Below are 87,161 nucleotides of genomic sequence, written 5' to 3'. Positions count from 1 at the left end.
ACGACGAACAACTCCGACGGCAACGCCGCAAACCAGATCGACAATGAACCATCGGCCGATCGTTGCCGCAGGCTCGACCACGATTAGCCGGTCAAAGTTACGACAACGCCCTGGCCGAGTCGGTGAACTCCGACTACAAGAACGAACTCGTCGACAACCAGCCGCGATTTCACGGTGCGACCGAACTGTCACTGGGCACCGCTGAATGGGTGGCGTTCTACAACCGGGAGCGGCCTCACAGCTACTGCGACGACCTCACTCCCGACCACGCTGAGCAACTCCACTACGCTCACATGCGCACCCTCAATCCGGAGGAGGCACTCACAACCTGAGCTCTCCGGAAATGCCGGGATGGATCACAAAGACCGTCAGCGCTTCCGAAGGTCTCTGACCACAAACGAGGTCCCCGACCCAACGCAGTCCTTGGAACCGGGAACATCGTCGTCGTCGAGCGAATTAACCGCGATCCGCCGCCACAAAAGTAGGGGAAGAAGCTTCTTCCCCTACCCTTGGTGTCCTCCCCCAGAAAATTCTCGCGGACGACTATGAACCCCGGGGAAGAAGTTCTTCCCCTAGATTTTGCGGGCGGGCTGCCAGTACATTTGCCCAGGTCACCGACCTGGTCACCAACTCTTCAGATCAGGGAGCGGTGGGACGGCCGCTTCTCGCCGGTCGAGCGGGTGGCGCGCAGCATTCGGGACGGCACAGGCTTCCGTTGTCGCCGCAGCCGAAGGCGTCGGTGTCGCCACCACCGTCGGCGTATCGGTCGACCATGTCGATGATCATGTCGACGAAGCGGGGGTCGGTGCCCACGGTGTCGGCACGGGCGTAGCCCATGCCCAGCTCGGCCGCGAGCTCCGCAGCCTCGTTGTCGAGATCCCAAATAACTTCGAGATGATCGGAGATGAAGCCGATCGGATACACAATGACCTGCGTGACACCTTGTGCGGCAAGATCTTCCAGGTGGTCGCAAATGTCGGGTTCCAGCCACGGAACCTGCGGTGGGCCCGACCGTGATTGCCACACCTGATCGAATTCGTCGTAGCCGAGCCGCTCGGCGACGGCGGTCGCCGAGGCCAGCACCTGTCGCGAGTACAAGCCAGAGTCGTCGGGGGGTCCCGACGATCGGTCGGCGGACATCGGCACCGAATGCGCGGTGAACACCAGTCGCGGACGGGTCGTCGCGTCAGGTAACGACGCCGCCGCACGTCGGACAGCGTCAGCACCGGCGTCGAGGAAGGCCGGCTCCGCCCAATATTGCGGCAGCTTTCGTAGGACGACGCCGGAATCGCTTGCGGTACTGGTCGGTTCGAGTCGTGCCAGCGACCGCAGCGCGCGATCGATGTCCTCGTGATACTGCCGGCATCCCGAATACCCACCCCACGCTGAGGTCGGGAACACCAGAATCCGCCGGTGCCCCGCGCGGTACATCTCGGCGAGCGTGTCCTCGGCCATCGGTGTCCAGTTTCGGTTCCCGAACCACACCGGCAGATCGCGGCCACGCGCAGCAAGACCAGCGCGCAATGCGTCGATCATGTCGAGGTTGAGCCGATTGATCGGCGAAACACCGCCGAAGTGCTGGTAGTGCTTCGCCACCGCCTCGAGCCGATCCCGTGGTACTCCCCGACCCCGAGTCACGTTCTCCAGGAACGGCATCACGTCGTCCGGACCGTCGGGGCCACCGAAGGACAGGAACAGCACGGAGTCGAACCCGGCGGTGACTCGCTCGTCTGCATCGAGCGTGTCTGCGCCGACCCCTTCTGCGCCTCGTCCGTTCGTCACGTTGTTCACACCTGGTCGGCGAAACCCTCTGGGAACCAAAGGTTGTGGCTTGCACCGCCGTCGACGTAGACGATCGACCCCGTGGTGCCCGGCAGCCAATCCGACAGCAACGCGCAGATCGACTTGGCCACGACAGTCGGGTCGTCGATGTCCCAACCGATCGGCGAAGCCCCGTCCCAGTAGGTGTTGAGCATGTTCAGCTGCTTGGCATCATCGGTGGCGGTGCCGGCAATCGCCTTGGCCGCCAGCGTCTTGATCGGGCCGGCCGCGACGAGGTTCGAGCGAATGTTCTTGGCCTCGCCCACTTCCCGCGCCACGTAGCGATTGACCGACTCCAGAGCAGCCTTCGCGACGCTCATCCAGTTGTAGTACGGCATCGCACGGCGCGGATCGAAGTCCATCCCGACGATCGACCCGCCCTCATTCATCACCGGCAGCATTGCCTGTGCCAGTGAGGCATAGCTCCACGCCGACACCTCGAACGCCTTCGCTGCGTCGGGCCCCGGCCCCTCGAGAAATGGCACCATGTCCGGCCCCAACAGGGTCTTCGGCGCGAAAGCGATGGAATGCAGCACCCCATCGACACCCTCAGGGGCGTGTTCGCGGACCCGATCGGCCAGAGTCGACAGACCCTCGGGGTCGGTGACGTCGAGTCCGATCGCCGGCGGCACCTCCTGCGGGAGTCGCTTGGCGATGCGGTCGATGAGGCGCAGTCGCTCGGGGATGCCGGTGATGATGACCTTGGCGCCCTGCTCCTGCGCCATGGCGGCGGCATGGAAGGCGATCGACGCGTCGGTGATGATGCCCGTGATGAGGACGGTCTTGCCGTCCAGGATTCCGGTCACTGCAGTGCTCCTGATCAGGTTGGGGGTGTCGTACTGCGAGATTTGCTGGAGGTCTTGGCTGGGGTCCGCTCAGTTGCCCATGCCCATGCCGCCGTCGACCGGGATCACGGCGCCGGTGATGTAGCCACCGTCGTCGGAGGCCAGGAAACTCACCGCGGCGGCCACGTCTTCCGGCTTTCCGGTGCGGCCCAGCGGAATAGCCTGCTTGGCCATCTCGATATAGCGGTCTTCCATGGCGGCGGTCATGTCGGTGTCGATGAAGCCCGGTGCCACGACGTTGGCGGTGATGTTGCGGGACCCGATCTCACGCGCGATCGACCGCGCCATTCCGATCAGACCCGCCTTGGACGCCGCGTAGTTGACCTGCCCGGGGATGCCCGACATCGCGACCACCGACCCGAGGAAGATCATGCGCCCCCACTTCGCGCGCTGCATGCCCTTGGTGGCGCGCTTCGCGCAACGGAAGGCGCCGGTGAGGTTGGCGTCGATGACCTTCTCGAACGACTCCTCGGACAACCGCATCAACAGCATGTTGTCGGTGATGCCGGCGTTGGCGACCAGCACCTCCACCGGACCCTGATGGGCTTCCACCTCCTTGAAGGCACGGTCGAGCGACTCGGAGTCGGTGACGTCGCACTGCACGCCGAACAGTCCTTCGGGTGCGCCGGATCCGCGGTGGGTGACCGCGACCTTGTGCCCGTCGGCAGCGAGGCGACGGGCGACCGCGAGCCCGATCCCGCGATTGCCTCCGGTCACCAAGACCGACCGCGACGGCCGCTGATCGGACTGAGCTTCGTTGCTTGCTGTCATAGATGTCAACCTATCGGGGTCGGGTTCGAGTCCTCGCTGCGGGTATGCGCCCGACGGTCAGGGCAGACGCCGGTTGATGGCGAGGGCCGCGAACGCAGACGCCAGCGCGAACAACGTACCGGCGATGAGCCATGGACGGTAATTGTCGCCGCGTCGTGTCTCGTAGCCGATCTCGCTCTGGAGCTTCTCGTAGACCCGGTTCAGCTCGTCGAGCGACTGCGCGGTGAAGAAGTTGCCACCACTCAGGTTCGCGATCTGCTTGAGCGAGGGGTCGTCGACCGGCACGGGCACCCGGTCACCGTCGAGTTCCACGGTGCCGTACGAGGTTCCGAACGAGATCGTGGAAACTGGCACCCCCTCTTCCTTCGCCTTTCGGGCCGCCGTGAATGCGCCGCGCGGGTCGGTGGGCTCGTCGGGCACGGTCTGCTTGCCGTCGGACAACAAGACGATGTGGGCCGGTGGCGCCGCCTCCGGACCGCCGAGTACCGCATTGAGTGTGCGGATCTGGTCGAGCGCGGCGAAGATGCCTTCGCCGGTCGCGGTCTTGTCGGCCAACACCAGTTTGTCGACCGCCTTCTTGGTCGCGGTGTGGTCGGGCGTCGGCGACACCAAGGTCGAGGGGGTCCCGGCGAAGGAGATGAGACCGAGATTGATGCCCTCGGTCAGATCGTCGGCGAACTTCTTGGCGGCCTCCTGGGCCGCCCGGATACGCGACGGCGCGACGTCGGTGGCGTTCATCGAGCGCGACACGTCCATGACGAGCACCACGGTGGCCTTGTTGCGCGGTACCTGCCGATCGGCCTGCGGACCCGCCATCGCAACGGTCAGCAGGATCAGCGCAACCAGCAGCAGGGCGATCGGAACATGCCGCAGCCGGTTGTGCTGCGGCGGTGAAACCTGGTCGAGCACTTCGAGGTTGGCGAAGGTGAACGCCCGTTTGCGACGCAACCGCTGAACGTAGAAGTAGGTGACCGCGAGGACGACGACAGCCAGCAGCAACAAGAGCCACCACGGGCTCGAGAAGATCCTGCTCATCCCACCCCCGCAGCCAGACCGCGCCGGCGCTGAGCGACGAACTTGATGGTGTCGGTCATCCAGTCGCGGTCGGTGCGCAACGTCAGCACCGGCCCGCCGCAACTACGGATCGTCCGATGCACCTTCTGTTGATGGGCCCGGGCGGCCGCGGCGAAGTCGGCGCGCAGCTTGTCGTTGATCGTCACCTCGCGGATCTCGCCGGACTCGGCGTCGGCCAGGGTCACCTCGCCGACGGCGGGCAGTTCGAGATCGCGTTGGTCGAGCACCTCGACGGCCAACAACTCGTGGTGAGCCGCGATCGCGCGCAGTGACCGCTCCCAGTCGATCGGACCCAGGAAGTCACTGATCACCACGGCGAGCCCCCGACGACGTTGTGGGCGCCGAAGCGCCTCGATCCCGCCCTTGAGGTCGCCGCGCACACCCGGCGCGCTGCGTCGAGTGGTGGCGATCGCCTTCAGCAGCGTCTGTGCGTGCGCGCGACCGCTGCGCGCCGGGATCCTGACGATGTCGTCACCGGTGACAACCAGCGCGCCGTGCCGGTTGCCGCCCTCGGTGGTCAGGTGGACGATCGCGGCGGCCGCTGCGACGGCAAGGTCGCGTTTGGTGCAGTTCGTCGTGCCGAAATCCAGACTCGCCGATGCGTCGACCACCAGCCAGGTCTCCAGCTCACGGTCGGCGATCATCTGCCGGACGTGCGGTTGAGTGGTCCGCGCGGTCACCGACCATTCCATCCGGCGGATGTCGTCGCCGGGCTGATACTCGCGTGCCTCACCCGGTTCGGAGCCCGGACCGGGGATCAGGCCGAGGTGCTCGCCCTGCAGCACACCGTCGAGCTTGCGGCGCACCGTCAGTTCGAGCGTGCGCAACGCAGCCGTCAGTTGGGGTTCCTCGAGCAGTCCAGCACCGAGGTTGGGCAGATCCTTGTTAGCCGCCATACCGCGCTGTCGTCTGGTTCACCTGTGCGGGATTGACCGGGCCGGGAGCACCCTGCGGGGCCGGCGCGGGGTATCCGTTGCCTGCGGGTACCTGCGCACCCGCACCGACTGTGGGCGCTCCGGCCGGATACGACGCCGCGGGCACCTGCTGCGCACCGACCTGCGGCAGTCCGACGGTCTGCAGCACCCGGTTGATGACCTGATCGGCGTCGATCTCGTCCGCGAGCGCGTCGTAGCTGAGCACCAAGCGGTGCCGCAGCACGTCGGGCATGATCTCGACGATGTCCTGGGGCACGACGTAATCGCGCCCGCGGACGAGTGCCAGCGCACGGGCGGCCGCGACGATGCCCAGCGTCGCACGCGGGGACGCACCGTAGGAGAGCCAGGCCGCGACGTCGGTGAGTCCGAGTTCGGCCGGCCGTCGGGTCGCGTTGATCACCCGCACCACGTAGTCGACGAGGGCGTGGTGGACGAACACGTTCGCGGCGGTCTTCTGCAGCCGCAGCATGGCGGCCGGATCGAGCACCTGCGACGCAGTGGGCGGCACGTTGCCCATCCGGTAGACGATCTCGCGTTCTTCCTCGACCGACGGATAGTCGACCAGGATCTTGAACAGGAAGCGGTCGCGCTGCGCTTCCGGTAGCGGATAGACGCCTTCGTTCTCGATCGGGTTCTGGGTGGCCATCACCAGGAACGGGTCGGGCATCGGGTACGTGGTGCCACCGATCGACACGTGCCGCTCGGCCATCACCTCGAGGAGCGCCGACTGCACCTTGGCGGGAGCGCGGTTGATCTCGTCGGCGAGCAGGAAGTTCGCGACCACGGGTCCGAGTTCGGTGTCGAACTCCTCGCGTCCCTGCCGGTAGATCCGGGTGCCGATCAGGTCGGTGGGCACGAGGTCGGGAGTGAACTGGACGCGGGAGAACGAGCCGCCGACCACGGTGGCAAAGGTCTCCACCGCCAGCGTCTTGGCGACGCCGGGGACGCCCTCGAGGAGGATGTGGCCGCGCGCGAGCAATCCGACCAGAATGCGCTCGACGAGCTGATCCTGTCCGACGATGACGCGCTTTACCTCGTAGATCGCTCGTTCGAGCAATTTGACGTCGGCGTCGGTCAGCACCGTCTCGCCGGCAGCGGATGCTGAACCGCTCTTGTCCAGCGAGGTCTCGCGTTGGGGGTGCGATGAGGTCAACCCGTGCTCCTGTCCGTACCGGTCTGGTCCGTGCCGGTGGGACCGTCGTCCGACGGGTACCCCCACCCGCGGGCATGCTGCCCGATGTCCGTGACACCAGCCGCCCCGTTCATCGGGAATCGACTCACGTCACACGTGTGCATGCCAGCCTAGCCGCGTCAACTGAAAACGGGCCAAGAAGGGTGGGCGCGCCGTCCGATGGTCGATCGATTGATCGTCGATCAACCGTGCGCCGGGAGACGTCCGACCCAGAGGATGTCCAACGCACAGAGTCCGACTCAGAGGAGCCGCACGACGTTGGGCATCGCACCGTCGGTCCGCAGCGGCGACACCTTGACCACGTCACCGGACTGCGGGGCCTCCACCATCTTGTTGTCGCCGAGGTAGAGCGCGACGTGCTGGCTGGCGTTGGGGCCGTAGAAGATCATGTCGCCGCGTCGTATCTGTGACAGCGGCACCTGCGGACCGGACGTGTACTGATAGCCGGTGTAGTGCGGTAGCTCGATGCCGACGCCCGCGAACGCGTAGATCATCAGGCCCGAGCAGTCGAACCCTGTCTTGTTGTAGTCGCCGAAGCTGTCGGCGACACCGCCGTCACGAATGCCCTGGGTCGGGCCGTTCGCGTTGCCGCCGCCCCACGCGTAGGGGACGTTGAGCTGCGAGAGCGCGCGATTCACCACGAGTTCGACGGCCTGCGGACCGCGCAGGCCCGGGCGGACCTGGCCGTTGCCCGACGAACTGCCGAACAGCGATCCCAGACTGCCCGATCCGAGGCGCGCGATCAGCGAGTTCCCGCTGCTGCCCGTCATGTCCGAGCCGCCGATACCGAGTTCGTTGAGCAACTGGGATTGCGGGAGTTGCTGTTGGCCGACGATGGCCGCGAGTGCCTTCTGCCCGAGGTCGAGCGCCAGCCTGGCGGCTGCTTCCGCCGCGACGGCCAGGGCCTGGTTGTCTCCCGCTGCCGGTGTGGCGCTCGGGCCTGCCGGCCGGCCCGGCATGGGCGGGAACAGGTTGGACAGCAATTCGGCGGCCGACGGGCCGGCGGCCACCTTGCGCGGCTGCACTCCCCGCAACCGGTCGAGGCGGGCCTGGGTGTTGTCGCGCTGCTGGATCAAGGTGGTTCGACGCTGACGTTCGGTGCTGAGAGCGCTGCGTGCCTGGTTGAACGCACCGAGCGCGTCGGTCCGGCGCTGTGCGGCGCTCGTTGCCGCGAAGGCCGCCTGACGTTTCGTCGCCTCGGCGGCCGCGACGCGGTTCGCCTGCTGATTGCGGGCCACCTGAAGGCGGCGGATGGTGCCCTGATGCTGCTCGCTGATCTGATCGAGCAACGTCATCCGGTCGAGTATCGACTGCGGGTCGGGCGATGACGCGTAGTTGGCCATCGAGCCCTGTTCGCCGCCCTGACGATAGGCCTGCCGGACAAAGTGGTCGAACTCGCGCTGAGCGGCGACCACTGCGCGGCCCGAGTCGCGCAGCGCACGCTGGGCGCCTTGCGCGGCGACTGTGGCCAGCCGCTGAGCGGCCACCGAGTTCTGGTAGTCGACGAGCGACCGATTCACGAACTCTTGCCGCACGGCGAGCGCGTCGTCGAGGTCGGCAATGTTCTGGTTCACCTGCGCGAGCTGATTGATGAGTCCCGACACCGGAGATGCCGGGCGGCTCGCACCGGGCGCCCCCATCGCGCCACCGACGCCGACGACCCCTAGCAGACCTGCGGCCATCAGTGCCCCCAGGCGCGCCGGCCACGACGCCCGGTGGCCCGCACCGGTTGTACCTCGCGTCACTGAGAACTCCTTGCCGATCTGTTCGGGATGAGCCATCCCGCACTCGTTCGTTGCCGGATGCGAACCATCCCCCGCCACGGTGGTCATCTACTGCACCATGCAGCACATGAGACCCTGAAAGCGACTTCTGCATCACATGTGACATCAGAACCGTACGTCACATCAGACACATCGGAAAAGCGCAATCGTGAATTACATTCACGTGATTACCTGCGAAAATGCCGTGAACTGGCCAAAAGGGCCACCCGACCGGAAGGTCTCAACTTCGCAACACTCAGCGACGGTCGGACAGGTGCACGCGTTACGCGTCGGACGCATGCGGTAGGGGCGCAGCGTCCATCTCGGCCACCACAACAGAAACCTGAACTGTGGTCAGCGACCGTCGGCAGTTCCCAAGGTCTCGGACTCCAATGCGTTCGAAACCACGTCGTCGTTGCGCCGCCGACGAAGGGTCTTCAGCCTGCCGAGAACCGCACCGACGCCGACCACGACGATCAGCACCAACGTGATGATCGTCCAATCCAGGGTCGGGGCAGTCATCTGGTCGACCATCTGCCCGGCAGCGGCTGCGGGCTGGCGAAGATCGAGGTTGTTGGTGGCCTGTTCTTGGACAAACCGACTGAACTCGGGCGAGGTACTGCCGACGGAGTTGGGACCGAGGACGATCACCGTGCCGCCGACCTCCGGTTGCAGCGTGGTCGCGATGTCGCGGTAGATCGTGTAGGTGGGCTGCTGCGTCTTCACCACGACGAGACTGATGTCGTGGCCGTTGGCCTTCGCATCGGCCACGACCTTGCGCAGAGCAGCCACCTGATCGGGATTGTCGGGCGCGGCCACGTGGTCGTCGCGGATGTCGGTGGCCAGTTGACCCATGTCGACGCCGGTGAGTCCTGGGATCGTCGGCGCATCGTTGCTTCCGGCCTCGGTTCCCGGCGAACCGGGCACCTGCGGATCGGGACTCATCGGGGGTTCCTCACGTCAACGTTTCGCCGCCATTAAATTCACGCGGACACTTCTCTCCTCGCCAAACCTAGTCAAGCACCGTACGACAGAATGAAGTGGGCTGGCGCATTCCGCTCGAAGTACTCGGGGCGGGCGTGTCGATGGGGCGTGTCGTGTCGCAACAACTTGTTAGCAGTACGCTCGTACTGTTAACATGGATGTATCGCCGCGGTGCCCTCCGCGGCCACTCGTCTCGACGGAATGCCGACGCGTCCCGGGGACGAGTGACACCGGCGCAGCCCGTCGGTGATGGTCAGTGTCGACGAACGGGCGGCGTTCGCCGACGAGATCGAGCGGGTGGCTCATCCCTGAACCACCCGCACAGTTCGAGCACCGCCGGCGCAGCCCGTCGGCACCAGAGGAGAGTGGATCAGACGTGAGTATCAATTCGTTCGACGCCCGCGGGACCCTCGAGGTCGGCGACCAGAGTTACGAGATCTTCCGGCTCAATGCCGTCAAGGGAACCGAAAAACTCCCCTATTCATTGAAGGTCCTCGCCGAGAACCTGTTGCGCACCGAAGACGGCGCGAACATCACCACCGAACACATCGAGGCAATCGCCAACTGGGATCCCACGGCTGAGCCGGACATCGAGATCCAGTTCACGCCGGCGCGTGTGATCATGCAGGACTTCACCGGTGTCCCCTGCGTGGTCGACCTGGCCACCATGCGTGAGGCCGTCGGCCGCCTCGGTGGCGACCCGACCAAGGTCAACCCGCTGGCCCCGGCCGAACTGGTCATCGACCACTCGGTCATCCTCGACGTCTTCGGCCGCGCCGACGCCTTCGAGCGCAACGTCGAACTCGAGTACGAGCGCAACGGCGAGCGCTACCAATTCCTGCGTTGGGGCCAGACCGCCTTCGACGACTTCAAGGTCGTCCCCCCGGGCACCGGCATCGTGCACCAGGTGAACATCGAGCACTTGGCGCGCTCGATCATGGTGCGTAACGGCCAGGCCTACCCCGACACCTGCGTCGGCACCGACTCGCACACCACGATGGAGAACGGCCTCGGCGTCCTGGGCTGGGGCGTCGGCGGTATCGAGGCCGAGGCCGCGATGCTCGGCCAGCCGATCTCGATGCTCATCCCGCGCGTGGTCGGCTTCAAGCTGACCGGACAGATCAGCCCCGGCGTGACCGCCACCGACGTGGTCCTCACCGTCACCGAGATGCTGCGCAAGCACGGCGTCGTCGGCAAGTTCGTCGAGTTCTACGGCGAAGGTGTGGCCGAGGTCCCCCTTGCCAACCGCGCCACGCTGGGCAACATGAGCCCCGAATTCGGTTCCACCGCAGCGATGTTCCCGATCGACGAGGAGACCGTCAACTACCTGCGCCTCACCGGCCGTCCCGACGAGCAACTCGCGCTCGTCGAGGCCTACGCCAAGGAACAGGGCATGTGGCACGACCCCGAGCGCGAGCCGGTCTTCTCCGAATACCTCGAACTCGACCTCGGTTCGGTTGTTCCGTCGATCGCCGGACCGAAGCGTCCGCAGGACCGCATCGAACTGTCCGACGCCAAGACCGCGTTCCGCAAGGACATCCACAACTACGTGGAAGAGGGCAACACCCCGCAGCACACCAACGTCGACGAGGCCGTGGAGGAGTCCTTCCCGGCATCGGATCCGGCCACGCTGTCCTTCGCCGAGGAGGACGCCGTGGTGGTGCATTCGGCCGCCAACGGCGCAGAGGGCCGTCCGACGAAGCCGATCAAGGTGCTCGACGAAGAACGCGGCGAGTTCATCCTCGACCACGGCGCCGTGGTGGTCGCAGGCATCACCTCCTGCACCAACACCTCCAACCCGTCGGTCATGCTGGGCGCGGCCCTGCTGGCCAAGAAGGCCGTCGAGAAGGGCCTGTCGAGCAAGCCGTGGGTGAAGACCAACATGGCGCCGGGCTCGCAGGTGGTCAACGACTACTACGAGAAGGCCGGCGTGTGGCCCTACCTGGAGAAGCTGGGCTTCTTCCTCGGTGGCTACGGCTGTACCACCTGCATCGGTAACACCGGACCGCTGCCCGAGGCCATCTCCAAGGCCATCAACGACAACGACCTCACCGCCACCGCGGTGCTGTCGGGCAACCGCAACTTCGAGGGTCGCATCTCCCCCGACGTCAAGATGAACTATCTCGCCTCGCCGCCGCTGGTCATCGCGTACGCCATCGCGGGAACGATGGACTTCGACTTCGAGACCGACCCGCTGGGCAAGGACACCGAGGGCAACGACGTCTTCCTCAAGGACATCTGGCCGACGGCGAAGGAGATCGAGGAGGTCATCGCCGGTTCTATCAACCAGGAGATGTTCGCCGACTCCTACAAGGACGTCTTCGCCGGAGACGAGCGCTGGCAGAGCCTGCCGACGCCGGAGGGCAAGACCTTCGACTGGGACGACGACTCGACCTACGTCGCGAAGGCGCCGTACTTCGACGACATGGATCTGGAGCCCTCGCCGGTGTCCGACATCAAAGGCGCGCGCGTGATGGCGGTGCTGGGCGATTCGGTCACCACCGACCACATCTCCCCCGCCGGTCCGATCAAGCCGGGCACCCCGGCGGCGCAGTACCTCGATTCCAAGGGTGTGGCCCGCAAGGACTACAACTCGCTGGGTTCGCGGCGTGGCAACCACGAGGTGATGATCCGCGGCACCTTCGCCAACATCCGTCTGCAGAACCGTCTGCTCGACGGTGTGACCGGCGGCTACACCCGCGACTTCACCCAGGAGGGCGGCCCGCAGTCGTTCATCTACGACGCCTGCCAGAACTACAAGGAGGCCGGCACACCGCTGGTCGTGCTCGGTGGCAAGGAGTACGGATCGGGCTCGTCGCGTGACTGGGCGGCCAAGGGCACGATGCTGCTCGGCGTGAAGGCCGTCATCGTCGAGTCCTTCGAGCGCATCCACCGCTCGAACCTGATCGGCATGGGTGTGATCCCGCTGCAGTTCCCGGACGGCGAGTCCTACTCGTCGCTGGGTCTCGACGGCACCGAGGTGTTCGACATCAGCGGCATCGAGGAACTCAACGACGGTAAGACGCCGAAGACCGTGCACGTCACCGCGACCAAGGAGGACGGCTCGGTCATCGAGTTCGACGCCAAGGTTCGCATCGACACCCCCGGCGAGGCCGATTACTACCGCAACGGAGGCATCCTGCAGTACGTGCTGCGCAACATGATCAAGAGCTGATCATGATGTCGGTGATCAGGCGATCGACGATCCGGGGAGAAGTCGGTGCCCAAGGTCAGCGATGATCGTCTGGCCGCGCGTCGTCGGGAGATTCTCGACGGCGCGCGGCACTGCTTCGCCGAGTACGGCTACGACGGTGCGACAGTGAAGCGCATCGAAGAGTCGACCGGGATGTCACGCGGCGCGATCTTCCATCACTTCCGGGACAAAGAGGCGCTCTTTCTCGCCCTGGCGCGCGAGGACGCCGAGCGGATGGCCGACGTCGCAGCCGAACAGGGACTCGTGCAGGTCATGCGTGACATGCTCGCCCGCCCACAGGATTTCGACTGGCTGGGTACCCGCCTGGAGATCGCCCGCAAACTCCGGACCGACGCAGCCTTCCGGGATGCGTGGACTGCGCACTCCCTCGACCTGGAAAAGGCGACCCTCGACCGACTCGAACGCGGTCGCGAAGCCGGGCGGCTGCGCGAGGACGTCCCCACCGACGTGCTGCTGGACTACCTCGACCTCGTCCTCGACGGACTCATCACCCGGCTCGCGTCGGGACGTCCCACCGATGATCTGCACGCGGTTCTCGACCTGGTCGAGGAGTCGGTGCGCGCACCGCGTTCGGCGACCTACGACCAGGCGGCGGCGCGTACCTGAGCGTTCTCAGCAAACCTTCAGGTAGGGTACCCTAAGTTAGCTGTCGTGGACGCACCCGATCGGCCTGAACACTTCCTGCTCACACGGCGCTCGCTGCTCAAAGGAGCTGCCGCTGCGGGCGCAATCACCGCCGCCACGGCAGCTATCGGACGCGGAGCCGGCGCCACGGCCGCCGCCGAACGCGGCACCGCGATCGTCATCGGCAGCGGATTCGGCGGTGCCGTCGCGGCACTTCGCCTTGGACAGGCAGGCTTTCGGACAACGGTATTCGAACGCGGACGACGCTGGCCGATTCGTCCAGACGGCAACACCTTTGCCACTTTCGATCGGCCCGACCGCCGAGCCGCCTGGTTCTCCGACACCGCAGGCATCTCCAGCTCGTTGCAGGTCCCGGTCGAGCGTTACCCGGGCGTCCTGGATGCGATCAAGGGCAACGGCATCGAGTCCGTCTACGGCGCGGGCGTGGGCGGCGGATCTCTTGTGTTCGGCGCCTTTTCGGCTCAGCCCGACAAACCCGATTTCGAGATGCTGTTCCCCGGCGGCACCGACTACGACGGTCTCGCGCGGACCTACTATCCGCGCGCTCGGCGCATGCTCAACGCGACACCGCTGCCACCGGACATCCTCGCCCACCCCAACTACGTCGGCGCCCGATCGTGGTTGCGGACGGTCGCACGTTACGGAGTCCGGCCGAGCTTCATCGACTACTCCATCAACTGGGACCTCGTCCGCAAGGAACTCTCCGGGCGCGTCCGGCCAGGCGTCAGCATCGGCGACCTCTCCTACGGCGTGAACAGCGGGGCCAAGAACTCGGTCGACCACAACTACCTGCCGGCCGCCGAGGCCACGGGCAACGTCACCATCAAGCCGATGCACGAGGTCTTCGAGATCCGACCACGCAGCCGCCGACGGGGATTCGTCGTGCGGGCCCGGGTGATCGACGACAAGCACCGCACGCTCCGGATCGTCACCGCCGAGGCCGACCACCTGTTCCTCGCGGCCGGCTCGTATCACACGACGTCGTTGCTGGTCCGCGCCCGCGCGCACGGAACCCTGCCCCGACTGTCGCCGAGGATCGGTGACGGGTTCGGCGGCAACGGCGACTTCCTCATCGTGCGGACCGCACTGCGCGAGCAGTACGGTCCGATCCAGGGCGGACCCGGCTACAGCCGGCTTCGGGAGGACCGCCTGCCCGGCGGCCCCGCAGCGATCGTCTACCAGGCGAGTCCTTTCCCGTCTCCCCTCGGTGGCACCGCAACCACACATCTCATTCAGGTACACACCGACGAACGCGGCACCATCGACTACGACCACGCCACCAGGGGCACCCAGCTCAACTATCCGTATCCCGAGGGAACGAGCGTCCTCGATCGGCGCGGGGCCGCGTTCGCCCAGCACTTCCACGAACGCACCGAAACCCGATACGGCTTCCCGCAGAACGGCATTCCGCTGTACTCGCGCAGTTTCGGATTCGGTTCCGGTAGTACCTTCCACGGGCTGGGTGGCGTCGTCATCGGGCAAGCGGCCACAGCCGACGGCGGGGTCAAGGGCTACGACGACCTCTATGTGGTCGACGGTTCGTTCTGCCCCGGCGCCGTCGGGCTCGTCAACCCGTCCCTCACGATCACCGCACTCGCCGAGCGCACGATGGATCGTTTCCTCGCCCGACACTGACGTTGGCGGCGCGTCAGGTACTGTGATGCCGAGCACGTCCGAGCGCTCGCTCGGCTGCCATCACATGCATTCCTGACCTGCAGAGGAGAGACTGCCGTGTTTCCTGGAGTCTTCGCCAAGTCCACCCCGGACAAGCCCGCCGTGATCCGCGCCGCCACCGGAGAACAGCTCACGTACGCCGAGCTCGACCAGAACTCCACGCGCCTGGCGAATCACCTTGAGTCACTGGGACTCCGGCCGGGCGACTGCATCGCGATGGTGTCGGCGAACGACCTGCACATGTTCGAGGTGTACTGGGCCGCGCTGCGCAGCGGACTGTACGTGACGGCAATCAACCACCACCTGACCGCCGCGGAGACCAACTACATCCTCGCCGACTGCAACGCTCAGGTGCTGTTCGCCGGCGCGTCGGTGTCCGACGCCGTCGCCGACTCCGCAGAGATCGATGCGCTGAAGCGGCCCGGGCATCGACTCTCCTGGGGCGGCGAGATCCCGGGCTTCGACTCCTACGAGACTGCGCTCGCTGCTGCGTCCGACGCGTCACGCACCGATCAGCCACGCGGTACCGACATGCTCTACTCCTCGGGAACCACCGGACGGCCCAAGGGCATCAAGACGCCGATGCCGCAGGGGCAGGTCGATGAAATCCCCGACGCCTACACCGCGATCTTCGCGCCGATGTACGGCTTCGACCCGACGGCGGTCTACTTGTCCCCGGCGCCGCTGTATCACGCTGCACCGCTGCGGTATTGCGGCGTGACGAATTCGGTCGGCGGAACCGTGGTGTTCCTCGACCGCTTCGATCCGCAAGACGCACTGGCCGCGATCGAGAAGTACCACGCGACACACAGCCAGTGGGTCCCGACCATGTTCATCCGAATGCTGAAACTTCCGGCCGACATCCGCGCCAAGTACGACGTCGGCAGCTTGAAGCTGGCCGTTCACGCGGCAGCGCCGTGCCCGGTTGAGGTGAAGCAGGCGATGATCGAGTGGTGGGGTCCGGTGATCCACGAGTACTACGCATCGACCGAGGCGGCAGGCGCAACCTTCATCGGACCGCAGGAAGCGCTCGACCATCCCGGCTCGGTCGGCAAGCCGCTGCTCGGCGTCATCCACATCTGCGATGAGGACGGCAAGGAAGTGCCCACCGGAGAGGTCGGGCAGGTCTACTTCGAACGCGACGAGGTGCCGTTCCAGTACCACAACGATCCGGAGAAGACACGGAAATCTCAGCACCCCGAGCACGAGAACTGGTCCACCACAGGCGATGTCGGGTATGTCGATGCCGACGGCTACCTGTATCTGACCGACCGCAAGGCGTTCATGATCATCTCCGGCGGGGTCAACATCTACCCGCAGGAGGCAGAGAATGTTCTCATCAACCACCCGGCCGTGTTCGACGTCGCGGTGATCGGAGTGCCCGACCCCGACCTCGGCGAGGTCGCCAAGGCGTGCGTCCAGCTCGCCGACGGCCGACTACCGTCCGACGAGCTCGCCGATGAGCTGATCGCTTTCACCAAGGAATCCATCGCCGCCTACAAGGCGCCGCGTTCGGTCGACTTCGTCTCTGAATTGCCACGCACACCCACCGGTAAGCTCGTCAAAGGCGAGCTGCGGAAGCAGTACTGGCCCGCAGCGGCGGTGTAGTCACGAGCGAAGGATGGGGTATGGCCGACGAAACAGACCGGGATCACGCGCTTCGAGCGGCAACCCGCAACGACATCGGCCAAGACGTCATTGCGGTACTGCGCGCCAACCGGTGGGACGACATCCTGCAGGCAGCAGGCGAAGGACTGCTGGTCGCGCTCGCGTCGAAGACCGACGGTGCCACCGAGTTGGCCGAGCAGTGTGTCGCGGCCCTTCGGGAGCGTGAATGGTATGGCGACGACGAGCTGGCCGACCAGATCGAATCTGCGCTCGGGACAGGTGCCACGCCACTGCTGAAGGAGCTGAAAGTCGATCTCGAGATGATCTCGTCGTCACTCGAAGGCGACCCGATGCAGGGCGGGGGCCGAATCGACCTGACGGACGGAACGGTCTACCCGGACTTCATGTTCGAATCCGGCGTCGCCGACCTCGACGACATGGGAATGACCGAAGACAATCTCGAGGACCCCGACCGGTGGCTCTCCATCGACTGCGAGGGGTCACGTCAGGGCTATCGCGACATGGAGAAGTTCATCGCGTGGGAGGTCGAGGACGAACACCTCGCCGAACTGCTCGGCATGGCGATCGAGGGTCGCGGCGCTTTCCGGCGCTTCCGAGATGTGCTGCACCGCAAGGCCGACTCCCACCCGGACATGCTCACCCGCTGGAACAACTTCAGCGATGAGCGCAAGACCGGCCGTGCGCGGGAGTGGCTGGCCGGCAACGGCTATCGCCCGGCGATCGGGAACCCCTTTTGATCAGGCGAGTTCGATGAGTTCCTGGTACTCGTCCGACCAGTGATCCTCGGTGCCGTCGGGCAGCAGGATCACGCGCTGCGGGTCCAGTGCCGCGGCGGCGCCGGGGTCGTGGGTGACGAGCACGACAGCCCCGGTGTAGCTGCGCAATGCGTCGAGCACCTGTTCGCGCGAGATCGGGTCGAGGTTGTTGGTCGGCTCGTCGAGCAGCAGCACATTCGCCGCCGACGACACCAGACCGGCGAGCGTCAGACGGGTCTTCTCACCGCCGGACAGGGTGCCCGCCGGCTGATCGAGCTGAGCGCCGGAGAACATGAACGCACCCAGCAGTCCGCGCAGATCCTGCTCCCCCGCGTCGGGCGCCGCATGTCGGATGTTCTCCCACACGGAGGCCATGTCGTCGAGCGTGTCGTGCTCCTGCGCGAAATACCCGACCTTGAGGCCGTACCCCGGCTCCAGTTTGCCGGTATCCGGTTTCTCCACGCCCGCAAGAAGTTTGAGGAGCGTGGTCTTGCCCGCACCGTTGAGGCCGAGGATCACGACGCGGCTGCCCTTGTCGATCGCCAGGTCGACCCCGGTGAAGATCTCCAGCGAGCCGTAGCTCTTGGACAGCCCGGCCGCCATCAGCGGGGTCTTGCCGCACGCCGCGGGCTCCGGGAAGCGGATGCGCGCGGTACGGTCGGCCACCCGCTCGTCGTCGAGGGCGTCGAGCATCCGATCGGCGCGCTTGAGCATGTTCTGCGCCGCCGTCGCCTTGGTGGCCTTGGCACCGAGTTTGGCCGCCTGCGTGCGCAGGGCCGACGCCTTCTTCTCTGCGTTGGCCCGCTCGCGCCGACGACGCTGTTCGTCGGTGGCACGCGCGTCGAGATAGCGCTGCCACCCCATGTTGTAGACATCGGCCTCGCCGCGCACCGCGTCGAGGAACCAGACCCGGTTCACCACATCGGCGAGAAGGTCGACGTCGTGGCTGATCACCACCAGGCCGCCCTCGTGGTTCTGCAGGAACCCGCGCAGCCATGCGATCGAGTCGGCGTCGAGGTGGTTGGTCGGCTCGTCGAGCAACAGGGTGGTGTCGGATTTCCCGGAGTCGTCGGACGCCGCGAACAGGATGCGTGCCAACTCGATGCGACGACGCTGACCGCCAGACAATGTGCGTAACGGCTGGGCCAGCACCCGGTCGGGCAGGCCCAGGCTGTGGCAGATGCGCGCCGCGTCGGATTCGGCAACATACCCACCGAGGTCGGCGAACCGCTCCTCCAGACGCCCGTAACGCGCCACTGCCTTGTCACGCGCGCGATCGTCGGCGGCCTCGGCCATCTGCGCCTGCTGCTTCTCCATGTCGCGCAGGATCGCGTCCAGACCGCGCGCCGAGAGCACCCGGTCCTTGGCCAGCACGTCGAGGTCGCCCTCCTTCGGATCCTGCGGAAGGTAGCCGAGATCGCCGGACCGGCGGATCTCACCGGCGTAGGGCTCGGTCTCGCCGGCCAGGATGCGCAGAGTGGTGGTCTTGCCGGCTCCGTTACGCCCCACCAAACCGATCCGGTCGCCGGGCTGGATGCGCAGTGCGTCGCCGGGCGCCGACAGCAGGGTCCGAGCGCCCGCTCGAACTTCCAGGTCGGTCGCGGTGATCACGACGGACCAGTCTACCGGTGCATGTCAGCGGGATTTTCCACCCGGACCGCACCCGGACGTCGCGACGGGAAGGATACGGTGATCGACGTGACGCAACCCACAGCAATCCCGAGCACATCCGACCTGTCCGGCAAGTCCGCGCTGGTGACCGGCGCCAGTCGCGGCATCGGTCTGGGCATCGCCACCGAACTGGCCCGACGCGGTGCATCGGTGGTCATCACCGGCCGCAAACCCGAGCCACTTGCCGCCGCTGCCGACGAGATCCGCGCTGCGGTTCCCGAGGCCCGGGTCGTCGACTGCCCCGGCAACACCGGTGATGAAACTCACCGCACCGAAGCGGTCGCCGCGACGGTCGAACTCGGCGGGGCCATCGACATCCTGGTCAACAACACCGGGATCAACCCGCTGTTCGGTCCGCTGATGGATGCCGATCTGGGGGCCTTCCGCAAGATCTTCGACACCAACGTGGTTGCGGGTCTGGGCTTCATCCAGGAGGCGTTCCGCGCCGGCATGTCCGATCGCGGTGGCGCGGTCGTGAACATCGCCTCCGTCGCCGGTCTGCGGTCGACCGGGGTGATCGCCGCCTATGGCGCGTCCAAGGCCGCGATGATCCGCCTGACATCGGAGTTGGCCTGGGAGCTCGGCAGCAACAACATCCGCGTCAACGCGATCGCACCCGCCATCATCCGCACCCGGTTCGCCAAGGACCTGATCGCCGGCGAGAACGAAGCCCGCGCCATCAAGGGCTATCCCCTCGGCCGACTCGGCGAGACCGAGGACATCGCCCGCGCCGCCGCGTTCCTGGCCAGCGACGAAGCCGTGTGGATCACCGGCCAGACGCTGGCGGTCGACGGCGGCCTGCTCTCGACCGGCAATATGTAACCGTGGCCGACGGGACCGAGGCGTGACCGAGGCGATCGTCGTCGGGGCCGGTCCGTCGGGCCGAGCCCTGGCGCATCGGCTCTTGCGCGAGGGTGTCGCAGTGACCCTCGTGGACCCGGCACCGCATCGCGCATGGCGCGCGACCTATGCCTGCTGGACCGACGAACTGCCCCACTGGCTGCCCACGGACTCCATTGCTGCCCAAGTGAATTCGGTCGACATGCGGTCCACGGAGCGGGTGGCGGTTCGACGCGGTTACACCGTCCTCGACGTCGAAGGGCTGCAGTCGGTCCTCGACGTCTCCGACGCCCACGTCATCGTCGACCGTACCGTCGCGGTACACCCCGATCGGGTCACCCTGCGCTCAGGTGAGCACATCGTGGCAGACATCGTCGTCGATGCCCGCGGAATCACCGGTCGCGGCGCCCGACAAACCGCGTTCGGGCGGATCGTGCCACGCAGCCAAGCACTCCCCGTGCTCGACGGCGCCGAAGCCATCCTCATGGACTGGGGTGTGTTCCCGGGCCTCGACTCTCAAGCCCCACCGTCGTTCCTCTACGCCATTCCGCTCGACGACAACCGCGTCCTACTCGAGGAGACGTGCCTGGCCGGCGACCCGGCGTTGCCGCCCAGCGAGCTACGCCGACGGCTCGACGCTCGCCTGGCCCATCTGTCGTTGACCCAAATCGACGACGAGATCGTCTCCTTCGGCCTCTTCGGCGAGAGCAGCCCGTGGCGCAGCGAGGTGATGGAGTTCGGCGCACGTGGCGGGCTGATGCATCCGGCCACCGGCTACAGCGTCGCAGCGTCACTGCAAGCAGCCGAGGTGGTGGCGAAAGCGGCTGCCGCACAGAAGGACCCGAACGACGCTATCTGGTCGCTCTCGGCCCGGCAGGTCTATCGGCTGCGACGCGCGGGACTGCGATCACTTCTGTCATTCGACGCTCCCCAGACCCGACGATTCTTCGACACCTTCGCCCACCTCCCCGTCGGCCGGCAACGCGCCTATCTGTCCGAGCGCGAGAACCTTTCGGGAGTGCTGACCACGATGACGAATCTGTTCACGGCGGCGGGCAGCAGTACACGCGGGGCGATGATCCGCTCGGTGCTCGGGCGGTGATTGCGTGTTCGACGACTCGGTGCCTGACCCGTCACTGATCGATCTTGCGCTGTTCGTGGAGCGGCCACCCCGGGTTGTGTGGCGCGCGCTGACGGAGCCAGAGCTGATCGCCGGATGGCTCTCGCCGGTGATCGGCTTTGCGCCCGTGGTCGGGACAACGTTCATCGTTCAAGTGGCGGTACGCGATAGACCCGACGCCGAGATGGCGTGTCAGGTCGTTGCGGCCGACGAGCCCGGGCACCTCGCCTACAGTTGGACCGACCTTCGTGGGAATCCGCCCCAGCGCTGGATGATGGACTACCGACTGCTTCCGCATGGCCGGGGTACCCGGTTGTTCTGGCAGATGAGCGGTTTCGACATTGCGGACCGCTATCAGCGATACGCGCGCAACGGGATCGAGCGGTCCTGGAATCGAACGCTACTGCCAAGGTTGACCGACGTCGTGAACATGTTGGGAGACACGCCCTAGGGAGATCACTGCGACCGCAATGTCCGCCACTGCGCGACCACTTCATCGACGTCGACGGTATGAGCGGTGATCAGCGACGGCATGCCGGCGCGAGTCGCGAGATGCGCTTCGCGCACGCGCCGGTTGAAGTCGGTGAGGATGTCGCGGACCGCGTCCTCGTCGGCGATGCCGCGGAGCGACTCCGGGAAACCTTGTGCCTCTTTGCGCAACTGAAGAGGTGCGGGCAGCAGTGCCGACGAGTCGAGGTTCTCGTCGCGGATCTTGCGTTTGACCCACCAGTCCGGATCGTCGGCGTCGGAGAGGTCGAGGGGTTTGCCCATGCCGGGCAGGTTGTCGAACTCACCGCGCTCGGTGGCCTCGCGGATCATCTTCTCCACCCGGGACTCCCCGACCGGCGGGCGCCACCGGCGGATGCGTCGAAAATGGCCCTCGGATTCGGACATGATTCCAGCCTGCCTGCCGAGCGCCGACCAGACAAGCTGTTTCGCTCCTCCCTCTCGTCCGCATCGCTATCGTTGCCGGACATGACCGTACGCGTACACCACCTCAACTGCGGAAGCATGCGTCCGCTGGCCTCGCCCCGCATGATCTGCCATGTTCTGGCCGTCGAGACCGACGACGGCATCGTGGTCGTCGACACCGGATTCGGGCTGTGCGACATCGAGCAGCCGACTCGACTCGGGCTGATGGGAAAGGTGCTCCGGCCCGACCTGAAGTACGAGGAGACGGCGATCGCACAGATCGAAGCACTCGACTTCGACCGGCGAGATGTGCGGCATGTGGTGGTCACACACCTTGATCTCGACCATGCAGGCGGAATCGCCGACTTCCCCGAGGCAACCCTCCACGTCACCGACAGCGAGTATCAGTACGCCGGGACCGCACCCGGCTTGTCGGCGAAGATTCGCTACGGCTCGTGGCGCTCGACACCAGAACCCACCGTCGAGCGGTACGCCGAATTCACCACGCCCTGGCATGGTTTCGACGCCGCACCAGTGAGGGGCGTCGGGGATTCCGTGCTCTTGGTCTCGCTGCCGGGGCACACTCCGGGACATGCCGGGGTCGCCGTCAACACAGGTGACCGCTGGCTCCTACACTGCGGCGACGCCTTCTATCACCACGCGACCATTCGCGGTGGCTCCGTGCCATTCGTTGTGCGCACCAGTGAGGGCATCTCGGCCATCAGCCGACGAGTGGCAAAGGACACACGCCGCCGATTGTCTGCAACGTTCGGTAAAGGCGAGCTGCCTGTCGACGTCGTGTGCGCCCACGATCCGGTGCTCCTGGGCGACCACAAGAAGACATCCGGCAGCGGCTGAGAAGCGCGTCGCGAGATCGTCTCAGACGGTAAAACCCAAGGCGCGCAACTGTTCTCGGCCGTCGTCGGTGATCTTGTCGGGTCCCCACGGCGGCAGCCAGACCCAGTTGATCTCCATGTCGGTACACAGTCCGCTGTTGACCAGGGCGCCGCGGGATTGATCCTCGATGACGTCGGTCAGCGGGCAGGCCGCCGAGGTGAGGGTCATGTCGATCTTGGCGACCGCGTCGTCGGTGATCTCGATGCCGTAGACCAATCCGAGGTCGACGACGTTGATGCCCAGTTCCGGGTCGACGACGTCGCGCATCGCCTCCTCGACATCCTCCAGCGCCGGCAAAGACGTGGCCGGCGCGGAAGGGGTTCCGGCCGGACCCGTCTCCGCGGTGGGCGCCCCGGAAGACTCAGGTGCCTCGGTGGTGGTGGTTTCGTCACTCATGCTGACTCCGCTCGGTCGTCGATGGTCTGTGCGAGCGCGTCTTTGAAGGCCATCCATCCGAGGAGGGCACATTTCACGCGCGCGGGGTATTTGCTCACTCCGGTCAGGGCGATCCCGTCACCGATGATCTCCTCGTCACCGGGATCCTTGCCGCGGGAGGTCATCATGGCATTGAACGAATCCACGGTCGCCAGAGCCGATTCCACCGATTGGCCGACCAGTTGGTCGTAGAGCACCGACGTGGAGGCCTGCGAGATCGAACATCCTTGCCCGTCGTAGGAGATGTCGGCGATCGTGGCGCCGTCGTCGGAGACCGTGACGCGCAACGTCACCTCGTCGCCGCAGGTGGGGTTGACGTGGTGGACCTCGGCACCGAACGGTTCACGCAGTCCGCGCCCGTGTGGGTGTTTGTAGTGGTCCAGGATCACGTCCTGGTACATCTGCTCCATCCGCATGCACTCACCGGCTCCCGAAGAAGTCCTGGGCACGCACGATTGCTGCCGTCAGTGCGTCGACGTCGGCCAGCGTGTTGTAGGCGGCAAACGAAGCGCGCGCACTCGCGGCGATCCCGAACCGGCGGTGCAGCGGCCACGCGCAGTGATGTCCGACGCGGATGGCGACCCCTTCGTCGTCGAGGATCTGCCCGAGATCGTGGGCATGGATTCCGTCGACCACGAACGAGACTGCCCCACCACGATTCTCGGCGGTCGCCGGCCCGATGATGCGGAGTCCCTCGATCTGCGACAAGCGCTCCAATGCGTAGGCGACCAGCGCATGCTCGTGCTCGGCAATCGCGTTCATACCGATCGCCTCGAGGTAGCGCACCGCCGCGCCCAGGCCGACCGTCTGCGACGTCATCGGCACACCGGCCTCGAACCGCTGCGGAGGCGGCGCGTACGTCGACACCTCCATGGTGACGGTTTCGATCATCGACCCGCCGGTCAGGAAGGGCGGCAACGCATTCAGCAACTCCGCGCGGCCGTAGAGGACACCCACACCCGACGGACCAAACATCTTGTGCCCGGAGAAGGCGGCGAAGTCGACGTCGAGCGCTCGGAAGTCGACCCCCATGTGCGGAACCGACTGGCAGGCGTCGAGCACGACGAGAGCACCGACTGCTCGGGCCCGGCGCACGAGTTCGGCCACATCGGCGACGGCGCCGGTCACATTCGACTGATGGGTGAACGCAAGCACCTTGACGGTGTCGTCGAGTTCGAGTGAGTCGAGATCGATCCGACCGTCATCGGTGACGCCGTACCAGCGCAGCGTCGCACCCGTCCGGCGGCACAGTTCCTGCCACGGAACGAGATTCGCGTGGTGCTCGAGTTCGGTGATGACGACGGTGTCGCCTCCGCCGAGTTGCCTCCCGCCGAAGATGTCCGCACTGCGATCGTCACCGAGCGTGTAAGACACCAGATTCAACGCCTCGGTGGCGTTCTTGGTGAACACCAGCTCGTCGGCGTCGGCACCGACGAAACGCGCGATCACCTCACGCGCATCCTCATAGGCGTCGGTGGCTTCCTCGGCCAGCTGGTGCGCACCGCGGTGAACAGCGGCGTTGTGCTGGGTCAGGAACTCGCGCTCCGCGTCGAGTACCTGCACGGGCCGCTGCGAGGTGGCCCCGGAGTCCAGGTACACCAACGGTTTCGAATCCCGCACCGTGCGCGACAGAATCGGGAAGTCGGCCCGCAACGCCTCGACGTCGAACGCCGGAGCCGCGGCTTGGGTGGACAGCGTCACTGATGACACCTCCTTCGGTCGGACTCAGCCGGCCTTGGCCGGGGAGGTGAACCGCACGTAGCCGTTCTCCTCGAGTTCGTCGGCAAGTTCGGGACCGCCCGACTCGACGACCCGTCCGTTGACGAACACGTGCACGAACTCGGGCTTGATGTAGCGCAGGATCCGCGTGTAGTGCGTGATCAGCAGGATGCCGCCGTGCTCGTTCTCCTTGTAGCGGTTCACGCCCTCGGACACCACGCGCAACGCGTCGACGTCCAGGCCCGAATCGGTCTCGTCGAGAATCGCGATCTTCGGCTTGAGCAGATCGAGCTGCAGGATCTCGTGACGCTTCTTCTCGCCGCCCGAAAAGCCCTCGTTGACACTGCGTTCGGCGAACGCCGGATCGATCTCGAGCGCCGTCATCGCCTCCTTGGTCTCCTTGACCCAGTGCCGCAGCTTGGGGGCCTCGCCGCGCACGGCGGTGGCGGCGGTGCGCAGGAAGTTCGACATCGAGACTCCGGGAACCTCAACCGGGTACTGCATGGCCAGGAACAGTCCGGCGCGCGCCCGCTCGTCGACGCTCATCTCGAGAACATCCTCACCGTCGAGGGTGATGGACCCCTGGGTCACCTCGTACTTGGGGTGACCGGCGATGGCATACGACAGCGTCGACTTGCCGGAACCGTTGGGGCCCATGATCGCGTGGGTCTCCCCCGACTTCACGGTGAGGTCGACACCCTTGAGGATGTGGATGGGCTCGGCGTCGGCGTCGGTCTGTGCGACGTCGACATGCAGGTCTCGGATTTCCAGTGTGGTCATGATGATGAACGGTCTTTCGTTGTGGGCTGTGGGCGAGATGGTCGAGTGGTCAGGCGCCGGCGAGTTCGAGTTCTTCTTCGATTGCGGCTTCGAGACGCTCGCGGATGTCCGGCACGGAGATCTTCGCGATGATCTCGCGGAAGAAGCCGCGGATGACCAGGCGGCGCGCCTGATCCTCCGGGATGCCGCGGGCCTGCAGGTAGAAGAGTTGCTCGTCGTCGAATCGCCCGGTGGCACTGGCGTGTCCGGCGCCGACGATCTCGCCGGTCTCGATCTCCAGGTTCGGCACCGAGTCGGCGCGTGCGTTGTCGGTGAGCACCAGGTTTCGGTTCAACTCGAAGGTGTCGGTGCCCTCGGCTTCCGGGCGGATCAGCACGTCGCCGATCCACACGGTGTGCGCCTCGCGAGACCGATCGCCCGAGGTGTCGCCCTGCAGCGCACCCTTGTAGACGACATTCGACCGGCAATGCGGCTGACTGTGATCGACGAGCAGGCGCTGCTCGAGATGCTGCCCCGCGTCGGCGAAGTACAGGCCCCACAGTTCGACGTCTCCGCCCGGTGCGTCGTAGTGCACCACCGGGGAGAGTCGAACCAGGTTGCCGCCCAGGCTGAATGCGAAGTGACGAACGGTCGCGTCGCGTCCGACCCGGACATGGTGAGCGGCCACGTGCACCGCGTCGTCGGCCCAGTCGTGCACATTCACCAGCGTCAGTGCGGCCTGGTCGCCGACCACGAATTCCACGTTCTCCGCGTAGGTTCCGCTGCCCTTCTGATCGAGGACGACCACCGCGCGGGCGAACGGTTCGAGGCGAACCTGGATGTGTCCGTACCCGACCTCGCCCTCACCGGGGCCGTCGAGGTGGACGACCACCGGTTCGCCGAGTTCGACCTCTTTGCCGACGGTGATCACCGTGGCCTGGGTGAACGACGAATATGCCTGCGCCGCAATGCGGTCGAAGGGCACACCACCGTCACCCAGCCGCTTGTCATCGCGGCCGACGGTCTGGACGGTCACGCCGTCGGCGACCCCGGTGACCTCGACGGTCGCCTCGGCCGAGATCGTCGCGGAACCGTCGTGCAGACCGCGAAGCCTGCGGAACGGAGTGAACCGCCACGCCTCATCGCGCGAACTCGGCACCTCGAAGGCGTTGACGTCGAAGGACGTGAACTGCTCACCCTTGTTGCCGGCAATCGAATTGGCAGCAGGTGCCAGTGTCGGGTCCGCCATCAGCCGACCGCTCCTTCCATCTGAAGCTCGATCAGCCGGTTGAGTTCGAGTGCGTACTCCATCGGGAGTTCCTTCGCGATCGGCTCGACAAAGCCGCGCACCACCATGGCCATAGCCTCGTCCTCGGTGAGACCACGGCTCATCAGATAGAAGAGTTGGTCGTCGCTCACCTTGGACACGGTCGCCTCATGGCCCATCGTCACGTCGTCCTCGCGAATGTCGACGTACGGATAGGTGTCGCTGCGGGAGATCGTGTCGACAAGCAGCGCATCGCATTTCACCGTCGACCGGCTGCCGTGGGCACCGCTGTTGACCTTGATCAGACCGCGGTAGGACGCACGTCCGCCGCCACGGGCGACCGACTTCGAGACGATGTTGCTCGACGTGTTCGGCGCAAGGTGGACCATCTTCGATCCGGTGTCCTGATGCTGACCTTCACCGGCGAACGCGACCGAGAGCACCTCGCCCTTGGCGTGCTCACCGGTCAGCCACACCGCCGGGTACTTCATGGTGACCTTGGACCCGATGTTGCCGTCGATCCACTCCATGGTGGCGCCGGCCTCTGCCTTGGCACGCTTGGTCACCAGGTTGTAGACGTTGTTCGACCAGTTCTGGATCGTCGTGTAACGGCAGCGTCCGCCCTTCTTCACGATGATCTCGACGACCGCCGAGTGCAGCGAATCCGTCTTGTAGATCGGTGCGGTACAGCCTTCGACGTAGTGCACGTAGGCACCCTCGTCGACGATGATGAGCGTCCGCTCGAACTGACCCATGTTCTCGGTGTTGATGCGGAAGTAGGCCTGCAGCGGGATGTCGACATGCACGCCCGGCGGCACATAGATGAACGAGCCACCCGACCACACCGCGGTGTTGAGCGCGGAGAACTTGTTGTCGCCTGCCGGGATCACCGACCCGAAGTACTCCTGGAAGATCTCCGGATGCTCCTTGAGACCGGTGTCGGTGTCGAGGAAGATGACACCCTGCTGCTCGAGGTCCTCACGGATCTGGTGATAGACCACCTCGGACTCGTACTGGGCGGCGACACCGGCTACGAGGCGCTGCTTCTCCGCCTCGGGGATGCCCAGCCTGTCGTAGGTGTTCTTGATGTCTTCGGGCAGCTCTTCCCAACTCGTCGCCTGCTTCTCGGTGGAGCGGACGAAGTATTTGATGTTGTCGAAGTCGATGCCGTCGAGTTCGCCACCCCAGTGCGGCATGGGCTTGCGATCGAAGATCTTCAGGGCCTTCAGCCGCTGCTCGAGCATCCACTCGGGCTCGCTCTTCTTCGCCGAGATGTCAGCGACGACTGCCGGCGACAGGCCACGCTGGGCGCTGGCACCCGCGACATCGGAATCGGACCAGCCGTAACCGTACTTGCCCAGGGAGGCAATCGTCTCCTCCTGGGTCAGCGGTGCGGCCTTGATCGGTGCACCGTCGGTTGCGGTGGGCTCGGTGACTGTCATCGCGAGACCTTTCGGGTTGTCCCTTGCGGGAGCTTCTGGGCGGGAGTCGGCGCGGGCTGTGCGTCGCTCGGGGCTTGCTCGGTCTGGACTTGCTGGGTCGGGACTTGCGGTACAGGGTGTAGCGGCACGTGGGTGGTGCACACGCAGTCGCCATTGGCGATCGTCGCGAGCCGCTGCACATGGGTCCCGAGCAATTCGGTGAAGACCGCGGTTTCGGCCTCGCACAACTCGGGGAACTCGGTTGCCACGTGCGCGACCGGGCAATGATGCTGGCAGATCTGCAACCCGGTCCCGACCTCACGGGTGTTGGTCGAGTATCCGGCGCTGGTGAGGGCGTCGGCGATGTCGCCGACCGTCTCGGCGACGCTCACCGTCTCCCCGGTGGGCCGAACACCCGCGACGATCCGCTCCACCCGTTCCCGGGCGAAGTTCTCGACCGCGTCCCCACCACCGATGTCGCGTAGCTTGCGCATCGCGGCGCCGGCGAGGTCGTCGTAGGCGTGGCGCAGCTTACCCCGGCCGGTCGCAGTGAGTTGAAACCACTTCGCCGGTCGGCCACGGCCGCGTTGACCGAAGCCCGACGACGAGATCTCCACATCACCGGTTGACGTGAGGGTATCGAGGTGCCGACGAACTCCGGCGGCGCTGATTCCGAGACGGGCCGCGATCTCACCCGCAGTGAGCGGGCCGTCCTCGACGAGCAGTGTCACCACCGCAGCCCGGGTCTCGCCATCGTGATGCGTGGCCGGTTCGGCCGAACCGGACGGGACGGCACCGGAGCTGTCGGCAGACAGCACAGGATCGTTCCGCATGGTTTTCACAACACAAGTGTGACGTAATTGATTCCCGCGTTCCAGCAAGGGTGCCCTTAGCGAGCCGAGTGATCGTGCCCCGACCAACCGCCGCGGGCCGCTCACCCGGCATTGTGCAGCGCCGATTACAGTCGTCCTGTGCCCGAAACCACAGTCTTGCGCCGTGCGCTGGACTACTTCGGACTGAGCAAGACGACCACGCCATCCTCTGCAGGCGACGCGATCGACCGGCCCGGAAATTATGGCAAGGCCGTCGCACGACTTCACGACGACGAACGCGAGGTCGGTCCGCTCAATGCCGAGGAGACCCGCCGACTGCGCCGAATCAAGCTCTTCGGTGCCACCGGATCCGTGCTCATCCTGATCGGTTCCCTCGGCACGGGCGCGATCCCCGTGCTGCAGAATCCGGTGGCCGGGATGCGCGTGCTGTCGCTGCCTTCACGGATGTTCGGCACGGCGCTTGCGTTGTCCATCGGCGGCACCATCACGCTCGTCGTCGCCTGGCTGTTGCTGGGCCGGTTCGCGGTCGGCAGGTTGTCTGTCGAGGTCCGCAACGGCCGAAGTCCAGCACGCCGGATGAGCCGCCGGCAGGCCGACCGGACCCTGCTGCTGTGGATCGCGCCGATCGTCGTCGCGCCACCGCTGCTGAGCAAGGACATCTACTCGTATCTCGCCCAGAGCGCGATCGCCTACCGGGGAATGGATCCCTACACGGTCAGCCCGATGAACGGGCTCGGCATCGAGCACGTGCTCACCCGCTCGGTACCCAACCTCTGGCGTGACACCCCCGCCCCCTACGGCCCCCTGTTCCTGTGGCTCGGTGAAGGCATCACCGCGATCACCGGCGACAACATCACCGCCGCGATCTTCCTGCACCGCATGGTCGCCCTCGTGGGCATCGCCCTGATCGTCTGGGCGCTGCCCCGTCTGGCCAAGCGATGTGGGGTGTCGTCGGTGGCGGCGATCTGGCTCGGCGCGATGAATCCGCTGCTCATCCTGCATCTGGTCGGCGGCATCCACAACGAGGCGCTCATGCTCGGCCTGATGCTCGTGGGCCTCGAGTTCAGTTTCCGAGCGATCTACAGTGCCGATCTGCTCCGAAAACCCGGCACGCTCATCCCCACGCGAAGCGGATGGATTCTCATCGCCGGTGCGGCCATCCTCGCCGCGTCGACGATGGTCAAGTTCACCTCGATGCTCGCACTGGGATTCGTCGGGATCGCACTCGCGCTCCGGTGGGGTGCAACCCTGCCCGCGCTGCGGCATGCGCCGCCCAGTCAGTGGTGGTCGCGATCGAGACACACGGTCTATGCGCTGTCCATGTCGGCGGGCTTCTACATCGTGGTCGTCGGCGTGGTGATGCTCGTGATCGGATTCGGCACCGGCCTCGGTTTCGGCTGGACCGGCACACTGTCGACCGGCGCGATCGTGCGCTCGTGGATGTCGATGCCCACACTGCTGTCGGTGACCACCGGTCGAATCGGGGTCAACCTCGGCCTGGGCGACCACACCCAGGCGGTTCTCGAGGTCGGCCGCCCGATCGGCCAGCTGATCGCCGGGGTGTTCATCGTGCGATGGATGCTCGCGACCCTGGGAGGCCGCCTTCATCCGCTGGGCGCCCTCGGTGTGTCAATGGCCACAGTCGTGGTGTTCTTTCCGTTCGTCCAGGCCTGGTACTTGCTGTGGGCCGTCATCCCGCTCGCCGCGTGGGCGACCGGTCCATGGTTCCGCCTGTCGACCATCGCGGCGTCGGCGATCATCGCGATCGTGGTCATGCCGACCAGCTCCAACACCAGTGGAGTCGTACTGGCACAGGGCGTTCTGGCCGGCGTCATCATGGTCGCGGTGCTCACCGCGGTCTTTTTCGAGGACGATCCGATCACCCGCAGGCGCCGAAGACGGCAGGCCTCGGGCGACACCACCGAGCCATCGCGTACGACGACGTGAGCGCGATCGCATCCGGGTACACCGTTTTTCGTTCGGCGTGATCGAGCGCCTAGGCTGAGCGTTGTGCACGGCACGACGTCTCACCGGTTGAACAGCGACGATCCCAAGGTGGATCGCCGCGGCAGTGACGCCGTCAAACACGTTCCCGGTCACGACGACCCTGCACTCACCGTCCGCGGACTGGTCAAGCGGTACGGCGAGCACACCGCCGTCGACGGTCTCGACCTCGAACTCCGACGCGGCGAGATCCTCGCCCTGCTGGGCCCCAACGGCGCCGGCAAGACCACCACGGTCGAGATCTGCGAAGGATTCGCCGCCCCCGACGAAGGATCGGTCCGCGTTCTGGGTCTCGACCCACGCTCGGACAACGACGAACTCCGCAGGCGCATCGGTGTGATGTTGCAAGGCGGTGGCGCCTACCCCGGGGCTCGCACCGAGGAGATGCTGCGACTTGTCGCGTCGTATTCGGCGGACCCGATCGACACCGACTGGCTGCTGGGCGCGTTGGGCCTGACCGACGTGCGCCGCACCTCTTTCCGCCGGCTGTCCGGCGGCCAGCAACAGCGACTCTCACTGGCGTGCGCCATCGTCGGCCGTCCGGAGATGGTGTTCCTCGACGAACCGACCGCCGGACTCGACGCGCACGCGCGCCTGGTCGTCTGGGATCTCGTCGACCGCCTCCGAGCCGATGGCGTGTCGGTCCTGCTGACCACCCACCTGATGGACGAGGCAGAAGAACTCGCCGACAAGGTCGTGATCATCGACCGGGGCCGCTGCGTCGCGGCCGGCACCCCTGCCGACCTCACCAGCCGCGGCGCCGAGAACGAGCTGCGCTTCACCGCGCCACGGGGTCTGGATCTGACGATGCTGGAGCTTGCCCTGCCCGAGGACTACCACTGCTCCGAATCGGCGCCGGGCACCTACCTGGTGGTCGGGAAGGTGACGCCGCAGGTGCTGGCCACGGTGACCGCCTGGTGCGCCAAGATCAACGTGCTGGCAACCGACCTGCGCGTCGAGACCCGCAGCCTCGAGGACGTGTTCCTCGACCTGACCGGGCGGGCGTTGCGTTCATGAGTTCCGGCACACTCTTCCCCGCGGGCACCTTCACCCCGCGTCCGCAGCCCGCGCGCATCGCCGCGATGATCGCGGCGCAATCGCAACTCGAACTCAAACTGCTGCTGCGTAACGGCGAGCAATTGCTCCTGACCATGTTCATCCCGATCACACTGCTGGTGGGACTGTGTCTGCTGCCCGTCGACACAGGCCTCGGCGACGGCCCGGCCGCGCGTGCGGACGTCTTCGTCCCAGCGATCCTGACCGTCGCCGTGATGTCCACCGCGTTCACCGGCCAGGCCATCGCGGTCGGATTCGACCGGCGCTACGGGGCGCTGAAACGCCTTGGTGCCACACCTATTCCACGCTGGGGCATCATCGTCGGCAAATCCGTCGCGGTCCTGCTGGTGGTGATCCTCCAGTCGATCGTGCTCGGGTTGATCGGGGCTGCCTTCGGGTGGCGCCCGGCCGTGCTGGGTCTGCTGCTGGGTGCCGCGGTCATCGCGATCGGGACGGCATGTTTTGCCGCCCTCGGACTGCTGCTCGGCGGGACCCTGAAGGCCGAGGTGGTGCTCGCACTCGCCAACCTTCTGTGGTTCGCGATGGTCGGCATCGGAAGCCTCGTGGTACTCGACTCGCGCGTACCCGACGCCGTGTGGTGGGTCGCGCGCTGCACCCCGTCGGGCGCCCTCACCGAGGCGCTCGAACGGGCATCGCATGCGACGGTGGATGTCTTCGGTATCTGTGTGTTGCTCGTGTGGACGGCGGTCGCCGGCGCACTGGCGGTGAGGTGGTTCCGGTTCGAATGACGACATCCAAACCCTTTGCGTCCAAACCCTCGGCGATCTCCGACGAATCGCGGTCGGCAATCTCCGATCGCGGCACCGACCCGGCAGGTGCCGGGCCCCGAGGCGGCGCGATGTCGCGGGTTCCGGGATTCGGCGTACCCACCGCACGATTCGTGTTTCGGTGGGCGATCGCGCTGTTGGTGGCCAACGTCGGCATCGTCGCGACCGGCGGCGCGGTCCGGCTCACCGGTTCGGGCCTCGGCTGCCCCACCTGGCCACAATGCACCGACAATTCGTTCGTGCCGCACCAAGCTCTCGGCTACCACGGCGCGATCGAGTTCGGTAACCGCATGCTCACCTGGGTGCTCATCGCCATCGCGATAGCTGCCTTCACCGCCGTGTGGCGCCACGCAGGCAGCACACGTGCCGATCGGTGGCTGGTCCTCGTTCTCGCGCTCGGAATCCCCTTCCAAGGCGTCATCGGCGGCATCACGGTCCTCACCGACCTCAACCCGTGGGTCGTCGCACTGCACTTCCTGCTGTCCATGGCGCTGGTCTCCGGGTCGACGGTGCTGGTGTACCGCACCCGCCTGACGACGCCCGTGCAGCCGGAGCCGGCGAGATCGGCGGCGGTGACCCGTCTGGGACGGCAACTCGCCTGGATCACCTACGTCGCCACCTGGGTGACCATCTACCTCGGCACCGTCGTCACCGGTTCCGGTCCGCACGCCGGGGACGCCAACGCGCCACGCAACGGCCTGGCTCCCGACAACGCGACGCAATTGCACGCAGACGCGGTGTTCGTGCTGATCGGACTGGCCCTGGCGCTGCTGGTGTTCACGCGCGTGATGAAACTGCCGCAACAGCGCGTCGCGCTCACATTTGCCGGACTACTCGCCCTGCAAGGCGTCATCGGTGCGGTGCAGTACGCGACGGACCTGCCCATCGCCCTCGTGATCGCGCACATGATCGGCAGCGCCGCACTCCTCATCGGGGCAACATGGCTGGTGCTCGAATTCACCCCGACCGCTGCTCGCGACACTGCGCCAGAGACTGCGGACAGCGCCCACTGATTCGAAGCGTCGGTGACCGGCTCGCTGACCTGGACAAATGCGTCGGTGCCGTGCTCGCAAAAATCTAGGGGAAGAGTTTCTTCCCCGGGGTTCACAGTCGTCCCCTAGAAATTTATAGGGGACGACTCTGAGGCCAGGGGAAAGAGTTTCCTCCCCTATTTTCTTGCGGGTTGACCCGGGAAAAGACCCTAGAGGATCGCGGAGTTACGGGCTTTGGGGAACCGCTTCTGGCCCGCTACCCAGCCGGCCATCTTGCGGTAGTGCGACGGCTTCACGTTCGCGGCCGAGGTGAGTTCACGGTCCCACTCGGCGATCTCGACGCCGTCGATGGCGTCGACCACGGCGTTCGCGGTGGCGATGTCGTCGACCACCCGATCGCCGAGGATGCCACCCTGCTCGCCGACGAGCGTGATGCGCACGCCCGCGTTGCCGATGGGCTGCAGTACGGCTTTGGCCTCGCCGCCTTCGCGACCGACGAAGCTGCGGATCGACGCAACCACGTCACTCGGAGCGCTCACAGTGGGCTTCTGGTCGCCGGCTCGATCGTCGGTGGGCTGGGTCGTCGCGGCGTCGCTCATGGTGGTGAGCATACCGGGCGGTAGCCTCGCCCGACGACGCACGTAGCTCCTGTCACACACTGTTATGGCCCCGTCCGCCGACGTCGACGTGTAGACAGAAGGCATGCGTGCAATCCAGGTGACTCGCCATGGCGGACCCGATGTGATGGCTTACGGCACGGCCCCCGACCCGATCCCGGGCCCGGGCGAGGCACTGGTGCGAACCACCGCGATCGGCGTCAACTTCATCGACACCTACATCCGACGCGGCCTGTACCCGTCGACTCCCCCCTACATTCCGGGCAGCGAGGGAGCCGGTGTCGTCGTGTCGGTCGGGTCTGAGGTCACCGACATCGAGGTCGGGCAGCGCGTCTGCTGGTGCGACAGTGCCGGTAGTTACGCCGAAATCGTCGCGGTCGACGCCTCCCGTCTCGTACCCGTGCCGGACGGCATCGACGACGCGGCCGCGGGCTCGTCGCTGTTGCGCGGCCTCACGGCGCACTACCTCCTCGATGGCAGCGCACATCCGTCCGCCGGCGACACCGTGCTTGTCCATGCCGGCGCGGGCGGCGTCGGTCTGGTGCTCACCCAGATGGCCAAGAATCGCGGGCTGACGGTGATCACCACCGTGTCCGGCGACGAGAAAGCCGAACTGTCGACGGCCGCGGGCGCCGACCACGTGCTCCGATACGGCGACGACCTCGTCTCGCAGGTACGAGAGATCACCGGCGGGCGCGGCGTACCGGTGACCTACGACGGCGTCGGCGCGGACACCTTCGAGCAGTCGCTCGCGGTGACCGCCGTGCGCGGCATCATCGTGCTGTTCGGTGCGGCCAGCGGGCCGGTCCCGCCGTTCGATCTGCAGCGTCTCAACCCGGCGGGGTCATTGTCGGTGACACGCCCGACGCTCGCCCACTTCATTGCCGATACCGATGAGTTGCGCTGGCGGGCGGGCGAGTTTCTCGGTGCCGTCGCCGACGGGACGGTCGACGTCCGGGTCGGCCAGCGCTACCGCCTCGCCGACGCCGCGCAGGCCCACACCGATCTCGAGGCGCGTGCGACCACCGGGTCGACGGTGCTGCTGCCCGATTGAGAGGTGGGCCCCAACACCCTGCGCGCAATGCTGTATGCCTCAGCCCGGCGGATGCACAGTGCACTCGACTCGGCTGCCACGTACTGATTCCCCGGCTGAAGCCTCGTCGCGTCAGAAGTAGTCGGCGATGGTCTGCAGGCCGATGACGGCGTCGATCGCGAGCCCGCAGAAGAGGATGGCGAGGTACTCGTTGGACTGCAGGAAGATCTTCAGCGGTGCGACCTCGGCGCCGCGTCGGGTGTCGCGGTAGAGGATGTGGACACGGCTGGCGAACCAGGCGCCGGCCAGGATCGCGACCGCGGCGTAGATCCAGCTGGTCGCGGGGATGAGCACCAACGAGCACAGCACGGTCAGCCAGGTGTAGATCACCATCTGCCGGGTGACCCGCTCCTCGGTGGCGATCACCGGCAACATCGGGACGCCGGCAGCCTTGTAGTCCTCCTTGTAGCGCATCGCCAGCGCCCAGGTGTGTGGCGGCGTCCAGAAGAAGATCACGCCGAAGAGGACGATCGGTTGCCAGCTCAGCGACCCGGTGACGGCTGCCCATCCGACCAGCGTCGGCATGCATCCCGCAGCGCCGCCCCACACGACGTTCTGCCACGTGCGGCGTTTGAGGATCATCGTGTAGACGCCGACGTAGAAGATGATCGTCGCCGACACCAGCAGCGCGCTCAGCAGATTCGCCGCCAGCCAGAGGACCGCGAAGGACGCTGCCCACAGCACGATGCCGAATATCAGTGCGCTGCGTGGAGCCACGGCACGACGCGCCAACGGCCGTCGGGCGGTGCGTTTCATCTTCTTGTCGATGTCGGCGTCGACGACCATGTTGAGGGTGTTGGCGCTCGCCGCACCCAGCCATCCGCCCAAGAGCGTGCACGCGATCACCGCGAGGTCGACATGGCCACGATCGGCCTGGAGCATCACCGGGATGGTCGCAACCAGCAAGAGTTCGATGACGCGGGGCTTGGTCAGCGCGATGTAGGCCAGCACTGTCGCCTGGAGGCGCCGTGGCCACGACGGCGTCGGGGCCGGCGACTCCTGCACCGTCGCACGGGACGCGGATTGGGATCCGGTGGGACGGGATGCGGCGGTGTGATCTCCGCTCACGCGCTCCCCAATCCTCACGGCTCTCCTCGTCTGCCTGCCCCGAACTGTGTGCAAGAGGGGCTCACGGCCCGAAAACGGGCCTGGCGGGCTACTACACAGCATGGTAGACGTATGCCAACTCGATCCGTGAATCGAGCCCTGACCACCGCGCTGACCTGCAATCGGGCCATCGGGGCGACGCATCGCCCACTCGCCGCGCAGCCCTCGGTGGCGGCCGATTACTCTGGTGACGAGTACAGGCCGACTTCCCGTATGTCGGGAAATGCTTGTCGGCCTGTTCACCGTCCAGCACCGAGCAGGCACAGGAGACACCACGACCGTGGCCGACACAGACGAGATCCGCGCACTGACCACCCCTCGCCACCCCGATGACTGGTCGGATCTCGACACTCGCGCGGTCGACACCGCCCGGGTGCTCGCGGCCGATGCGGTCCAGAAATGCGGAAGCGGACACCCCGGAACCGCGATGAGCCTGGCGCCGCTGGCCTACACGCTGTTCCAGCGGGTCATGCGGCACGATCCGGTCGACACCACCTGGGTCGGACGCGACCGCTTCGTCCTGTCCTGCGGTCATTCGAGCCTGACGCTCTACATCCAGCTGTATCTCGGTGGCTTCGGTCTGGAGCTCGCCGACCTCGAGGCGTTGCGCACCTGGGAGTCGCTGACCCCGGGCCATCCGGAGTTCCGGCACACCAAGGGTGTCGAGATCACCACCGGTCCGCTCGGACAGGGTCTGGCGTCGGCGGTCGGGATGAGCATGGCCAGCCGCCGCGAACGCGGTCTCTTCGACCCCGACGCCCCCACCGGCACGAGCCCGTTCGACCACTTCATCTACGTCATCGCCTCCGACGGCGACATCGAGGAGGGTGTCACCTCCGAGGCGAGTTCGCTGGCCGGCACACAGCAGCTGGGCAACCTGATCGTCTTCTACGACCAGAATCAGATCTCGATCGAGGACGACACCGACATCGCCCTCTCGGAGGACGTCGCCAAGCGCTACGAGGCCTACGGCTGGCACGTGCAGACCGTCGAGGGTGGCGAGGACGTCGTGGCCATCGAGGCCGCGATCGAGGCGGCCAAGGGCGTCACCGACAAGCCGTCGATCATCTGCCTGCGCACCATCATCGGCTTCCCTGCGCCGACCAAGATGAACACCGGCGGGATTCACGGTGCAGCACTCGGTGCCGACGAGGTGGCGGCCACCAAGAAGGTCCTCGGCTTCGACCCGGACAAGGACTTCGAGGTGACCGACGAGGTCATCGGCCACACCCGCAAGCTCGCCGAGCGCGGCGCCGCGGCGAAGGCCGAGTGGGCCAAGGGCTTCGACGCATGGGCAGGCAAGAACGCCGAGGCCAAGGCGCTCTTCGACCGCCTGCACGCACATGAACTGCCCGAGGGCTGGACCGACGCACTGCCCAGCTGGACGCCCGGCGACAAGGACGTGGCGACACGCAGCGCCTCCGGCAAGGTCCTCACGGCCCTGGCGCCGATCCTGCCGGAACTCTGGGGCGGCTCGGCCGATCTCGCCGGCAGCAACAACACCACCATGGACGGCGCCCTGTCGTTCGGCCCGTCGTCGATCAGCACCAAGAAATGGACCGCCGATCCGTACGGTCGCACCCTGCATTTCGGCATCCGCGAGCACGCGATGGGCTCGATCCTCTCGGGTATCGCATTGCACGGCCCGACGCGCGCCTACGGCGGCACGTTCCTGCAGTTCGCCGACTACATGCGGCCGGCGGTTCGTCTCGCGTCGCTGATGGAGATCGATCCGATCTACGTCTGGACGCACGACTCGATCGGCCTCGGCGAGGACGGTCCGACCCACCAGCCCGTCGAACACCTCGCGGCGCTGCGCGCTATCCCGCACCTCGACGTCGTCCGCCCGGCCGACGCGAACGAGACCGCTTATGCATGGCAGCACCTGCTGTCCCGCCGGAACCATCCCGTCGGCCTCGCCCTCACCCGCCAGAACATCCCGATCCTCGAGGGCACCTCCGCGGACGGTGTGGCCAAGGGCGGCTATGTGCTCAGCGACTCCGACAACGACGCACAGGTGGTCCTCATCGGCACCGGGTCGGAGGTGTACCTCGCGGTCGACGCCCAGAAGGCGTTGGCGGAGAAGGGAATCGCGGCTCGCGTCGTGTCCATGCCGTGTGTGGAGTGGTTCGACGAGCAGCCGCAGGGTTATCGCGACTCGGTACTGCCGCCGTCGACTCCGCGCGTCGCGGTCGAGGCCGGTATCGCCATGCCGTGGTACCGGATCGTGGGCACCGGCGGCGAGATCGTCTCGCTCGAGCACTTCGGTGCCTCCGCCGACTACAAGGTGCTCTACCAGCAGTTCGGCATCACCGCCGAGGCCGTGGTGGGTGCCGCGCAGCGCGCGATCGAGAACAAGAGCTGACAACTGCACATCGACGTGTCACCAGAGGAAAACCTGACCTCAGGCGCCATCGCGTTCGGCGATCCCGAGCGCACCACAAGTACGCATCCTGCGTGCGCAACCCGAAAGGGAAACCCGTGACCCAGAACAGCAAGCTCGCCGAACTGTCCGCCGCCGGAGTGTCCGTGTGGCTCGACGACCTGTCCCGTGACCTGATCTCCTCCGGCGACCTCGCCGACCTCATCGCCACCAAATCGGTGGTCGGCGTGACCACCAACCCGTCGATCTTCCAGGCCGCGCTGTCGAAGGGCACCAGCTACGACGCGCAGGTCAACGAATTGGCCGCGCGCGGAGCCGATGTGGACGCGACCATTCGCACCGTCACCACCGACGATGTCCGCAACGCGTGCGACGTCCTGGCTCCGGTGTTCGAGGAGTCCCACGGTGTGGACGGTCGAGTGTCGATCGAGGTGGATCCCCGCCTCGCTCACGACACCGAGGGCACGGTCGCACAGGCCGTCGAACTCTGGAAGATCGTCGACCGCCCCAACCTCCTCATCAAGATCCCGGCGACCAAGGCCGGGCTGCCCGCGATCACCAAGGTCCTCGCCGAGGGCATCAGCGTCAACGTCACGCTGATCTTCTCCGTGGAGCGCTACAAGGGGGTCATGGACGCCTACCTCGACGGCCTGGATGCGGCCGCCCTGGCCGGTCACGACCTGTCGTCGATCCACTCGGTGGCGTCGTTCTTCGTCTCCCGCGTGGACACCGAGGTCGACAAGCGCCTCGACGCCATCGGCACCCCCGATGCCCTCGGACTGCGCGGCAAGGCTGCCCTCGCGAACGCGCGCCTGGCCTACCAGGCGTATCAGGAGATCTTCGAGGTGGAGTCGCGCTTCCCGGACCTGCTGGCGCAGGGCGCGCGGCCGCAGCGAGCGCTGTGGGCCTCGACCGGCGTGAAGAATCCCGACTACCCCGACACCCTCTACGTCAGCGAACTCGTCGCACCCAACACGGTGAACACCATGCCGGGCAAGACGATGGATGCCTTCGCCGACCACGGCTGGGTCAACACCTCGTCGATCGTCGGGCTCGGTCAGGAGTCCCAGGAGGTGTTCGACGCGATCGCCGCGGTCGGCATCGACTTCGCGGACGTCTTCGAGGTTCTGGAGACCGAGGGCGTGAGCAAGTTCGAGGATGCCTGGAACGATCTGCTCAGCGCGACCGCCGAGCAGCTGACCGCCGCACAGGGCTGACGCGCGTGCCCAGGGGTGAGAAGCGTTGGTCCAACCCGCTTCGCGACCCACGTGACAAGCGGCTCCCCCGGATTGCCGGACCGTGCAGTCTCATCATCTTCGGTGTTACGGGCGACCTCGCCCGCAAGAAGTTGATGCCGGCGATCTACGATCTCGCCAACCGCGGTCTGCTTCCGCCGTCGTTCGCGCTGGTCGGGTTCGGGCGGCGCGATTGGGACGACGAGGATTTCGCGAAGGTCGTCCACGACGCCGTTCGTGAGCACGCCCGCACCGGGTTCCGCGAGGAGGTGTGGGAACGACTCACCGAGGGATTCCGGTTCGTCCAGGGCTCGTTCGACGACGACGCGTCGTTCGACCGGCTCAAGGACACGCTCGCGACCCTCGACAAAGAACGCGGGACCGACGGCAACCACGCCTTCTACCTGTCGATCCCGCCGAACGCATTCCCGACGGTGTGCGAACAACTGCATCGCAGTGGCCTGGCCACCTCGTCCAACCGCGACAACTGGCGACGTGTGGTGATCGAGAAGCCCTTCGGACACGATCTCGAATCCGCCAAACAGCTCAATGCCATTGTGAACAGCGTCTTTCCGGAGTCGTCGGTGTTCCGCATCGACCACTACCTCGGCAAGGAGACGGTGCAGAACATCCTTGCGCTGCGCTTTGCCAATCAGCTGTTCGATCCGCTGTGGAGTTCGCACTACGTCGACCATGTGCAGATCACCATGGCCGAGGACATCGGCCTCGGTGGGCGCGCGGGTTACTACGACGGGATCGGCGCGGCCCGTGACGTCATCCAGAACCACCTGCTCCAGCTGATGGCCCTGGTCGCGATGGAAGAGCCGATCTCCTTCGAACCCAAGCAGTTACAGGCCGAGAAGATCAAGGTGCTCTCGGCGACGAGCAACATCTTGCCGATCGCGGAGAACACCGCCCGCGGTCAGTACGGACCGGGCTGGCAGGGCAGTGAGAAGGTTCCGGGACTCAAGGACGAAGAGGGGTTCGCCAAGGACTCGACCACCGAGACCTATGCCGCGATCGCCCTCGAGGTCGATTCCCGACGATGGGCCGGCGTGCCGTTCTACCTGCGTACCGGCAAGCGGTTGGGCCGACGCGTCACGGAGATCGCGCTGGTGTTCAAACGCGCGCCACACCTCCCCTTCGACAAGACGATGACGGAGGAACTGAGCCAGAACGCTTTGGTCATCCGCGTGCAGCCCGACGAGGGCATCACACTGCGATTCGGTTCCAAGGTGCCTGCCTCCAGCATGGAGGTTCGCGACGTGAACATGGACTTCAGCTACGGCACCGCGTTCACCGAGGCGTCGCCCGAGGCCTACGAGCGGCTCATCCTCGACGTGCTGCTCGGCGAACCATCGCTGTTCCCGGTCAACGAGGAAGTCGAATTGTCTTGGGAAATACTCGATCCCGTGCTCGACTGCTGGGCGCAAGAGGGTTCGCCGGACAGCTACGAATCGGGCACGTGGGGTCCGGCGTCGGCCGACGAGATGCTCGAACGGACCGGACGGTCATGGCGTCGGCCGTGATAGCTCACTCCCGACCGCTCACTGAGGAGATCACCCGATGATCATCGAGTTGCCCGACACCTCGACCAACGAGGTGGCCAAGAAGATCGTCTCCGTCCGCGAGTCCGGCGGCGCGATCAGCCTGGGCCGTGTGCTGACGCTCGTCGTGTGCGCGGATCACGGTGAGCCGACCGAAGGCGCCATCGAAGCCGCTGTCGGTGCGAGCCGTGAACACCCCAGCCGCGTCATCGTGGTGTCGCGCGGGAGTCGAGACGAGGAGTCGCGGCTCGACGCCCAGTACCGCGTCGGCGGCGACGCCGGTGCCTCGGAAGTCGTGGTGCTGGCGCTGCACGGTGAGTTGTCGGATCAGCCGGCCAGCGTGGTGACGCCGTTCCTCCTGCCAGACACCCCCGTCGTCACCTGGTGGCCCGGTGCCGCGCCCGAGTATCCGGCCGCCGATCCCCTGGGTCAGCTCGGTCGCCGACGCATCCTCGACGCGTCAAAGTCGGCCAATCCCGAGACGGTGCTCGCGCGCCGGCTGGCGACGTACTCGCCCGGTGACACCGACCTCGCGTGGACCCAGATCACCCATTGGCGAGCCCTTCTCGCCTCTACCGTCGACCGTCCGCCGCACGATCCGATCACGGCGGTCGAGGTCACCGGACCGCAACTGTCCCCCGCCGTCGACCTGCTCGCCGGCTGGATGCGCGCCGCCCTCGGGGTGCCCGTCTACCGGAGGATGGGCAGCTTCGAGGTTCGGTTGCAACGGCAGCAGGGGCCGACGATCCTCGCGATCGACCAGAACAACAACGCCGTCATCACCGAACCCGGCAAGCCCGATGGCCGAGTTGCCATGAGCAGGCGCGATCTGCCCATGTGCCTCATCGAGGAGCTGCGCCGACTCGACACCGACGAGGTGTACGCCGACGCACTGCGCGGTGCGACCGAGATCATCGTGGAAGGTATCGCCTGATGAGTACCGAGACCCTCGTCTTCGATACCAAGGACGAGCTCGTCGCTACTGCCGCAACGCGTTTCGTCGATCTGATCACCCGTGCGCAGCAGGAGCGCGGTCATGCGCACGTCGTCTTGACCGGTGGCAGCAACGGCATCGCGATCCTCGCCGCGCTGGCCGCCGACAGCGGCTCGGTCGACTGGTCACGGGTCGACGTGTACTGGGGCGACGACCGATTCGTCCCCGCCGACGATCCGGAACGCAACGACGGCCAGGCCCGCGAGGCGCTGCTCGACAAGGTCCCGCTGAACCCCGACCGCATCCATCCGATGGCACCTTCGGACGGGCCGTTCGGTGACGACATCAACGCTGCCGCAGCCGATTACGCAGCGGTATTGGCCGCCAACTCCTCCGACGGGGTTGCGCCCCTTTTCGACCTCCATCTCCTCGGCATGGGCGGCGAAGGGCACATCAACTCCCTGTTCCCGCACACACCGGCCACCGCAGAGTCCGTGAAGTCGGTTGTCGCGGTTGAAGATTCACCCAAGCCGCCCCCGCGTCGCATCACCTTGACGCTTCCCGTCGTCAACCGCAGCAAGGCCGTGTGGTTCTTGGTCGCCGGCGCCGACAAGGCCGAGGCGGTCGCCGCTGCGCACGAAGGAGCCGATCCCGCCGATTGGCCGTGCGCCGGCGCACACGGCACCGAGGAGACCATCTGGTTCCTCGACGACGCCGCTGCGGAGAAGATTTCGTAGCAATAGTGCGCGCCCGCCGCCCACTACTGCTACCGATCGACCTCTACCCGCTGTTGCGCAACGCCGTCGCGAGTCCGTTCATGGTGAGCTGGATGCCGCGCGGGATGCGTGGTTCGGTGTCACCGGCGCGGAAGCGTCGGAGCAGCTCGACCTGCAGGAGATTCAGCGGCTCGAGGTACGGGAATCGGTTGTACACCGATCGCTTGAGCGCGGCGTTGTCCGAGAGCAGGTCGTCGGTGCCGGTGATCTTCGAGTACATCTCGATCGTCAGGGCATGCTCGTCGACGATCATCCCGAACACCTTGTCGCGCAACTCTTGATCGGGAACCAGCTGCGCGTAGCGGTGCGCCAGGCCCATATCCGACTTCGCGAGCACCTGCGCCATGTTCGACATGACGGTCCGGAAGAACGGCCACTCTTTGTAGTAGCGCTGCAGCGTCGCGAGCCGTTCGTCGGAATCGCCGATCCACTCCGCGAACGCCGACCCGGTGCTGTACCAGCCCGGGAGCATCACGCGCGACTGGGTCCACGACAGCACCCACGGGATCGCGCGCAGATCCGAGATCTTCTCGGTCTGCTTCCGCGACGCCGGCCGGCTGCCGATGTTGAGCGCACCGATCTCCGACAGCGGCGTGGAGGTGGTGAAGTACTCCACAAAGCCGGGGGTCTCGTGCACCAGCTTGCTGTAGGCCGCACGCGCCAGCGCCGCGATCTCGTCCATGTTCGTGTACGCGTCTTCCGAGTCGTCGCCGAGGCCTTCGACGTCGAGCAGCGACGACTCGATGGTCGCCGCGAGCAGCGTCTCGAGGTTGCGTTCCGCGCTCACCGGCTCTGCGTATTTCGCCGCGATGATCTCACCCTGTTCGGTGATGCGCAGCGAACCCTGCACGGCCCCGGGCGGCTGGGCAAGGATCGCGTCGTAGCTCGGTCCACCACCACGGCCGACGGTGCCGCCGCGACCGTGGAAGAGCCGCAACCGGATTCCGGCTTTCTCGGCGGCTTCCACCAGATCGAGCTCGCCGCGGTAGAGAGCCCAGTTGGCGGCCATGTAGCCGCCGTCCTTGTTCGAGTCGGAATAGCCGAGCATGACTTCTTGCATTCCGGACTGTGAGTCGACGAGGTCCCGGTAGAACGGCAGGTCCAGCGCGGCGAGGAGTGTCGTCGCGCCCTGCTGCAGGTCCTCGATGGTCTCGAACAACGGCACGATGCGCACCGTGGACACGAGTTTGCCCGATTCCGGGTCGATGTCGATGAGGCCCGCTTCCTTCAGCAGGATCATCGGCTCGAGCATGTCACTCACCGAGGTGCACATGCTGATGATGTAGTTCGGCACAGCCTGCGGACCGAACTTGGCAACCGCGCCGGCCGCGGCACGCACGATGTTCAGTTCCTTGATCGCGAGTTCGCTCAGGTCGGCGTCGGGTCGCGTCAGCGGGCGCCGTGCCTGAAGCTCGGCGGAGAGGATCGCCACCCGCTCGTCCTCGTCGAGCGAGGCGTAGTCGGGGTGCACCCCCGACCAGGCGAGCAGCTCGCCGATCACTTCCTCGTGCATGTCGGAGTTCTGGCGCATGTCCAGACCCGACAGGTTGAAACCGAAGGTACGCACCGATTCTCGCAGCGTGAGCAGACGGTCGTCGGCGATGATGTCGTCCTTGCCGACACGCAATGCGGCATCGAGCACGTCGAGGTCCGCGAGCAGTTCGTCGGCGGACGCATAGGCCGGCCGCCCGTTGACCAGGAACAGGTCGGAGGCCTTCATCACTTCCTCGCCGAACAGCTCGGTCGCCGTGGTGACGAGCCGAGAACGGATGTGGCGCAGGGCAAGCCGGAACGGTTCGTCGGCCGCGGCTTCCTCGGCGGACACACCGGCCAACTCGTAGAGTTCGGAGCCCGGGTTCATCAGCCGCGTCGACATGCTCAGTTCCTGCGCGAGTTTGTGCAGTTCGTCGAGGTGATGTCCGATCGCGGTGCGTGCAGCCAAAGTGGTTGCCATCTCCACGATCTCGCCGGTCACGAAGGGGTTGCCGTCGCGGTCACCACCGATCCACGAACCCATCCGGAGAATCGGATCGTCGGCCAGTCCGGCGTCGGGGTATGCGGCGCGCAGCGAGGCTCGAACCGCATTGTTGATCTTGGGCACGACGTCGAAGAACGAGGCGTCGTAATACCGGAGTCCGGAGCGGATCTCGTCCTGAATGGTCAACCGTTCCAACCGGATCAATGCGGTCTGCCACATCGTGAGGATCTGTCGCCGGATCGACTCGGTGACGGTGGCGTCCTCGTCCGGCATCAGCTCGGTGCGATTGCGGAACCGGAGCAGTTCGGTGATGCGATTCTGCGCCTCGAACACCGTCCGCCTGCGGGTCTCGGTGGGGTGAGCCGTGATGACCGGGACGACGGTGGCATCGGCGAGGGCCTTGCCGACCGCGTCGTCGGTGAGTCCGGCCGCTGCGAGCTTGGCGTAGGTGGCTTCCAGGCTGCTGTCCTGTGGTGGATCCCCGGCACGAACGTGGATCGCCCGGCGCCGTTCGCGGTGGATGTCCTCGGCCAGGTTGGCCAGCAGGGCGAAATGGCTGAAGGCCCGAATCACCGGCAGCGCCACCGAGATGTCCAGGTCGACGAACAGGCCGGCGAGTTCGTCGCGATCGATCTCGGAGTGACGGATCTTGAAGGCCGCGGTCCGTGCCGTCTCGACGATGTCGAACACCTCGTCGCCCGCGTGCTCACGGACGGTATTGCCCAGGATTCCACCCAGCAGCCTGATGTCCTCGCGCAGCGGTTCGGTGAGCGCACGACCCTCGTCGTCGACGGAGATGAGGTCGGCGATGGTGATTGTCGGACGCCATTCCGGGGCACCCCGTGACGGGAGGGATTCAGTCATGCCGTTCAGTATTCCGGCTAACGGTCGTCGGGGCATCTCGGAGGCGCCGATCCGCAGGGACACTCTCGTCACAAATGCAACAACCCGACGGCACAGGTGCCATCGGGTTGGATGCGGGGTGCGCCGTGCGCGTCAGGACAGCTTGATGTTGACGCCCACGCCGATGATGAGGATGAACCAGATGAGGCCGACGAAGATCGTCAGTCGGTCGAGGTTGCGTTCCACGACGCTCGAACCCGACAAGCTGGACTGGACACCGCCACCGAACAGGGACGACAGGCCGCCGCCCTTACCGCGGTGCAGCAGCACGAGCACGATGAGCAGGACACTCGTCACGATCAGTCCGATATCGAGCGCGGTTTCCACTGACACTGGCTTGCGATCCTGTTCTGTCGAGAAGTCTGAGGTCAGCCATCAGAAATGTCTCGAAGACACCGATGGCAGGCCGGTCACGAGGCGTCTCGAGACCAACCTGCCACAGTGTACAGATGGTGTACCCGAATCAGGGCAGCGGGCCACCCGCGGCGATCGCCGACAGCGTGGCGAACTCGTCCGATTTGAGCGAGGCCCCACCCACGAGTGCACCGTCGACGTCGGCCTGGCCGACGATGTCCCCGACGTTCTTGGCGTTCACCGATCCGCCGTAGAGGACCCGGACCGATGCCGCGGTGGCATCGTCGGCGATCTCGACGAGAGTCTCGCGAACCGCCTTGCACACCTCCTGCGCGTCGTCGGCACTGGCCACCCGGCCGGTACCGATCGCCCACACCGGTTCGTAGGCGATGACGACCTTCGCGATCTCCTCCGCCGACAACCCGGCCAGCGAGCCCTTGAGCTGCGCCACGTTGTACGCGACGTGCTCGCCGGATTCGCGGATGTCGAGTCCTTCACCTATGCAGACGATCGGCGTGAGACCGTGCTTGAGTGCCGCCTTGGTCTTGGCCAGCACCACGTCGTCGGTCTCGGCGTGCATCGTGCGACGCTCCGAATGCCCGACCACCACAAAAGTGCAGCCGAGCTTGGCGAGGAACGCACCGCTGATCTCGCCGGTGTAAGCACCGGAATCGTGTGCAGACAGATCCTGCGCACCATAGGTGAGCAGCAACTTGTCGCCGTCGACGACGGTCTGCACGCTGCGGATATCCGTGAACGGCGGGATGACCGTCACGTCGACCTTGTCGAAATACTTCGCCGGCAACGCGAACGCGATCTTCTGGACGAGCGCGATCGCCTCCAGATGATTCAGGTTCATCTTCCAGTTGCCCGCGATGAGCGGCTTACGTGAACCTGACATTCAGCTCTCCAACACCTTCAGTCCGGGCAATTCCTTGCCTTCCAGGTATTCCAACGACGCGCCGCCGCCGGTCGAGATGTGCGAGAAACCATCATCGGGCAGCCCGAGCGTCCGCACCGCAGCCGCCGAGTCACCGCCGCCGACGACGGTGAAGGCACCCTTGGCGGTGGCACCGGCGATGGCCTCGGCCACCCCCTTGGTGCCTGCCGAGAACTTCTCGAACTCGAACACACCCGACGGACCGTTCCAGAAGATCGTCTCCGCGCCGCCGAGCACGGCGGCGAACCGCTTCACCGATTCCGGCCCGATGTCCAGACCCATCCAGCCGTCCGGGATCGCATCGGTGGACACCGTGTCGGACTCGGCGTCGGCGGCGAACTTGTCGGCCACCACCACGTCCACCGGCAGGTGGATCACGTCACCGAACCGCTCCAAGAGGTCCTTGCAGACGTCGATCTGATCTTCTTGCAACAGCGACGAACCCACTGAATGTCCTTGTGCAGCAAGGAAGGTGAAGGCCATACCGCCACCGATCACCAGCGTGTCGACCTTGGGCGCAAGTGCCTCGATGACACCCAGCTTGTCCGACACCTTGGACCCGCCGAGCACCACGGCGTACGGGCGCGACACGTCGTGGGTCAGCTTTGCCAGCACATTGACCTCGGTGGCCACCAGCTCTCCCGCATAGTGCGGGAGGAGCTTGGCGACGTCGTACACCGACGCCTGCTTGCGGTGCACCACGCCGAAGCCATCCGAGACGAACGCTCCGTCGTCGCCGACGAGCTCCACCAGCGCCTTGGCCAGGGACTCACGCTCGGCCTCGTCCTTGGAGGTCTCGCGCGGATCGAAGCGGATGTTCTCCAGCAGGAGTACATCGCCGTCGGTCAGGCCCTCGGCCCGGGCGAGCGCGTCGGAGCCGACCACGTCGCCGGCGAGTTGCACGTTGCGGCCAAGCTCCGCACCGAGCCGCTCGGCGACCGGTGCCAGCGAGTACTTCGGATCGGGCTCCCCTTTCGGCCGCCCGAGGTGGGCGGTGATGATCACCTTGGCGCCGGCGTCGATCAACGCCTTCAAGGTGGGCAGGGAGGCGAGGATGCGGCCCGGATCGGTGATCGTCGACCCCTCGAGCGGGACGTTGAAATCCGATCGAACCAGCACTCCCCGACCCGAAACGCCTTCGTCCAGAAGGTCTTTCAGTGTGGGTACAGCCATTCTCGTGTGACTCCTGAGGTCGGTGGAGCGAGGCTCAGAGGGACTTGCCGACGAGGCCTGCCAGGTCGACGAGGCGGTTGGAGTAGCCCCACTCGTTGTCGTACCAGGAGCTGACCTTCGCCATGTTGCCGCCGATGACCTTGGTGAGACCGGAGTCGAACAGCGACGAATGCGGGTCGGTGACGATGTCACTCGACACGATCGGCGCGTCGTAGTACTTCAGGATGCCCTTGAGCGGTCCGTCGGCGGCGGCCTTGAGCGCTGCGTTGATCTCGTCGGCGGTGGGGCCCTTCTCGAGTTCGACGGTGAGGTCGGTGATCGAGCCGGTCGGGATCGGCACACGAAGCGCGAAACCGTCGAGTTTGCCGGTCAGTTCGGGCAGCACCAGGGAGATGGCCTTCGCCGCACCGGTGGAGGTCGGGACGATGTTGAGGGCGGCCGCACGCGCGCGACGCAGATCGGAGTGCGGTCCGTCCTGCAGGTTCTGATCCTGCGTGTAGGCGTGGATCGTGGTCATCAGACCCTTGACGATGCCGAACTCGTCGTTGACGACCTTGGCCAGCGGGCCGAGGCAGTTGGTGGTGCACGACGCGTTGGAGATGATGTTCTGACTGCCGTCGTACTTGTCGTCGTTGACGCCCATCACGATGGTGATGTCCTCGTTCTTCGCCGGAGCGGAGATGAGAACCTTCTTGGCGCCGGCGTCGAGGTGACCCTTCGCCTTGGTGCCGTCGGTGAAGATGCCGGTGGATTCGACGACGACATCGACGCCCACATCGCCCCACGGCAGCGCGGCCGGACCCTCCTTGATGGCCCATGCCTTGATCTTCTTGTCCCCGACGACGATGGTGTCGTCGCCCTCGAGGCCCACGTCTTCGGGCAGACGACCCAGGATGGAGTCGAACTTCAGGAGGGTGGCGAGAGTCGCGTTGTCGGTCAGGTCATTGACCGCAACGATCTCGATGTCGGTGGTGCCCAATGCTTTTTGTGCTTCAACGGCGCGGAAGAAGTTGCGGCCGATCCGGCCGAATCCGTTGACGCCTACCCGAACAGTCACTGTTGCGCTCCTTAGCGGTTTCCTCATCGAGCTCTGCGGGGATCGTGCCCGGGCTCGTGAGGATCGCGAACACGGACACGCCATCCTTAAGCCTAGTAGGACATGCCCCGAAGGGTGCACGTAAGGGGTGAATGGACGAGCGAACGTGAACGGGAGGTGAACCCGTCGGGGTCAGAGTCAGGCGTCGTCGAGGAGATCGGAGGTCACCGCGGATTCCGTGTCGGGAATGCCATCCTGCCGCGCCTTCTTGTCGGCCATCGACAGCAACCGGCGGATACGTCCGGCGACCGCGTCCTTGGTCATCGGCGGATCCGCGAGCTGGCCGAGTTCCTCGAGCGAGGCCTGGCGGTGGGTGATCCGCAACTGGCCGGCCGCGATCAGGTGATCCGGTACCTCGTCGCCGAGGATCTCCAGTGCGCGCTCGACGCGCGCGGCGGCGGCAACGGCGGCCCGGGCCGATCGGCGAAGGTTCGCGTCGTCGAAGTTGGCGAGCCGGTTGGCGGTCGCACGCACCTCGCGCCGCATCCGCCGTTCTTCCCAGACGAGCCTGGTGTCGTGTGCGCCCATCCGCGTCAGCAACGCGCCGATCGCCTCGCCGTCGCGGATCACCACGCGGTCGGCGCCGCGCACCTCGCGCGCCTTGGCGGCCACACCGAGCCGGCGGGCCGCGCCCACCAGGGCGAGCGCCGCCTCTGGCCCGGGACAGCTGACCTCCAACGCCGACGAACGGCCCGGTTCGGTGAGCGAACCGTGGGCAAGGAATGCTCCGCGCCAGGCCGCCTCCGCGTCCGCCACGCTGCCGCCTACGACCTGGGCCGGCAGACCGCGCACCGGGCGGCCACGCAGATCGAGCAGCCCGGTCTGCCGGGCCAGCCCCTCGCCGTCCTTGGTCACCCGCAGGATGTAGCGCGCCGACTTCCGAAGACCGCCACCGCGTAGCACGTGCACATCGGAGTTGTATCCGTACAACTCGAAGATCTCGCGACGCAGACGGCGGGCCACATTGCCCATGTCGACTTCGGCCTCGACCACCACGCGACCGCCGATGATGTGCAATCCGCCCGCGAACCGCAGGAGCGCCGACACCTCGGCTTTTCGGCAACTCACCTGAGTCACCGCGAGACGACTGAGTTCGTCCTTCACCGCCGCGGTCATCGCCACCAGTCCCTGTCCTCCTGTCACGTGGCCGTCGCCACCAGAATCGCTGGACCACCACGGGGCCCACGCTGCCCGGCAAGCCTAGCGGCTGACTTCACGTTCGCACAGTTCGTTCACCAGAGTCGCGACTTTGGCCGGGTCATGGACCTGTTGCCCGTCCTTGGCCAGGTCACCCACATGCAAGTGCGCACCGAACATCTCCGCAGCGCGGATCAGATGATCACGCTCGCGTCCGGCGGGCACGGACGCAGCGTCGACCACAACGTGATCCACGCGGAACCGGTCGGCATGGGCGTGCAGCACATGCAGATGCCGTTCGACCGAAAACCCAGGTGTCTCACCCGGTTCCGGTGCCAGATTCACAAAGAGGATCTTGCGGGCCGCGGTGCGCTGCAGAGCCTGAAGTTGTTCCGGGACCAGAACGTGCGGAATCACACTGGAAAACCACGATCCCGGCCCGAGAACCACGAGATCGGCCGCGTCGATCGCGTCGATCGCGGCACGGGACGCGGGCGGTTCTGCCGGCAGCAGACGCACACGACGCACCTTTCCGGGTGTGGTCGCCACCGCCACCTGGCCACGGATGCACCGGCTGATCCGCGGATCGGATTCCAGGCCCGAGACGTCGGCCTCGATGTCGAGTGGCACCGTCGACATCGGGAGCACCCGACCGTCGATCCCGAAGACCGTCCGCAGTTCGTCGAGCGCGGCCTCGGTACCGCCGAGGACCTCGGTGAGTCCGGCGAGCAACAGATTGCCGATGGGATGGCCGGCGAGCGCGCCGCGGCCGCCGAATCGGTGCTGGAGGGCGTGCGCCCAACGATCGTGACGAGCGCGGTCTTCGCCGCTCTCATCACGGGCAGCAAGTTCGTCGAGGGCGGCGGGCGCACACATCAACGCCACCAAGGCCATTCGCAGATCCCCCGGCGGGATCACCCCGAGTTCGGCCCGAAGTCGCCCGGACGATCCGCCATCGTCGGCGACCGTCACCACCGCGGTCACGTCGGGACTCAGATATCGCATCGCGGTCAGCGTCGCGTACAGGCCGTGCCCGCCGCCGAGCGCGACGATGCGACCGACGCCGGTCATTCGCGCCCCAGATCACGATGCAGCACCCGCACGTCGTACGGGGCTGCGCCGGTGTCGTCGGTCATCTCGCCGAGTCGCCGGGCGAGTTCCTCCGAGAGCGCCACACTGCGGTGCTTGCCACCGGTACAGCCGACGCTGATCGTCATGTAGCGCTTGCCCTCTCGCAGATAGCCGCGACCCACGATGCCCACCAGCTCGGTATACAGATCGAGGAAACCCGCGGCGTCGGGGTGACCGAGCACGTAGTCGCGCACGGGCGCTTCCTGGCCGTTGTGGTCACGCAATTCGTCGACCCAGTACGGGTTCGGCAGAAAGCGCACGTCGACGACGAGATCGGAGTCGATCGGCAGGCCGTATTTGAAGCCGAACGACAGGACGGCCACCGACAGGCTGCTGTCGGAATGCGGATAGGCCTCCTCGACCACCTCCCGCAGCTTGGCCACGGTCAGCGCCGAGGTTTCCACCACCAGGTCGGCTACGTTCTTGATCGGTGCCAAGATGGCCCGCTCCCGGGCAATTCCTTCGGTCAGGGTTTCCCTGCCCTGCAACGGATGTCGTCGGCGCACCTGCTCGAATCGCCGGACCAGCGCGTGATCGCTGGCGTCGAGGTAGAGCAGTTTGGTACGGATTCCGCCGTCCTCCAAGGACGTTCGAAGTGCCTCGAGTTCCGTCGCGAGATCGGGGTCCGACGCGCGCAGCACCATTGCGAGGCGCGTGATCCCGGGGTCGCTGTCGCGAACCATCTGCACCATCTTCGAGATCAACGACGGTGGAACATTGTCGGCGACATACCAGCCGTCGTCCTCGAGAACGTTTGCGGCCGTCGACCGACCGGCGCCCGACATCCCCGCGACGAACAGAACGGTGAGGTCGTCGGTGGGCGTCTCGTCGTCAGTCGTCATCGTCGCCTCCGTGTGGTTGATCCGTGCCCGTGTGAGCTGTGCTTGGTTGAGCTGTGTTGGTGTGTTCTCGGCTCGCCTGATCCACAGTCGTCGTCCCAGACACCGACAGTGCGGTCAGCACCGCTCGCGCGGTCGAGCGCCCGATCCCCGGAACCTCCGATATGTCCTCCAAGGATGCCTCACGTAACCGTGCGACCGAACCGAAGTGGGTGACCAGCGCGGTCTTGCGCGTCCGTCCCAGACCCGGAACCCCGTCGAGCACGGACTCGGTCATCCGTTTGCTGCGCTTGCTGCGGTGGAAGGTGATCGCGAATCGGTGTGCCTCGTCCCGGACCCGCTGCAGCAGGAACAGCGCCTCGCTGGACCGCGGCAGGATCGCCGGTTCGTCATCGTCGGGCAGCCACACCTCTTCGAGTCGTTTCGCGAGACCGATGACGGACACGTCGGTGATCCCGAGTTCGTCGAGCACTGCCGCGGCAGCGTGCACCTGGGGCGCACCGCCGTCGACGACGAACAGGTTCGGCGGATAAGCGAACTTCTTCGGAACCGTCGGCGGCACATGATCTGGTCCCGCCGCCTCGATTTGCTGATCGGCGGGTTGCTGATCTGCGCGGTGGCGCAGGAAGCGTCGCCGGGTGACCTCGGCGATCGACGCCACGTCGTCGGAACGCCCGTCGCCCGCGGCGTGCCGGATGGAGTAATGACGGTAGTCCGACTTGCGCGGCAATCCGTCCTCGAACACGACGAGGGAGGCCACCACGTCGGTCCCCTGCACATGGGAGATGTCGACGCATTCGATCCGCAGCGGCGCCTGATCGAGGGCGAGCGACTCCTGTAGCTCGGTGAGCGCCGCCGAGCGGGTCGTGAGGTCACCGGCGCGCCGGAGCTTGTGCTGGGCCAGAGCTTCGGAAGCGTTGCGGCCCACCGTGTCGAACAGCGCCTTCTTGTCGCCGCGCTGCGGTACCCGCAAGCGGACACGACTGCCGCGCAGTCCCGACAGCCAGTCTTCGAGTTCCTCGGCATCACCGGGCATTTCGGGAATCAGGACCTCACGCGGCACCGCTTCACCACGCGCCCGGTCGGTGCCGATGTCGACGGTCGCGTCGAGATCGACCTGCTGGCCGTAGAACTGGGTGAGGAACTCACCGACCATCTCGCCGACGGTACCGTTGTCCGAGCGTTCCACCACCCATCCGCGCTGGCCGCGCACACGTCCGCCACGCACGTGGAAGATCTGCACCGAGACCTCGAGATCGTCCCCTGCGAAGGCGATCACGTCGGCGTCGGTGCCGTCACCGAGCACCACAGCCTGCTTCTCCATGGCGCGCCGCATGGCCCCGATGTCGTCGCGCAGTCTCGCCGCGCGCTCGAAGTCGAGTTCCTCTGCGGCCGAGGACATCTCACGTTCCATCCGACGGATCATCTGGTCGGTGCGGCCGGCCAGGAAGTCGCAGAAGTCGTCGACGATCTCGCGGTGCTCGGCGGCGCTGACGCGACCCACGCACGGGGCGGCGCACTTGTCGATGTAGCCCAGCAGACACGGCCGATCGATCTGCCGATGACGTTTGAACACGCCGCCCGAGCAGGTGCGTGCCGGGAACACACGCGTCAGGAGGTCCACCGTCTCCCGGATCGCCCAGGCGTGCGAATACGGACCGAAGTAGCGAACGCCCCGACGCCGCGGCCCGCGGTAGACGAACAGGCGGGGGTACTCCTCGTTGAGGGTGACGGCCAGCATCGGGTAAGACTTGTCGTCCCGATACCGGACGTTGAACCGCGGGTCGAACTCCTTGATCCAGTTGTATTCGAGCTGAAGCGCCTCGACCTCCGTGCCCACCACCGTCCACTCCACCGAGGCAGCGGTGGTCACCATCTGGCGGGTCCGGGGATGCAGGGACGCGATGTCGGCGAAATACGACGTGAGCCGCGACCGCAGACTCTTGGCCTTCCCGACGTAGATCACCCGACCGTGCGCATCGCGGAAGCGGTAGACCCCGGGTTCGGTAGGAATCGTCCCGGGTGCGGGACGGTACGTCATCGGGTCGGCCACGGATTCCAGGCTAGTCGCCGACGCTGACAGCAGTCGCGGTGTGCCCGGCCTGCATCAGCGCGACCGTTGCACGTTTCCGTAGCGCTCCTCGAGTTCCCGATAGCGGTTCATCGCCTCGACGGCGCGGTCACCATCACCGGCCTGCACGGCCAGGACCGGGATGTGTTCGTCGGCGGGTAGTTCGAGTTGCGCGCCGAAACCGCGTTCCGGATAGGTGAGCCCGACCACGTCGTCCCAGCCGAACAGCCTCTCCCCGACCAGATTCCGCACCCCGATACCCGCCCGGCCGACCCGTAGACGGGGGCGGGTCAGCAGGAGGATGGCCCCGCAGATCAGGATGCCGATGAGGATGATCGCGGCCTGGTCGGCGGTTCCGATGTTGCGGGGCCCGGTGTCGGAGATGGTCAGCAGGATGCCGAACGTGATGTGGATCGCGAGGACGACGACCGCCGCCGCAATCGCGAACCTCGGCATCCGATGTGGCCGGTACACGAAGTCCCAGTCACCGTCGGCCGAGTTCTCCCCCGCGCTCACGCGTCCGTCGCGGCGGGTGCCGCGCCGACCGAGGGCAGATCCTCGCCGCGGGACAGCGCGCGCAGCGTGAGCGCCGACGCCAGCGCGGCGACCGTCGCCTGCGCGCCCTTGTCCTCGGTGGACCCGGGTAGGCCGGCACGCGCGATGGCCTGGTCTTCGGTCAAAACGGTGAGCACACCGTTACCGACCGGGGTCGACTCGTCGAGGGAGACCCGGGTCAGGCCGGCGGTGACCGCGTCGCACACGTAGTCGAAGTGTGGCGTCTCACCCTTGATCACCACGCCGAGCGCCACGACCGCGTCGTGCGATCGCGCCAGCGCTTGGACGATGACCGGTAGTTCGATCGCACCGGCGACGGCCACGATGGTGGGGTCGTCGATCCCGTGTTTACTCGCCGCGCGGCGCGCGCCGTCGAGCAGCGCGGTGCAGATGGTCTCGTGCCACTGAGACGACACGATCGCGAGCCGCAATTTGCCGGCGTCGGCGAGCTCCAGTTGCGGTTCGCCGTGCCCGCTCATGCCGGACTCCCGCCGTTGGAGGACGTTTCGGTGCCGAGATCAGTTCCGGGGCCGAGATCAGTTCCGGGGCCGAGATCATGTGGGCCATGCGGATGTTCGACGTCCAAGCCCTCCAGATCATGTCCCATGCGATCACGCTTGGTACGCAGGTACCGCAGATTCTCCGGATTTGCACGAAGCGGCATGGGCACCCGTTCGACGATCTGCAGCCCGTAGCCGTCGAGGCCCACTCGCTTGGCGGGATTGTTGGTCAGCAATCGCATCGACGACACGCCGAGATCGACGAGGATCTGTGCGCCCAGTCCGTAATCCCGGGAATCCGCCGGCAGGCCCAACTGCAGGTTGGCGTCGACCGTGTCCGAGCCGGCGTCCTGCAGTTGATACGCCTGCAACTTGTGGAGGAGGCCGATACCGCGGCCTTCGTGACCGCGCATGTACAGCACGATCCCGCGACCCTCGGCGGCCACCATCTCCAGCGCCGCATCGAGTTGCGGTCCGCAGTCGCAGCGAAGCGAGCCGAAGACGTCACCGGTCAGACATTCCGAGTGAACCCGGACCAGAACGTCGTGGCCGGCACCGTCGGCACCGGCGATGTCGCCCATGACGAGTGCGACGTGCTCGACGTCATCGAAGACACTCGAATAACCGACCGCGCGGAAATCGCCGTGGCGCGTGGGGATTCGGGCGTCGGCGACCCGTACGACATGCTTTTCGTGCCGGCGCCGCCAGGCGATCAGGTCGGCGATCGAGACCAGGGCGAGGTCGTGCTCGTCGGCGAAGACCCGCAGCTCGTCGGTCTGCGCCATCGAGCCGACGTCCTTCTGACTGACGATCTCGCAGATCACGCCCGCCGGTGTCAGGCCGGCGAGCCGCGCCAGGTCGACGGCGGCCTCGGTGTGTCCGGGGCGCCGCAGCACGCCGCCGTCCTTCGCCCGCAGCGGGACCACGTGGCCGGGCCGCGTGAAGTCGCCGGCCGTGCTGTCCGGCGCGGACAGCAGCCGCATGGTGGTGGCGCGGTCGGATGCGCTGATGCCGGTGCCGATGCCCTCGCGGGCATCGACGGTCACCGTGTAGGCGGTGCCGTGCTTGTCCTGGTTCATCGAATACATCGGCGGCAGGCCGAGGCGATCGCACGTGTCGCCGTCGAGCGGGACGCAGAGATAGCCGGACGTGTACCGGACCATGAAGGCGACGAGTTCGGGGGTCGCCTTCTCGGCGGCGAAGATCAGGTCGCCCTCGTTCTCCCGGTCCTCGTCGTCGACGACGACCACGGCCTTGCCCGCCGCGATGTCGGCGATCGCGCGTTCGATCGTGTCCAGCTGCACATCGGACCCTGCAGAGTCGGCAACGTTCTCGGGGGTATCACTCATCAGGCTCTCGCTCATCACAATCACTTCACTTCCGGAACATGGGGCGAGTTCAACCGCTCCACATACTTCGCAATGACGTCGACCTCGAGGTTGACCACCGTGCCGGGTTGCGCCGACCCGAGATTCGTCTCCGACAACGTGGTCGGGATCAAGGAAATTTCGAACCAGTCCGCCGCATCGGTCACGCCGAGGGAGGAGACGGTCAACGAGACCCCGTCGACGGTGATCGACCCCTTCTCGACGAGGTAGCGGCTCAGCGCCGCGGGTACCGCGATTCGCACGACCGTCCAGTGCTGCGACGGTGAGACGGAGATGACCTCACCGGTCCCGTCGACATGTCCTTGGACGATGTGCCCGCCGAACCGTCCTCCCGCAGGCATCGCGCGCTCGAGATTGACCCGGCTGCCCGGCCCGAGATCGGACAGTGAACTGCGACGCAGAGTCTCGGCCATGACGTCGACGGTGAATCGGTCGTCGTGTTTCTCCACGACCGTGAGACAGACACCGTTGACGGCGATCGAGTCGCCGTAGCCGGCGTCTGAGGTGACGATGGGCCCGCGGACGGTGATGCGGGCGGCGTCGGGAAGGTCTTCGCGGGCGGCGATCTCGCCGAGCTCCTCCACGATTCCGGTGAACACGTGCTCCTCCTGCTTGCTCGGAGCAGACGCAGACGGCCTCGTGTCGCCTGTTCTCTCACATCCGGACTATGACCGTCGGCTCCGGAATCGCACCGGAATCTGCTGTCCCTGCGTCGGCAGGCGCTCGCGGGCTCGGTGTCACGAGCAGGACCTCGCGACATCATCACCGCCGGTGGGGAATCTCACCCCGCCCCGAGAACTGGTGCCTTCGACGCTAGCACGCGACGCAACACAGATCGCCTTGTGCTCCCGGTGAACGAAACCGGGGTGGGTCAGAGAGGCATCAGCAGATGCTTTCGTGCGCCGTGGGAACCCTCTTTGTCGGCCAGCATGGCCAATGCCCGGCGAATCTCGAGCCGGGTATGGGACGGCTCGATCACCGCATCGATATAACCGCGTTCGGCCGCCACCCACCGTTCCCGGACACTGGATGAGCCCTCCCCCTACCCAACTCATCAGTAACCTACGGTCGCGTAACGCGACTCTGAGCGACCACACATCGATCTGTCCAGCAATCGAAACGACTGGTCCGAGAAGCGAAGGTTCTGATCAAACGACCAAGTGCCGGCACTCCGCGCAGTCGCGATAGGACTGTGGACCAACGACATTCACGGTTCGAAACGATCCTGCTGCGGTGTGCGTCGCACCGGCAGATCAGCGCGTCATCCGGATGAACACGTCCCCACCGTCGACGAGGCGTACCTCACGTGTTTCGAATCGGCGGGCATCCGCGAGGGTGGTGATGCCGGGGATGTCCACCGCGTTCCGGCCGGCGCCGAGAACCGTGGGGGCGACGAAGACCGCCAGTTCATCCACGAGGTCTGCGGCAAAGAAGGCCCCGACGAGCGTTGCGCCACCCTCCACCAGCACCCACAGTGCGTCGTCGAGCGCGTCGAGGACCGCGGCCGGATCGTGGCTTCGTACGTGGACGAAGGGTGCCACACCGTCCCGGAGTTTCGCGCCGTCCGGCACCTCGCGGTCGCCGACCACCACCCGAATCGGTTGATGGTCATACAGCGTGTCGTCGGGACGACGCGCGGTGAGCGACGGATCGTCCGCCAGCGCGGTCCCGGTACCGACGACGATCGCGTCGATGCGGGAACGTTGCCGATGCGCCACTGCTCGCGCGCCCGGCCCGGTGATCCATTTGCTCGTGCCATCCGGCGCGGCGATGCGACCGTCGATCGTCGTCGCGAGTTTCACCGTGACGAAAGGTCGGCCGTGCTGTTGCCGATGAAGCCAGGGCTGCAGCGGGCCCGATGTGATCTCGTCGGCTGCGACTCCTCCCGTGACGAGAACACCGGCGCGGCGCAGGGTCTCGGCTCCGCCCGCGGCCGCCGGATTCGGGTCGGCAACGCCGTAGTGCACCTCGGTAACCCCGGCCTCGATAAGTGCTTGCGCACACGGCCCGGTCCGGCCGGTGTGGTTACACGGTTCGAGTGTGACGATCGCGATCCCGTCCCGCGCGCGTTCCCCGGCCGCGCGCAGTGCCATCACCTCGGCGTGCGGGCCGCCGGGCGGCTGCGTATGTCCGATCCCGACCACCTTTCCGTCGGCCCCGAGGATGACGGCTCCGACGGGCGGGTTGGGGCTGCTGCTTCCCTGCGCGGCCACCGATGCGTCGATCGCTCGACGCATGAGCGCAACGACGTCCAGATCGCCGACGGCCATGGCCGGTTCAGCTCCCGGCTGCTCCGGCGCGCGCCGATGCGGCCTGCTCGCGCAGCTTGGCGACGGCGGCCCCCGGATCTTCGGCGCCGTAGACGGCGGACCCCGCGACGAAGCAGTCGATGCCCGCTTCCGCGGCTTCTTCGATGGTGTCGGCGTTGATGCCGCCGTCGATCTCGACGAGCAGTTGCAGTTCGTCGGCATCGATGCGTTCGCGGATGGCACGCGCCTTGGCGAGCACCTCGGGCATGAACTTCTGACCGCCGAAGCCCGGTTCGACGCTCATGATCAGCAGCGTGTCGAAGTCCTTGAGGATCTCCAGGTACGGCTCGAGCGGAGTGCCCGGTTTGATCGACAGCCCGGCCTTGGCGCCTGCCGCGCGGATGTCGCGCGCCACCGGGATCGGGTCCGACGTCGCCTCCGCGTGGAAGGTGACGTTGTAGGCACCCGCCTCGGCATACGGTGGCGCCCAGCGCTCGGGGTTCTCGATCATCAGGTGGCAGTCGATCGGTATGTCGGTCGCCTTGAGCAGACTCTCGACGACGGGCAACCCAAGGGTCAGGTTCGGCACGAAGTGGGCGTCCATCACATCCACATGCAGCCAGTCCGACCCTTCGACCGCTGCCGCCTCGGCCGCGAGGTTCGCGAAGTCGGCGGACAGAATCGACGGGGCGATCATGGGTGTGCTGCCAGGGTTACACATGCCGCAGATTGTATGGGTTGCCCATCGAGATGCCCGGTCGGGCTACGGCTCAGTCCTCGTCACCGCCGAGAGGAACATCGCGTCGGTGCCGTGCAGGTGCGGCCAGAGCTGGACATGCGGACCGTCGCCGAGCGTCGTCGCGTCCGCGCCGGCGAACCGCCCCACGGCCACCATCGGTCGCGCGTCGAGTTGACTGGCATCGGGTACCGAGTCGAGGACCGCGGAGATCACCTCGACGGTCTCCGCCGGGTGCGGCGAACACGTCGAGTAGACGACGACGCCGCCCGGACGCACCAGTCGCACGGCTTCGGTGAGCAATTCTCGTTGCAGCACAACGAGTTCCGCGACATCCTCGGGCCTCCGACGCCAGCGTGCCTCCGGACGCCTGCGCAAGGAGCCCAGTCCAGAGCAGGGTGCATCGAGAAGTATCCGGTCGTATCCGGGCTCGAGGCCTGCATCACGGGCGTCGGCGACGCGGACATCGACCGGCAGGTCGCACACCACCTTGCGGATCAGCTCCGCTCGATGCTCGGACACCTCGATCGCGTCGAGATGTGCGCCGTCGATGTCGGCGAGCGCGCCGATCAACGCGGCCTTTCCGCCCGGTCCGGCGCACATGTCGAGCCAGCGCCCGCCATCCGGTCCGTCGACGGGCGCAACCGTCACGGCGCGGCCGACGAGTTGACTGCCCTCGTCCTGCACCCCGGCGAAACCGTCACGGACCGCGTCGAGATCACCGGGATCGCCACCGGGCAGGTAGACGCAGTACGGCGAGTAGTCGCCCACCTCTCCCCCGCTGGTGAGGGCCAGTTCCTCGGCGGTGATGAGCCCGGGGCGCGCCACCAGATGTACCGGTGGCCGGGCGTCGTCGGCGGCCAGCGCGGCCTGCAATTGCCCGGCCGACCCACCAAGCGCGTCGAAGAACACCTCCGCGATCCAGCGCGGATGGGCGTACTGGAAGGCCAGGTGACCGATGAGGTCGTCGGCGATGTCGGGAGCCAGCTCATCCACCCAGATGTCCTCGGACCGCTGAGACACCTTGCGCAGCACCGCATTCACGAATCCGGACGGGCCCATACCCTGTTCGGATCGCACCAGGTCCACCGACGTCGACACGGCGGCGTGTGCGCCGATCCGCGTGCGCAGCAACTGGTAGGCACCCATCCGCACCACGTCGAGCAGCGCCCCGTCGATGTCGGCGATGTCGCGTCCGGCGGCCGCGGCGATGATCGTGTCGAGAGTGCCCTGAGCCCGTGCGGTGCCGTAGGTCAGTTCGGTGGCCAGCGCGGCGTCGCGGCCGGTGATGTGCCGCTCGCGCAACAGTTTCGGCAACACGAGGTTGGCGTAGGCATCCCGTTCCCGGACGGCACGCAGGGTGTCGCGGGCCGCCACCCGAGCCGGGTCGAGGTCCTTCTGCCGGAACTTGCGGTCCCCGCCCCTCGAGTCCCCGCCCCGCGAGTCGCCGCTCACCGCAGCGTCGTCTCGTCGCCGAGTCGCGCCCCGCGCGCCCAGTCCGCCGCCGGCATCGGTTTCTTCCCGGGCGGCTGAGCCGTCCCGAGTCGCACCGGCGCGGTGCCGGTGCCGACGAACACCGCCTTCTTGGTGACCGCGACCGCACCCGGTGCAAGACGGTCGGCGGGCCGGTCCGGCTCGTCGTCGCCCACGACCCTGACCGGTCCCAGTTTGATCCGCGCGTCGTCGAGGCCGGTCCACGCGCCCGGCACCGGGGTGTGTGCCCGGATCAGGCGTTCGACGATGTGGGCGGGCAGTTCCCAGCGCACGCGGGCATCGTCGACCTCGATCTTGGGAGCATGACTGACGCCGTGGGCCGGTTGCGGCGTGGGAGCCAGTTCACCCGCGGCGATGCCGTCGAGAGTGCGCACGAGCAGGCCCGCGCCGGCCACCGCCAGACGGTCCAGCAGCTCTCCGCTGGTGTCACCAGGTGCGATTGTCTCGGTGAGCGCGCCGAACACCGGGCCGGTGTCCAAACCCTTCTCGAGCCGGAACGTGCTCGCGCCGGTCACCTCGTCGCCCGCTGCGATCGACGCTTGCACCGGCGCCGCTCCCCGCCACGCCGGCAGGACCGAGAAGTGCAGGTTGACCCAACCGTGGTCGGGAAGTTCGAGCAGGTCCGCCGGCACCAGGCCGCCATAGGCGACGACCGCACCACAGTCGGGATTCCATCGCGCCAGCACCTCGGCGACCTCCGGCTCAGCGAGGCGACGCGGGGTGATCACCTCCACACCGCGTTCGTCTGCCACCAACCCGACCGGTGATCGGGACACCTTGCGTCCCCGACCGGACACCGCGTCGGGCCGGGTGATGACCCCGACGACGTCGTGTTCGGGTGAGTCGAGCAACGCCTGCAACGACGGTACGGCGACGTCGGGGGTGCCCGCGAACACTATGCGCACGACTCGGTCCTCTCTGGAATGCTCATCCGATGGTAGGCGGGTCGACCTGGACGCGAATCGGCCCCGTCTCGTGTCGGGCGTTTCGACGTATCTGCGCGGCAACGAGCGCATCGGCCAGCAACCGTCCGTCACGACGTGGCACACGCACAAGAACCCGATCGAACTCGGTGTCGGCGTCGTCGCGGTCGGCACCGGCGGGGGGTCGAACGCCGGGCGGCAGCGGCACCGGACCGAGCACATCTCCGCCGGCCGGGATCTCGAGGTGACCGGTGAACTCGGTCAGCATTGCCGGGGTGCCGTCGATCGACGCCATGGTCACAGCGGGCGGAAACCCCAGTTCGTCGCGCTGGGCAAGCTCGGTCTCGGCGAAGCCGACCGGATCCCACCGGATGATCGCCTGCACTGGCGGTAATGCCGAGTCGGCCACGATCACGAGCCGTCCACCTTCGCCGTGCGCCCGCACCTGCCCACCGATCGCCATCCACCGCCGGACCGCGTTCTCGCCGGCACGCAGATCGGCGCGATCCAGTTGCGCCCAGGTGTCGAGAATGATCGCGGCACCGTAGCCGGCCGGGGCGACGGGCTCCGCACCCGGAGTGGCGACGACGACTCGTGCGCCGGCCGGGATCTCGTCGACGATCGACGACCCACCGCTCGTGACCACCGGTACCCCGGCAAATGCCCGCCCCAACTCCTCCGCGGTTCGGCGGGCCCCGGTGACCAAGGCCCGGACCTGGGTACCGCCGCATGCCGGGCATCGAAAGGAAGATTCGGCACGCCCGCACCACCGACAACTGACGTGACCGGCACCGTCGAGTTGCAACGGGCCGTGGCATGCGCGACACCGCGCATGTTCCCGGCAGCGCGTGCAGGCCAGGGACGGCAGGTATCCGCGCCTCGGCACGCTGAAGACCACGGGCAGGTCGGCGGCCAGAGCAGCACGCGCGGCGTCGAACGCGACTGCCGGAATGCGCGCCGAGCGTGCCTGCGGATCGCGGGCCACTTGGGCGTCGTCATCGGTTATCGCCTGCACCCGTGGGCTGCGGGAGCGCACCTGTGCCCGATCGGCCACCAGGTCATGCGCCCAGCCCGCGGCCACGAGCGCCTGCGCCTCCGCGGTCCGCGCGAACCCGCCGATGACCATCCCGCACTGCTCGAGGTGCGCACGCAGGACCGCTACCTCGCGAGGGTGAGGGTAGGGCGCACGGGGTTCGTCGAGGCTGTCGTCACCGTCGTCCCAGACGACGACGAGCCCGAGGTCGCGGACCGGGGCGAAGATGGCACTGCGAGTGCCGAGCACCACCTGCGCGGCGCCGCGTCGTGCGGCCAGCCAGCGTCGATAGCGCGCGGTGGGACCAAGTCCGGCCGCGAGCGTCACGCACCGGTCACCGAGCAGCGGTTCGCACGCTGCCGACAGGCGGTCGAGGTCGCGCTGGTCGGGCACCACGATGATTGCCCCGCGTCCCGCGGCGACCGTCGTCGCAGCGAGTTCGGCGAGCCGATTCGGCCAGTCCTCGCCGGGCACCGCCTGCCAGATGGCACGCGGGTGCCCCTCGGCGAGGGAATCCAGAAAGCCCTCCGCCGACCGGTAGACCTGCCAGGATGCGCGGTCGGGAGCCGTGACCACCGACGTGGGTTCCGGGGTTTGTTCCTTCTCCGTGCGCGCGTGCCGTGGCGGGATCGCCAGGCGAACGACGTCACCCATCGTGCCGGCGTACCGATCGGCGACCGCCCGGCACAGGGCGGCCAGTTCGGGTCCCAGCACGGGTTCGGCCGAGACCACGCGGTCGAGCCACCCGAGTTTGCCTGGATGGTCGCTCTCCTCGATCCGTTGCAGCAGGATGCCGTCGACGAGGCGCCCGGCGAATCGAACTCGCACACGAACCCCGGGTTGCGCGATCGCGTCCTGTTCGGCGTCGATCAGGTAGTCGAAAGGGCGGTCTAGATGTGTGAGCCCGAGGAACGGAAGCACCTGAGCCACCGGTTGCGACGAGGCGGGTGTGCGGGCGCCCTTTCGAGCGGTCCGCCCTCGCGTTGGTGCACCCTTTTCGCCGCGCCCTTCGAGGCTCGTCGCTTGCGCTCCTCGCACCTCAGGGAGCGGAAGGCTCACCTGTGGGCCGGGTGTCAGAGTCCTGCGGCTGCGCGCAGTTTGTCGGCCCGATCGGTCCGCTCCCACGGCAGATCGACGTCGGTACGCCCGAAGTGCCCGTAGGCGGCGGTCGGCCCGTAGATCGGACGCAGCAGGTCGAGATCGCGAATGATCGCCAGCGGACGCAGGTCGAAGTTCTCGGAGATGACCCGCTCGATGACAGCGGGGTCGACCTTTTCGGTTCCGAAGGTCTCCACGAACAGCCCGACGGGGGCGGCCTTGCCGATCGCGTAGGCGACCTGCACCTCGATGCGGTCGGCCAGACCCGCGGCAACGGCGTTCTTGGCCACCCAGCGCATCGCGTACGCCGCCGACCGGTCGACCTTCGACGGGTCCTTGCCGGAGAAGGCGCCACCACCGTGACGGGCCATGCCGCCGTAGGTGTCGACGATGATCTTGCGGCCGGTGAGGCCGGCGTCGCCCATCGGTCCGCCGAGCACGAACTTGCCGGTCGGGTTCACCAGGAGGCGGTAGCCCTCCGTGCTCAGCGTCGACACCTGCAGGTCGGCGAGAACGGCCTCGACGACCTCGGACCGGATGTCCGGCGTGAGCATGTTCTCGAGATCGATGTCGGCGGCGTGCTGCGTCGAGAGCACCACGGTGTCGAGCCGGACCGGCTTGTCGCCGTCGTATTCGATGGTCACCTGTGTCTTGCCGTCCGGGCGCAGATACGGCAGCACACCGGTCTTGCGGACCTCGGTAAGCCGACGTGACAGGCGATGCGCGAGCGCGATCGGCAGGGGCATGAGTTCGGGGGTCTCGCTGCTGGCGTAGCCGAACATCAGACCCTGGTCGCCCGCGCCCTGGTTGTCGATCTCGTCCTCGGAGATTCCGCTGCGGCTCTCGTGGGAGTTGAACACGCCGCCGGCAATGTCGGGCGACTGCGCACCGATCGCGACGTTGACGCCGCACGACGCGCCGTCGAATCCCTTGGTCGACGAGTCGTAACCGATGTCGAGGATCTTCGCGCGGACGATGCCGGGGATGTCGACGTAGGCAGTGGTGGTCACCTCACCGGCGACATGCACCTGACCGGTGGTCACCAGGGTCTCGACGGCGACCCGCGCCTTGGGGTCGTCGGTCAGGATGGCGTCGAGCACCGAATCGCTGATCGCATCGCAGATCTTGTCGGGATGTCCCTCGGTGACGGATTCACTGGTGAACAGGCGTGACGCGGAGGTGGTCATCGGGTCCTCTCAAGGCGGGTCGCGTTAGCACAGGTCGCAGGAGTGCATGGTTGCGTCCGGGAGGTCACCACTGTTCCCCCAGGACGCCAATGTGAGTGCGTTCCAACCTACACACCCACGCAGACAGCCCGCGCGGTGTGGGTCACGCACCCCGACCATCAGGCACCAGGCCGCGCACTTCGTCAAGTATTCGGCTCGACATGAGGGTTTTCGAACCCAGCGGAAGCGCGGTTTCGGCGCCTTGCGCAGAGAGCAGCCAGCCGGTGTTGTCCTCGGTGCCGAACGCTTTTCCGTCGCCCACTGCGTTGACGACGAGCAGGTCACAGCCCTTGCGGGCCAGCTTCGCCCGTCCGTGGTCGAGGACCCCGCCCGTTTCGTCGCCGGTCTCTGCAGCGAAACCGACGATCACGGTCTCCGCCGGGATCGCGCCCGCTGCGCGGCTCTCCACCAGGCCCCGCAGGATGTCCGGGTTGGTCGTCAGCTCGATGGGCGCGGGTCCCGCGTCGCCCTTCTTGATCTTCGCGTCGGCGACCGAGACCGGACGGAAGTCGGCCACCGCGGCCGCCATGATGACCACGTCGGCCTCGGCCGATCGCTTGGTCATCTCGTCGGCGAGTTCGCGAGCCGTGGACACCCGGACGATGTCCACGCCCGACGGATTGCCGGGGTCGGCGGTCGAGCCGGCAACGAGGGTGACCTTGGCGCCACGCTGCGCTGCGGCTCGGGCGAGGGCAAAGCCCTGCTTTCCGGAGCTGTGATTGCCCAGGAAGCGCACCGGGTCGATGGGTTCACGGGTGCCGCCGGCGCTGATGACGAAACGTACTCCCGCGAGGTCGTAGGGCAGGGCGTCGGCGTGCTCGAGCAGCAGATCGGCGAGCAGCGCGATCTCCTGCGGTTCGGGGAGCCGGCCGGGGCCCGAATCGGTGCCGGTGAGGCGGCCGGATGCCGGAGTCATCACGGTGGCACCGTGTGCGCGCAGAGTTGCGACGTTGGCCACCGTGGCGGGGTGCTCCCACATCTCGGTGTGCATGGCCGGCACGAACAGCACCGGACAGCGGACCGTCAGCAGCGAAGCGGTCAGCAGGTCATCGGCGCGGCCGCCCGCGGCCCGGGCCATCAGGTCGGCCGTGGCAGGCGCGATCACCACGAGGTCGGCACCCTGCCCCAGCCGGACATGGGCGACCTGGTCGACGTCGTCGAAGACGTCGGTGGTCACGGGATGGCCGCTGAGCGCCTCGAAGGTGGCGGCACCGACGAACTTGAGCGCCGACGCAGTGGGCACGACGCGAACGTCATGACCGGCCTCGGTGAAATGCCGGATGACCGAGCACACCTTGTAGGCGGCGATGCCGCCTCCGACACCGACGATGATGCGTCGACGTGCTCCACCCGATCTGCTCATCGCGGCAGTGTCGCTCATCGAGGCTGCGTGGACTTATTCGCCTTCGGTGTGCTCGAGCAGGTCCGAGTGGATCTCCCGCAGCGCGATCGACAGCGGCTTCTCCTGCAGACCCGGCTCGACGAGCGGACCGACGTACTCGAGGATGCCGTCGCCGAGCTGGTTGTAGTAGTCGTTGATCTGACGTGCACGCTTGGCCGCGTAGATCACGAGCGCGTACTTGGACGACGCGCGCTCGAGCAGGTCGTCGATCGGCGGGTTGGTGATGCCCAGCGGCGTGTCATAGGCCGGCGCGTCGGCGATCTCGGTCATGTCGAAGTTGGTCTGCGTGCTCACTCGATCTCCTGCTGCTGCGGTGACGTGGAAAGTCTGTGGTTCGGGTCGGTCGGGTACCGGCCGGTGGGCGGTCCTCAGCGGTTGCCTGCGGCATCCTGCCGCGGGTGTGCGGCGGGCTGAGAAGGTCCGACCAGCAAGGATACCAACTCACTGGCCGCTCGGTCGACTTCGCTGTTCACGATCACGTGATCGAACTCGTCGCGAGCTGCCATCTCTGTCCGTGCGGTGTTGAGCCGACGCTCGATGGCCTCGGGGCTCTCGGTGCCGCGACCGGTCAATCTGGCGACCAGATCGTCCCAGCTCGGCGGCGCGAGGAACACAGTTGTGGCCTCGGGAAGGTGGGCGACCACGTTGCGCGCACCGACCAGGTCGACCTCGACGAGCACCGGCGATCCGGCAGCGAGTGCGTCGAGGACCGGTCGGCTCGGCGTGCCCGAACGCTGCAGCCCACCGTGGATCTCGGCCCATTCGAGAAGCTCGTCGTCGGCGATCATCCGGTCGAACTCGTCGGAGCCGACGAAGAAATAGTCGCGTCCGTCGACCTCGCCGGGGCGCGGCGAGCGTGTGGTCGCGGAGACGCTGAAGTACAAATCCGGCACAGCGGCACGAACTCGCGCCACGACGGTGGACTTGCCGACGGCCGAGGGGCCGACCAAAACGATCAGTCGGCCCCTCGTGCGTTCGGTCGGTTGCTCGCTCAGGAGCTGAACTTCTCGAGCAGAGCCTTGCGCTGACGATCACCGAGACCGCGCAGACGGCGGGTCGGAGCGATCTCGAGTTCGGTCATGATCTCCTGCGCCTTGACCTTGCCGACCTTGGGCAGGGCCTCGAGCAGGGCGGAGACCTTCATCTTGCCGAGGATCTCGTCGTTCTCGGCATCCTTGAGCACCTGCTGCAAGTCGGTGCCGCCGCGCTTGAGGCGCTCCTTCAGTTCGGCGCGAACTCGCCGAGCAGCAGCAGCCTTCTCCAAGGCTGCCGCGCGCTGCTCGTCTGTCAACTGGGGAAGGGCCACGATTCCTCCGTATTTCGTTCTACTTCGATCAGTCTGTCGGGATCACATGACCATGTAACCCACTCGGCCGCTGTACAAACGCGGACGCGTGCTCGACCGTACCCAACGTGAGCAGGCAATTCGAGCGCGACCCCCGCGCAGAGCTTCCGTGCACATGTTGTACTTTGCGGCACCGACAACCCGGTACGGACAGCTCGCCGGGCATGCATACCCGCAGGTCAGATCGCATTATCGACCGCGCGAGAGTCTGCCGCGACACCGCTACGGCTGTGACGCGTGTGACGCAAGCGCATCCTCGAATCTTCCTAGACTTGGTGGCCCGCTCCGGTGTGTCGTGCCGATGAACTCGCCGATTCACGCAGGTCAACCGGCGCCGGGAGCGAAGCGAGCGGGCCGAGTACCTCGGGGCACATCAGCCTCCCTGACGCACCGGAACCTCGGCGATCGCGACAGTGCCCCCGGTCGGTCGGGCGTCGACGGTCAGCGTGCCACCGGCCGCTTCGAGCCGGACCCGGCGCGACATCAGACCGAGATGCCCTTCGGTCAGCCGCTCGGCGAGCCGATCACTGCCGCCGGCGTCCGACGCGAGGTCTGCGCCGATGCCGACCCCGTCGTCGACGACCACCAGCCGAGCCTGGCCGGCGTCCCACTCGGCACTCAGCTCGAGGCGATCGGCACCGGCGTGTTTGACGACGTTGGCGACCAACTCTCGCGCAGTGGCGTACAGCAACGCATCCACCGATGTGGAACCTTCGGGCGACCATCCCGCCACGTCGACCACGACGTCGAGGCCTCCGGGCACCGCGACCGAGCGACCGAGCTCATCGAGTGCCACCGCGAGCCCGTGGTGATCGAGCACCGCCGGATTGAGCGTCGTCAACGTCGAGCGCAGCAGCCGACTGGATTCGGTGAGCGCCGCGTCGAGCCGGTCGGTGGCGTCGGGATCGTCGCCGCGCCGGACATCGGAGAGGGTGTGCCGGGCAGCGAGCACGTACTGCATCGCACCGTCGTGCAGCGCGTCGGCGAGATCACGGCGTTCCCGGTCCTCGATCAGCAGCGTTTCGCTCAGCAGATGGGCCCGGTCGGCCGCGAGCGACCCGATCGTCATCACCCGGGAGCGTTGCAGCAGTGACAGCAGAACGCTGGCCAGCGCGAGTGCACCGATCACCACGGTGTGCAGGATGACCAGCGACCACGGCTCACCGTTGGCGGGACGTGCGGCGGCGGTCGTCGCGAAGTAGACCACCACGGTGGGTACTGCGATGACGGTCGGGACCCATGGGCGCAGCGACGTCGCACCCATCATCGGGATGATCGCGAAGCCGGTCAGTAATACGTCGGAGGTCCAACTGATCGAGTCGGAGCGACTGGCGAGGACGGCGAGCACCGTGAGCGCACCCAGGTCGACGAACACCGCCGACCACATCAGCCGCACCGTCACCGCGTCTCCGCGGCGGGCCAACAGGACGGTGATCACCGACCAGATCACGTAGCAGCCCACCACGATCCAGGTTGCGACGAGATAGTCGGCGGGCGGATCGAAGGCGATCACGAGCACGACGAACGCCGCGAGGATCACTCGCAACAACACCTGGATCCGGATTCCGCGCAATCCGTGGTCCAGCAGGATCTCGCGGATCGCGCCCTCGTCGGCCACCGCTGCAAGACCGCGCTCGTCGTCGGCCATCGGCGTCAGTCGATGAGCCCGCGCCGCAGGCCTTCGGCGACCGCGGCGGCGCGGTCGGAGACCCCAAGCTTCTCGTACAGGCGCTGGGTGTGGGTCTTCACCGTCGACGCCCCGATGAACAGTTCAGCCGCAAGCTGCGGGATCGACAGCCCACGGGCAAATCCGGCGAGCACCTGCGACTCCCGCTCACTCAGTGCCGGGGTCTCCGGCGCGGTGTGCATGCGGATCTGGTCGACGAGACCACCGGCCAGTTCGGCCGGCACCACGGTCTCCCCTTTCGCGACGCGCATCACGCCGCCGACGATCGCGTCCCGATCCGAGTCCTTGGACAAGTAGCCACTCGCGCCGCGCTGCAGGGCCTCGAAGACGATCGGCGCGTCGGTCACCGCGGACAGCAACAGGACCCGGGTGCTCAGTCCGTCGCGGGTCACTGCATGCGCGACGTCGGCCCCGGTCATCCCCGGCATCTGGTAGTCCACGACCGCGACATCCGGTGCGGTCTCGCGGATCATGTCGAGCCCGGCACGCCCGTCGCCGGCCTCCCCGACCACCGAGATGCGACCGCTGCTCGTCAGTCCACGCGCGAGGCCGTCACGAAAGAACGGATGATCATCGACGACGACCACTGTCACCAGCGCATTCACCTCGGCTCCCCAATCACCCGCCGAGTCTATCGCCGACGCGTCACCCGCAACGTAGATCCCGGACGAGGGCGTCGCGTCACCTCGACAGCGCGGCTTCGACCTCGTCGATGGTCTGTTCACACGCCGCGCGCAACGTGACCACATCGGGGCCATGCCGCAGGACGCCGCGGGAACTGGCGGGCAGCACCCAGCGCAGGTGTGCACCGTAAAACACCGCGGGCAGGTCGGACGGGGTGGCGCCCTGCGCACCGAGTCCGGGCGCGAGGATCGGCGCCGTGAAGCCACTCAGGTCGAGGCCATGGTTGCGGGTGGCGCCGACGACGAGGCCGACCGTCACACCCTCGCCGTTCTCCGCCGCGGCGGCGTCGACCATCGACTGCGCGACAAATCCGGCCCCGGTGTCGGCGAGCTGCACCCCAACGCCCTCCGGGTTGGACGTCCGAGCCAGGACGAACACCCCGCGATCCGACCGTCGAGCCGCGTCGAGCGCAGGACGGAGCGACTCGAATCCCAGGTAGGGCGAGGCCGTCACCGCGTCCGAGCACAGCGGCGAGGTGTCGTCGAGCCACGCGTGTGCATAGGCGGCCATGGTGGTGCCGATGTCACCGCGTTTGGCGTCGGCAAGCACCAGGGCGCCGAGTTCCCGGCAGCGACGGATGGTTTCTTCGAGCACCGCGAAACCGCCCGAACCGAACGCCTCGAAGAACGCGACCTGCGGTTTGATCACGGCGGCCACCGGCCCGAGTGCTTCGGCACACACCTCGGCGAACCGGGCGAGCCCGTCCACGGACACCGGCAGACCCCACTGCTCGAGCAACTCGGCGTGTGGATCGATACCCGCGCAGAGCCGGCCGCGCGTGTCGACGGCCTGCCGGTAGCGCGCCGCGAAGCCCGAATCGGTCACCTATCCCTCACCCACCAGCGCGCGGTGACGTTCCTGCAGCGACTGCACGCCCACCTGGCCGCGAATGGCTGCCTCGATGCCCTGCACCGCGGCGCTCGCACCCTGCACCGTGGTGATGCACGGAATACCCACCGTCACAGCGGCGCTGCGGATCTCGTAGCCGTCGACGCGAGGTCCGGACTGGCCGTACGGGGTGTTGATCACCATGCTCACCTCGCCGGCCCGAATGGTGTCGACGATGTTGGTCTCCCCCGGTCCCGACTCGAAGTGCTTGCGGACCGTGGTGGCCTCGATGCCGTTGCGCCGCAGGACATCCGCGGTGCCCTCGGTGGCCAGGATGGTGAACCCGAGGTCGGCGAGGTGCTTGACCGGGAAGATCAGCGCCCGCTTGTCCTTGTTGGCCACCGACACGAAGATCGCGCCCGACGTGGGCAGCGACCCGTAGGCCGCCGTCTGCGACTTGGCAAAGGCTCGACCGAAGTCGGCGTCGATACCCATCACCTCGCCGGTCGACTTCATCTCCGGCGAGAGCAGGGAGTCCACCCCGGTGCCGTCGTAGCGGCGGAACCGGTTGAACGGCAGCACCGCTTCCTTGACCGAGATGGGCGCATGCGCCGGGGCCTCGCCGCCGTCGCCCTCGGCGGGCAGCAGTCCACTCGCGCGCAGGTCGGCGATCGACTCACCCAGCATCACCCGGGCGCACGCCTTGGCCAGCGGCACGGCGGTCGCCTTGGATACGAACGGAACGGTCCGGCTTGCGCGCGGGTTCGCTTCGAGGACGTAGAGGATGTCGTCCTTCAGCGCGTACTGCACGTTGAGCAGTCCTCGTACGCCGATCCCCTTGGCGAGTGCTTCGGTGGATTCGCGCACCATCGCCAGGTCGGCGCGGCCGAGCGTCACCGGGGGCAGCGCGCACGCGGAGTCGCCGGAGTGGATGCCCGCTTCCTCGATGTGCTCCATCACACCGCCGATGTAGACCTCGTCGCCGTCGCACAGCGCGTCGACGTCGATCTCCACCGCGTCCTCGAGGAACCGGTCGACGAGGACCGGATGGTCGGGCGTCAATTCCGTTGCGCGGGAGATGTAATCAGCCAGCGACTGCTCGTCGTAGACGATCTCCATGCCGCGCCCGCCGAGCACGTACGACGGACGCACGAGCACCGGATAACCGATCCGGGCAGCAGTGTCACGAGCCTCGTCGAAGCTGGTCGCGGTGCCGAAGGCAGGGGCGGGCAACCCCGCCGCGGTCAACACCTTGCCGAATTCGCCACGGTCCTCGGCGAGGTCGATCGCGGCCGGCGAGGTGCCGACGATCGGCACCCCCGCGCCCTGCAGACGGTCGGCGAGACCCAGCGGTGTCTGGCCGCCGAGCTGCACGATGACACCGGCGACCCGACCCGACTTCGACTCCGCGTAGAACACCTCGAGAACGTCCTCGAAGGTGAGGGGCTCGAAGTAGAGACGGTCGGCGGTGTCGTAGTCGGTGGACACCGTCTCGGGGTTGCAGTTGACCATCACGGTCTCGTAGCCCGCTTCGGACAACGTGAGCGCCGCGTGCACGCAGGAGTAGTCGAATTCGATGCCCTGCCCGATGCGGTTGGGGCCCGAACCGAGGATCAGCACCTTCTCCCGTTCGGTCTGCGGTGCGATCTCACTCGTCGCGGCGGGATCGAGTTCGTAGGTGGAGTAGTGATACGGCGTACGCGCCTCGAACTCGGCCGCGCACGTGTCGACGGTCTTGTAGACCGGACGCACGCCGAGACCCACCCGGAATTCGCGCACGGCGTCCTCGTCGGCGAAATCGTCACGCAGCGCGGCGATCTGCTTGTCGGAGAACCCGGTGCTCTTGGCTTCGCGCAGCAGATCCTCATCGAGGCGTCCGGCGTCGCGGATATCGGCCCCGAGTGCCGCGATCCCGCCGATCTCGGCCAGGAACCACGGGTCGATGGCGGTCGCCTCGTAGAGCTGCTCGATGGTGGCGCCGGCGTCGAACGCCAGCATCAGCCCGTAGAGCCGACCGTCCTTCGGCGTACGAAGCTCCTCCAGAAGTGCGGGCAGGTCGATGGTGGCCGGATCTTGGCGGGCCGGTTCGGTCCAGAACCCGGCGGCCTTGGTCTCCAGCGAGCGCATCACCTTGCCGAGCGCCTCGGCGAAGCTGCGTCCGAGGCTCATCGCCTCGCCCACCGACTTCATGGTGGTGGTGAGGGTGTCGTCGGCACCCGGGAACTTCTCGAAGGCGAACCGCGGCGCCTTGACGACCACGTAGTCGAGGGTCGGCTCGAAGCAGGCCGGGGTTTCCTTGGTGATGTCGTTGACGATCTCGTCGAGGCTGTAGCCGATGGCGAGCTTGGCGGCGATCTTGGCGATCGGGAAACCCGTTGCCTTGGAAGCCAATGCCGACGACCGCGACACACGCGGGTTCATCTCGATCACCACGAGCCGACCGTCGCGCGGGTCCTGGGCGAACTGGATGTTGCAGCCGCCGGTGTCGACGCCGACCTCGCGCAGGATGTCGATCGAGAGGTCACGCATGATCTGGTATTCGCGGTCGGTGAGCGTCATCGCCGGCGCGACGGTCACCGAGTCGCCGGTGTGCACGCCCACCGGGTCGAGGTTCTCGATGGAGCAGACCACCACGACGTTGTCGCGGTTGTCGCGCATCAGCTCGAGTTCGTATTCCTTCCAGCCGAGGATCGACTCCTCGATCAGCACGTTCGCAGTCGGCGAGGCGGCCAGACCGCCGCCGGCGATCCGCTCGAGGTCGGCGTCGTCGTAGGCCATGCCGGAGCCGAGCCCGCCCATCGTGAACGACGGCCGCACGACGACCGGGAAGCCCAGTTCGGCGACGGTGTCACGCACCTCGTCCATGGTGTGACATACCCGCGATCGGGCGCTCTCACCGCCGACCTTCTCGACGATGTCCTTGAACATCTGCCGGTCCTCGCCGCGCTGGATGGCGTCGAAGTCGGCACCGATCAGCTCGATGCCGTACTTCTCCAGCGATCCCCGATCATGCAGTGCGACAGCGGTGTTGAGTGCGGTCTGCCCACCGAGGGTGGCCAGCACGGCGTCGATCGGGTGACCGGCGTCGCGTTCGGCCTCGATCACCTTCTCCACGTATTCGGCGGTGATCGGCTCGATGTAGGTGGCGTCGGCGAACTCCGGGTCGGTCATGATGGTCGCCGGGTTGGAGTTGACCAGGCTGACGCGCAGCCCCTCGGCCTTGAGCACCCGGCATGCCTGCGTGCCCGAGTAATCGAACTCGCAGGCCTGTCCGATGACGATCGGTCCGGAACCGATGACCAGGACGTGGGAGATGTCGGTACGGCGTGGCATCAGGCCCCACGTCCTTCCAGCAGTGTCACGAATTTGTCGAAGAGGTAGGCGGCATCGTGCGGACCGGCCGCGGCCTCCGGGTGGTACTGCACCGAGAAGGCCCGGCCGGACATCAATTCGACGCCCTCCACGGTGCCGTCGTTGGCGCACACATGGCTGACGCGGGCGCGGCCGAAGTCGGTGTCGAACTCCTCGCCCGCCTCGCCGTCGAGGGCGAAGCCGTGGTTCTGTGCCGTGATCGACACCTTGCCGGTGGCAGAGTCGATGACCGGGATGTTGATCCCGCGGTGGCCGAACTTCATCTTGTAGGTGCCGCGGCCGAGCGCGCGGCCGAGGATCTGGTTACCGAAGCAGATGCCGAAGAGCGGCAGGTCGGCGCCGAGGACATCCCGGGTGAGGTTCACGATCGCGTCGGCCGTCGCGGGGTCGCCGGGACCGTTGGACAGGAACACACCGTCGGGATTGCGGGCGGTGATGGCCGCGAGGTCGGTGTTCGACGGCAGCACGTGGACCCGCACGCCTCGCTGCGCGAACATCCGCGGGGTGTTGGTCTTGATGCCCAGATCGATTGCGGCGACGGTGAATCGGGCCGGCGCCTTCGGCTCCACCACGTAGCCGGTGTCGGTGGTGACCTCCCCGGCCAGGTTGGCGCCCTTCATCTCCGGCTGGTTGCGCACCCGGCTGAGCAACTCGTCGGTGTCGGAGACAGCCGCGCCGGAGAAGACGCCGGCACGCATCGAGCCGTGGTCGCGCAGGGTGCGCACCGCGGCACGCGTGTCGATCCCGGCGATGCCGACGATCCCCTGCCGCACCAGTTCGTCCTCCAGCGAGGTCGTCGCGCGCCAATTCGACACCCGCCGAGTGGGATTGCGCACCGCGTACCCGGCGACCCAGATCTTTCCGGAATCGCCGTCGGCGTCGGAACTGCCTGCGCTTCCGGTGGATTCGCCGTCCTCGCGGTTCCATCCGGTGTTACCGATCTGCGGCGCGGTGGCCACCACGATCTGGCGGTGGTAGCTCGGATCGGTCAGCGTCTCCTGATACCCGGTCATTGCGGTACAGAACACCGCCTCACCGAGGGTCTCGCCGACTGCACCGAAAGCCCGGCCGGTGAACACCTGGCCGTTCTCCAGCACCAGAACCGCTGTGCTCATTGCTCTTTCCCCTGTTCCTCTGAACCCGATCCCGGGGCATCGGCTTCGCTCGATGGCTGATCGGCGAAGGCATGCACCCAGTCGGGGTAGATCGTCTTGTCGTCTGCGCGCAGACCGGAATCGATCTCGGTGCCGGTCGGCAATACCCAACGGACCACCAGGACGCCGTCGGCGGTCATCACCTTGCCCGCGAGTCCCCGCTCGGTCCGCACCGCGGTGATGGACTCGCGCGGAATCCAGATTGTGCTGGCGCCCCTGCGCTCGAGCAGGATTCCCGCCGCGTAGGCGCTCATCGACGCGCTTGCCCGGTCACCGACGTCCCCGACAGCGATGCGGTTCTGCCAACTCGGCGCCAACGTGCTGCCGACGTACAGTCCGGTGTGCGGGCCCAGTTGCGCCTCGCCGAGATCTGCCGGCGGCGTGGGCATCTCACCGATGAGATCGGCCTGCCGACGGCCACGGTTGCGCCAGCCGCGCAGAATCAGGGCCACCAAACCGGCCCAGGCCACCACCACGATGACGACGATGACGATGTCGTATGCGGCGTCGCTCACGCACTCACCCGCCCGTCGACTGCGGTCACCACGCCGCGCAGCAGTGTCGCGGTGACGGTGGCGGGCATGGTCATCGCCTCGTAAGGCGTATTGCGGGACAGGCTCGCCAGGTCGGCGCCACGGACCACCCACGAGGTGTCCGGGTCGACGATGGCCAGGTTGGCCGGCTCGCCGACCTCGATCGGGCGCCCCTGATCGGTCAGGCCCACGATGGCGGCCGGGCGTTCACTCATCACCCGAGCGACACCGCGCCAGTCGAGCAGACCCGGCTTCACCATGGTCTCGACGATGATCGGCAGAGCGGTCTCCAGACCGAGCATGCCGGGGCGAGCGAGGGCGAACTCGCAGCACTTCTCCTGCGCAGCGTGAGGTGCGTGATCGGTGGCGACGCAATCCACCACACCGTCGGCAAGCGCCTGCCGCAGGGCAAGATTGTCGCTGGGCTCGCGCAACGGCGGATTGACCTTGTTCACCGGGTCATAGGTGGCCAGACGGTCGTCGGCGAGCAGCAGGTGATGCGGGGTGACCTCGGCGGTGATCGAGATGCCCTGGTCCTTGGCCCAGCGCAGCAGTTCCACGGTGCCCGCGGTCGACGCGTGGCAGATGTGCACGCGGGTCCCGGCGTCGCGTGCGAGCAATGCGTCGCGCACGACGATGGACTCCTCGGCGGCGCGTGGCCAGCCCGCGAGACCCAGCCGTGCGGCTGTCGGCCCCTCGTGCGCGACCGCACCCACCGTGAGACGCGGTTCCTCGGCGTGCTGGGCGATCAGGACGTCGAGTCCCTTTGCGTACTCGAGGGCGCGCCGCATGAGCAGCGGGTCGGACACACATTTGCCGTCGTCGCTGAACATGCGCACACCGGCGGCACCGGCCGCCATCATGCCCATCTCGGCCAGTTGCTTGCCCTCGAGTCCGACGGTGACGGCCCCGACCGGGTGGACGTCGACGAGTCCGACCTCCCGGCCGGTGCGCCAGACGTTGTCGGTGATGGTCGAATTATCGGCGACCGGGTTGGTGTTGGCCATCGCGAACACGGCGGTGTAACCGCCCAATGCCGCTGCGGCAGAACCGCTTCGGATGGTCTCGGTGTCTTCACGACCGGGTTCGCGCAGGTGTGTGTGCAGGTCGACGAACCCCGGCAGCGCCACGCCGCCGTTGCCGTCGACCCGCTCGATGTTCTCGGGCGCGTCGAGGTCGGTGCCGATCGCGGTGATGGTGCCGTCCTCGACGAGAACGTCGACCGCATTGCCCTCGCCGTACGGCCGGACGCTCGAGATCAGCACCGATCCACTCGCCGGGGTGTTCACAATTGCGCTCCTGCCGAATCGCTTCCGACGAGGAGTCGGAAGAGCACCGCCATGCGGACGTGCACGCCGTTACGTACCTGTTCGAGCACCGCCGCCCGTGGCGAGTCGGCGACCGAATAGCCGATCTCCATCCCGCGCAGCATCGGCCCGGGATGCAGGACCACGGCGTCGTCGGACAGCAGCGCGAGTCGTCGTTCGTTGAGGCCGAACCGCACCGAGTATTCGCGTGCACTCGGGAAGAACCCGCCGTTCATCCGCTCGGCCTGCACCCGCAGCATCATCACCGCGTCGACGGCGGCGAGTTCGGCGTCGAGATTCCCCGACACCGCAACCGGCCACTGTTCGACACCGACCGGGAGCAGCGTCGGCGGTGCAACCAGCACCACCTCGGCGCCCAGCGTGGCCAGCAGGTGCGCGTTCGAGCGCGCCACCCGCGAGTGCACCACGTCGCCGACGATGGCGATCCGTCGGCCGTCGAGCGAACCGAGGCGTTGGCGCAGGGTCAGCGCATCGAGGAGTGCCTGCGTGGGGTGTTCGTGAGTGCCGTCGCCGGCATTGATCACCGCAGGTCCGTCACCATCGGGACCGGTGGTCCAGTCCGCGATCTGGGCCGGCGCACCCGACGCCGGATGGCGCACGATCAGCGCGTCGGCACCCGCGGCGCGCAGCGTCTTCGCGGTGTCGCGCAGCGACTCCCCCTTGCCCGCAGACGAACTCGAGGCGCTGACGTTGATCACGTCGGCACTCATCCACTTGCCGGCGACCTCGAAGGACACGCGCGTGCGGGTGGAGTTCTCGTAGAACACGGTCATCACCGTGCGGCCGCGGAGCGTCGGTAGCTTGCGGACCTCCCGGCCCATCAGTGCCTGCTCGAACCGCTCCGCGTCGTCGAGCAGTTCGGTGGCCTCGTCGAGGGTCAGGTCCGCGGTCGACAGCAGATGTCGCATCACGCATCAGCCTCGTCGGATGCCGGACCCGATGCCGGACGCAGGACCACCTCGTCGACGCCGTCGTGCTCCACGAGGTGCACGGCGACGTTCTCGTCGCGCGAGGTCGGGATGTTCTTGCCGACGTAGTCGGCCCGCAGCGGCAGCTCACGGTGACCACGATCGACCAGCACCGCCAGTTGCACCGCGGCCGGTCTGCCGAGGTCGCGCAGGGCGTCGAGCGCCGCGCGAACTGTCCGGCCCGAGTAGAGGACGTCGTCGACGAGGATGACGACGGCGTTGTCGACACCACCGCGCGGCACCATGGTCCGTTCGAGCGGACGGTGCGGTTTGGCGCGCAGGTCGTCGCGATACAGCGTGATGTCGAGGTAGCCGACGGGAATGTCGGTGCCCGCGAACTCATTGATCTTGGCTCCCAGCCGAGTCGCAAGAGTTGTTCCGCGGGTGGGGATTCCGATGAGAACGACGCGAGGTGCGTCGGGTGAGTCGAGCGCTGTCTTCTCGATCACCTGATGGGCGACCCGGGCGATCGTCCGGGACACATCGGCGGCGTCGAGCAAGACCCTGCCATGCGGGCTGGCCAAAGCCGACCTCCTTCTCCGCCTCTCGGGACGGATCGTTAAAGGATGTCTGTCTCGCGACACTCTACACGGACCGGCGACCCGGCCGTGCGGCGCGGCGGCACGAGCAGCGCATGCGAGCGTCCCGAAGGGTGCGGGCCTGCCTCGAAGCTGTCATCAGCCGGCCGTCACGAGCGAGAGCGCGATCGGCCACGAACGCTCGGATCAGCGACCCACCCGCCGCCTGCGGCGGCGATCGTGGAGGCGGGAAGAGGGCCGTGGAGCGCGACGCGGCAACGATGATCCACGAAAAATAGGGGAAGAAACTCGTCCCCTATCCCTGGAGTCCTCCCCGCGAATTTTCTCGCGGACGACTCAACAAGCAGGGACAGAAAGTAGGGGAAGAACCTTCCCCTACTTTCAGTGGCCCGGCGCCTCGCTGACGTGGCCCGTTCACCTGCCCTTCGAGGCATCCCTCGGCCGGCGCCTCGGGCACCTCAGAGAGCGGTGGGGTGGTGGACGCTTATGTGCAGGTCAGAGCGCTAATCACCGAACTCTTCGGATCAGCGCGCGGGTCCGTCGGTTCTGCCGTCAGCATCACCTGCGGCGGCCGCGGCCCGCACTTGCGGGGCAAGCTCGGCGATCTTCCCGAGCACGCCGTTGACGAACGCGGGCGAGTCGTCGGTGGAGAGTTCCTTGGCGAGCTCGACCGCCTCGTCGACGACGACGATGGTGTCGACGTCGACCGAATTGAACAGCTCCCACGTCGCGAGACGCATGATCGCGCGGTCGACGGCGGGCAGCCGTTCGAGCGTCCAGTCACGCAGGTGCGATGACAGGACGGCGTCGATCTGTGGCTGATCGGTGGCGAGTCCCTCGATCACCGTCGCGGTGTAGTCGTGGATGGCGCCGACACTCTCATCGTCGCGCACGAGTTCGCGGCGTTCGGCGACGAGCGCAGCGGGGCTGACCTGCTTGGCTTCCGCCTCGAAGAGCAGGTCGACGGCTCGGCGTCGCGCCTTGTGCCGGGTTCCGGGTTGTTTCACTGGCTACTACGAGTTGACGCGGCCGAGGTAGCTGCCGTCGCGCGAATCGACCTTCAGCTTGTCTCCGGTGTTGATGAACAGCGGCACGTTGATCTCGGCACCCGTCTCCAGCTTCGCGGGCTTGGTGCCACCGGTCGAGCGGTCACCCTGCAGGCCGGGATCGGTGTGCTCGACGATGAGCTCGACGGTGACCGGGAGCTCGACGAACAGCGGGTTGCCCTCGTTGAGCGAGACCTGGACGGTCATGTTCTCGAGCAGGAACCGCGCGCCGTCGCCGACGGTGGCCGGCGGGATCGCGAACTGCTCGTAGTCCTGCTGATCCATGAAGACGTAGTCGGTGCCGTCGTTGTACAGGTACTGCATGTCGCGACGGTCGACGGTCGCGGTCTCCACCTTGACGCCCGCGTTGAAGGTCTTGTCGACGGTCTTGCCCGACAGCACGTTCTTGATCTTGGTGCGCACGAATGCGGGTCCCTTGCCGGGCTTGACGTGCTGGAACTCCAGGATCTGCCAAAGCTGATCGTCCATGCGCAGCACGAGGCCGTTCTTGAAATCGGCGGTGGTCGCCATAATCGTCAGTCTCTTCTCTCTACATCGAAATGCCCGTCAGATGACGGTGAACGTCTTGTCGGTGGCGGTCAGCAGGTCCGGTTCACCATCGGTGACGACGAGTGTGTCCTCGATGCGTACTCCACCACACCCTGGGAGGTATACGCCGGGCTCCACGGTCACCGCTGCGCCGCATGGCAGTGTACCCGCAGCGAGTTTCCCGATTCCCGGCGCTTCGTGGATTTCCAGGCCGACGCCGTGTCCGAGGCCGTGCACATAGCGCTCACCGTGTCCGGCCGCGTCGATGACGTCGCGTGCGGCGGCATCCACCGCGCGCAGGTCTGCGCCCGGCCGCAGGGCCGCTCGACCGGCCGCCTGCGCGGTCGCCACCAGCTCATAGAGCTCGCGCTGCCAATCGGCCGCCCGGTTCAGCACAAGAGTCCGGGTCATGTCGGAGTGGTATCCGGCATAGACCGCCCCGAAGTCGATCTTGACCAGGTCGCCGTCGGCCAGCGCGGCATCGGTCGGACGATGATGCGGAACAGCCGAGTTGGCGCCCGCTGCGACGATGGTCTCGAACGCTATCCCGTCGGCACCGAGCCGGTACATCGCCCATTCGAGCGCCCTCGCGACCTCGCGTTCGGTGGCGCCCGCCCGGATCACCCCGTCGGCGATGATCCTGGCCAGTGCGGCGTCGCCGATCGCGCATGCCGCTCGGAGCAGGGCGATCTCGTGGGCGTCCTTGACCGCTCGGAGTTCCTGGACCAGGCCCGAGATGCCGATCAGCTCGATGCCGGCGTCGGCGAACCGCTCGCTCAAGCCGTGGTGTGCGGCGACGGTCATCGTGTCGGATTCGAAACCGATCCGTGTCCGACCGGCACTGCGTGCCTGCTCGATGAGCGCGGGAGGACAGTTGCGTTCGATCACGGCTTCGAGGTCGGGCACCTGACGGGCCACCTGGGTCAGGTAGCGGCCGTCGGTGCAGATCCGGTCGAGTCCGGGATCCTCGGCGTCGATGAGAACTGCGGCGTTGGACCCGGTGAATCCGGTCAGGTAGCGGACGTTGATCAGGTTCGACACCACGAAGGCCGCCACCGGCTCATCCGCCCCCGCCAGCTGGTCACGGACCCGCTGTCGCCGAGCCTGGGTCGTTGCCGTGCTTGTCGTTGCCACGACTGCCACGCTACGACGGTGCACGGCGCGGTGTCGTATTCGGGTCCCGCCGAAGTCATCCCCCGTCGCTCCGCTCGCCCCGGCGGGGGCATGTGTTCCGTAACACGTCGACGCTGGGTAGCCTGTCCGCTATGACTTCGTGGTTGCCCCGTGGCCTGGTGATGGCCGCTGTTCACATCCTCGCGCGTGTCCTGCTCGGTGTGGCCGTGGTCCAGGCCCCGCTGCACTCGACCGTGTGGAAGACCATCGCGGTCGCTGCCGTCGTGCTGGTCGCCCTGGTGTGGGGTGGCATCGACGGCATTCGCGACGCCCGGGCCAACCCCGACCCCGACGACTACGAGGACCTCACCGTTCGCTGGCTGCAGGCCGGTCTGGTTGCGGGCGTTCTGTCCGGTCCCATCTGCTGGCTGCTCGGCACCCTGTGGTTCGCCGGCATCGGACAGTCCAGCTTCTTCGTCGAACTGATCGCAGGTGGTTCATTCACCGCATTGCTCGTGTTCGTTCCCGCGTTCGTGGGCGCCGCTGTGGGTCGCTGGATCATCCGTCGCGATCAGAACAAGAACCGCGACGACGATTGGTCGGTCCGTGAGGACAACGACCACGACGACGCCGAGACCACCGAGGTCGCCACGCGCTGACTCTAAGAGCACTGCCTTCGGCCCCCTGAACTGCGGAAACGTATTGCTGGTTGAGTAGCGCCGTGTGAGCCTGCGAGCACGCGCGTATCGAAACCACGCAAGCCGACAATGTCAGCGACCGCAGGGCGTGGACACATCTGTCTCGCCGGATTTCGATATACAACGTTTCCAATGACCTACGCCGTAGATTTCAGTCACCACCTGGCGCAGATCTACGGCGTTGATTCCTGCCTCCACGGTCGCCGACGATGGCGGGTAGGTCGCGTATCCGAATAGTCGGGTGGCCAGCGCCGAAACACGAGAAATACGCTGGGGAATACGACCTGACGATCAGAGCAGCACGGACGACCCGTGGTCGGTGCTGTCGCCGGCGACCACCGAGTATGCGGCGGCGATCAGCGACGGGTCGGGGCCTTCGAGGCGGCCAGGGTTGGCCAGGCCGTCGAGCACCACGAAGCGCAGAACACCCGACCGGTTCTTCTTGTCCCCCGCCATCCCCTCCATGAGGTCGCCGAGCGCCTCGGGGTCATAGCTGGTGGGCAGGCCGACGAGTTGGAGGACCGACTTGTGGCGATCCGCGGTGGCGTCGTCGAGACGCCCGGCCATTCGGGCGAGCTCGGCCGCGAAGACCAACCCCACCGACACTGCCGCGCCATGGCGCCACCGATAGCGTTCGCGACGTTCGATCGCATGCCCGAGCGTGTGCCCGTAGTTCAGGATCTCGCGCAGCGACGATTCCTTGAGATCCGCCGACACGACGTCCGCCTTGACCTGGACAGACCGACGGATGAGCTCCGGCAGGACGTCGCCCGTCGGATCGAGCGCCGCCTCCGGGTCGGCTTCGATGATGTCGAGGATGGTCGGGTCGGCGATGAAGCCGGTCTTGATGACCTCGGCGAGCCCCGCGATCACTTCGTTGCGGGGCACCGTTTCCAGGGTTCCGATGTCGATCAGCACCGCGTCGGGCTCGTGGAACGAGCCGACCAGGTTCTTGCCGGCGTCGGTGTTGATTCCGGTCTTTCCGCCGACCGCAGCGTCGACCATGGCCAGCAGCGTTGTCGGGACGTGGATGACGCCGATGCCCCGCATCCAGGTGGCGGCGACAAAACCGGCGAGATCCGTGGCGGCGCCGCCGCCGAGGCTGACCACCTTGTCGTTGCGCTTGAGCCCGATCCGCCCGAAGACCTCCCAGCAGAAGGCAGCCACCGACAGGTCCTTGCCCGCCTCGGCATCCGGGATCTCAATGCGATGTGCCTCAAACCCCTTGTTGGCCAGGAACTCTCGGATCTGTTCGGCGGTCTTCGCAAGCGGCGGTTGGTAGAGGATCGCGATTCGGTCGGCACCGGCGGCCGCCGTGGCCAGCTCGCCGAGCAGGCCGCGTCCGATGATCACGTCGTACGGTGCACCCGCATCGACCCGGATGGAGACGGGCTCGGGTGAGATGGGTTCAGCCGAGTTCGGCTCGCTCATGTCGTCCTCTCGGGTAGCAGTTCACGGGCGAGTGCGGTGACGATCTCGTCGGCGACCGACTCCGGGTCGGCATGCGCGTCGACCTCGATGGTGGCGACCCCGGCATAGGTGTCGGCGCGCTCGGCAAGCAGTTCGGCGTAGCGGGCCCTGGGATCGTCGGTGCCCAGGAGCGGACGGTCGGTGCCGGCGACCCGGGCGAATCCGGCGTCGGGTCCGATGCGCAGATGCACGACGCGGTGTCCGATCAGCGCCTCGCGGATCTCCGGGGTCGTGACCGCTCCGCCACCGAGCGAGACGATCCCGGCATGATTGCGCAGGACGTCGGCGACGACGTTGCGCTCGATCTTCCGGAAACCCGAATTGCCGTCGGCGACAAAGATCTCCGGGATACTGCGACCGGTTCGCCGGACGATCTCGGTGTCGGTGTCGACGAAGTCGACGCCCAGACGGTCGGCGAGCAGGCGACCGACGGTCGACTTTCCCGCACCCATGAAGCCCACGAGCACCGCCGCGGGTTGCCTGCCCGACGGGCGCGCCGGTGTCGGGGTCTCGCTGTCAGCCACGAGGCGGCCGGGCCTCGATGACGGCGCGATAACGCTGCGCGTTGTCCGCGGTCTCGGCCGCCGAATCGCCACCGAACTTCTCGAGCGCAGCCTGGGCGAGCACCAGCGCGACCATCGCCTCCGCGACCACACCCGCGGCGGGCACCGCACACACGTCCGAGCGCTGGTGGATCGCGCTCGCCGTCTCACCGGTCGACATGTCGACGGTCGACAGCGCCCGGGGCACCGTCGAGATGGGCTTCATCGCGATCCGGACGCGCACGTCCTCGCCGTTGGTCATACCGCCCTCGAGTCCTCCTGCACGGTTGGTCGATCGCAGCACGCCGTCCGGGCCGGGCACCATCTCGTCGTGCGCCTGACTCCCCCGCCGACGCGCCGTGGTGAACCCGTCACCGACCTCCACGCCCTTGATCGCCTGAATGCCCATGAGCGCACCGGCAAGTCGCGCGTCGAGTCGGGTCTCGCCGCTGACATGGGACCCGAGTCCGACCGGCACCCCGGTCGCCACGACCTCGACCACGCCACCGAGTGTGTCGCCGTCCTTCTTGGCGGCTTCGATCTCGGCGATCATCGACTGTTCGGCGTCGGCGTCGAAGGCCCGCACCGGACTCGCGTCGATCGCGACGAGGTCGTCGTAGCGCGGTGGCATGCCGGCGTACGGTTCGCTGTCGCCGATGGAGATGACGTGCGAGAGAACCTCGATACCGAGAACTTGCCGCAGGAAGTTGCGTGCGACGGTACCGGCGGCGACGCGGGCCGCCGTCTCCCGTGCGCTCGCGCGTTCCAGGACGTTGCGAGCATCGTCGAAGCCGTACTTGAGCATCCCGGAATAGTCGGCGTGGCCGGGCCGAGGACGCGTCAGCGGCGCATTGCGCGCACTGCCCTCCAGTTCGGCCGGGTCGACGGGATCGGCCGACATCACGGTCTCCCACTTCGGCCACTCGGTGTTGCCGATCTCGATGGCGACCGGACCGCCCATCGTCGCGCCGTGCCGTAGCCCGCCGATCAGGGTCACCTTGTCGGCCTCGAACTTCATCCGCGCGCCACGGCCGTAGCCCAGACGGCGACGGGCCAATTGTTCGGCAATGTCGGACGAGGTGACCTCGACTCCGGCCACCATGCCTTCGACGAGGGCGACGAGTGCCGGGCCATGTGACTCTCCGGCGGTTATCCAGCGCAACACAGTCGTCAATTGTTCCATGCGCGCCAAAACTCAGCGGCACCCGTCCGGCACCCGTCGATCACGCCCGATCACCACCTTGATCACCAGGGCCCGGCGATCACGATCGTCGCCGCGACCAGGAACGGACCATGGGCGCCTGCCGCCCCGCCACGACGCAGCGCAAACGCACCGGCGTTGGTCAGCGCCGCGACGGCCACCAGGACCAG

78 protein-coding genes, 2 pseudogenes and 1 riboswitch (1 of these 81 cut by a window edge) are annotated in these 87,161 nt (G+C 66.9%); of the genes and pseudogenes, 21 read left to right on the top strand and 59 right to left on the bottom strand.

Annotated elements, in window-relative coordinates; genetic code table 11:
- Positions 1-89 precede the first annotated feature (89 nt).
- Positions 90-332: pseudogene (locus ACWDTF_RS04880) on the top strand (integrase core domain-containing protein); the annotation flags it as partial.
- A 307-nt stretch (positions 333-639) separates the two neighbouring features.
- On the opposite strand, the gene ACWDTF_RS04875 reads toward ACWDTF_RS04880, so the two are convergent.
- The 8 genes from ACWDTF_RS04875 to ACWDTF_RS04840 form a co-directional block, all read right to left on the bottom strand.
- A complete protein-coding gene (locus ACWDTF_RS04875; RefSeq protein WP_355279719.1) occupies positions 640-1,701 on the bottom strand; it encodes a ferrochelatase in 1,062 nt (353 codons plus the stop codon).
- Positions 1,702-1,787: 86 nt separating this feature from the next.
- Positions 1,788-2,627: an NADH-dependent enoyl-ACP reductase InhA gene (inhA, locus tag ACWDTF_RS04870; RefSeq protein WP_240858014.1), complete on the bottom strand. Its 840-nt coding sequence runs from the start codon at positions 2,625-2,627 to the stop codon at positions 1,788-1,790.
- Between the two features lie 69 nt (positions 2,628-2,696).
- A complete protein-coding gene (fabG1, locus tag ACWDTF_RS04865; RefSeq protein WP_240858019.1) occupies positions 2,697-3,437 on the bottom strand; it encodes a 3-oxoacyl-ACP reductase FabG1 in 741 nt (246 codons plus the stop codon).
- 57 nt (positions 3,438-3,494) lie between these two features.
- The gene (locus ACWDTF_RS04860; protein WP_240858637.1) at positions 3,495-4,463 is read right to left on the bottom strand and encodes a VWA domain-containing protein; all 969 of its coding nucleotides are present in this window, start codon (positions 4,461-4,463) and stop codon (positions 3,495-3,497) included.
- A gap of 5 nt (positions 4,464-4,468) precedes the next feature.
- Positions 4,469-5,407 carry a DUF58 domain-containing protein gene (locus tag ACWDTF_RS04855; protein ID WP_240858021.1) on the bottom strand — a complete coding sequence of 313 codons (939 nt, stop codon included), beginning with the start codon at positions 5,405-5,407 and terminating at the stop codon, positions 4,469-4,471.
- Positions 5,397-6,599: an AAA family ATPase gene (locus ACWDTF_RS04850; RefSeq protein WP_449754012.1), complete on the bottom strand. Its 1,203-nt coding sequence runs from the start codon at positions 6,597-6,599 to the stop codon at positions 5,397-5,399. Before ACWDTF_RS04850 ends, ACWDTF_RS04855 begins: the two co-directional genes overlap by 11 nt.
- Before the next feature lie 278 nt (positions 6,600-6,877).
- Positions 6,878-8,383, bottom strand: a complete 1,506-nt coding sequence (locus ACWDTF_RS04845; protein ID WP_240858032.1) for an NlpC/P60 family protein — start codon at positions 8,381-8,383, stop codon at positions 6,878-6,880.
- A 372-nt stretch (positions 8,384-8,755) separates the two neighbouring features.
- Positions 8,756-9,346: an Rv1476 family membrane protein gene (locus ACWDTF_RS04840; protein WP_240858034.1), complete on the bottom strand. Its 591-nt coding sequence runs from the start codon at positions 9,344-9,346 to the stop codon at positions 8,756-8,758.
- A gap of 421 nt (positions 9,347-9,767) precedes the next feature.
- Between ACWDTF_RS04840 and acnA the strand changes: the two genes are divergently transcribed.
- The 5 genes from acnA to ACWDTF_RS04815 all read left to right on the top strand — a co-directional run bounded on the left by acnA (position 9,768) and on the right by ACWDTF_RS04815 (position 17,284).
- Positions 9,768-12,560 (top strand): aconitate hydratase AcnA, encoded by a 2,793-nt coding sequence (acnA, locus tag ACWDTF_RS04835; protein WP_355276257.1) that lies wholly within the window; start codon positions 9,768-9,770, stop codon positions 12,558-12,560.
- A gap of 45 nt (positions 12,561-12,605) precedes the next feature.
- Positions 12,606-13,205 carry a TetR/AcrR family transcriptional regulator gene (locus ACWDTF_RS04830; RefSeq protein WP_240858036.1) on the top strand — a complete coding sequence of 200 codons (600 nt, stop codon included), beginning with the start codon at positions 12,606-12,608 and terminating at the stop codon, positions 13,203-13,205.
- Between the two features lie 45 nt (positions 13,206-13,250).
- Positions 13,251-14,879 carry a GMC oxidoreductase gene (locus ACWDTF_RS04825; protein ID WP_355276245.1) on the top strand — a complete coding sequence of 543 codons (1,629 nt, stop codon included), beginning with the start codon at positions 13,251-13,253 and terminating at the stop codon, positions 14,877-14,879.
- 96 nt (positions 14,880-14,975) lie between these two features.
- A complete protein-coding gene (locus ACWDTF_RS04820) occupies positions 14,976-16,526 on the top strand; it encodes an acyl-CoA synthetase (protein WP_240858042.1) in 1,551 nt (516 codons plus the stop codon).
- 20 nt (positions 16,527-16,546) lie between these two features.
- The gene (locus ACWDTF_RS04815) at positions 16,547-17,284 is read left to right on the top strand and encodes a UPF0158 family protein (RefSeq protein WP_355276242.1); all 738 of its coding nucleotides are present in this window, start codon (positions 16,547-16,549) and stop codon (positions 17,282-17,284) included.
- Here the strand turns inward: ACWDTF_RS04815 and ACWDTF_RS04810 are convergent, their stop codons facing one another.
- Positions 17,285-18,913 carry an ABC-F family ATP-binding cassette domain-containing protein gene (locus tag ACWDTF_RS04810; RefSeq protein ID WP_240858046.1) on the bottom strand — a complete coding sequence of 543 codons (1,629 nt, stop codon included), beginning with the start codon at positions 18,911-18,913 and terminating at the stop codon, positions 17,285-17,287.
- A gap of 87 nt (positions 18,914-19,000) precedes the next feature.
- On the opposite strand from ACWDTF_RS04810, the gene ACWDTF_RS04805 reads away from it, so the two are divergent.
- Genes ACWDTF_RS04805 through ACWDTF_RS04795 form a run of 3 tightly spaced genes read left to right on the top strand, consistent with a single transcriptional unit; the run spans position 19,001 to position 21,384 of the window.
- Positions 19,001-19,795 carry an SDR family oxidoreductase gene (locus tag ACWDTF_RS04805; protein ID WP_240858048.1) on the top strand — a complete coding sequence of 265 codons (795 nt, stop codon included), beginning with the start codon at positions 19,001-19,003 and terminating at the stop codon, positions 19,793-19,795.
- 22 nt (positions 19,796-19,817) lie between these two features.
- Positions 19,818-20,915 (top strand): lycopene cyclase family protein, encoded by a 1,098-nt coding sequence (locus tag ACWDTF_RS04800; protein WP_449754011.1) that lies wholly within the window; start codon positions 19,818-19,820, stop codon positions 20,913-20,915.
- A gap of 4 nt (positions 20,916-20,919) precedes the next feature.
- On the top strand, positions 20,920-21,384 hold the full coding sequence (locus ACWDTF_RS04795; protein WP_355276239.1) for an SRPBCC family protein: 465 nt from the start codon (positions 20,920-20,922) through the stop codon (positions 21,382-21,384).
- A gap of 5 nt (positions 21,385-21,389) precedes the next feature.
- Here ACWDTF_RS04795 and ACWDTF_RS04790 read toward each other — a convergent pair whose 3' ends face one another.
- The gene (locus ACWDTF_RS04790; protein WP_240858067.1) at positions 21,390-21,827 is read right to left on the bottom strand and encodes a DnaJ family domain-containing protein; all 438 of its coding nucleotides are present in this window, start codon (positions 21,825-21,827) and stop codon (positions 21,390-21,392) included.
- An 81-nt stretch (positions 21,828-21,908) separates the two neighbouring features.
- On the opposite strand from ACWDTF_RS04790, the gene ACWDTF_RS04785 reads away from it, so the two are divergent.
- Positions 21,909-22,703 (top strand): MBL fold metallo-hydrolase, encoded by a 795-nt coding sequence (locus tag ACWDTF_RS04785; RefSeq protein ID WP_449754010.1) that lies wholly within the window; start codon positions 21,909-21,911, stop codon positions 22,701-22,703.
- A gap of 21 nt (positions 22,704-22,724) precedes the next feature.
- Here ACWDTF_RS04785 and ACWDTF_RS04780 read toward each other — a convergent pair whose 3' ends face one another.
- From ACWDTF_RS04780 to ACWDTF_RS04750, 7 genes are read right to left on the bottom strand one after another with little or no spacing between them, the layout of a single operon-like run.
- Positions 22,725-23,138 (bottom strand): metal-sulfur cluster assembly factor, encoded by a 414-nt coding sequence (locus ACWDTF_RS04780; RefSeq protein WP_240858096.1) that lies wholly within the window; start codon positions 23,136-23,138, stop codon positions 22,725-22,727.
- On the bottom strand, positions 23,135-23,593 hold the full coding sequence (sufU, locus tag ACWDTF_RS04775) for a Fe-S cluster assembly sulfur transfer protein SufU (RefSeq protein WP_433259509.1): 459 nt from the start codon (positions 23,591-23,593) through the stop codon (positions 23,135-23,137). The genes ACWDTF_RS04780 and sufU overlap by 4 nt, the downstream gene beginning before the upstream one ends.
- Positions 23,594-23,597: 4 nt before the next feature.
- Positions 23,598-24,878 (bottom strand): cysteine desulfurase, encoded by a 1,281-nt coding sequence (locus tag ACWDTF_RS04770; RefSeq protein WP_355276235.1) that lies wholly within the window; start codon positions 24,876-24,878, stop codon positions 23,598-23,600.
- A 24-nt stretch (positions 24,879-24,902) separates the two neighbouring features.
- Positions 24,903-25,676 carry a Fe-S cluster assembly ATPase SufC gene (gene sufC / locus ACWDTF_RS04765; RefSeq protein WP_240858110.1) on the bottom strand — a complete coding sequence of 258 codons (774 nt, stop codon included), beginning with the start codon at positions 25,674-25,676 and terminating at the stop codon, positions 24,903-24,905.
- 49 nt (positions 25,677-25,725) lie between these two features.
- A complete protein-coding gene (gene sufD / locus ACWDTF_RS04760; protein WP_240858121.1) occupies positions 25,726-26,904 on the bottom strand; it encodes a Fe-S cluster assembly protein SufD in 1,179 nt (392 codons plus the stop codon).
- Positions 26,904-28,364 carry a Fe-S cluster assembly protein SufB gene (gene sufB / locus ACWDTF_RS04755; protein ID WP_240858127.1) on the bottom strand — a complete coding sequence of 487 codons (1,461 nt, stop codon included), beginning with the start codon at positions 28,362-28,364 and terminating at the stop codon, positions 26,904-26,906. Before sufB ends, sufD begins: the two co-directional genes overlap by 1 nt.
- Positions 28,361-29,176 carry a helix-turn-helix transcriptional regulator gene (locus ACWDTF_RS04750; protein ID WP_449754009.1) on the bottom strand — a complete coding sequence of 272 codons (816 nt, stop codon included), beginning with the start codon at positions 29,174-29,176 and terminating at the stop codon, positions 28,361-28,363. The genes sufB and ACWDTF_RS04750 overlap by 4 nt, the downstream gene beginning before the upstream one ends.
- Before the next feature lie 138 nt (positions 29,177-29,314).
- Here ACWDTF_RS04750 and mptB point away from each other — a divergent pair, with 138 nt between their 5' ends.
- From mptB to ACWDTF_RS04730, 4 genes are all read left to right on the top strand, one after another.
- Positions 29,315-31,123 carry a polyprenol phosphomannose-dependent alpha 1,6 mannosyltransferase MptB gene (mptB, locus tag ACWDTF_RS04745; RefSeq protein ID WP_240858135.1) on the top strand — a complete coding sequence of 603 codons (1,809 nt, stop codon included), beginning with the start codon at positions 29,315-29,317 and terminating at the stop codon, positions 31,121-31,123.
- A gap of 108 nt (positions 31,124-31,231) precedes the next feature.
- Positions 31,232-32,197, top strand: coding sequence for an ABC transporter ATP-binding protein (locus ACWDTF_RS04740; RefSeq protein WP_355276253.1), 966 nt, complete (start codon positions 31,232-31,234; stop codon positions 32,195-32,197).
- Positions 32,194-32,985, top strand: a complete 792-nt coding sequence (locus ACWDTF_RS04735; protein WP_240858139.1) for an ABC transporter permease — start codon at positions 32,194-32,196, stop codon at positions 32,983-32,985. Before ACWDTF_RS04740 ends, ACWDTF_RS04735 begins: the two co-directional genes overlap by 4 nt.
- Positions 32,982-34,037: a COX15/CtaA family protein gene (locus ACWDTF_RS04730; protein ID WP_240858145.1), complete on the top strand. Its 1,056-nt coding sequence runs from the start codon at positions 32,982-32,984 to the stop codon at positions 34,035-34,037. The genes ACWDTF_RS04735 and ACWDTF_RS04730 overlap by 4 nt, the downstream gene beginning before the upstream one ends.
- A 188-nt stretch (positions 34,038-34,225) precedes the next feature.
- Here ACWDTF_RS04730 and ACWDTF_RS04725 read toward each other — a convergent pair whose 3' ends face one another.
- Positions 34,226-34,615 (bottom strand): hypothetical protein, encoded by a 390-nt coding sequence (locus tag ACWDTF_RS04725; RefSeq protein ID WP_240858147.1) that lies wholly within the window; start codon positions 34,613-34,615, stop codon positions 34,226-34,228.
- Between the two features lie 103 nt (positions 34,616-34,718).
- Here ACWDTF_RS04725 and ACWDTF_RS04720 point away from each other — a divergent pair, with 103 nt between their 5' ends.
- Positions 34,719-35,687, top strand: coding sequence for a zinc-binding dehydrogenase (locus ACWDTF_RS04720; RefSeq protein WP_433259248.1), 969 nt, complete (start codon positions 34,719-34,721; stop codon positions 35,685-35,687).
- 111 nt (positions 35,688-35,798) lie between these two features.
- On the opposite strand, the gene ACWDTF_RS04715 is transcribed toward ACWDTF_RS04720, so the two are convergent.
- The gene (locus ACWDTF_RS04715; protein ID WP_374247055.1) at positions 35,799-36,794 is read right to left on the bottom strand and encodes a heme o synthase; all 996 of its coding nucleotides are present in this window, start codon (positions 36,792-36,794) and stop codon (positions 35,799-35,801) included.
- A 319-nt stretch (positions 36,795-37,113) separates the two neighbouring features.
- On the opposite strand from ACWDTF_RS04715, the gene tkt reads away from it, so the two are divergent.
- The 5 genes from tkt to pgl all read left to right on the top strand — a co-directional run bounded on the left by tkt (position 37,114) and on the right by pgl (position 43,669).
- Positions 37,114-39,198 carry a transketolase gene (gene tkt, locus ACWDTF_RS04710; protein WP_240858172.1) on the top strand — a complete coding sequence of 695 codons (2,085 nt, stop codon included), beginning with the start codon at positions 37,114-37,116 and terminating at the stop codon, positions 39,196-39,198.
- A 116-nt stretch (positions 39,199-39,314) separates the two neighbouring features.
- Entirely contained in the window at positions 39,315-40,433 is a 1,119-nt protein-coding gene (gene tal, locus ACWDTF_RS04705; protein WP_240858187.1) for a transaldolase, read from the top strand.
- Between the two features lie 5 nt (positions 40,434-40,438).
- On the top strand, positions 40,439-41,980 hold the full coding sequence (zwf, locus tag ACWDTF_RS04700) for a glucose-6-phosphate dehydrogenase (protein ID WP_240858196.1): 1,542 nt from the start codon (positions 40,439-40,441) through the stop codon (positions 41,978-41,980).
- A gap of 37 nt (positions 41,981-42,017) precedes the next feature.
- Positions 42,018-42,932: a glucose-6-phosphate dehydrogenase assembly protein OpcA gene (locus ACWDTF_RS04695; RefSeq protein ID WP_240858198.1), complete on the top strand. Its 915-nt coding sequence runs from the start codon at positions 42,018-42,020 to the stop codon at positions 42,930-42,932.
- On the top strand, positions 42,932-43,669 hold the full coding sequence (pgl, locus tag ACWDTF_RS04690) for a 6-phosphogluconolactonase (protein ID WP_355276225.1): 738 nt from the start codon (positions 42,932-42,934) through the stop codon (positions 43,667-43,669). The genes ACWDTF_RS04695 and pgl overlap by 1 nt, the downstream gene beginning before the upstream one ends.
- 43 nt (positions 43,670-43,712) lie before the next feature.
- Here the strand turns inward: pgl and ppc are convergent, their stop codons facing one another.
- From ppc to ACWDTF_RS04510, 36 genes and pseudogenes are all read right to left on the bottom strand, one after another.
- Entirely contained in the window at positions 43,713-46,550 is a 2,838-nt protein-coding gene (gene ppc, locus ACWDTF_RS04685; RefSeq protein ID WP_355276223.1) for a phosphoenolpyruvate carboxylase, read from the bottom strand.
- Positions 46,551-46,682: 132 nt separating this feature from the next.
- Complete coding sequence (gene secG / locus ACWDTF_RS04680; RefSeq protein WP_240858655.1) at positions 46,683-46,916, bottom strand: preprotein translocase subunit SecG; 234 nt, start codon at positions 46,914-46,916, stop codon at positions 46,683-46,685.
- 136 nt (positions 46,917-47,052) lie between these two features.
- Positions 47,053-47,844 (bottom strand): triose-phosphate isomerase, encoded by a 792-nt coding sequence (tpiA, locus tag ACWDTF_RS04675; protein WP_240858220.1) that lies wholly within the window; start codon positions 47,842-47,844, stop codon positions 47,053-47,055.
- Complete coding sequence (locus ACWDTF_RS04670; protein ID WP_433259244.1) at positions 47,845-49,056, bottom strand: phosphoglycerate kinase; 1,212 nt, start codon at positions 49,054-49,056, stop codon at positions 47,845-47,847.
- 34 nt (positions 49,057-49,090) lie between these two features.
- Positions 49,091-50,113 carry a type I glyceraldehyde-3-phosphate dehydrogenase gene (gap, locus tag ACWDTF_RS04665; protein WP_240858233.1) on the bottom strand — a complete coding sequence of 341 codons (1,023 nt, stop codon included), beginning with the start codon at positions 50,111-50,113 and terminating at the stop codon, positions 49,091-49,093.
- 177 nt (positions 50,114-50,290) lie between these two features.
- Positions 50,291-51,268, bottom strand: a complete 978-nt coding sequence (gene whiA, locus ACWDTF_RS04660) for a DNA-binding protein WhiA (protein WP_240858659.1) — start codon at positions 51,266-51,268, stop codon at positions 50,291-50,293.
- An 84-nt stretch (positions 51,269-51,352) separates the two neighbouring features.
- Positions 51,353-52,360: a gluconeogenesis factor YvcK family protein gene (locus tag ACWDTF_RS04655; protein WP_240858247.1), complete on the bottom strand. Its 1,008-nt coding sequence runs from the start codon at positions 52,358-52,360 to the stop codon at positions 51,353-51,355.
- Entirely contained in the window at positions 52,357-53,262 is a 906-nt protein-coding gene (rapZ, locus tag ACWDTF_RS04650; protein WP_240858250.1) for an RNase adapter RapZ, read from the bottom strand. Before rapZ ends, ACWDTF_RS04655 begins: the two co-directional genes overlap by 4 nt.
- Entirely contained in the window at positions 53,252-55,312 is a 2,061-nt protein-coding gene (gene uvrC, locus ACWDTF_RS04645) for an excinuclease ABC subunit UvrC (protein WP_355276219.1), read from the bottom strand. The genes rapZ and uvrC overlap by 11 nt, the downstream gene beginning before the upstream one ends.
- A 54-nt stretch (positions 55,313-55,366) precedes the next feature.
- Positions 55,367-55,786, bottom strand: coding sequence for a PH domain-containing protein (locus tag ACWDTF_RS04640; RefSeq protein ID WP_240858660.1), 420 nt, complete (start codon positions 55,784-55,786; stop codon positions 55,367-55,369).
- Positions 55,787-55,842: 56 nt separating this feature from the next.
- Positions 55,843-56,364, bottom strand: a complete 522-nt coding sequence (ribH, locus tag ACWDTF_RS04635) for a 6,7-dimethyl-8-ribityllumazine synthase (protein WP_240858262.1) — start codon at positions 56,362-56,364, stop codon at positions 55,843-55,845.
- Positions 56,361-57,734, bottom strand: a complete 1,374-nt coding sequence (locus tag ACWDTF_RS04630; RefSeq protein ID WP_355276217.1) for a bifunctional 3,4-dihydroxy-2-butanone-4-phosphate synthase/GTP cyclohydrolase II — start codon at positions 57,732-57,734, stop codon at positions 56,361-56,363. The genes ribH and ACWDTF_RS04630 overlap by 4 nt, the downstream gene beginning before the upstream one ends.
- Before the next feature lie 20 nt (positions 57,735-57,754).
- Entirely contained in the window at positions 57,755-58,372 is a 618-nt protein-coding gene (locus ACWDTF_RS04625) for a riboflavin synthase (RefSeq protein WP_240858274.1), read from the bottom strand.
- A gap of 45 nt (positions 58,373-58,417) precedes the next feature.
- Positions 58,418-58,576: riboswitch (FMN riboswitch) on the bottom strand.
- A gap of 68 nt (positions 58,577-58,644) precedes the next feature.
- A pseudogene (locus ACWDTF_RS04620) lies at positions 58,645-58,785 on the bottom strand (carboxyl transferase domain-containing protein); the annotation flags it as partial.
- A gap of 241 nt (positions 58,786-59,026) precedes the next feature.
- Positions 59,027-60,028, bottom strand: a complete 1,002-nt coding sequence (gene ribD, locus ACWDTF_RS04615) for a bifunctional diaminohydroxyphosphoribosylaminopyrimidine deaminase/5-amino-6-(5-phosphoribosylamino)uracil reductase RibD (RefSeq protein WP_355276250.1) — start codon at positions 60,026-60,028, stop codon at positions 59,027-59,029.
- A gap of 22 nt (positions 60,029-60,050) precedes the next feature.
- Positions 60,051-60,743 carry a ribulose-phosphate 3-epimerase gene (gene rpe, locus ACWDTF_RS04610; RefSeq protein ID WP_240858290.1) on the bottom strand — a complete coding sequence of 231 codons (693 nt, stop codon included), beginning with the start codon at positions 60,741-60,743 and terminating at the stop codon, positions 60,051-60,053.
- A 42-nt stretch (positions 60,744-60,785) separates the two neighbouring features.
- Positions 60,786-62,213, bottom strand: a complete 1,428-nt coding sequence (locus tag ACWDTF_RS04605; RefSeq protein ID WP_449754008.1) for an RsmB/NOP family class I SAM-dependent RNA methyltransferase — start codon at positions 62,211-62,213, stop codon at positions 60,786-60,788.
- Positions 62,210-63,157, bottom strand: coding sequence for a methionyl-tRNA formyltransferase (gene fmt / locus ACWDTF_RS04600; RefSeq protein ID WP_240858296.1), 948 nt, complete (start codon positions 63,155-63,157; stop codon positions 62,210-62,212). The genes ACWDTF_RS04605 and fmt overlap by 4 nt, the downstream gene beginning before the upstream one ends.
- A gap of 22 nt (positions 63,158-63,179) precedes the next feature.
- On the bottom strand, positions 63,180-65,129 hold the full coding sequence (locus tag ACWDTF_RS04595) for a primosomal protein N' (RefSeq protein WP_449754007.1): 1,950 nt from the start codon (positions 65,127-65,129) through the stop codon (positions 63,180-63,182).
- A gap of 152 nt (positions 65,130-65,281) precedes the next feature.
- Positions 65,282-66,493, bottom strand: coding sequence for a methionine adenosyltransferase (gene metK, locus ACWDTF_RS04590; protein ID WP_355279205.1), 1,212 nt, complete (start codon positions 66,491-66,493; stop codon positions 65,282-65,284).
- A gap of 142 nt (positions 66,494-66,635) precedes the next feature.
- Positions 66,636-67,895: a bifunctional phosphopantothenoylcysteine decarboxylase/phosphopantothenate--cysteine ligase CoaBC gene (gene coaBC / locus ACWDTF_RS04585; RefSeq protein WP_240858670.1), complete on the bottom strand. Its 1,260-nt coding sequence runs from the start codon at positions 67,893-67,895 to the stop codon at positions 66,636-66,638.
- 33 nt (positions 67,896-67,928) lie between these two features.
- A complete protein-coding gene (gene rpoZ, locus ACWDTF_RS04580; protein ID WP_240858323.1) occupies positions 67,929-68,228 on the bottom strand; it encodes a DNA-directed RNA polymerase subunit omega in 300 nt (99 codons plus the stop codon).
- Positions 68,229-68,302: 74 nt separating this feature from the next.
- Complete coding sequence (gene gmk / locus ACWDTF_RS04575) at positions 68,303-68,929, bottom strand: guanylate kinase (RefSeq protein ID WP_240858671.1); 627 nt, start codon at positions 68,927-68,929, stop codon at positions 68,303-68,305.
- Positions 68,926-69,240, bottom strand: a complete 315-nt coding sequence (gene mihF, locus ACWDTF_RS04570) for an integration host factor, actinobacterial type (RefSeq protein ID WP_004021989.1) — start codon at positions 69,238-69,240, stop codon at positions 68,926-68,928. Before mihF ends, gmk begins: the two co-directional genes overlap by 4 nt.
- A 412-nt stretch (positions 69,241-69,652) precedes the next feature.
- Positions 69,653-70,927 carry a sensor histidine kinase gene (locus ACWDTF_RS04565; protein WP_240858327.1) on the bottom strand — a complete coding sequence of 425 codons (1,275 nt, stop codon included), beginning with the start codon at positions 70,925-70,927 and terminating at the stop codon, positions 69,653-69,655.
- Between the two features lie 5 nt (positions 70,928-70,932).
- Positions 70,933-71,571, bottom strand: a complete 639-nt coding sequence (locus ACWDTF_RS04560) for a response regulator (RefSeq protein WP_240858337.1) — start codon at positions 71,569-71,571, stop codon at positions 70,933-70,935.
- 76 nt (positions 71,572-71,647) lie between these two features.
- Positions 71,648-72,475 (bottom strand): orotidine-5'-phosphate decarboxylase, encoded by an 828-nt coding sequence (gene pyrF, locus ACWDTF_RS04555; RefSeq protein ID WP_355279210.1) that lies wholly within the window; start codon positions 72,473-72,475, stop codon positions 71,648-71,650.
- A complete protein-coding gene (gene carB, locus ACWDTF_RS04550; protein WP_240858367.1) occupies positions 72,476-75,811 on the bottom strand; it encodes a carbamoyl-phosphate synthase large subunit in 3,336 nt (1,111 codons plus the stop codon).
- Complete coding sequence (gene carA, locus ACWDTF_RS04545) at positions 75,811-76,965, bottom strand: glutamine-hydrolyzing carbamoyl-phosphate synthase small subunit (RefSeq protein WP_240858388.1); 1,155 nt, start codon at positions 76,963-76,965, stop codon at positions 75,811-75,813. Before carA ends, carB begins: the two co-directional genes overlap by 1 nt.
- Positions 76,962-77,519: a PH-like domain-containing protein gene (locus ACWDTF_RS04540; RefSeq protein ID WP_240858395.1), complete on the bottom strand. Its 558-nt coding sequence runs from the start codon at positions 77,517-77,519 to the stop codon at positions 76,962-76,964. Before ACWDTF_RS04540 ends, carA begins: the two co-directional genes overlap by 4 nt.
- Positions 77,516-78,826: a dihydroorotase gene (locus ACWDTF_RS04535; protein WP_240858404.1), complete on the bottom strand. Its 1,311-nt coding sequence runs from the start codon at positions 78,824-78,826 to the stop codon at positions 77,516-77,518. The genes ACWDTF_RS04540 and ACWDTF_RS04535 overlap by 4 nt, the downstream gene beginning before the upstream one ends.
- On the bottom strand, positions 78,823-79,773 hold the full coding sequence (locus tag ACWDTF_RS04530) for an aspartate carbamoyltransferase catalytic subunit (RefSeq protein WP_240858413.1): 951 nt from the start codon (positions 79,771-79,773) through the stop codon (positions 78,823-78,825). The genes ACWDTF_RS04535 and ACWDTF_RS04530 overlap by 4 nt, the downstream gene beginning before the upstream one ends.
- Complete coding sequence (gene pyrR, locus ACWDTF_RS04525) at positions 79,773-80,357, bottom strand: bifunctional pyr operon transcriptional regulator/uracil phosphoribosyltransferase PyrR (RefSeq protein ID WP_240858421.1); 585 nt, start codon at positions 80,355-80,357, stop codon at positions 79,773-79,775. Before pyrR ends, ACWDTF_RS04530 begins: the two co-directional genes overlap by 1 nt.
- Positions 80,358-80,896: 539 nt before the next feature.
- The gene (gene nusB, locus ACWDTF_RS04520) at positions 80,897-81,379 is read right to left on the bottom strand and encodes a transcription antitermination factor NusB (protein WP_240858427.1); all 483 of its coding nucleotides are present in this window, start codon (positions 81,377-81,379) and stop codon (positions 80,897-80,899) included.
- 6 nt (positions 81,380-81,385) lie between these two features.
- Entirely contained in the window at positions 81,386-81,949 is a 564-nt protein-coding gene (gene efp, locus ACWDTF_RS04515) for an elongation factor P (protein ID WP_240858445.1), read from the bottom strand.
- Positions 81,950-81,985: 36 nt separating this feature from the next.
- Complete coding sequence (locus ACWDTF_RS04510) at positions 81,986-83,101, bottom strand: M24 family metallopeptidase (protein ID WP_240858450.1); 1,116 nt, start codon at positions 83,099-83,101, stop codon at positions 81,986-81,988.
- Positions 83,102-83,232: 131 nt separating this feature from the next.
- Here ACWDTF_RS04510 and ACWDTF_RS04505 point away from each other — a divergent pair, with 131 nt between their 5' ends.
- The gene (locus tag ACWDTF_RS04505; protein ID WP_240858452.1) at positions 83,233-83,739 is read left to right on the top strand and encodes a B-4DMT family transporter; all 507 of its coding nucleotides are present in this window, start codon (positions 83,233-83,235) and stop codon (positions 83,737-83,739) included.
- Between the two features lie 330 nt (positions 83,740-84,069).
- On the opposite strand, the gene aroB is transcribed toward ACWDTF_RS04505, so the two are convergent.
- The 4 genes from aroB to ACWDTF_RS04485 form a co-directional block, all read right to left on the bottom strand.
- Positions 84,070-85,209 carry a 3-dehydroquinate synthase gene (gene aroB / locus ACWDTF_RS04500; protein ID WP_240858464.1) on the bottom strand — a complete coding sequence of 380 codons (1,140 nt, stop codon included), beginning with the start codon at positions 85,207-85,209 and terminating at the stop codon, positions 84,070-84,072.
- Positions 85,206-85,700: a shikimate kinase gene (locus ACWDTF_RS04495; protein ID WP_240858673.1), complete on the bottom strand. Its 495-nt coding sequence runs from the start codon at positions 85,698-85,700 to the stop codon at positions 85,206-85,208. Before ACWDTF_RS04495 ends, aroB begins: the two co-directional genes overlap by 4 nt.
- Positions 85,701-85,764: 64 nt before the next feature.
- Complete coding sequence (gene aroC, locus ACWDTF_RS04490) at positions 85,765-86,973, bottom strand: chorismate synthase (protein WP_240858475.1); 1,209 nt, start codon at positions 86,971-86,973, stop codon at positions 85,765-85,767.
- Positions 86,974-87,035: 62 nt separating this feature from the next.
- Positions 87,036-87,161, bottom strand: partial view of an A24 family peptidase gene (locus tag ACWDTF_RS04485; protein ID WP_240858481.1) — the final stretch only. Its footprint extends 258 nt past the window's final position; 126 of the gene's 384 nt are visible here — the last part of the coding sequence; its start codon lies off the right edge, out of view; its stop codon occupies positions 87,036-87,038.

The organism is Gordonia sp. NPDC003422, assembly GCF_053588675.1.
Note: the sequence above shows the minus strand (reverse complement) of the source record. Positions and strands in the feature narration are given on the sequence as shown.

Excerpts from the sequence above, each read along its gene's own strand:
- fabG1 (WP_240858019.1), bottom strand. The coding sequence starts at position 3,437 with ATGACAGCAAGCAACGAAGCTCAGTCCGATCAGCGGCCGTCGCGGTCG.
- ACWDTF_RS04855 (WP_240858021.1), bottom strand. The coding sequence starts at position 5,407 with ATGGCGGCTAACAAGGATCTGCCCAACCTCGGTGCTGGACTGCTCGAG.
- ACWDTF_RS04840 (WP_240858034.1), bottom strand. The coding sequence starts at position 9,346 with ATGAGTCCCGATCCGCAGGTGCCCGGTTCGCCGGGAACCGAGGCCGGA.
- ACWDTF_RS04815 (WP_355276242.1), top strand. The coding sequence starts at position 16,547 with ATGGCCGACGAAACAGACCGGGATCACGCGCTTCGAGCGGCAACCCGC.
- ACWDTF_RS04790 (WP_240858067.1), bottom strand. The coding sequence starts at position 21,827 with ATGTCCGAATCCGAGGGCCATTTTCGACGCATCCGCCGGTGGCGCCCG.
- ACWDTF_RS04785 (WP_449754010.1), top strand. The coding sequence starts at position 21,909 with ATGACCGTACGCGTACACCACCTCAACTGCGGAAGCATGCGTCCGCTG.
- ACWDTF_RS04780 (WP_240858096.1), bottom strand. The coding sequence starts at position 23,138 with ATGAGTGACGAAACCACCACCACCGAGGCACCTGAGTCTTCCGGGGCG.
- sufU (WP_433259509.1), bottom strand. The coding sequence starts at position 23,593 with ATGCGGATGGAGCAGATGTACCAGGACGTGATCCTGGACCACTACAAA.
- sufC (WP_240858110.1), bottom strand. The coding sequence starts at position 25,676 with ATGACCACACTGGAAATCCGAGACCTGCATGTCGACGTCGCACAGACC.
- sufD (WP_240858121.1), bottom strand. The coding sequence starts at position 26,904 with ATGGCGGACCCGACACTGGCACCTGCTGCCAATTCGATTGCCGGCAAC.
- sufB (WP_240858127.1), bottom strand. The coding sequence starts at position 28,364 with ATGACAGTCACCGAGCCCACCGCAACCGACGGTGCACCGATCAAGGCC.
- ACWDTF_RS04750 (WP_449754009.1), bottom strand. The coding sequence starts at position 29,176 with ATGCGGAACGATCCTGTGCTGTCTGCCGACAGCTCCGGTGCCGTCCCG.
- ACWDTF_RS04735 (WP_240858139.1), top strand. The coding sequence starts at position 32,194 with ATGAGTTCCGGCACACTCTTCCCCGCGGGCACCTTCACCCCGCGTCCG.
- ACWDTF_RS04730 (WP_240858145.1), top strand. The coding sequence starts at position 32,982 with ATGACGACATCCAAACCCTTTGCGTCCAAACCCTCGGCGATCTCCGAC.
- ACWDTF_RS04725 (WP_240858147.1), bottom strand. The coding sequence starts at position 34,615 with ATGAGCGACGCCGCGACGACCCAGCCCACCGACGATCGAGCCGGCGAC.
- ACWDTF_RS04720 (WP_433259248.1), top strand. The coding sequence starts at position 34,719 with ATGCGTGCAATCCAGGTGACTCGCCATGGCGGACCCGATGTGATGGCT.
- ACWDTF_RS04695 (WP_240858198.1), top strand. The coding sequence starts at position 42,018 with ATGATCATCGAGTTGCCCGACACCTCGACCAACGAGGTGGCCAAGAAG.
- pgl (WP_355276225.1), top strand. The coding sequence starts at position 42,932 with ATGAGTACCGAGACCCTCGTCTTCGATACCAAGGACGAGCTCGTCGCT.
- ppc (WP_355276223.1), bottom strand. The coding sequence starts at position 46,550 with ATGACTGAATCCCTCCCGTCACGGGGTGCCCCGGAATGGCGTCCGACA.
- tpiA (WP_240858220.1), bottom strand. The coding sequence starts at position 47,844 with ATGTCAGGTTCACGTAAGCCGCTCATCGCGGGCAACTGGAAGATGAAC.
- ACWDTF_RS04670 (WP_433259244.1), bottom strand. The coding sequence starts at position 49,056 with ATGGCTGTACCCACACTGAAAGACCTTCTGGACGAAGGCGTTTCGGGT.
- whiA (WP_240858659.1), bottom strand. The coding sequence starts at position 51,268 with ATGACCGCGGCGGTGAAGGACGAACTCAGTCGTCTCGCGGTGACTCAG.
- ACWDTF_RS04655 (WP_240858247.1), bottom strand. The coding sequence starts at position 52,360 with ATGACCGGCGTCGGTCGCATCGTCGCGCTCGGCGGCGGGCACGGCCTG.
- rapZ (WP_240858250.1), bottom strand. The coding sequence starts at position 53,262 with ATGACGACTGACGACGAGACGCCCACCGACGACCTCACCGTTCTGTTC.
- ACWDTF_RS04640 (WP_240858660.1), bottom strand. The coding sequence starts at position 55,786 with ATGCCGAGGTTCGCGATTGCGGCGGCGGTCGTCGTCCTCGCGATCCAC.
- ribH (WP_240858262.1), bottom strand. The coding sequence starts at position 56,364 with ATGAGCGGGCACGGCGAACCGCAACTGGAGCTCGCCGACGCCGGCAAA.
- ACWDTF_RS04630 (WP_355276217.1), bottom strand. The coding sequence starts at position 57,734 with ATGAGTGATACCCCCGAGAACGTTGCCGACTCTGCAGGGTCCGATGTG.
- rpe (WP_240858290.1), bottom strand. The coding sequence starts at position 60,743 with ATGTGTAACCCTGGCAGCACACCCATGATCGCCCCGTCGATTCTGTCC.
- metK (WP_355279205.1), bottom strand. The coding sequence starts at position 66,493 with ATGACCACCTCCGCGTCACGCCTGTTCACCAGTGAATCCGTCACCGAG.
- coaBC (WP_240858670.1), bottom strand. The coding sequence starts at position 67,895 with ATGAGCAGATCGGGTGGAGCACGTCGACGCATCATCGTCGGTGTCGGA.
- ACWDTF_RS04565 (WP_240858327.1), bottom strand. The coding sequence starts at position 70,927 with ATGGCCGACGACGAGCGCGGTCTTGCAGCGGTGGCCGACGAGGGCGCG.
- carB (WP_240858367.1), bottom strand. The coding sequence starts at position 75,811 with ATGCCACGCCGTACCGACATCTCCCACGTCCTGGTCATCGGTTCCGGA.
- carA (WP_240858388.1), bottom strand. The coding sequence starts at position 76,965 with ATGAGCACAGCGGTTCTGGTGCTGGAGAACGGCCAGGTGTTCACCGGC.
- ACWDTF_RS04530 (WP_240858413.1), bottom strand. The coding sequence starts at position 79,773 with ATGCGACATCTGCTGTCGACCGCGGACCTGACCCTCGACGAGGCCACC.
- efp (WP_240858445.1), bottom strand. The coding sequence starts at position 81,949 with ATGGCGACCACCGCCGATTTCAAGAACGGCCTCGTGCTGCGCATGGAC.
- ACWDTF_RS04505 (WP_240858452.1), top strand. The coding sequence starts at position 83,233 with ATGACTTCGTGGTTGCCCCGTGGCCTGGTGATGGCCGCTGTTCACATC.
- aroB (WP_240858464.1), bottom strand. The coding sequence starts at position 85,209 with ATGAGCGAGCCGAACTCGGCTGAACCCATCTCACCCGAGCCCGTCTCC.
- ACWDTF_RS04495 (WP_240858673.1), bottom strand. The coding sequence starts at position 85,700 with ATGGGTGCGGGAAAGTCGACCGTCGGTCGCCTGCTCGCCGACCGTCTG.
- aroC (WP_240858475.1), bottom strand. The coding sequence starts at position 86,973 with ATGGAACAATTGACGACTGTGTTGCGCTGGATAACCGCCGGAGAGTCA.